The organism is Ochrobactrum sp. AN78 (assembly GCF_029909885.1).
GTDB lineage: Bacteria > Pseudomonadota > Alphaproteobacteria > Rhizobiales > Rhizobiaceae > Brucella > Brucella quorumnocens.
Genome location: NZ_JASAMU010000011.1, coordinates 1 through 111,982 on the forward strand (window position 1 = coordinate 1; position 111,982 = coordinate 111,982).

The window sequence follows — 111,982 nt, forward strand, 5'->3', positions numbered from 1 at the left end:
CAAGCTTAGTTCTGGAAGCTTGAAGGCGATGCATCACCGAAGCGATGAGCGGAGCCGTCCTGAAAAGCGGACTGACCGATGGAAGCGGTTGCCGTGTTATCAACCTGCTGGGTTGCAACGGGTGTACGGTCATTTGCATAAAGATCGGCAGGTTCGCCAACACGTGGATTTTCAGCGAAAGCGGCACCGGCGCTAAGAGCAACGGCTACGGCAGCAAGAGCAAACTTTTTCATTTTCTATCTCCTAGAATTTGGGAAGCGACGGTGTGTTCGTCGTTTCGATGATTGAGAGATAGGCCTTTCAAAGGGCTGCGCCTAGATCGCAAATGGTTCACGCATTGTATTCATATCAGTAGACAATAAGCCTTGAAATTGGCTCAATCGACCAATGAGGCGCAATTTATTCAAGTATATGTGAACAGTATGAGGCCGAAAAGTGGCTATCTGACGTCAGAACGACGATGCAGTTGTTTGGGTGGAAACCACAAACCAGTCAGGCTCTTGCGCCCGAATTTTGGAAGCCGCATCATCCGCGCTTTGCTGGTCGTTGAAGATGGCAAAGCACGTCGCACCCGAGCCCGACATCTGTGCAAAAAGTGCGCCTCGCATACGCAACAGATCAAGCTTATTCTCGATTTGTGGAGCAAGTGTCAGCGCGGCGGGCAGAAGATCGTTGCGGGTTGAGCCGAGATAGGCACAGATGGTTTCTATGCCGCTTTCTGAAGGCGACGGGAGGGAAGAGTTGTCGCGCTTTGTCAACGCTCCGAAGACATAGGGTGTTGCAACAGCAGTGCCGTCATTAACAAGCAGCAAGGGAAGAGGCGGCATTTGCGCGACCGTAGTCAGGTGTTCACCAATGCCGCGCGCAACAAGTGGAGTGCCAATAGCCGCGCCATGCAAACACATAGGAAGGTCAGCACCGAGCTTGAGGCTAAGTTCAGTCAGTGTGTCTAAGTCGAGGCCGAGTTGCCAGATTTCATTGAGCGCAAGAAGTGTTGCTGCTGCGTCGCTTGAGCCACCACCAATGCCTGAAGCCACTGGCAGGTTCTTTTCAAGATGAATGGCAACGGGCGTGAGATCGCGACCCGCATATTGCTTCAATGCATCGCGTGCCCTGATGACCAGATTGCCGCTATCAAGCGGTATGCCATGCGCAAAGCGCCCATCGATGCTGAAACTGTCATGATGCGCTTCTTCAATGCTTATGCGGTCGCCATAATCGGCGAACACCACCAGCATGTCGAGCAGATGATAACCGTCATCCCTGCGCCCTGTTACATGCAGCGCGAGATTAATCTTGGCCGGTGCCACACGATGAACAGGATGACGAACCAGAGTGGCGGCCTCAACAAAATGATGCATTCAGAAAAGCAGTAATTTAAGCCGTTAGAACAGCCCTTGTGCGCCCATTACGGCGCACGACGCCTTAATCTTTTTTGACGTAATATTCGCCGGTCTTAGGATCCTGAACGAGCGTGCCGTGAGCGCGGTTCTGCGCTTCTTTTTCTGCCCGGCGCACGCGCTGGGTAACGCGTACCGCTTCGCGTTTGAACGAACGATAGCCGTACCAGGCGGCAGCGATGATCAACAGCAGAAAGATAAGCTGGGGCATGGCCTCTAGTCCTCAGGCTTGCACAAGATCCCGAAAATGCCATTTCGGGATCACGCAGGGAAAAGTCTTGGCGAATAGCATAACACTGATCCGCCCTTTTATGCATCATATCATGGTGAAACGATGGAATTCAAAGCCCATATCGTGCCCAGAGTGCTTTTTCTTCGGCAACCGACACTAAGCCCTCACCAAGATTGGCTGCAATACTGGCTGGATCTAGACCCAGACCTAGGCTCATTTCGACGCTTGGTGCCTTGCGTCCAAGCAATCCGCGCTTTGGCTCTATGAGTTTGAGCTTCACCTTGTCCCCGTAAGTCTTGCGCAAAAAACTGCGCATATCGCCAATCCCGTCGATAAGACCGATTTCCTTGGCCTTTATGCCGGTCCAGAACATACCCGTGAATAGATCGGGGTCATTTGCAAGCTTGCTTCCGCGACGTTCCTTCACCATGTCGATAAAGGTCTCGTGGATTTCAAGCTGAAGCTTTTTCAAGCGATCAATATCTGTCTTTTTCTCTGGCTGGAAAGGGTCGAGCACGGCTTTGTTCTGGCCGGCGGTATAGACACGACGCTCAACACCGATCTTTTTGAGCAATTCCGGGAAGCCGAAAGATGCCGAAACGACACCAATAGAACCAACGATAGAAGAGGGGTCGGCAATAATTTCGTCACCTGCAAGCGCAATCATATAACCGCCTGATGCGGCAGCATCCTCAACGAAAATGAAGACACGTTTCTGATGCTCATCGGCCAAATCGCGGATGCGGCGATAAATAAGACGCGACTGAACCGGTGAGCCTCCGGGCGAATTGACAGAAATGGCAACAGCCGGTGTCTCCTTGTCGGTGAACGCCTTTTCCAGAACGCCTGCTGCAGTGGCAAGCGAGAGTGCTGGCCGGAAAGAAGAGCCGCCAGTCATGATGGCGCCATGCAGGCGCACAACAGGAATCTCAATTTCTTTTTTGCGAAAACGACGCGGAATGAAACGGGTCAATATTCCGGACAAATCAAACTCCAGTTGAAAAAGCTTCTTCACTCAAATGTAGAAATCAATCTCGGAAATACAAAGAGAAATGCCCGGAAAATTGTTCCGGGCATTCATTGCGTATCACTTTTTCGGCTTTGCCAGCATTCTCAGCATTACGTAGCCGCATATTGCCGACAAGGCGGAGCCGGTGAGAACCCCGATTTTCGTTTCGGCTTGCAACAGTTCCGACGGGAACGACAAGAGGCCGATGAAGATGCTCATTGTGAAGCCAATACCGCACAGAACCGCAACGCCATAAAGCTGAGCCCAGCTTGCGCCCATTGGTTTTTGTGCCAGCCCTGATTTGATCGCAAGCCAAGCTGCGCCAAACACGCCTATCTGCTTACCGATAAACAGACCAAGCATGATGCCGAGCGGCAGCGTATCAAAGATGATGGAAGGGCTCATCCCCGCAAAGGAAATACCTGCATTGGCAAAGCCGAACACGGGAACGATGAAGAACGCAACTGGCTTCGCCAATGCATGTTCGAGGATATGGAGCGGCGAGCTCATATCGTCTGGCTTGGCCTTGGCAGGCTTGAGCGGGATCATCAGCGCCGCCACGACCCCTGCGACAGTCGCATGGACACCGGAATTGAGCACAAAGAACCACAACACGGCCGCACCGATAAGATAAGGCAGCAATTTGGCTACGCCGAGGCGGTTCATGGCAAACATCACCGCAGCCGTTGCGAAAGCTGCGCCAAGATAGGGCATGGAAATTTCGGCAGTGTAGAAAATTGCGATGATGACAACAGCCGCCAGATCATCAAGGATCGCAAGCGTTGCCAGAAATACCTTGAGGCTCGAAGGCACGCGTGAACCCAGCAGCGATAAAACGCCGAGTGCAAAAGCAATGTCGGTGGCAGATGGTACAGCCCAGCCGCGTACTTTTTCCGGGTCGCCATAGTTGAATGCGACAAAAATCAGAGCGGGGAGAACAACACCACCCGCAGCGGCAATCCCTGGCAACATGCGATTGGGCCAGCTTGCAAGCTGACCATCGAGAAACTCACGCTTGATCTCAAGCCCGACCAGCAGGAAGAAGACGGCCATCAGCGCATCATTGATCCAATGCGCAATGCTGAGTGGCCCAATGTAGAAATGCAAAGCGTCGAAATAGGCCTTTGAGAAAGGCGAATTCGCGACGATGAGTGCAAGTGCTGCGGAAAGCATAAGCGCTATGCCACCGGCTGATTCACTATCGAGAAAGCGACGCATGATGGAAACGGGGCGAACGGGCTTCGGATTGGACGTCATTATTTTCTTTTCAGGTTATTTCCGGAGCTTCTACTTCGTAGAGCATGAGATTTCGATCCGTTATGCCCAGTCTTGGCCATTCGGAACGCCAGTCTGCTATGTGGCCAGAAGTGAAATGTTTGTCCAGTGAAACCCGATCCAACCAGAGTTCTTTTACATGGATGAGGCCGGGATCAAGAATGTCCTGAGCATAGGCGTATTCAATACAGCCACTTTCCGCGCGACTTGCTTGGATCATGCGCTGCATCACAGGACGTGCTTCATCTAAGTTTTCGGCCAATACCCGCACTGTTCCAACGATCAGCAGCATATCTTTAATTTTCCATTTTATATTGTTTACAGATTCTGCCCGGCGAGGTTCGGTATGTACGAAAACCAATCGCTTCGTAATAGGCGAGCCCCATGTCATTGTTGTCGCCGATACTCGCGTCGATATCGATAATCCCTGCAACTGTTGCAGCTTGGCGTGTTGCGGCAAACAAAGCCGATCCGACACCTTTGCGCGCTGCACGCGGGCTGACATGAGTGCCGATAATGCCCCAGCCGACAGCGACGCCATATGGATTGCCTTCGGTCGCATGTTTCAGCGACTGGAACCCCAATACTTCACCATCGGCAACCGCCACATGACATTCTATGCGGTTCGGGTCGGAAATATAGAGTTCGATGACATGATCACGGTCATATTGCCGCTGCCGTCCGGTCGCGTCGATGATTTCTTTAAGCACCTTGCTCATGTCATCGGCATCATCAATTCTGACTGGTCTGATTTCCATAGAAGCCTCGTCTTTAAAGAATTTCCCGCAAAAGTGCGAAGCGGTTTTGCGTCGGACAATGCGTAAAACAGTTAGTTACGGCAGTTCCAGCGATTCAATCTCAACTGGAACCGCTGTAAGCGTTTTTTAAAGCAGCGAAGTCTGCCCGTTATTGATAGCGGTTGCGCGCTCTGTGAAATCATTGCCTGCATCGCCATGAAGAATGAGTGCCGGCATCAGCGAGAGGCCAGCGCGGCTACCGCGAATGCCCATAATCACAATGCGAATAGCCGCACTGTCGGGACGCGGCAATACCGGGATGATTTTAACCCCGCCAAATCGACCAGTGAGCGCTTCCAGTATTGGTGCGAGTGAACCCGGGCGCGCAATAATAGATACACACCCCCCCGGGCGGAGGATTGCTGATGCCGTGCGCAACCATTGGTCAAACATGCCTTCTGGCATGACATGCGCTTCGGCCTTTACGGGATCGGGCGTGGAACGGTCACTTGCCTCGTTGAAAGGCGGGTTCATGATGACAAAGTCGAAACTATCATCGATAAGGCCAGCGGCAGCGCGTGCCTTTCCAGTCAGTGAGACGTCGGCTTCGAGAATATCGACGCGATCCAACAGGGCTGCATTGAGCGGATGACGGACACTTTTGTGCGCAAAGTTCAGCATGAAGCCGGAGCGCTCTATAAGTGTGACGCGTGCGTTTTTACAGCGAGCGGCGACAGCCAGCCCCGCAGCACCGGCGCCACTGCCAAGATCAGCGAGTTGGCCTGAAAAACTTTGCGGGACGCTGCTTGCTAGAATCATTGCGTCTACGCCGGAACGATGCCCTTTGATTGCGGGTTGCACGAGATGAAATGCACCACGATGGAACACATCGAGCGTTTCACCTACCGTGTCAGGCTGATGCTCGGAAATGTTATTTGCCATGGTCTTTTAATTCGTGTTCCAAGCCAGCGTCGATGAGATAACGCCGGGCTTCGTCCAGCCTGTCTTCTTCGACCAGAAACCGCCTCGGTATAATGCCAAGCGAACCTTCGAGGATGCTCATATTCGTGTCGGCAATGAAATAGATGATGCCCGCCTCTTTCATCAGCGCTTCGGCGACGGACAGCAATACGGAATCATTTGTGCGCATAAGTTCGATCATTTCGACAATGTGTAATCAATAGACCGCATTGACAACTGCTTCCTTCAATGGTGAACAGGCTCTGAATGAAAAGCTTGGGCGTGCAGGGGGCTTTTAAGCGTCTTGAGCATTCTGATCCGCACACATAGTGTGGTCAGCAGCTAGGAGTAACGACATTGGGTGTGGTTTTGAATCTCGACGGGAAAAAGAAACAGGAAGGATCGGTCCAGCCTCTGGTCGATCTCACGAAGGCCGATATGGGCCGCGTGAACGAAATGATCCTGTCCCGTGCAGGTTCCGATGTCGAGATGATTCCGGAAGTGGCTAACCATCTCATTTCATCTGGCGGCAAGCGCCTGCGCCCAATGATGACGCTCGCAGCAGCCCGCATGTTTGGCTATGAGGGTGACGGGCATGTCCGTCTCGCAACCTCGGTCGAATTCATGCATACCGCTACTCTTCTGCATGACGATGTGGTCGATGAAAGCGATCTGCGTCGCGGCAAGAGTACGGCACGCATGATCTGGGGCAATCAGGCCAGTGTTCTGGTTGGAGATTTCCTGCTCGGTCAGGCTTTCAAGATGATGGTCGATGTCGGCTCACTCGATGCACTCGATGTTCTTGCAACTTCCGCCTCGGTTATCGCTGAAGGCGAAGTGATGCAGCTTGCTGCAGCCAAGAACATGGAAACCACCGAAGACGAATATCTGGCTGTGATCAAAGCCAAGACTGCCGCTCTTTTCTCAGCTGCGGCTGAAGTTGGTCCAATCATTGCTCAGGCCCAGCGTTCGGATCGTGCAGCCCTTCGCGATTACGGTCTTAATCTCGGCCTCGCCTTTCAGCTCGTTGATGATGCGCTGGATTATGGTGGCTCGGCTGCCGATCTTGGCAAGAACACTGGCGACGATTTCCGTGAAGGTAAGATCACCTTGCCGGTTATCCTAAGCTATCGTCGGGGTAGCGATGAAGAGCGTGCATTCTGGAAGAACGCAATCGAAGAAGGTGCCAGCGACGACGCGTCACTTGAAAAGGCCATTGGTCTGATGACCAAGCACGGTGCGATTGCCGATACAGTGCAGCGTGCACGGCATTTTGGTGAAATTGCCCGTGACGCCTTGGCGCCTTTGAAGTCCACACCTGAGAAAGATGCGCTGATCGAAGTGATCGATTTCTGCATCAGCCGAGTGAATTGATTCTTGATCGAGCGGTCTCTCTCTCCCTCATCTTGATGAGCCGCTAAAGGCGGCGTCTTGCAAGGCGAGAGAGAACACGCTGGAGCCTCGCCCTTTAACAAGGCGCTATGCGCCTGCTGAGATGAGGGCGTAGAGTGAACTCGGTCGCAATCTGAAATTTCGAACAGGCTTCGACTTGACGAAATGATGAGCAAAATCAACAAGAAAAGCATCCGTCACGGATGCTTTTTCGAGTATATTGCCCGAAAGTGGGAAGCGGTTTCGGGAGAACGACATGCAAGGTAAGAATGAAAAGAAAAGCATCCATCACGGATGCTTTTCTTGCGCAAGGACCCCAAAAAGGCCATGCTTGAAGTGCCTCTGAATAGGGGATCTTATACGGAATTGGAAAGAGGACTGGGCTTTATGCGGCAGGGATTGAAACGTCGTCCGCTTTACGGATTGCTTCTCTTGGCTCTAGCGGGAGTAGCGCTGCCAGCAAATGCGGCAATGGCTAAAACCAATCCCGATCCTGTGTCGCAAGTGCGTGCCGGTTCGTTTGCAGGCGCTTATCTTGCTGCTCGCACGGCAGAAGCCGATAACAATATTGGTGCTGCCGTCGACTTCTATCGTCAGGCTATGGCATTTGATCCCGGCAACGATATTATCAAGCAAAACCTGCTTCTTGCTCTTTTGACGGAAGGCCGTTTCAAAGATGCACTACCGCTTGCGGAAGAGCTGAAGAATCAGCCTGAGATTGAACGCTTTTCGCGCGTTGCTCTGGCAATCGACGCTATTTCTAGAAAGCAATATCGCAAGACTGGCCCACTCCTGATGCTGTCGATCCAGTCCGATATGGATCAGCTCGCGACAAGCCTTATGGGTGCATGGGTGAAGGTCGGTCAGGGCAATCCGAAGCGTGCGCTCACCGATGTTGTGAAGATCAACGGCCCTGAGTGGTATGGCCTGTTCCGCATTTATAATGCAGCACTTATCGCCGACATTGCGGGTCAGAAGCAGGATGCGCGTAACTATTACCAGCAGGCGATCGATGATCGTCCGGGCGGTAGTGCCGCACCTGATACCTATGAACGCATTGTGATGGCTTATGCCTCCTTCAAGTTGCGTCAGGGTGACAAGGACGGCGCAATCAAGATTCTGAAAGATGCTGAAGAGCTTCTGAATGGACGCATGACCATCACCGAGATGCGCGAAAAGATTGAGGCTGGACAGAAATATCCTCGCCTGATCGAGACGCCGCAGCAGGGTGTCGGCGAAGTGCTTTATACGCTTGGTACGGCGATCAATCGTGGTGGCGCGGAAGCTTTTGCCAAGCTTTATCTGCAAATGTCACTGCCATTGCGCCCAGATAACGATGCCACGCTTTATCAGCTTGGCGATATTTCGGCGAAGCTGCGCCAGCCGGAAAGGGCTGTCGAGTATTATGCGCGCGTTCCTGAAAAATCGCCCTATAGGCGCGATGCAGAAATGCAGCGAGCGCTTAATCTTGCCGAAAACGAGAAGACAAGCGAGGCGATTGAGCAGTTGAAAACCTTGCTCAACCGCGACAAGACCGATATTCGCACCTATCTGGCACTGGGCGGCGTTTATGCGCAGGACAAGAACTTTGCCGATGCTGCAAAAATCTATGATGCGGCCGTTGAGCAGATCAAGTCGCCTGAACGCAAGGACTGGCCGGTCTTCTATCAGCGTGGCATCGCGCATGAGCGTTTGAAAGAATGGGATCAGGCAGAGCCGAATTTCAAGAAAGCGCTGGAGCTTTATCCTGACCAGCCGCAAGTGCTGAACTATCTTGGCTATTCTTGGGTTGATCGCGGTGAGAACCTCGATGAGGCGTTGCTCATGATTAAGAAGGCCGTCGAGTTGCGCCCGCAGGATGGCTATATCGTCGATTCACTTGGCTGGGCTTATTATCAGCTTGGTCGTTACCCGGAAGCAGTCGTTGAGCTTGAAAAGGCCGTCAAGCTGCGCCCGGAAGATCCGACCATCAACGATCATCTTGGTGACGCGTACTGGCGTGCGGATCGTCAGCTTGAGGCGACGTTCCAGTGGAACCACGCGATTGCCGGTAAACCGGAGCCGGAAGAACTCGCCAAGATCGAAGAAAAACTGAAGTCTGGCCTTGCTGATCCAACCAATCCTTCGCGGGCGGATGCAGCAAAGCCCGCTGACGCTAAGCCTTCAGAAGCAAAGCCTGTTGATCCAAAACCGGCTGAAGAGGCACCGAAAGCCGAACCGGCAAAGCCTGAAACGGAAAAACCTGCTGCAAACTAACGCAGATAGGGTTCAAACCATCCCCAAATCATTCATTGCGCGTTGATTTTACCGCGCGCAATGGCTCGCATGCTTGACCCTGCGTGACGGACAAATTAGACCGGGCCATCATTTCAATAACAAGGCCTGACCCTGTGTCCAGTACGTTGCCAGCACATATGCATCCCACCCGTTCCTTTCAGGGCTTGATCCTGACGCTCCATAACTATTGGGCGGAACACGGTTGCGCTATTTTGCAGCCATACGACATGGAAGTGGGGGCGGGTACGTTCCACCCGGCGACAACGCTGCGTTCGCTCGGGCCAAAGCCGTGGAAAGCTGCCTATGTGCAGCCATCGCGCCGTCCAAAGGACGGCCGCTATGGCGAAAATCCAAACCGCTTGCAGCATTATTACCAGTATCAGGTGATCATCAAGCCATCGCCGCCGAACCTTCAGGATCTCTATCTGGGTTCGCTGCGTGCGATCGGTCTTGATCCAACGCTGCATGACGTGCGCTTCGTGGAAGACGATTGGGAAAGCCCGACGCTCGGCGCATGGGGCCTTGGCTGGGAATGCTGGTGTGACGGCATGGAAGTGTCGCAGTTCACCTATTTCCAGCAGGTTTGCGGCATTGAGTGCTCGCCGGTTGCTGGCGAGCTGACCTATGGTCTTGAGCGCCTCGCCATGTATGTGCAGGGCGTGGACAATGTCTATGACCTCAACTTCAACGGCCTCGAAGGCGAAGAAAAACTCACCTATGGCGATGTTTTCTTGCAGGCCGAGCAGGAATATTCCCGCTACAATTTCGAAATGGCCAACACCGAAATCCTGCATCAGCATTTCATCGATGCAGAGCGCGAATGCGCTGCGATCTTGAAGGCAGGCAGCACGGGCGAAAACTCGCTGCATAAGTGCGTATTCCCGGCCTATGACCAGTGCATCAAGGCATCCCACGTCTTCAACCTGATGGATGCGCGCGGCGTGATCTCGGTTACCGAGCGCCAGAGCTATATCCTGCGCGTGCGTAATCTCGCGCGTCAGTGCGGCGAAGCGTTCTTGTTGACGGATGCCGGTGGTTTTATTCTCAAGCGTGAGGGCGAGTAATTATTATGCCTGATTTGTTGCTCGAACTCTTTTCCGAAGAAATCCCGGCCCGTATGCAGCGTAAAGCTGCCGGTGATTTCAAGAAGATGATCACCGATGGTCTGGTGGAAGCTGGCCTTACCTATGAAGCCACGACCGCCTATTGGACCCCGCGTCGCCTGACGCTCGATGTTCGCGGTCTGACCGTGCGCTCGAAAGACGTGCATGAAGACGTAAAAGGTCCATCTGTCACAGCTCCAGAACAAGCCATTCAGGGCTTTCTGCGCAAGGCTGGCCTCAGCGATGTGTCTCAGGCCCATGTGCATTCCGACCCAAAGAAGGGCGATTTCTACGTTGCCCATCTGACCAAGCCGGGCCGCGCTGCGGAAGAAATCATTGCGGAACTCGTACCGCAGGTAATCCGCAACTTCCCATGGCCAAAGTCCATGCGTTGGGGTGCGGCCTCGTCAAAGCCGGGTGCGCTTCGCTGGGTGCGTCCGCTGCAATCGATCCTCTGCACGTTCGGCCCTGAAACCGAAGAAACGGTTGTGGTCGAGTTTGACATTGATGGTCTGAAGTCCGGCAACCTGACCTATGGTCATCGTTTCTTAAGCGATGGTCAGGCGATCAAGGTGCGCCGTTTTGACGACTATGTCGAAAAGCTTGAGAAGGCTTTCGTGGTACTCGACGCTGAGCGCCGCAAGGAAATCATCCTGCAGGACGCCCGCAATCTGACTTTTGCATCGGGCCTCGATCTGGTCGAAGACGAAGGCTTGCTTGAAGAAGTATCCGGTCTGGTTGAATGGCCGGTCGTGCTGATGGGCGAGTTCGAGGAAGAATTCCTCGCAATCCCGCCGGAAGTCATCCGCCTCACCATCCGCGCCAACCAGAAATGCTTCGTCACCCGCAAGCAGGGCGAAACTGAAGCGCTGTCGAACAAGTTCATTCTGATCTCGAACATCGCAGCACGCGATGGCGGCACGGAAATCGCTTACGGCAATGGCAAGGTCGTGCGCGCACGCCTGTCCGATGCGCTTTATTTCTGGCACACCGATCAGCACGATCTGCCTGATCTCGACAAGCTTTTGGCGTCGGGCGAAAAATTCGGCCTTGATCTGAAAAAGCCGCTCGATCAGCGCATGGCGCGTCTGGATGCGCTTAACGTGACCTTCCATGCCAAGCTAGGCACGCAAGGCGCACGCGTTGAACGCATCCGCGAACTGGCAAGCCAGATTGCACCACTCGTCGGTGCCGATCCAAAGCTTGCAGCCCGTGCTGCCGTTCTGGCAAAGGCCGATTTGACCACGGAAGTTGTTGGCGAATTCCCCGAACTTCAGGGCGCCATGGGCCGCAAATATGCGCTTCTTCAGGGTGAAGACGTATCCGTCGCTATGGCTCTTGAAGAACACTACAAGCCACAAGGCCCATCGGATTTTGTACCGAGGAACCCGGTTGCCGTTGCTGTCGCTTTGGCTGATAAGCTCGACACACTGGTCGGTTTCTGGGCGATTGACGAAAAGCCAACCGGCTCGAAAGACCCGTTTGCTCTGCGCCGTGCAGCGCTTGGTGTGATCCGTCTGGTGCTCTCGCAAGATTGGAAGTTCCCGCTCCTGCCGCTTCTGCACACGGCCTACGCCTCGCTCAAAGAAGGACAGGTTCAGCGTAAACTGCGTGAGTTTGAAGCAAAGCTGGCTTCGGAAAAGTCCGGCGATGTTGATGGCGAACAGGATGTCGACAACGCATTGCGCAATCTCGAAGCGCAAGCGCGTGCGGAAATTGAGGCCAATGCTGAGCCGGTTCTGGCTGATCTTCTCTCGTTCCTGCATGAACGTTTCAAGGTTCACTTGAAGGAAGATGGCGCACGCCACGACGCGATTGATGCCGTTCTGACCGCTCATGCCGACAATCTTCTGCTGGTTGCACGTCGTCTGGAAGCCTTGATCGTCTTCATCAATGAAGAAGACGGCAAGAACCTGCTGGCTGGCACCAAGCGCGCCGCCAATATCCTGGCAGCGGAAGAGAAAAAAGGCACCAAGGTCGCTCCAAGCGTCGATGCTGGCCTGTTGAAGTTAGACGAGGAAAAGGCGCTTCATGCGGCTGTGAACCTCGCAGCTCAGGAAGCCGAAGAAGCCATTGCCCGCGAAGACTTCGGTGGTGCGATGCTGGCACTTGCCAAGCTGCGCGGTCCAGTGGACACGTTCTTTGAAAAAGTGCTGGTCAATGACGAGGACGAAAACGTCCGCGCCAACCGCCTTGCACTGCTTGAACAAATCCGCACTGCCACCAGCAAGGTGGCTGATTTCTCGAAAATCGCCGGATAAATAACAAAAGGGCGCTTTGAAGCGCCCTTTCTTTTTGTAACTCATTCCGATCTTGCATGAAGTGCTCTTTGGACTCTCTTGCTCAAAAGCGACGGTTTGTGTAGCTACGACATGCGCGAAAACGCGCAGCAACAATGAATAAGGGCTGAAGCCTTTGGCCAAGATCGTGACATTTGATGACAATGCTGTTTCGCGTGCAGTCGAAGTGCTCGCGCGCGGCGGGCTTGTCGCAATCCCGACGGAAACGGTCTATGGCCTTGCCGCCGATGCAGCACACGGCGAAGGTGTGGCGGGCATTTTTGCCGTCAAAGGACGCCCGCAGTTCAATCCGCTCATTGCTCATGTCGACAGCATTGCCATGGCCGAGCGCTATGTGACTTTCGACCCGATCTCGCGCAAAGTCGCCGAAGCCTTCTGGCCGGGGCCGCTCACCATTGTTCTGCCGCTCAAAGCAAAGCAGGATACGCAGCGCCCCATCCATCCGCTGGTGACGGCAGGGCTTGATACCCTCGCCATCCGTATGCCCACCGGCCAAGTGCGCGATGTTATCAAGCAACTCGATAGCCCGGTTGCTGCACCAAGTGCCAATACATCTGGCCGTATCAGCCCGACCTCGGCAAAAGCCGTGGCAGATGATCTGGGCGGCAAGATCGATATGATCCTTGATGCCGGTCCTTGTGGCATTGGTGTTGAATCCACCATCATCAAGGTTGAAGGTGCGCGCGTGCGTCTGCTGCGCCCCGGCGGTCTGGCTGCTGGGGAAATCGAAGCGCTGATTGGCGTGAAGCTTGAACGCGCTGAGCATAAGGCCGCTATTCAAGCGCCGGGTATGATGGAATCCCATTATGCACCCAATGCTGCCGTTCGGCTGAATGTTGAGAGTGTTGGCGAGGGCGAGGCGCTTTTGGCTTTCGGGCCAAAGCGCGTGGCCGATGCTGATAAAGCGCTAGCCGTCCTGAACCTCAGCCCATTGGGCGATTTGCGCGAAGCGGCCAGCAATCTGTTTGATTTCATGCGCAGGCTTGATGCAAGCGCCGCTCGCACAATTGCCGTTGAACCCATTCCTTTTGATGGTCTCGGTGAGGCCATCAATGATCGTCTTAAACGCGCGGCTGCCCCGCGCTAATTCCCCCAAGACTTAAGAGAAGCACATGCTCGACACCGCCCTGATCCAACGTTTTGCAGCCATTGTTGGCGAAAAGAATGCGCTAACCGCGCCGGAAGATATTGCGCCATTCATGATCGAACAGCGTGATCTCTATCAGGGCCGTTCGCCGCTGGTGCTGCGTCCAGCCTCAACCGAAGAAGTTTCCGCGATTCTGAAACTCGCCAATGAAACCAAAACCCCGGTCGTCCCGCAGGGCGGCAATACCGGTCTCGTTGGCGGTCAGACACCGGATGAAAGCAACACCACGGTTGTTCTGTCGCTTGGCCGCATGAACAAGGTGCGCTCGGTTGATCCGGTCGGCAATCTGGTGACGGTGGAAGCCGGTGTAATCCTGAAAAACCTTCAGGACGAAGCGCAGAAAGTGGGCCGTCTGTTCCCGCTGTCGCTCGGTGCGGAAGGCTCGTGCCAGATTGGCGGCAATCTTGGTTCTAACGCTGGCGGTACCGCTGTTCTGGCTTACGGCAATATGCGCGAACTGTGCCTCGGCCTTGAAGTGGTTTTGCCAAGCGGCGAAATCCTCAACGATTTGCGCTATGTGAAGAAAGACAACACCGGCTATGATCTGAAAGACCTGTTTGTCGGGTCTGAAGGCACGCTTGGCGTTATCACCGCAGCCGTTTTGAAGATTTACCCGCAGCCAAAGGGCAAGGGCGTCGCCTATGCGGGCTTACGCAGCCCGGAAGACGTGCTGCGCCTGTTCCAGCTTGCGACCGAACACGCAGGTCCATCGCTCACCGGTTTTGAACTGATGCCGCGTGTGGGCGTTGAGTTTACGGTTGCCCATGTGGACGGCGTTCGCGATCCGCTCGAAAGCCCACATGACTGGTATGTGCTGGTTGATATTTCATCGACCCGTTCGGAAGACGATGCCCGCACCACGCTTGAAACCATTCTGACAGAAGCGTTTGAGAACGACATCATTCAGGATGCGGCCATTGCTGAAAGCGTTGCGCAGGCACAGATGTTCTGGAAAATGCGTGAGGAAATGTCCTGGGCGCAGAAGCCGGAAGGCGGTTCGATCAAGCACGATATTTCGGTGCCTGTCGCAAAAATCCCGGCTTTCATCCATGAAGCCAACGCAGCAACACTGGAAATGATCCCCGGCTCGCGTATCGTTTGCTTCGGTCATATAGGCGATGGTAATCTGCATTATAACGTGTCGCAGCCGGTGGGTGCCGACAAGCAGGCTTTCCTTGATCGCTGGCACGATCTCAATCACCGCATTCACACAATTGTTGCGTCTTATACCGGATCGATCTCCGCCGAGCATGGCATTGGCCAGTTGAAGCGCGAAGAGCTCGCCTTCTTCAAGGAGGCAGTGGCGCTCGAATTGATGCGTCGTATTAAGAAATCATTCGACCCGCTGGGCATCATGAACCCGGGTAAAGTGCTGTAATTTCAGCAAATATGACAAAACCGAGGCGGGCAGGAAACTGTCCGCCTTTTCATTTATGTAAACGTAAATTAGCAAGAATTACTGACTTCTTACACCTGGTTGTAAAGCGGTAACCAAATGAAAAAGCAGGGAAAAGTTAACCTAACGCGTTAAGCGCATCGGTAATAAACGCGGTCTATTCTCCAAATCAACAAGAGCGAACATCGCTCAAAAGAGAAGCCGGAATAACTGGCTCTCAAAAAACAGGCAGAGATAGACAGAGGCGTCGAAAATGATGAGCAGCGGACTTAAGAAGCCAGAATGGGCAGGTCAGGAACTTCGGCTCGATCCGTTTCACCTTCCGCAGGTAGTGACTTATGCGGCAGAAGATTGCGATGCAGACGTAACCTTCACCATCAGCGAACGTGGTGCTGTCATCCGGCAGGTTTTGCCTTCGAGCGGCCTGCCAATGTCGATCGCGCTGCCAATCAATGCGTTTGTTGGTGTGGCTGCCCGCGCTGTGGAAGATGAGTTCGGTGAAATCACCGTAACGCTTGAACTGATGCATGAAGATCCGCAGCTTTCAGTGCCACTGCTCGTTGCTCATGACCTGACCGATGTTGCTGCTGACTGGCGCGCATGGGCAGCAACTTTCAATCTGCCGATGATGCTGGTCGAAGAAGATGGTATTGCTCGTCCGCTTTATGAAAGCACTGGACCTGTGCGCACCTCTGAGCCGCAGGCTCGTCGTCAGGGGCAGGAACCACGTCGCCGTCGCCCGCGCTTTCTTGCTCGTCGCAAGACCGGTTCGCTGGGTGTTCGCATGGTGATTGAAGGCCGTGAGATTATCGCCAGAAACTGAAATGAAACCCAGAATTCATCACATTCGCGTGTGAACACGTTCTCGTCAGATTTCTACACTATCTAAGGAATAACGCCCCGCTCGGTGGTCGTCTGGAAAGACGAAGGACCTTTCCAGATATCAAAAACCGCCGATGCCGGAGCAACCAACTTGGCTGACCTCCAGCAAGCCACCCGGATGGCAACCCCATCCGGGTAATTTTTTGTTCGGATTATTTCTTACGACTGAGAAACGCCATTACGGCTTCGCGCGCCTCGTTCGAGGTGAGCCGCTCGGCAAAGTGCCTGGCTTCCCGTGCTATGCGATCAGCGACGGGTTCAGCAGGCATTCGCATCAGTCTACGTGCAATCTGCATGGCCTGTGAAGGTTTGGCGGCTATTTCTTCAGCAGCCTTTAACACTTCCGTTTCCAGCTCTCCGCTTTCGACAACCTTAAAGACAATGCCGGCTTCAAGGGCTGCCTGTGCATCAAAGCCATGTCCCAGCGCCAATAGTGCGAATGCCTTCTGGTGGCCCATCAATGGCGGTGCAAGTAGGCTGGACGCTGCTTCCGGCACAAGCCCAAGGTCGACGAAGGGCGTCCGGAACAAGGCGTGATTGGTGGCAAATGTTAGGTCGCAATGCAGATGAATAGTCGTGCCGATCCCGATGGCTAAGCCATCAACGCCTGAGACAATCGGCTTCTTCGCACCCGAAAGGGCTGCGAGAAAATCCATGATATCATTGCCCATATTGCCTCCAGAGGCGGCAGCCATGAAATCCTGCATGTCGTTGCCGGATGAAAAAGCGCCCGGAACGCCGAGAAACACGTGCACGCGCACGGCGCCGTCTGCATCGCCATCAACAAGCGCCTTGGCCATCGCGGCATACATCGCACGCGTGATGGCGTTCTTCTTGTCAGCCCGGTTAAGCCGGATGATCTGCACGGAACCTTGACGCTCAATCAGAATATGCTCGCTCATGCTCACGCCTCCAGTGCAGATTTGGCGGCGGCGAGACTCGATGCGCCGGTGATGACTGTGTCTTTCAAGGAACTAACTTCCGCCAACATGTTTTCAGCAAAGAACCGACAAAGGGCTGCCCGGCCTTCATCATCGCTGGTCAGAGCTGCACGTGCGAGATACGCACCGCCAACGGTTAGCGACAACAGACGCTGATACGGTGTGGCTCCAGCGAGCGCTTCCTCTGTCCGGCCTTCGCGTGCTGCCTTTTGCAGCCAGTCGGTGGCTACGCGGGCTTCGTCAATGGCAACGGACAGGCGCGCGCCTGTTTCACCAAGTTCAGGACGGTTTGAGGCCTTGGCCTTGTCAGCCTCATCCTGCAATTCGGCAAAGAAGCCCGTGATATGTTCGCCATTGCCAATTGGCAATTTGCGTAGCACGAGGTCGATAGCTTGAATGCCGTTTGTGCCTTCATAGATTGGAGTAATGCGGGCATCGCGCAGTAGCTGTGCCGCACCCGTTTCTTCAATGAAGCCCATACCTCCATGGATTTGCATACCAAGCGAGGCCACATCAACACCGACATCGGTTGCAAAGCTTTTGGCTAAAGGCGTGAGAAGGCCAGCACGGTCCGACCAGAATTGCACGTCTGCCCCCTCGGTCGCATGACTCATGTCGATTGCGTGAGCGCAGGAATAAGTGATGGAGCGGGCAACTTGCGTCAACGCCTTCATGGTGAGCAGCATGCGCTGCACATCGGGGTGCTTGATGATCGGGCTCATGCCCTGCTTGGGATCAGCACCAACAGCACGGCCTTGTTTGCGTTCCTTGGCGTAATTCAATGCTTGCTGATAGGCAGCTTCCGCTACGCCAACGCCCTGAATACCAACCAGGAGACGCGCATTGTTCATCATGGTAAACATGCAGGCGAGACCGCGGTTTTCTTCGCCAATCAGATAGCCAACCGCTCCGGTTTCTTCCCCCTTCGCAAAGCCGTCACCATAGATCATGGTGCAGGTAGGTGAGGCGTGAATCCCCATTTTGTGTTCAAGGCCTGAGCAGAAAAGATCGTTACGGCGGCCAAGCGAACCATCTTCATTGACGAGGAACTTCGGCACAAGAAACAGCGAAATGCCCTTTGTGCCAGCAGGGGCATCGGGCAGGCGTGCCAGCACCAGATGCACGATATTGTCGGTCAGGTCATGCTCACCGTAAGTGATGAAAATCTTTTGGCCAAAGATGCGATAGCTGCCATCATCGCTCCGCTCTGCGCGCGCACGCAAAGCACCGAGATCAGAGCCAGCTTGCGGCTCGGTCAGGTTCATTGTGCCCATCCACTCGCCGGTGATGAGCTTTTCGAGATAGATGTCTTTGAGCTCTTTTGATGCGTGCTTCTCCAGCGCTTCAACCGCACCCATGGTGAGTGTGGGAGCGATGGCAAAAGCCAGTGTGCCGGAGTTCCACATTTCGCTGACCGCCACCGACATCATTGTCGGCAGGCCCTGACCGCCATATTCCGGCGTGCCAGTTAGCGAGTTCCAACCTCCTGCAATCCAGTCGGCATAAAGCTCTTTCCAGCCTGGAGCAGTGGTGACAACGCCATCTTTCAACGTGGCGCCATGTTTGTCGCCAGGGATACGAAGCGGCTCGACGCGCTCGGCGGCAAACTTGCCAGCCTCTTCCAGAATAGCTTCCGCCAAATCGGCAGAAAATTCAGGAAAACGACTATCCTCAATAGCTTTTTCGAGGCCTGCGACCTTCATAAGCGTATGGGAAATTTCAGAAACCGGCGCGCGATACATCTTTCCTCCTAAAAACCTTTTCCTCAAAAGGCTCCGAATTGCCCGTAAATCTCTGGCAATCCGTTCAGCCTGATGGCTGGTCATGAGTAAGAGCTATCGGCTTATTACGTAAACGTCAATATTCACACGATGAAGTTATTGATAGTTTCAAGAGTGGCTGTGATGTTATTCAGCTTGGTCGCGGTTGAGGCGCGCCGCACGTAGCCGCGCTGTCTTTGCATCTACGGCATCGCGTTCGCCCTGTAGAATGGCTTTAGCGGCCTTGTCGGTCGTCGCGTTCTTCGCTTCCATTCTCGAAGGATTGGACTTGAAGAGCGTATCTTTGGTCAGTTGTTCTTTTTCGTTGTCTGACATGGACGGTTCTCCAATAGTTGCTGTACCACAGCTTCGCTATATTTGACTGCGCCACTTTCCGTTGCACAACGCCTTACATCATATCGGATCGAAGGTGATGCTAAGCGGCAAATTTGCGCTGTTAGAGCGACCTTTGCGCGCCCGCTAGGGCGCAAGGCGCCTAACAAATACAGCAGTAAAAAATAAAAAAGGCCGGGCAATACCCGACCTTCATATTGTCTCAACGATCAGTGCCAGTACATCCGTGGTCAAAGGTCGGAGACAAATCTCTTGGCTCTATTATCTGGGCGAAGCTGTTTAGAACCTCGCCCAAAAAATATTAGAGAGCCTGCAGGTTTTCAGCTGCATTCTTGCCCGAACGACGGTCTGCGACCACGTCGAAGCTAACCTTCTGGCCTTCGTTCAGCGAATGCATGCCCGAACGCTCAACAGCAGAGATGTGTACGAACACGTCTACGCCGCCGTCATCAGGCTGAATGAAGCCGAAGCCCTTGGTTGAATTAAAGAATTTTACTGTTCCGTTTGCCATGTTGAATTCCTTTCAAATCGCACGGTTAATATATAATGGATCGAAATCCATCGCCGAATTTCACGAGTTTGAAAGAAATACCGGGTGGCGAAATCGCGCCGCAACATTCGAAAACAAAATCGATGCCCAATATATATGCGGCATTCGTGGCATTTACAAGACACTTTTCCAAAAATCATAAAAATACTATTATCAATATAAAATAGTGCGAACTGAATATTACGAAAGAACGTTGCAACTATATAATTTTCGAGCCTAACGGATCACGATCCGTAAACCGCAACCAGAACAATGGCATATGGGAATTCCGCCGTTTAACGAAATTTTCTTGGTCTTCATTTAGAATATAAGCATGTTCAAAGGGACCGTTATATGACGCTCGTACCGTATTTTCTGACTGTTAATCTGACGGTTTCGTGCGTTTTTATCCTGACATTCGCTTTCGTTGCCATTCAGGAACGGAATTACTCTGCCCCGCGCTGGTTCACGCTTGCGTCGATATCTGCAGCGCTTGTCGCAATCTCCGGTTACTGGATTCCGCTTGCTGCCAATCCACGGGTGCTCGTACCCGTTTCATTTGCGCTTCTGATGGCTACCTTTCTCGCGATAATTATTGGCTTGCAAAGCATCTACAGGCAGAAGATTGATTGGAAGCTCATTGGTGGGTTCTTCGTCGCTGCCATTGTGTGTAATGTTTTGATCTACGATCTGCCGCGGACATCTTTCCTGCATCGTTTTCTCTATCAGCTACCACTTTGCCTCGTTCAGCTTCTGATGATCCGGGTGATCTATCGCTCTGGAATGCTGCGGCTGGTTGATAAACTGATGATAGCGCTCGCGATCTTCAGTTGCCTCCATTATCTGTCGAAAGCCTTGCTCATTGCCTCGCCAGGCTCTGACATGCGCCCCGAGGATGAAGTTAATACGCTCCATGTGCTTGTCTCGCTGTCGATAGGCGTGTTCGTGCAGGTCGCGCGGGGACTGCTTCTGCTGCTAAGCACGGTTTCGCATATGGTGGGGGAGGCGAGCGAGCAGTCAGAAGTCGATGAGTTATCGCAGATTTATAATCGCCGCGGCTTTGATCGCCATGTTTCGCGGGTGCTGGTGCGCAAGGGCGCGCGTATTCGCTATTCAGTGATCATGAGCGATCTGGATTTCTTTAAACGCGTCAATGATACCTATGGGCACGATGGTGGCGACCGGGTTATCGCAGCCTTTGGCAAATTGCTCAAATCACAATTGCCCCGATCAGCCGTGGCAGCACGCATGGGTGGAGAAGAGTTTGTGGTCTTCATTCCGGATAGTGATATGACAGTTGCTGAAGCCCTGGCGCAAAGCCTGCGCCAGGCATTATGTGAACTGCGCTTCGAAGGAAAATCCCCTGATTGGGGTCCAACTGCGAGCTTTGGTGTGGCAGAGCAGGTCGAGGACGAAGGTCTTTATGAAACAATGCGTCGCGCCGATGCCGCGCTCTACCAAGCCAAAAAGGCAGGCCGAAACCGCGTTCATATAGCCTGAACTACTTGCCCGAGCGTTCGCGCTCGACGGCTCTCCAGCCGATGTCTGAGCGGTAGAACCCATCCGGCCAGTCGATCTTCTTCACGGCATCATAGGCATTGGCCTGTGCTTTCGCGACAGTTTCGGCAATCGCTGTAACGTTGAGTACGCGCCCGCCATTCGCAATGAGTTCGCCGTCTTTTTCTGCAGTGCCTGCATGGAAAACCTTTAGGCCCTCAATGCCCTCGAGCTTGTCAAGGCCGCGAATGGTGCTGCCCTTTTTCACGTTGGTCGGATAGCCTTCTGCAGCCATGACGATTGTAAGCGCGGGCTGGTCTTTCCATTCAAGCGACACTTGATCAAGCTTGCCGTCAACGGCAGCATTGATGAGGTCGAGCAGGTCACTTTCAAGGCGCATCATCAGTACCTGACATTCAGGATCACCGAAGCGGGTGTTGTACTCAATGAGCTTGGGGCCATCTTTGCCAATCATCAGCCCCAAGAAGAGTACGCCGGAGAATGGCGCTCCGATTTCTGCCATGCCGCGCATGGTCGGCTCGATGAGCTCGCGCATGGTACGCTCAACGATTTCGGGCGTCATTACAGGGGCAGGAGCATAGGCTCCCATGCCGCCGGTGTTTACGCCCGTATCGCCGTCGCCGACGCGCTTGTGATCTTGTGCTGAGCCGAGTGACAGTGCCGTCTTGCCATCGCAAATGCAGAAGAAGCTTGCTTCCTCGCCGTCGAGGAACTCTTCAACGACGACTTCGGCACCGGCTGAACCAAACGCGCCTTCAAAGCAGGCGTCGACAGCGTCGAGCGCTTCATCGAGCGTCATGGCAACGACTACGCCCTTGCCGGCAGCCAAGCCGTCCGCTTTGACAACGATAGGTGCGCCCATTTCTCGGATATAGGCTTTGGCTTTTGGCGCATTGTTGAAGCGACCATAGGCACCGGTCGGGATATCAAAGCGCGCGCAGAGGTCTTTGGTAAAGCCCTTGGAGCCTTCAAGCTGAGCTGCAAGCTTCGATGGTCCGAAGACGCGAATGCCCGCCGTAGTCAAATCGTCGGCAAGGCCCGCTACGAGCGGCGCTTCAGGTCCCACGACGACAAGATCAATAGCTTTTTCCTTGGCAAAGGCGATGACTGCTGCGTGGTCGGTTACATCAAGTGCTGCAAGTTCTGCATATTCGGCAATGCCAGGATTGCCAGGCGCGCAATAGAGCTTTTCGAGCTTCGCAGAAGCGGCAAGTTTCCATGCCAGTGCGTGCTCGCGGCCACCAGAACCGATCAACAGAACTTTCATGCCTTGCTCCCTGCGCGTGAGATAAGTAAATAGCCACTTAGAGCGCCGTGCGTCCTCTTGGGCGCACAAAGGACACTCTAAACTAATGAATCTACGCATCGTGCTTTCCAAAAATCCATTCCGATTTTTGGGCCGATGCTGTAGTTACTTCGGGTCTCTATTGCCCATCGCGCGTGCGAGCAAGGGCAGTGCCGCAATTTTTCGATAAAAAGCGGACTGGTGGTCTGTTTTCGACATTTGTATCCCTCGGTTACAAGCATTGGGCAAATATCGGAATCAAAGGACCAGTAGCGAGTTTATATATCTAGTGGATTTTTCGAATTTGACGTTTGAAACTGTGTTCCAATCAGCCGGAATTCAAGCGCTAAATTCAAATCCCTAGACCGTCGCAGTTTCAGGAAAGCAGGCAGTCATGCAGCATTTAGAGGCAAAGTCGGATGTCCAGTCGCGGGAAAACCGCGGACGGGTAAAGGACGCGCCATCAGGCCATTGGGTTTATCGTATTTTGCCACCCTGGCTCTGGCCTTATGCACAGCTTGCGCGTTGGGACCGGCCAATCGGCTGGCAGCTTCTGTTGTGGCCATGTTGGTGGTCGGCAGCACTTGTTGCAGGGGCCGGCGCACAACCGGGCGATGGCGCATGGGCAGTTATGCCGTCGCCGTGGCATCTGGTACTGTTCTTTATTGGAGCTGTGGCTATGCGCGGTGCTGGCTGCACCTATAATGACCTTGCCGATCAGGACATCGACGATAAGGTCGACCGCACCCGGTCGCGGCCACTGCCGTCAGGGCAAGTGACGCGCAAACAGGCCAAGCTGTTTCTGGTCTTGCAGGCTCTGGTTGGTCTGGTCGTTGTGTTGCAGTTCAACTGGTTCTCTATCGGGCTTGGAGTTGGCTCGCTGCTGATCGTCGCGGCCTATCCCTTCATGAAGCGTTTTACCAATTGGCCACAACTGGTACTTGGGCTTGCCTTCTCATGGGGTGCGCTGATGGGCTGGGCGGCAGTCGAAGGTTCGCTCGCGCTTCCACCTGTGCTGCTTTATATCGGCGCGATTCTGTGGGTGATCGGCTATGACACCATTTATGCACATCAGGACAAGGAAGATGATGCGTTGGTCGGTGTTGGCTCGACTGCGCGCCTTTTCGGAAAGCATACCAAGACGGCGCTCATGGTGCTTTATGGTGGTGCGATCGGGTTTTTCGCGGCAGCTTTTGCAGTGGCTCAGGTACCAATGCCCGCGCTGGCAGGTCTGCTTGCCGCAGGTGCACATCTTTATCGCCAGATCATCGTGCTCGATATCGATAATCCGGACCAGTGCCTGAGATTGTTCAAATCGAACAACATCGTCGGGCTTATTATTTTCTTAGGTCTTGTACTTGGAAGCCTCTGGGTCGCGGTCAAGCCGCTGGTCTAGAAGGTCAAAAAGGCCACCGAAACGGTGGCCTTTTTGTTGTTCGACTATGGATAGAGCCTGTCCTTGTTCCAGTCGCCTTCCGGCGTGGGTCGCGTGAACAACACGCGATCATGCAGACGGAATGGACGGTCATGCCAGAACTCAATGGAAGTTGGGCGAATGCGGAAACCAGACCAATGAGCAGGGCGAGGGATTTCGCCAATTGCATATCGGGCCGTATATTCAGCAACAGCCTTTTCCAGTGCAAAGCGGCTTTCAAGCGGACGCGACTGCTTGGATGCCCAGGCACCGATGCGGCTACCACGCGGGCGTGAGGCATAATAAATATCGGCTTCTGCGTCGCTAACCTTTTCTACAGGGCCGCGCACTCGCACCTGACGGCGCAGCGACTTCCAATGAAAGCACATTGCAGCTTTTTCGGCAGACAGGATTTCCTGTCCCTTTGCGCTCTCATAATTGGTGTAAAAGACGAAGCCGTGCTCATCGAAATCCTTGAGCAACACCATGCGCACATTGGGCAGCCCATCTGGATCGACAGTGGCCAGAGCCAGTGCATTCGGATCGTTCGGCTCGCTCTTGGTTGCATCATTGAGCCATTCAGCGAAGAGGTTGAACGGTTCTGAGCTTTGGGTAAAATCGTCGGTGGCGCTGGTCATTTGTTTGTTTCGCAGTTCGATTGGAAAGCATGTTCGCTTGTTTGCGGTTAGGAACCTCGTCCAATTCGTAAGCTTTGTCCATGCCCGCTTGTTGCGGCAGATTACACAAGCATGTTTTGCGCGCGGAGCCAGTTTTCAAACCAAATCGGCCACTCTGCCGTCGGAGTGCCAGGGCGACCCATGCCAAAACCGTGGCCACCTGATGCGATTGCGTGAAATTCCACCGCTACGCCTGCTTGCTCACAAGCCTGCTGCATGATGCGACTGTTGGCCGGATTTGAAATGGGGTCGTCATCGGCCTGTGTGAGAAAGATCGGAGGGCAATCTTTGCCCACATGGCTCTCGACCGACCATTGCTTCACTGCTTCATCTGTGGGGTGTTTCCCCACGAGTGAGCGTCGTGTTGAGGTGTGGTCATAGGGCGCTGCGAGCGTGATGACGGGATAAATGAGTGCCGCAACATCTGGCCGTGCGGATTGTACATCGATGCTGTCGATGGGCTGGTAAGACGGAAAAGCCGAGCGCGTGGCGGTGAGGCCCATCAGATGGCCACCTGCTGAAAAGCCAAGCGCGCCGATCTTGTTTGGATCGATACTCCAGTTTGAAGCTTGCGCACGTACAACACGAAAAGCACGTTGCGCATCTTGTAGTGGTGCAAGCGGTCCATTGGTCCAGCCCTCAATCGGCAAGCGATAGGTCAGCAGAAAAGCATAGATGCCTCTTTCTGCAAGCCAGCGCGCGGCAGGATCGGACTCTTTGCCTTCCTCGATGCGCTTATATCCGCCGCCCCCTGCAATGATCATCGCTGCACCGTTTGGACGTTTGGGCGCCAAAACCTCAAGACTTGGCGCGGCAATGTTAGTGATTGCGCCTTTTGCACTGATTTCCTGAGAACCACTGGGGCCGCCACCACCGGGCGGGAAGGCTGGCCAGAGCGGAATCCGGGTGTTTTGTGCCCTTGCGGACAAAACAGGCATGTTTAGCGCGGTGGCCAAAACTGCACCACCAATCAGTAACCCACGGCGGGAAATCACATATTCCTCCCCGGTTCAATATTCGTGCAATCTGAAAATCCAAACATGGCAGATTTAAAGCGTATCCCGAAAAGTGTGAAACGGGTTTAGGCTTCGATGCCCGTTAAACACCATTAGATCAAATCGCATTTCAGTTGTTTGCATGCCGGGAAACAGCTTGAACGAAGGAAGCTGTGCCCGCCAGTTTTATACCGTTGTCCTTTGGTATTGATTTGTTTACCTTGCCCGCGAACCGCTTGTTAACTCCATATCCCCCATATTCGCTACATCTTTAGGGTGTATTTAAGGGAAGACCGTTGGCTGCTTTATCCGCTCGCCGCGAAAAATATGACGACTCTGCAGTTTTAAGCGTGGCGCTTCTACGCCATGCAGCTCTTGCTATGGTTGTGATGTCATTGGCTGGTTGCGCCATGGGCGGGTTCAGTATCGAAAAAGCGGTGCCTGATTCTTCGACGATCACCGGTTCAGTAAAGCCAGCCCAAAAGGTTGAAACAGATACCGGCAAGCTTTCGGATCAGTCTACGATTAAGAGTGTCGTCTCTGCGCTTGATTTCACCCAATGGGGTAAAAAGCCGGTGCCTTGGGCCAATCCCGATACCGGCAGTCAGGGAACGATCACTACGATTGCCGAGACAAAATCCGATGATGGCCTATGTCGGAAGTTTGAAACTTCGCGCGAAGCATTTGACGGCGTTTCCATTTATCGTGGTGAGACGTGCATGCAGCGCGGCGGCCAGTGGACGCTGACTTCTTTTGCACCAATTTAAGCTTTCTGGGAAACAGTCCTCTATAACTCTGGAAGTTTCTGAGCTTAGTGCGCATATTATGGCAAACTGAGTCTAAAGACTGAGATTACAGTCATTTTTCCTGAATGAGGACTTTTATGCGCGATCCCTATAGCGTGTTGGGCGTCGCCAAAACGGCGAAGCCCGAAGAAATAAAATCGGCTTTTCGCAAGCTGGCCAAAAAACACCATCCGGATCAGAACCAGGATGACCCAAAGGCGCAGGAGCGTTTTTCGGAGATTAATCAGGCTTACGAGATTGTTGGCGACAAAGACAAGCGTGGCCAATTTGATCGAGGCGAAATTGATGCCGAAGGCAAGCCAGCCTTTCAGGGGTTCGGTGGGCAGGGCGGTTTTGGTGGTGCCGGTGGCGATCCGTTCGCCGGTTTCCGCCAGCGTGGCGGGAGCGGCAATTTTGAATTTCGTGGTGCCGGTGGTGGTCAGCAAGGCGGCTTTGGCGGTGCGGAAGACATATTGAACGATCTGTTCGGCGGTGCTTTTGGCGGCGGTGCTCGCGGTGGTGCACGTCAGCAGCGCGGACCCGTCAAGGGCAGTGATCTTGCTGCGTCTATCAACATCACGCTTGAACAGGCAGCTGGTGCCGACAAGGTTGAAGCCGTATTTCCGAACGGTAAACATCTGAAGATCAAGCTGCCGCAGTTTGTTGAGGATGGTCAGACCATCCGGCTTAAAGGGCAAGGCGAACACATTGTGGGCGGCACGCCGGGCGATGCTTTGGTGACGATCCACTTCAAGCCGAGCACGCGCTTCAAACTTGAAGGCCGCGATGTGCACGTTGATCTTCCTGTCGGGCTTGCCGATGCGGTTCTTGGAGGCAAAGCGGAAGTGGATACGCTCAATGGCCGCATAGCCGTCAAGGTTCCTGCATGGTCCAGTTCCGACAAGGTACTGCGGCTGAAAGGCAAAGGTTTGCCGCTCAAGGCCGGTGGCCATGGCGATCTTTATGTTCACGTCCGTATTATGCTGCCGGAAGGCGGTGACACGGAGCTGGAAGAGTTTTTGCGCAAGCGCAAGACTGACTAAACGGCACCGGGGCTGGAAGCGGTTACTGCATTCAGCCCCGGAAACCATCTATGCTGGCACATTTCCCACCCGCAGCCGATGCACGAGCACAACTGTGCTGTGCGATAAAATCACAATACCCGGCTTTTTACGCGCAATTGCTTGAAGCCTGTGCAAGCCTGTGCGATAGGGCATCTAGTTGATTATATTTCAATGAGGACCCTTAATGACCGCAAAGTCTGGTTTGTTGCAGGGCAAGCGCGGATTGATTCTGGGCGTAGCCAACAACCGTTCCATCGCCTGGGGTATTGCCAAGGCCGCTCGTGAAGCTGGAGCGGAACTTGCATTCACCTATCAGGGTGATGCGTTGAAGAAACGCGTCGAGCCACTGGCTGAAGAATTGGACGCTTTCGTCGCTGGACATTGCGATGTCTCTGACGGTGCAAGCATTGATGCTGTTTTTGAAGCACTTGAAAAGAAGTGGGGCAAGCTCGACTTCGTCGTGCACGCGATTGGTTTCTCCGATAAGGATGAACTGACTGGCCGTTACGTCGACACAAGCGAAGCCAATTTCCAGAACACGATGCTGATTTCAGTCTATTCGCTTACGGCAATTTCGCGCCGTGCAGAAAAGCTGATGGCTGAGGGCGGTTCTATTCTGACGTTGACCTATTACGGTGCTGAAAAAGTTATGCCGAACTACAACGTCATGGGCGTTGCAAAGGCAGCACTTGAAGCAAGCGTAAAGTATCTCGCAGTCGATCTTGGACCACAGAACATTCGCGTCAACGCGATTTCTGCTGGCCCGATCAAGACGCTGGCTGCATCCGGCATTGGTGACTTCCGTTATATTCTCAAGTGGAATGAATATAACGCGCCGCTGCGCCGTACCGTGACCATCGATGAAGTAGGCGACGTTGGTCTCTACTTCCTCTCCGACCTGTCTCGCTCGGTTACCGGCGAAGTACATCATGCCGACAGTGGTTATCACGTCATTGGCATGAAGGCGGTCGATGCGCCGGATATCTCGGTCGTCAAGGACTGAGCCAGATAATACCAAATCCCGAAAAGTTGACCGACTTTTCGGGATTTTTCTTATGTCTTTCCCGTGCGGGAAGGCTATCGAGAAAGAGCACATGCGCAACACTGCGCATCAAACGATGAAATCAAGCGGCAGATAGAGGTAGGGTTTTGGCTCGGGAGATCATCTACTTTTCGCGTCACGGTGAAACCGACTGGAATGTTTCGCAGCGCATACAGGGGCAGCTCGATATTGATATCAACGCCCATGGCCGTACGCAGGCTGATCGAAACGGCGATGTGCTGAAATCGCTTATCGGCAATGGGGCAGGCTACGATTTCGTGGCAAGCCCGCTGCGCCGTACGCGCGAAACTATGGAGCGTATTCGTTTGCGCATGGGGCTCGACCCATACGACTTCCGCACCGATCCACAACTGATGGAAGTGAATTTCGGCGACTGGCAAGGCTTCATGATGGAAGACATTGCCAAGGAAAGCGTCGATCTCGTTGAAGCCCGTGCCCGCGATAAATGGAATTTCATCCCACCGGGAGATACTGCCGAAAGCTACATGCGGCTTTCACAGCGGATTGGTCGCTGGGTTGAGGCCGTGGAATGGCCAACCGTTTGCGTGACGCACGGCGGCTGCATCCGCACCTTGTTTTATCTCTATGGCGATATGGATGGTCACGCCGCCGCAAATCTCTCCATTCCGCAGGATAAGATTCTGAAGTTTGAAAACGGCAAGCTTGAGTGGGTTTAAAACGCCGGGTAACTTTTCAGGTCTGTGAAGAGGCGTTGTAATACCCGCACTGAAAGCTCACCTTGCGAGAATAGTATGCTCTTCAAACGCTTTGCAGTTATTGCTGATATTCACGGCAACAGCGATGCGCTGGCAGCTGTACTCGCTGATATCGATGCGTTGCGTATCGAAACCATTATCAATCTAGGTGACCATCTGAGCGGGCCGCTCGCAGCCCGTGAGACGGCGGATATGCTGATGGCGCGCGCGATGATCTCCATTCGTGGCAATCATGACCGCTGGTTGGTCGAAAAGTCTATCGCCGAGATGGGGCCATCGGATCGCGTTGCTTTTGAGCAACTTGAAGAGCCGCATCTTGCTTGGCTGCGCAATTTGCCCGCAACCCTAACACTCGCGGACGGGCGAATTTTTATCTGTCATGGTACGCCGACGAGCGACATGACTTATTGGCTAGAAACGGTCAAACGAACCGGCGATGTCGTTCTGCGTGGTCGTGATGAAATCGAAGCGGAGGCAGAAGATGTTGCCGCTTCGCTTTTTCTCTGCGGTCATACGCATACGCCGCGCGTGGTGCGTTTGAGTGACGGTCGCCAGATCGTCAATCCAGGAAGTGTGGGGTGCCCCGGCTATGATGATGATCAACCGGTGCCGCATATTGTCGAGACAGGAACACCGAATGCCTCCTATGCCATTATCGAAGATGGTGCTCTGGGATGGCAGGTCACGTTCCGTAGTATTCCTTATGATACCACACGTATGATCACGCTTGCCGAGCAAGCGAATAGGGAGGAATGGGCACAGGTCATCCGCAGCGGATGGCTTCGGAAGGCATAGGGTCGTAGTTCATAAAATGCCTTTATTGCCATTTGGCAAAAGTATGCTATCTTTCCGCCATAAGGAAGGTGGGCGATGGAACTTCAACCAATCAGCATAACGCCCGCAGCCGGCCTGACAAGCGTGATCACTGACGAGGAAGCGGGCGCACTTGCACGCACCACGGTCAACTTGCTTAAGGCTTGGAAGCTGTCGGACACGGAGGCCTGCACGCTCTTGGGCGATATGTCAGCGCGCACATGGGCGCGTTGGAAAGAAGGTACTATCGGTCGCATCGATCGCGATTTGCGGATGCGGATGGCGCATCTTATGGGCATTCACAAAGGCCTGCGTTATCTGTTTCGTGATGCCGCGCGCGGCTACGCCTGGATCAGAAAGCCCAATGCCGCTTTTGGCGGGCTTTCGGCGCTTGATCTCATGCTGCGTGGTGAAATTTCCGATCTTGCTGCCCTTCGCGACTGGCTAAATGCGGAGCGCGGCGCATGGTAAGTGAGCTGGCTGTAAAGCGCCAAGTTCACTGGCCGCAGACTTATCGCATCATCCGCTCCATCCATCCCCCCATTGATCTGTTTGAAGATATTGCTGATCCCCGCGATTGGGAGGCTCTGGCTTCAGTTGAAGAAAAGACCAATCCGCGTATTCGTTTCGAGATCGGCGATCTTGGAAAAGTGCCTGCCGACCGGCGAGTAGCGGGCCACGGCGCATCTTACGTGATGGCGCCGTTCGTGCATTGCTCCACGCAGCGACCCGGTCGCTTTAGCGACGGAAGCTACGGTATTTATTATGCTGCGGACCGTGAAAATGTGGCGGTTGCTGAAACCATCCACCATCATGAAAAATTCATGCGCGCAACAAATGAAGAGCCCGGATGGACTTCAGACTTTCGGGCGCTGATTGGGAGTGTCGATCGGGAACTCGATGATGTGAGCAAGGTGCCGGACGTGCTTGATCCGGTCGATTATACGGCTTCGCATGTCGAGGGGCGAGAACTGCGCGCTCAGGGAAGTCAGGGACTTCTCTGGCCGAGCGTGCGGATGCGCGGTGGCTTTTGCATCGGGATTTTCTGGCCGAATGTTATAACGATTCCCGTCCAGGGGAGGCATTACAGCTATCACTGGAACGGAACCCGCGTCGATTTTGTTCGCCAATACGACACGGGTATTGTGCTTGAGGTGAAATGATATTTACGGCGCTTCCTGAATGTCGGTAATGAAGCGGGTATCATCAGCTTCATCATAGAGAATGATGACCTTCATACCTTTGGAAATCGCGGAATAGTCAAACTCACCGGGCAATTTATAGGTTTTGCCATCATCCAGCGTGATAGTTTCTTTGTCTTGATTGATACCAGTGATCTTGCCCTCGACATCATCCGCCATGGCGACGGTCGAGAAAAGCGAGGCAATGATGAAGATCAGTCCCACCACATACTGCATGGCTGTCATCCTCCTTTTGTGTGCCAGTCTGTCCTTTGACTGATTCGACACGAATTGCATTTTGCGCAATCACTTTCCCTCTGGTTGTATAGTCTGACTGTACGGATAGAAAATGGGCAGCGCAATGTGATTATTGACCCCATTTTAGTGGGCGGAATGTGTCAAAAAGAATGCGGTATGTGGATGATCCGAAGGAAATTTTGCGATCTCGATGAACCTATTCCGAGCTATAATTTGACCATGGCTGAAAAGGCCAATAAAACCAGCGCGTATCCTGCCTGAAAAGGCGCATTCCTTAATCGGGCTTAGCAATGTCTCATAACAGTTTTGGTCATCTCTTCCGCGTAACAACCTGGGGCGAAAGCCATGGTCTGGCGCTTGGTTGTGTGGTGGATGGCTGCCCTCCCGGCATCACCTTCACGGAAGCCGAAATCCAAGCCTATCTCGACAAGCGTAAGCCCGGCCAGTCGAAATATACAACCCAGCGCCGCGAACCGGATCAGGTACGCGTGTTGTCAGGCGTTCTGCTTGGCGATGATGGCGTGACCATGACTACCACCGGCACGCCGATTTCGATGATGATCGAAAACACTGATCAGCGTTCCAAGGATTATGGCGATATCGCGCGGCAGTATCGTCCGGGCCATGCCGACTACGCCTATGACGTCAAATATGGCATTCGCGACTTTCGCGGTGGCGGACGTTCCTCTGCGCGTGAAACGGCAGCACGTGTTGCTGCTGGGGCGATTGCTCGAAAAGTTGTTCCAGGTCTTGAGGTGCGCGGCGCGCTGGTCTCGATGGGCATTCACGACATCGACCGCACGCGCTGGAACTGGGATGAAGTCGATAACAATCCGTTCTTCACGCCTGATGCCGGTTCGGTTGAGGTTTTCGCCGATTATCTGGACGGCATTCGCAAGAATGGCTCTTCCATTGGCGCGATTATTGAAATCGTGGCTGAAGGCGTGCCAGCCGGCATCGGCGCGCCGATCTATGGCAAGCTCGATCAGGATATCGCAAGCCTGCTAATGTCGATCAATGCCGTCAAGGGCGTTGAAATCGGTAATGGTTTTGAGGCCGCACGCCTGACCGGTGAAGAAAACGCTGACGAAATGCGTATCGGCAATGACGGACAGCCGATGTTCCTGTCCAATCATGCGGGCGGCGTTCTGGGCGGTATCGCGACGGGCGCGCCAGTTGTTGCGCGTTTTGCGGTCAAGCCGACTTCATCGATCCTCACGCCGCGCAAGTCCATCGATAAGGACGGCAGGGAAGTTGATGTAATGACCAAGGGCCGTCATGATCCTTGCGTGGGTATCCGTGCGGTGCCAATTGGCGAAGCTATGGTCGCCTGCGCAATTGCTGATCATTATTTGCGCCACCGTGGTCAGACAGGCCGCGTGTGACGGGTAAGACCAATACCCCAGGGTGCAACTCATTGGGTATTGATTAAGCCTGTATGGCGACTGAACATTTTCGAGGCATGATGCGTCAGCATCTTAGCGCCTTGGTATAAAGAGAATAGTTTCAGGAACTGAGGGCCGGTTTTCGACTGAAGCTGTGGTACAACCATTGAGGCTGAAATGAGCTATAATCAGAAACAGGTCGTTGATGCGCTGCGGGCTTTCGAGCGTGGCGAAATCGTTGTGGTCATGGATGATGACGGTCGTGAGAACGAGGGCGATCTGATCGTTGCAGCAGTGCATTGCACGCCGGAAAAGATGGCCTTCATCGTGCGCTATACGTCTGGCATCGTGTGCACGCCTATGCCACGTGAAGAAGCCAAGCGCCTCAATCTTGCGCCAATGGTCGCTGAAAACGAATCCGCTCATACAACTGCATTCACTGTCACGGTTGATTATCGCCATGGCACGACGACCGGCATTTCGGCTGATGACCGCACGCTCACGGTGCGTAATCTGGCAAATCCCAATGCTGGTGCTGCTGATTTTGTACGCCCAGGCCATATTTTCCCGCTCATTGCGCGTGAAGGTGGAGTGCTGATGCGCTCCGGCCATACCGAAGCGGCTGTCGATCTCTGCAAGCTCGCAAATCTGCCACCCATCGGCGTCATTTGCGAACTGATTAATGATGATGGAACTGTCATGCGTGGGCCTGATGTGACGGCTTTTGCTGAACAGCACAAGCTGCATCGCGTGACGGTTGCTGACCTAATCGCCTATCGTCAGCGTAAGGAAACACTCGTCAAGCGGATTGGTGACGCTAAAATAGACACCTGTGCTGGTGAGGCCCATGCTTATACTTACGAACTCCCATGGGAGCCTATGCAGCATGTGGCGGTGGTCTTTGGTGACATTCGTGATGGCGAAAATGTGCCTGTCCGCCTGCATCGCGAAGATGTGCTGAGCGATGTGTTTGGAAAAGGTGGCAACAATCTCGACGAGATCATGAAACGTATGGGCAAGGAAGGCCGCGGCGTTCTGGTTTATCTGCGTGAAGGCTCGGTTGGTGTGCGTCGTGATCATCGTGATGCGCGTGCACGCGAAGCTCTGCTCGGTGAACATGAAGCCCATGCCGAGGCCGTAGCCCGCGAGGAAGAGTGGCGTCAGATCGGTTTGGGAGCCCAGATTTTGAAGGATCTCGGTATCACTTCGATCGCGCTGTTGGCATCGCGTGAGCGTCACTATGTCGGGCTCGAAGGTTTCGGTATCAACATCGCGCGCACTGAAATCATCTGAATGTCGCGATGCTGTAGCATCAATAGCATAGAGCGATCTTGTGTAGCGCCCAGAAGGGCGCACGGCACTCTAAAGTGAGTACATGACCACACGGCTTTACTGGCATCCAATCTATCTTGAACATAACGTGCCGCCCGGTCATCCCGAGCGGCCCGATCGCATTCGTGCATTGATGAGCGAGCTGGAAGGGCCGGATTTTTATCGTCTTGATCGTGTGGAAGCGCAAATGGCCTCGGAAGATGCCATTTTGCTCGCGCATCCCGGGAGTTATGTCGAAACGGTCCGGAATGAGATACCGGACTCGATTGACGACGAAGAAGCACCGCAGCCAATCAATAAACTCGGTGTGGATACCTATGTGAGCCCGAAAAGCTGGGAAGCTGCCCTTCTGGCGATTGGTGCCGCGAACGCTGCTGTCGATGATGTTTTTTCCGGGCAGGCGGACAATGTGTTTGTCGCGTCGCGTCCTCCCGGTCATCATGCCGAACTTTCAACAGCAATGGGCTTTTGCCTTTTCAACAATGTTGCTATCGCTGCCCGTCATGCGCAGCGCAATCACGGTGCCGAGCGCGTCGCAATCATCGATTGGGACGTGCATCACGGCAATGGTACACAGGATATTTTCAAAGACGATCCAAGCGTTCTCTACTGCTCGACGCATCAGTTTCCTCTTTTTCCAGGCACGGGCAGGAAAGATGAGGTTGGGGTAGGCAACATCGTCAATGCACCACTTTCGCCCAATACCGGCAGTCGCGAATTTCGTGAGGCATTTAATAGTCGTGTATTGCCAGCTTTGGACAACTTCCGGCCTGATTTGGTCCTTATTTCAGCTGGCTTCGACGCGCATTTCCGCGATCCGCTGGCCGAGATCAATCTCGATGAGGCGGATTTCGATTGGGCGACGGGCAAGCTCATGGAACGTGCAGAACGGTTCTGCAATCACCGACTGGTGAGCGTGCTTGAAGGTGGATATGATCTTGAGGGCTTGTCGCAGTCCGCGTCTTCTCATATTACGCGGCTGTTGAAAGGATAAACAATGGTAACCGAACCGTCCAACACCGACATTGCAGTTATGAGCTTCGAGGACGCCTTGAAGCAGCTTGAGAAGATCGTCGATGATCTGGAGCGGGGCGACGTGCCGCTGGAAGAATCTATCCGCATCTATGAGCGCGGCGAAGCGCTGAAGAAGCATTGCGACACGCTACTGAAATCAGCTGAAGACAAGGTCGAGAAAATCCGCATCGGTCGCGATGGTCAGCCTGCTGGCACTGAACCGCTGGACGCTGAATAATTAAAACATTGCCTTGAGTTGAGCGGCGTAGGGCGCAAGCACGCCGCTCAGAAGATTGGGGCCAAGTCCCCACACAAGCGTCCACCCGGCAGCACCCACCACATTGGCGCATAAAAAATGCAGCGGATTCATTTTCACGGACCCTGCAACAATGCCGTTCAATTGCCTTAGAAGTACGACGAAGCGCGCCGTTGCGACCACGTAGATACCTTTGCTCTCAAACATCTTCTCGAACTTGTCGAACCGTTCGGGCGTAAGCTTCACATAATTTCCGTAGCGAAGGATGAGTGCTCTTCCACCAAAGCGTCCAATGGCATAGCCGGTGCAGTCGCCTAAGACTGCGCCAACAAATACGGCCAGAATAACCATTTCGATATTCAGCGTGCCATGAAGAGCCAGAAGAGAACTAGCGATAAGAGCGCTTTCGCCGGGAAGCGGTGCGCCGAAAGATTCAAAATAGACAATAATAAAAAGTGCCAGCGCGCCGTAGGCGGTGATGTAGGGCTCGATGAAGCTCATCATTAAAAGGTGGCACTTTCAGAAGACAAGATATGAAAAGGCTCCGGCGCGAACCGGAGCCAGCATATATAAATGGTTTTTTCAGCCGATGGAACGCTTGCCGGTGATCTTGTGGTAAGCCCACAAAACTATAATTGAACCGATAATGGCGATAATCAGACTGATTGGATCGAAGGCGCCAGTGACGCCGCGACCGAAAAGAGATGAAGAAAGAACGCCGCCAACGATTGCCCCGACAATGCCTAGCGCAATGTCGAAGAACAGTCCCTGGCCGCTTTTATTGACAATCTTGCTGCCGATGAAGCCGGCGATCAGACCTAGAATAATCCAGCTTATAACAGACATCTAATATCTCCTATTGCGCAAATAAGTTTTTGCATCAGGCAGTTAGAAAATTTTCACAATAGTTTCGATTTGGCAAGGTATAATGCTTGTCAAAAGCAGAAACTTATTTCACCTTAACTTATCGCATGTGAGAAAATCACAGCGTCCAACAGGGAGTATCGCGTGATGGGAAGCTATGACGACAATTCCAAGAATTCGCCGATCCCCGGCGGCAGCCTTGCCAAGCCGGTTCTGATTGCACTCGGTGCGCTTCTGGTCGGCAAGATGCTGAAAGGGCACAGCGAGGAGCCTGAACAACCTGCGTCCATCCCAGACCAGTCCGCACCTCAGCAGGCAGATAGCGGCGGTGGTCTACTCGGCGGTATTCTAGGTGGCCTTGGTGGCTTGCTTGGTGGAACGCTTGCAAGTGGCGGGGCATCCTCTGCGCCTGCGGCACCCGGTCCGCTCGGTGGTGGTCTTGGTGGCTTGCTCGACCAGCTGAAACAGGCAGGTCTTGGGGAAAAAGTGGATTCCTGGGTAGGGCAGGGTAACAATCACCAGATTGAGCCGGGCCAGCTAGGCGATGCACTTGGTCAGAAGACACTGAGCGAAATCGCGGCCCACGCCGGCATTGACCAGCAGGAACTGCTCAATCAGCTCTCGCAGGTTCTTCCGGGACTAGTGGACAAGCTGACGACCAACGGTCAGGTGCCTGATACGAACGAATTGTCGCGACTATTGCACAATCGTTAAAGCATTTCCCGCAAAAGCGGGAACCGGCATTGCGTATGGAAATGCGCCAAAGCAAATAATTAGAGCGGTTTCAATGATTCAATCTTAACTGGAACCGCTCTAAGGGCTATCATATTCGACATGACGGCAGCACCGGCGCTCTCCGCTGGTGCATTTTTATTTGGTAGTGGCTTCATGAGTTTCTTTCCATGCCCTGATCCGGTTCTTGGCGACAAGACCACCGTGGATGCCATCGAAACGCTGGTTATCCCGCGGACGAGCGATATTGGCGGGCTGGAGGTGCGGCGTGCGCTTCCCACGGTTCGCCGTCGTCTTGTCGGGCCGTTCATCTTTTTTGACCGAATGGGACCGGCGGTTCTGCGGGATGGCGACGCACTTGACGTTCGTCCACATCCACATATCGGCCTTTCGACCGTGACTTATCTTTTTGATGGCCATATCCGGCATCGTGATAGCCTTGGCACTGAAATGGTGATCCAGCCCGGTGATGTGAACCTGATGACGGCGGGGAGGGGGATTGTCCATTCTGAACGCTCGCCTGAAGAAGAGCGTAGTGGTCCGCTATCGATTTCGGGTGTGCAGACATGGCTTGCTCTGCCGGAGCAGTTTGAAGAAATCAACCCGGTGTTCTTCCACACCAACGCGCCGGATTTGCCGCTGATGGAGGATCGTGAGTTCAAAGGGCGTCTAATCATTGGTTCGATGCATGGCGTTAACTCGCCGGTGATCCAACACGCTGAAACGCTCTATGCGGATATTGAAGTGCTGCCGGGTGGGCGGTTCCATATTCCACCCACCACAGAAGAACGCGCAATTTATACACTGCGTGGCAATGTTGGCATTGGTGGCGAGGTGTTTCCGCCTGACCGTCTGCTGGCATTTCGACCGGGCGATGATATTGTCGTGCAAGCCGGGCCGGAAGGCGCACATTTCATGCTTTTTGGCGGTGCGGCCCTCGGCTCCAAGCGTTATATCTGGTGGAATTTCGTGTCGTCTTCCAAAGAACGCATTGAACAGGCAAAAGAAGAATGGCGCACGGGCCGCTTCGATATAGTGCCCGGTGACGAAGACGAATTCGTACCTTTGCCTGAATGATTTTGCATCCCGTTGCATAGGACACGATGTCCCGCCCTGCTTGATCTGAGGCTCGATACTGTTATACCGACCACGCTTGGAGCGCCGATCAGATTAAACCAGATCAAAACGCGCTTTAAACACCTAACCGGATAGATAGGGTAAGTAATGTCCCGACCCATAACCCCGTTGCTCGACAAGGCACCCACGCCGGATGCTTTGCGTGCATTGCCGGAAGCGGACCTGCCGCAGCTTGCGCAGGAATTGCGCGCCGAGATGATCGATGCCGTTTCCACAACAGGCGGGCATCTGGGCGCAGGTTTGGGTGTGGTTGAACTTACTGTAGCGTTGCATCATGTCTTCGACACGCCGCATGATCGTATCATCTGGGACGTCGGTCATCAGACCTATCCGCATAAGATTCTGACGGGCCGCCGGGACCGTATTCGCACATTGCGTCAGGAAGGCGGGCTTTCCGGCTTCACCAAACGCGCCGAGAGTGAATACGATCCGTTTGGCGCGGCACACTCTTCCACGTCTATTTCTGCGGGCCTTGGCATGGCCGTTGCCGCCGATCTTTCTGGCGAAAAGCGCAATGTGATTGCGGTAATCGGCGACGGTTCCATGTCGGCTGGTATGGCTTACGAAGCGATGAACAATGCCGGTGCGCTCGATGCGCGCCTTATCGTCATCCTCAACGACAACGATATGTCGATTGCGCCGCCAACCGGTGCGATGAGCGCTTATCTGGCGCGCCTTGTTTCTGGAAAGACCTATCGCAGCGTGCGTGAAGCCGCCAAGCAGATTGCTAAGAAACTACCGAAATTTTTGCAGGACAAAGCCCGTAAATCGGAAGAATTCACGCGTGCCTTCTTTACCGGCGGTACGATGTTTGAAGAACTGGGCTTTTATTATGTCGGTCCCATCGATGGACATAACCTTGACCACCTGCTGCCGATCCTGAAAAATGTTCGTGATGCGCAGGAAGGTCCTGTGCTCATCCATGTGGTGACGCAGAAGGGCAAAGGCTACGCGCCTGCAGAGGCTGCTGCCGATAAATATCACGGCGTCAACAAGTTCGACGTCATCACCGGCAAGCAGTCGAAGCCGCCTGCAAATGCGCCAAGCTATACCAAGATTTTCGGCACCAGCCTGATCGAAGAAGCGCGTCACGACGACAAGATCGTCGCGGTCACGGCTGCGATGCCAACCGGCACGGGGCTGGACCTCTTCGGCGAAGTGTTTCCAAAGCGCACTTTCGATGTGGGCATTGCTGAACAGCATGCTGTAACGTTTGCCGCTGGCCTGGCCTCAGAAGGTTATAAGCCGTTCTGCGCGATCTATTCGACCTTCCTTCAGCGCGGCTATGATCAGGTCGTGCACGATGTGTCGATCCAGAACCTGCCTGTGCGCTTCCCGATTGACCGCGCTGGGCTGGTCGGTGCCGATGGCCCAACCCATGCCGGTTCCTTCGATACTGGCTTCCTCGCAGCCCTTCCGGGCTTCGTGGTGATGGCTGCATCTGACGAGGCGGAATTGCGTCATATGGTGCGCACGGCTGCTGATTACGACGAAGGCCCAATCTCTTTCCGTTATCCGCGTGGCGATGGCGTCGGCGTCGAACTGCCGGAGCGCGGCTCTCCTCTCGAAATCGGCAAAGGCCGCATTGTGCGTGAAGGCTCGAAGGTTGCACTTCTTTCCTTTGGCACGCGTTTGCAGGAGTGCCTGAGCGCCGCTGATGAATTGGGCGCTGCTGGTCTTTCGACCACTGTTGCTGATGCGCGTTTTGCCAAGCCGATGGATCATGATCTGATCCGCCGTCTTGCGCGCGAACATGAAGTGCTGGTGACTGTTGAGGAAGGGGCTGCTGGTGGGTTCGCGGCGCATGTCCTGCAATTCCTTGCAACCGATGGTCTGCTGGATCGCGGCCTCAAAGTTCGTGTCCTGACGCTGCCTGATGTTTATCAGGATCATGCCAAGCCGGAAGTCATGTATGCCAATGCTGGTCTCGACCGGGCAGGCATTGTGAATACGGTTTTTGCAGCACTCGGTCGCGAAGAGCTGACCGCGTCGTTCCGTGCCTGATATCTCGTCTGATAAAAGCTTGCGGCTTGACCAGTTGCTGGTCGAGCTTGGGTTGTTTGCGACGCGCTCACGTGCGCGCGACGCGATCCAGCGAGGTACAGTCTCGGTGGACGGCAAGCCCGTCACCAAGCCGGGCCAGAACGTCGCCCGTACGGCGAAAATCGCTGTCGATGATCCGGCCAGCGGCTATGTTTCTCGCGGCGCACTAAAACTCATAGCAGCGCTTGATTACTTCGATCTTGATGTGAAGGGCCTGACTGCACTCGATATCGGCGCGTCGACCGGTGGTTTTACGCAAGTGCTGCTGGAGCGCGGCGCTGATCACGTGCTTACCATTGATGTTGGCCATGACCAACTGCATGAGCGCTTGCGCGATGACGCCCGCGTCACCAACAAGGAAGGCGTCAATGCGCGTGCGCTGGACTTCAGCCACCTTGATGGACGTGATATCGGTTGTGTCGTATCGGACGTAAGCTTCATTTCGCTGAAACTCGCTTTGCCCCCGGCATTGGCCTTTGCGCAAAAAGGTGCTATCTGCGCGCTTCTCGTGAAGCCGCAATTTGAAGCTGGCCGCGAGGCTATCGGTAAGGGCGGCATTTTGCGTGACCCGGCAGATGGCGAACGCATAGCAGAAGAACTGAGATCATGGCTTGAGACGCAACCCGGTTGGCGAGCGCTCGGTCTCTGCCCATCGCCCATCGAGGGCGGTGACGGCAATCGTGAATATCTATTGGCAGGAAAGAAGGACTAATGACGACGCAAATTACAATCCGCTCGATAGGTGCGGGCGGCGATGGCGTCGCCAATCTTCCCGATGGCCAACTCTTTGTGCCTTTCACACTGCCGGGCGAAGTGGCCAATGTTGCGCGTGACAAGAACCGCGCGACGGTTATGGCCCTGCTCGAAACCTCAGACGAGCGACAGGACCCCGCTTGCCAGCATTTTGAGGATTGCGGCGGCTGCGCCCTGCAACATTGGCAGGATGAGCCTTATCGCGCTTGGAAGCGTGAGCTGGTCGTCTCGGCGCTTAGAGGCAAAGGGCTCGATGTTGAAGTGGACCCACTGGTCGCCTGTCAGCCGCGCTCACGTCGCCGTGCGACCTTTGCCGCCCGCAAAACGGAAAAAGGCGTGCTGCTCGGCTTCAATCGCCACCAGAGCCATGAGATTATCGATATTGTTGAATGTGCTGTCACGGTGCCGGAAATCATTGCCCGGCTTGATGATCTGCGCGAAGTGGGCGCACTGATTGCTCCCGGCTCAAAGCCGTTCAAGCTCGCTGCTACTGTAACCGAATCCGGACTTGATCTTGCAGCAAGTGGATGTGGCAAGCTGAGCGATGAGCAGCGCCGTGCACTCACCGCACTTATGATGAAAAAGGACTTCGCGCGACTTTCGCACGAGGGCGAAATCATCGTAGAGCCAAAAAAGCCGGTCATTCATTTTGGCAAGGTTCCGGTTCCTGTTCCGCCTGGCTGCTTCCTGCAGGCAACGGTTGAGGCGGAAGAAGTGATGGTGTCGCTGGTCCTTTCGCATCTAGGCAAAGCAAAGCGTGTTGCAGATCTTTTCTGTGGTGTCGGAACATTTGCATTGCGCATTGCTGAAAAGAGTGCGGTCCACGCGATTGAAAACGATGCACCGGCTCTTGCCGCCCTTGATCGCGGCGTGCGCCACGTGCAGGGACTGAAGCCTGTTTCGATCGAACGGCGTGATCTGTTCCGCCGTCCGCTGATGCCAAAGGAATTGCTGCCTTACAATGCCGTGGTCTTTGATCCGCCACGCGCAGGCGCAGAAGAACAAGCACAGGAACTGGCGAAATCGAAGGTTGAGAAGGTTGTCGCGATATCGTGCAATCCTGTAACGCTCGCCCGCGACCTCGCCATTCTGGTGAAGGGCGGCTATCGCATCACCCGCGTCACGCCGATTGACCAGTTTCTCTGGTCATCTCATGTCGAAGCGGTTGTAACGTTGGTAAAGAAGTAATCTTCAATGAAAATGCCGGGCTTTTCAGCCCGGCTTTTTTATAAAATCAGCCTGCTAATTCGTCAAAATTGGCGAGAATAGCCTTCCAGCCCTTGATGTGGCCATCGCGTGAATCAGGGTTGCGGAACTTGACCTGTTTCAGCGTGATTTCTGTTGTATTCGGGTCAACTTCCGTCAAATCGACCGTTACCACACTATCATCCAGCGAATGGGGAGAACCCCAGGTAAACGATAGCCGCGAATGAGGATCAATCTCCAGATATGTACCTGAATGCATCACGTCGCGGTCGACCGTGTGCATCAGAATAGAAAAACGCCCGCCTTTCACCGCATCCGTCTGCACATCCGACGGTTTGGTGCTGTCGGTTGGTACGCGCATGAATTGGGCAAGGGTAGATGGCGAGAGCCATGCATTGAAGACCTTCTCCCGGGGGGCGGCGATCCTGCGATTGACTGTCAGTTCAAGCTCACTCATTTTCTTATTCCTTCGAAACGAGTACATCCTCAAGCGCCTTAAGGCGCATTTCCCAGACAGACTTCAGCTCCGCAAACCAGGCTTCCACTTCTCGCACCGGTTCAAGTTCGGCAGCGATGAAATGCTCGCGGCCCAAAGTCTTGCGGGTGACCAATCCTGCCTCTTCCAACACCTTGATGTGCTTGGAGACTGAGTTGAGCGACATGTCGAAATGAGCGGCGAGTGCAGTCACTCTTGAGGCGCCTTCCTGAACCAGAAGCGTCAAGATATGCCGACGTGTAACGTCTCCGACGGCCTTGAGAATATGTGACAGAGCATCATCGTTCATTATTCACCCGTAAGGTTGAATATATATTATTCAGACTATTAGTCAACCGCATGGTTGAATATTGTGAATCTTTGCCATAGCTGCGCACCGGAAGCAATCCGAGCTTGCTGATATGGCGAATATCCGCGGTCAATTTTATCACTGAGCAGAAAGGGCGAGATCCACCGCTGCTTCCGCATGTAACCGTGTCGTGTCGAACACAGGCGCGGGGCTGTCCTCTTGGCCTATGAGCAGCATGATTTCCGTGCAGCCAAGGATAATGGCTTCAGCGCCGCGTTCTGCGAGGCTGTTGATAATCGCGCGATACTTTTCGCGCGAAACGTCGCGCACTTCGCCGACTACCAGCTCATGATAAATGATGTCATGCACAGTCTTACGGTCAGCGTCATCAGGCACAAGGACTTCAAGGCCGTGTTTTGAAACGAGGCGTCCTTTATAAAAATCCTGTTCCATTGTGAAGGCAGTGCCTAAAAGTCCAACCTTCGTGAGGCCAGCTGCTTTGATCTTTTCAGCAGTCGGATCGGCAATATGAATGAGCGGGATCGATGCGGCGCTTTCAACGTCAGCAGCCATTTTATGCATGGTATTGGTGCAGATCAGGATGAAATCCGCGCCGCCTTTTTCAAGGTTCTGCGCGGCCTCGATCATCAGCTTCGTCAGCTCCTCCCATTTGCCTTCATGCTGTAGCTGCTCGATCTCGCCGAAATCCATCGACCACATCAGGCTTTTAGCTGAATGTGCACCGCCAAGCCGGGCGCGCATTTCCTGATTGATGATGCGATAATATTCCTGCGAGCTCTCCCAGCTCATCCCTCCTATTAGACCGATTGTCTTCATCAATACCTCCCGGATACAGTTAAGGGCGGATTGCTCCGCCCTTGTCAATTAATCACGAATTGTGGGCTAAAGCCGCACTTACATCTTTTCGATAATCTTCGGGTCGCCTTCATGCGCTTTGCCATTGGCAGCGAGGATTGCGGGAACGATGTCTTCCGCCTGATCGATAACCAGTGGCTTCACCTGATGCGCAGTATGCAGGAAGCCTTCATTTGTCATATGCTCAAGAAGTGTGAGCATCGGCTGCCAAAAATTGTTGATGTTCGCAAAGACCATTGGCTTGCGATGCTTGCCGAGCTGCGCCCAGGTCATCATTTCCACGATTTCTTCAACCGTACCGATGCCGCCGGGAAGGGTGACGAAAGCGTCAGACTTCTGGAACATCAGATGCTTGCGCTCGTGCATATCGCCGACGATGATGAGTTCGGTCAGCTCCTGTGCCTTTTCGAGGCTTGCTTCCTTGTCGAGTAGGAAGGTCGGAATGATGCCGGTGACTTCGCCGCCAGCTTCCATTACGCCTTGCGCAACCGCGCCCATGATGCCGCGCGTGCCGCCGCCATAAACAAGGCGAATGCCATGTTCTGCGAGCGAACGGCCAAGCGTCAAGCCCGCCTCACGATAGATGGGGTTCAGGCCCGTTGAAGAGCCGCAATAAACACAAATGGATCGAATCTCAGACATGATTTCTTGTGCTCTTTTGCCGTTTCAGCGTCAAGCTTTGGTGTGAGTGTATTGGTCGGTTTAGCTGGACATTTTCGAGCATAACTATATCTCTGAAGAGGTTGAATTTTGACAGGGAGCTGAACTGTTCATGCGCAAATGGATTTTATTGCTTGGTCTTTCGCTGGCGGCTTCCAGCGCGTCGGCAGGTGAAATCAACATCACGTTGCCCGACGATATCGAGGTGACGACCAACTCCGTCCTCTACACTTGCGGCGATAAGAATGTCTCGGCCACTTACTATAATGCTGGTGATGTTTCTTTGGCCGAACTGGAAATGGAAGACCACACGGTGGTGGCTGCGAATGTCATTTCAGGCTCTGGTGCTAAATATGCCGGCGGCATTTACATCTGGTGGACCAAGGGCGAAACCGCGGATTTGTATAACCTGATGGACGATCCAGAGCAGGAAAAGCCAATCAGCTGTGTTGAACAGTAATTTTTCTGCAATAAACACCTCATAACTTGCGCAATTCTGCTCGGATTTCTTGTAGGTCAAAGCAAAAGGCGGTAAACCCAGTGATTAAATTGTCTCATGTGGGTTCCGGGCCGAAATGCAAAACTACAGATATGGGGTTATCGGTGTTCTTCTCGTCCTCGTTCTAGGCGGGGGCGCATATTATTGGAATTCTGTTAAAGAGCAGGGCGCAACGTCTGATTCAAACGTGGTGGCGGCGACTCCTGAAGCGAGCAGCGCAGCAAAGCCAGCTGAAGCGCCTGCGGCTGTTCAAGAGCAGCAAAACCCTGTCGAAGTGAAGTCGGAGCAGACCACTGAACAGGCTGCCCCCGAAACGCCTCAAGAAGCTCCGAAAGAGGCAAACGTCCCGGCATTCGACATTCTGCGCGTCGAACCAGATGGCTCTGTCGTAATTGCAGGTCGGGCTGCAGCCAATGTCGCCGTCGAGGTCATCTCTGGTTCAAAGGTATTAGGAACGACCAAAGCGGGTGAGAATGGCGATTTTGCCATTGTTCTTGATGAACCGCTTGAGCCGGGCGATCACCAGTTGGTACTGCGGGCAGGTGGTGCAGGTGGTAATGTTGCCACTTCGGCGCAAACAGCTATCGTTTCGGTGCCGGATAGCAGTACTGGTCAGGTTCTGGCCCTCGTTGAAGAGCCAGGTCAGGCAAGCCGCCTGATCACCAAGCCAGAAGCGCCAGCACAGCAGACAACATCTTCACCAGAAGCTGGCACAACGACGACTGAACAAGTGCCGCAGGTGAAAGCCGATCCGGATGCGCCGATTGCTATCGAGGCCGTAGAAATTGAAGGCGACAAGGTTTTCGTTGCTGGCAATGCCAAGGGTTCCAAAGAAGGTGCCACCGTTGTTGTGAACGCTAACGATATCATGCTTGGCTCAAGCGCGATTTCGCCTGAAGGTCGCTTTCTGGTGCAAAGCCAGAAGTCGCTTGCGGTTGGGGATTATATCATCCGAGCTGATCTGGTTGATAGCAGCGGACGGGTGATCGCAACGGTGCGCGTACCTTTCCGTCGCGAAGCTGGCGAGAATGTTTCTGCGATCGCATCCGAAACGAGTGGCCAAAATGGTGGTACAGAGGATCCTGCTACCAGTGCGCCATTACAGAAGGTGGAAGGCTCGGTAATTATCCGCAAAGGTGATAATCTCTGGACTATTTCGAAGCGCACTTACGGTAAAGGTACACGCTACACCACGATCTACCTTGCCAATCGCGACCAGATACGTAATCCGGATTTGATTCTGCCTGGGCAAGTCTTTGTCATGCCACAGCAGCCGCTGGGCGATGACGAAGTGCAGCGCCGCCTGCAGGATTCCTCGAACTGATATAAATTCGTTATCTTCATTTTATGAACGCAGCGTCCATTAGTATGGGCGCTGCGTTATATTGATTTTTTGAGTATAATCGTATATCGTCGATTTACGATGAAGATTTCTATTGAAACGATGTCCGATATTTTTCCGGGCGTGGATGATGATCTTGCGGCGCGCATATATGCTGCGCTCGGGCATCCCGTTCGTATTCACATACTTAGGCAACTGATCCTTGAGGATGCCTGCTGTTGTAAGGACATTGTCGGGCGTCTCGACCTTGCCCAGTCCACCGTATCGCAACATCTCAAAGTTCTCGTACAAGCGGGCCTCATCGACTACCGGCCCGATCGCCAGACCTCGCGCTACAGCGTCAACTGGCAGCAGCTGACCATCATTCGTTCGCATCTCGCAGCCTTTCGTAATGGCTGCTGCGAAAAAACTGTCTGATTTGAAAGAAACACCATGAGCTCCCCCAAAACTGTTTCTGCCGATTCCGGCGAGACATTCAAAACATTGCGAAATCTCTGGCCCTATATGTGGCCAACCGAACGGCCGGACCTGCGTATGCGGGTGGTCTGGGCAACGTTCTATCTGGTGATTTCGAAGATTGTGCTGATCCTCGTACCCTATTTCTTCAAGTGGGTAACGAATGCGCTGAACGGTCAGCTTGATGCACCAAATTACATTCCGCTTATACTAACCGGCGCGGTTATGCTCGTGCTGGCCTATAATGCGGCCAAGATCATTCAGGCAGGTTTGAACCAGCTTCGTGATGCGCTGTTTGCCAGCGTCGGCCAATATGCCGTGCGTCAGCTTGCCTATAAAACCTTCGTGCATATGCATCAGCTTTCGTTGCGCTTCCATTTGGAGCGGCGCACGGGCGGCCTCTCGCGTGTGATTGAACGTGGCACCAAGGGCATTGAAACGATTGTCCGTTTCACCATTCTCAACACGTTGCCGACCATTCTGGAATTTGCGCTGACCGCGGTGATTTTCGCCTTTGCCTACGGATTTTCTTATCTTTTGGTCGTGGCTGCGACCGTCTGCGCTTATACTTGGTTTACAATCAAGGCGAGTGACTGGCGCATCAACATTCGCCGCGAGATGAACGATTCTGACACTGATGCCAACACCAAGGCTATCGACTCGCTGCTCAACTTTGAGACCGTCAAATATTTCGGCAATGAGACGATGGAAGCCAAACGCTTCGATGCGTCCATGGCACGTTATGAAGATGCGGCAACCAAGACCTGGACGTCGCTTGGCTGGCTGAACTTCGGTCAGGCCGTAATTTTCGGCGTTGGTATGGCGATTGTCATGGTGATGTCGGCGCGCGAAGTGCAGGCAGGCACACAGTCGCTGGGTGACTTCGTCTTCATCAATGCGATGCTGATGCAGCTGTCCATCCCTCTCAATTTTATCGGCTTTATCTATCGTGAAATCCGTCAGGGGTTGACCGATATTGAGCAGATGTTCGATCTTCTCGACGTGCAGCAGGAAGTGCAGGATAAGCCTGATGCGCGACCTCTGAATGTGGACAAGGCCGCGATCCGTTTTAACGATGTGCATTTTGCCTATGACTCCAACCGCCCAATCCTCAAAGGCATCAGCTTTGAAGTGCCAGCGGGTAAGACGGTGGCGATTGTCGGCCCATCGGGTGCAGGCAAGTCTACAATCTCGCGACTGCTGTTCCGCTTTTACGATGTGCAGTCCGGTTCCGTTACAATCGACGGGCAGGATGTGCGTGATGTGACGCAGGAAAGCTTGCGTAAAGTAATCGGCATGGTGCCGCAGGACACGGTGCTGTTCAACGACACGATTGCATATAACATTCGCTACGGACGCACGGATGCGACAGACGAGGAAGTGGAAAAAGCTGCCGAAATGGCGCAGATTTCTGGCTTCATCAAGCATCTTCCGGATGGCTATCAGGCTATGGTTGGCGAGCGCGGTCTGAAGCTTTCAGGCGGCGAAAAGCAGCGCGTGGCGATTGCCCGCACAATCCTTAAAGCTCCGCCGATCCTCATTCTCGATGAAGCCACGTCGGCACTCGATACTGCGACAGAACAGGAAATCCAGTCGGCGCTCGATATCGTCAGCCGTGGCCGCACAACGCTTGTCATCGCTCACCGCCTTTCCACGGTAATCGGTGCAGACGAAATCATCGTACTTAAAGATGGCCTGATTGCCGAGCGTGGCACGCATCGGGCATTGCTCAAGCAAGATGGCCTCTATGCTTCGATGTGGAACCGTCAGCGTGAAGCCGACGAGGCAGAGGAACGCCTGCGTCAGGTTCGCGAAAGTGACGATATGGGCGTGGTCATACGCGGCGCTCCTGCGGCTGAATAACCAGACGACTGTCAGGGTGTCTTCACGAACCCTGACAGTCGTGAATAAATTGCGAAATACGTTTCGATTTCCAGCAGGATGAGTTAAAACCGGGCCAAGCTGTCGCATCGTGCCGTTGATCAGGGGAGATTTTCGGCAAAGCGGTGCGCACATAATTCACTAGAGCGCATGGCGTGCCACTGCAGCATGCCGCGTTCCAGAAGGAAAACCGATGAGCCTGTCTGATACAATTCGCAACACTTTCGTGCCGATCCATCGTGAAGGTTATCCGTTTATTGCGGGCTTTTTCGTGGTTTCACTCATTCTGGGCTGGCTGTGGAACCCGCTGTTCTGGATCGGTCTCGTTCTCACTATCTGGTGCATCTATTTCTACCGTGATCCGGAGCGCGTTACGCCGATTGCTGACGATCTCGTCATCAGTCCCGCTGACGGCAAGGTGTCCTTTGTAGGTCCGGCTATCCCGCCTGCAGAACTTGATCTCGGCGCAGAACCGCTTATGCGCGTTTCAGTTTTCATGAATGTGTTTTCGGTGCACATCAATCGCGCCCCGGTCCGTGGCCGCATCGAGAAGATTTTTCACCGTCCGGGCAAGTTTCTGAACGCTGAACTCGACAAAGCCAGCACCGAGAATGAACGTAATTCCGTTTTGATCGATAGTGCCAATGGCAAGGTCGGCGTTGTGCAGATCGCAGGTCTGGTCGCACGCCGTATCGTCTGCTGGTCGCGTGAAAGCGACAATCTGTCGGTGGGTGAGCGTTTCGGCCTGATCCGCTTTGGCTCACGTGTAGATGTTTATCTGCCTGCAGGTGCATCGGTCCGCGTCGCTGTTGGTCAGACGGCTGTGGCTGGCGAAACAGTTCTTGCTGAATTCGGAAGCGAGCGCGTTGAACCTGTGGTGCGGATCGCCTGAGCCGATGGAAACACCGTTCCCACCCTTCGAGCCTAATGGCCGCGTGGATTCATCCCGCGGCCCAAGACTTTCGCAGATCCCTCTGCGTATAGTAATTCCGAATGTCATTACGGTGCTTGCCATTTGCGCAGGCCTGACCGGCATTCGTCTGGCCTTTGAGCACCGCTTCGAGCTTGCTGTGACAATGGTGCTGATTGCCGCCTTTCTTGACGGCATTGATGGCCGCGTTGCCCGCATGATGAAGGGCTCGTCCAAGTTCGGCGAACAGATGGACTCACTGGCTGACATCGTCAATTTCGGCGTTGCACCGGCATTGGTCCTCTATGTCTATGTGCTTGATCAGGCCCGGTCTTTCGGTTGGATCGCAGCACTTCTCTATGCGATTGCCTGTTGCCTGCGTCTAGCGCGCTTCAATGTGATGCTGGAGGACCCTAATCGTCCCCCTTGGCAGAGCAATTACTTTATTGGTGTTCCGGCACCCGCCGGTGCCATGTTGGTGCTCCTGCCGGTTTATCTGGGCTTTCTTGGTCTTACACCGAGCAAGGGTCTGGCGTTCGGCGTTGCAATTTATACGGTGGCGATTGCATTCCTGCTGGTCAGCCGTCTTCCGGTTTACAATGGCAAGTCTGCGGGCAGTCTGGTGCGCCGCGATATCGTCATGCCGCTTATTCTGGCGGTCGTCATTTATGTGGCCTTCCTGATGAGCTTCACATGGCACACGCTGACGCTGACTGCTCTGGGCTATGTGGCTTTCCTGCCACTTAGTCTGGTCGCATGGAATCGTCGTGAAGCAGCTGATCGCAAGGCTGCTCTTGAAAGTCAGCCGTCAGAGGAAGTCTGACGGCAGGTATTTGCCGATGAAATTCACGCGCTCCTGAACTGATGATTTCGGCAGGAGCGCGATTTCATATCCAAGCTCCCTATAGGTTTGCTCCATGGCATCGAACGTGCGCAAGGCTTCTTCGAAGTCCTGTTTGCGCTCGGCGTCCTGTCCGAAAATTTCCGACCACGGCGGAGCCAGAAACACTGTTCTGTTATATTGAATCACTTTAGCAGCTTCATACATATGCGGTGGTACAGGCAATTCGCCAAGCCTCAAATAGCCGATCACATCCGGCACGCCACGGTCAAAAAAGACCGGACCTGCAAAGGCTTGCGCGGCTTTGTGAGAGCGCATTTCCCATGATAGCATCAGCTCTGCAAAGAGTGCGCGGTCAGCCCATGGCAGCGCCGTACCACCGATTGCGACCTGATCCTGAATAATGGCACGGCCTGCTTCCAACGTGCGGGAAAAGCCTTGTTGTCCGAGTGCATCAATCAGCGTGCTTTTACCCGATCCGGGTCCACCGCTGATAACAATGAGATGTTGATAGTCGTGAGACATTGTTCATCCAATCAAATTGGGAAAAGCGCGCGCAAATGCACGCAGCGAAACACGTTGGTCAGGCGAGGGGAAAGTCCGCTTTAAAAATAGGCCCAAAGATGCGGCGAGAGCGGAATAAAGCATTTCCAGCAAAAGTGCGAAGCGGTTTTGCGTAGGGTAATGCGTAAAAATAAATAGTTACAGCGGTTTATTTTTAACTGGAGCCGCTGTGACGCATATAAATTAAATCCGGCCCTGGTTTTATGCAAGGCCGGAAAAGTAAAAATCAGGACGGCATATGATAGTCGAGGAAGCGGTCCTGACGGACGTCAAACAGCTTACCTGTTACATCAAGCGCCGGATCGGCGAGTTTGACGATTTTCTCAGCCACAGACTGCGGTGTTGGCAGAGTGTCTGGGTTTTCCCCCGGCATTGCCTGTGCACGCATGGCCGTGCGGGTTGCGCCCGGATTGACCGAGTTGACATTGAGTTTCATCTGCTTGGTTTCTTCAGCCCAGCTCCGCGCCATAACTTCGACAGCAGCCTTGGAAGCCGCATAAGGGCCCCAGAATGCGCGGCAGGAATGGGCGACACCCGATGAAAGCAGGATTGCACGTCCTGCATCGGACGCTCGCAGCAGCGGGTCAGTGGTGCGGATCAGACGCCATACGCTGGTAACATTGACGTTCATGACCTTGTCGAAAGTCTTGGCTTCAACATGGCCGATGGGGGAAATCGTACCAAGAATGCCAGCATTCGCAACCATGATATCGAGTTTGCCCCAGCGCTCATGAATAGAGCCGCCGAGACGGTCAATTGCTTCCATGTCGGTAATGTCGAGCGGCACGAGCGTAGAGCTGCCGCCAAGCTTGCGAATATCATCGTCGAGTTCTTCCAGTCCCCCAACGGTACGCGCAACAGCGATCACATGCGCACCGCGTTTTGCCAGTTCAAGTGAAAGAAAATAGCCGATGCCGCGCGATGCGCCCGTTACCAAAGCCAGACGGCCTGTAAGGTCGATGCTCATTCCAGTCCCCAATTTCAGTCATGAGATTTACAATAAAAGCGAGGCGGCCTTTGGGGCCGCCTGCGTGAAGATGAATGATCAGCCGTTGCTGGCGAGCAGGGACAACGTATGAACGTTGCTTTCGCCTTCCTGATCCAGGAGGCGGGTTGGGTATTCACCCGTGAAATAGTGATCGGTGAAGGCGGGTGCCTTCGGATCCCGCGCTTCACCGCCAACAGCCTTGTAAAGACCATCAATCGAAAGGAAAGCCAGTGAATCCGCACCGATATAACGGCACATGGACTCAAGGCTGTCATGCTGGTTTGCGAGCAGCTTTTCACGGTCCGGCGTATCAATGCCGTAAAAATCCGGATGAAAGATCATCGGGCTTGCAACGCGGATATGCACTTCCTTCGCACCTGCATCGCGGATCATCTGCACAATCTTGACCGAGGTGGTGCCGCGCACGATGGAATCATCCACCAGAACGACGCGCTTGCCTTCGATCATCGCACGATTGGCCGAATGCTTGAGCTTCACACCAAGGGCACGAATTTGCTGCGTTGGCTCGATAAAGGTACGGCCAACATAGTGATTGCGAATGATGCCATATTCGAACGGAATGCCACTGGCCTGTGCAAAGCCGAGTGCCGCTGGCGTTCCGCCATCGGGCACTGGCACGACCACATCGGCCTCGACGCTGGCTTCGGCAGCCAGGTTAATGCCCATGTTTTTGCGAGCGACATAGACACTGCGTCCGCCGACAACCGAGTCCGGACGTGCGAAATAGACATATTCAAACAAGCAAAGCCGTTCAGGCTGTGGATTGTCTGCCTTGATGCATTCAGTGGTGATGGAGCCATCTTTCTGAATTTCACAGATGATGACTTCGCCGTTTTCGACGTCGCGAATATATTTCGCGCCGATGATATCGAGCGCACAGGTTTCAGAACAGAAGATTGGCTTGCCGTCGAGTTCGCCCATAACGAGAGGGCGAATCCCAACTGCATCACGAGCAGCAATCAGCTTGGTGCGGGTCAGCGCCAGCATGGCATAGCCGCCTTCGACCTGACGGATAGCATCGACGAAGCGTGCGCTTGATGAGACCTGACGCGAGCGCGCAATCATGTGCAACACAACTTCGGTGTCGGACGTCGCCTGAAAGATTGCGCCGGAGGCGATGAGCTGCTTACGCAGCGTAATGCCGTTGGTAAAGTTGCCGTTATGCGCAATCGCGATGCCGCCAACTTCCAGCTCTGCGAACAATGGCTGCACATTGCGCAGGATTGTTTCACCAGTCGTGGAATAGCGTACATGACCGATGGCGCGATCGCCGGGCAAGCGGTTCAGCGTCGAGGCATCGGTGAAGTGGTCGCCCACCAGCCCCATATGCCGTTCAGAATGAAAGCGACGGTTGTGGTAGGACACAATACCCGCTGCTTCCTGTCCGCGATGCTGAAGGGCATGCAGGCCCAGAGCGGTCAGCGCTGCGGCGTCCTCATGGCCAAGAATGCCAAATACACCGCACTCTTCATGCAACGTATCATCGTCTAGCATAAAGGAGTTTTCGTCATGCGATTGTTGGAACATTGTCCGCAAGGCCTTTCGATTGCGGTTACTAAAAGCAACATTTACAGGAAAAGGCCGCGTTTTAAAAGCGATCCCTTGCATGCTGTGCGTTTCAGCCGCTGATATAGTGTAAGACTTTGACTAAAAACAGATGAAACCGACAGCTTTATGCTGCCGGTTTCAAAAAGGTGTATTCGAGATCAGTTTGCAGCCGGTGTATCGTCCGGTACAGGCGTCTCGGTCTGATCACCTGGCTGGCCACCAGCTGGTGCCGGAGTTTCCTGCCCAGGCTTGAACTTTTTGATTGCCGATTCTGGATCGGCTGGCAGGAGATCGATCAACTGCTGGCCGAAGGAATCAAGCATTGGCTTGGATTTCGCATTGTTCACCCAAGCAGGCTGGTTGGTTGGAACCAACCAGTTGAAGAACAGCATAGCGACAACAACCAAAAGAACACCGCGTGCTGCACCGAACAAAAAGCCGAGCGTGCGGTCAAGCGCACCGATGCGGCTGTCGATGATGAAGTCGGCGATCTTCATGGTGATCAGCGAAACAACGATCAGAACCACGAGGAAAACTGCACCTGCGGCTGCGATCTTTGCGATGGTCTCGTTGTTGATATAGGGCTGAAGGAATGGCAGCACGGGCATATAGAACAAATATGCCGCTGCAGCCGCTGCAGCCCAGGAAACCAGCGAAAGCACTTCGCGAGAAAAACCGCGGACCATCGCAAGAACGGCCGAAACCAGCGTTATTCCGAGTAGAATTCCATCAAGTAACGTAATCGGCATTCTGGCCTGTCCTTAATTTATACGCACCGGCATTGCTGCGTGCGGGGCAGTCAAATTTGCGTTAATCTAACAGGGGAAAGTTGACGAAATCTTCCCACGTTAATCTTATTCTTTCTTCTTCGGCCCTGATGCCGCAATGCGAGCAACGAGATCGGGTAGGGCAGTTGTTTCCATAAGCCCAAAGTTGCGCTCTTTCCAAAGCTCGCTACTTCCACCGGGCACAACTGCTTGCCGGAAGCCGAGTTTTTCAGCTTCCTTTAGCCTCTGTACTGCATGTGACACCGCACGAACAGCGCCAGAAAGGCTGATTTCGCCGAAATAAACACTATCTGCCGGGAGGGCAATACCGGCAATGGACGAAACAAGTGCTGCAGCCACAGCAATATCGGCTGCAGGTTCGCTGATGCGGTAGCCGCCAGCGACGTTGAGATAGACATCGTGTTGGCCAAAACGCACGCCGCAATGTGATTCGAGCACGGCCAAAATCATGGCGAGGCGGCTTCCATCCCACCCGACAACAGCGCGGCGCGGCGTGCCAAGCGATGAGGGGGAAACAAGTGCCTGTATCTCAACAAGAACAGGGCGAGTGCCTTCCATTCCAGCAAAGACAGCTGCACCCGGAGATTTCGCGTTACGCTCGCCGAGGAACAACTCGGACGGGTTCGAGACTTCTCGCAAACCGCCATCAGACATTTCAAACACGCCGATTTCATCGGTTGGGCCGAAGCGGTTTTTGACGGTGCGCAAGATCCGATACTGGTGCCCGCCTTCGCCTTCAAAATAGAGAACGCCATCGACCATGTGTTCGACAACGCGCGGACCGGCTATTTGCCCTTCCTTGGTCACGTGACCAACGAGAACCACTGCAGCGCCCGTTTGCTTGGCATAGCGGATCATTGCCTGAGCGGACGACCGAACCTGAGTAACGGTTCCGGGGGCTGAGTCGGCCATGTCGGTCCACAATGTCTGGATGGAATCGATAATGACCAGATCAGGCCGTTTGCCGTCGGAAACGGTGGCAAGAATGTCTTCGACGTTGGTTTCCGCTGCAAGTTCGACTGCGCTGGACGCCACGCCAAGTCTTTGTGCACGCAGACGTATCTGCGCGACGGCTTCTTCACCCGACACATAGACGATGCGATGGCCGTGGTTTGCAAGAGCTGCAGCTGCTTGAGTCAGCAGTGTTGATTTGCCGATACCCGGATCGCCACCAATCAAGACTGCGGAACCGCGCACGAACCCGCCGCCCGTTACACGGTCAAGTTCGCTGATACCGGAGATGATGCGTGGCGCGTCTTCGATGTCGCCTGAAAGCGAGGTGAGAGCAACAGCTCGGCCCTTGCGTTTGGAAAGCATGGAGCCGGGACCGGAGCCGATGCCGCTATTGGTGCCTTCTTCGACAAGCGTGTTCCATTCGCCGCAGGAGTCGCACTTACCCGCCCAGCGCGTGTGAACCGCGCCGCAATTCTGGCAGATGAACTGAACACGTGCCTTGGCCATCAGGCACGCTCCGTCTTAATCGTGATTTTATTCATACTGCTCCGGGATATAAGACCCCTCGGCCAGATCTGCAAATCGCGTGAATTCAGCCTGGAAGGCGAGCTTAACGGTGCCGGTCGGTCCGTGACGCTGCTTGGCCACAATAACGTCGGCCGTGCCGCGCACCTTTTCGAAGTGCTGCTTCCATTCTTCGTATTTAGGATCGAATTCGTCACGCGGTTCGAGATTCTTGACGTAATATTCTTCGCGGAACACGAACAGCACCACGTCGGCGTCCTGCTCGATAGAACCTGATTCACGAAGATCGGAGAGCTGCGGGCGCTTGTCTTCGCGGCTTTCTACCTGACGAGAGAGCTGTGACAGCGCAATGATCGGAACATTGAGCTCTTTGCCGAGCGCCTTCAAGCCGGTGGTGATTTCTGTGATTTCCTGCACGCGGTTTTGTGCTGAAGCCTTGGACGAACCGGTCATCAGCTGGACGTAATCGATAACCAGAACATCAAGGCCGCGCTGGCGCTTCAAGCGGCGCGCACGCGCTGCAAGCTGTGCAATCGAGATACCACCCGTTTGGTCGATATAAAGCGGTATCTTCTGCATGACCTGCGAACAGGCAACAAGCTTCTCAAAATCGGTCTCGGTAATGTCGCCGCGACGGATTTTTGACGATGAAACTTCCGTCTGCTCGGAAATGATACGTGTTGCGAGCTGTTCTGCCGACATTTCGAGCGAGAAGAAGCCAACAACGCCACCATTCTTGGCTTTCATCGTGCCATCAGCCTGCTGTTCGGCTTCATAAGCATTGGCGATGTTGAAAGCGATGTTGGTGGCAAGCGAAGTCTTACCCATACCCGGACGACCGGCGAGGATGATCAAGTCGGAAGGCTGCAAGCCGCCCATCTTGCCATCAAGCGTATGAATGCCGGTAGAGACACCGGAGAGATGACCATCGCGCATGAAAGCAGCATTCGCCATGTCGACCGCGGTAGTGACCGCATCTTTGAACGGCTGAAAGCCACCGTCATACCGCCCGGTTTCTGCAAGCTCGAACAGGCGCCGTTCCGCGTCCTCGATTTGCTCCTGTGGGGCGTTGTCGACTGGCGCATCATAGGCGACGTTGACCATGTCTTCGCCAATGCCAATGAGCGCGCGGCGTGTCGCAAGATCATAGATCGCGCGGCCATAATCCTCGGCGTTGATGATGGTCACAGCTTCGGTCGCCAGGCGTGCCACATACTGGAATACGGTCAGATCACCGATCTTGCCCTCATTGGGCAGGAAGGTCTTCATCGTAACCGGATTGGCCATCTTGCCGACACGGATAAGGTCGGTGGAAATTTCGTAGATACGACGATGCAAAGGCTCGAAGAAATGGGTTGGCTTCAGAAAGTCCGAAACCCGGTAAAAAGCGTCATTGTTGATCAGAATAGCACCGAGGAGTGCCTGTTCCGCTTCAATATTGTGGGGTGCTTCACGATAAAGCGCATCTTTTTGCTCGCGCGCATCATCAAGTTTGCGTACCGCCGCTTCCGCCATGATTCTCTGGTCCTGTCTCTGATCTTCCCAGCTAGACCTGAAGTGAAGCTAAACGCAACGCAGCCTCAAGGTGATTCCTGCCGGGAGAGATAAGCTATACCATGATTCACAGGCATCCACAGTTTGGGGTTTAAACTTTTGCACCGGGACTTGACGAACGTTGTGATGCAGAATGGCTGCTGATACGAAACCCGATATCGTGTTCAGAGGGAGTCTTTCATGCGTTCTCGTTTCTTATCGATATGGTTGGCAGCTATCGCCGCTTTATCGTTCCTGTCTTTTCCGGCGGCAGCATCCGAGCCCATCAAGGTCAAGGTTTTCATCGCTGCCATGTTTGAAATTGGCGAGAACAGTGGTGATCGCGCCGGTGAGTTTCAAAACTGGTATGAACGTTATTGGAAAGACGCGAAGCCTATTGAGGTAAAGGGCGCTTTGAAGCCGGTCTATTGCAATGACGAGGGTGTTTGCGGTGCGGTTCTTGGCATGGGCAAGGTCAACTCATCCGCCAGCATGCAGGCCATTCTGCTTGATCCGGCTTTTAACTTCTCGAAGAGCTATTATGTTCTGTCGGGCGTTGCAGGTACACCGCCTTCGCGCGGAACCATCGGCGATGTGAGCTGGGCGACCTGGCTTGTCGATTATGACCTCGGACATCGTTGGGCACCCGAAGAAGGGAAGCCGGGCGAGCCGGTATTCATGCCACGCAAGGGCTATGAGGACTATCGCGTCTTCAAGCTCAACCCCGATCTTGTTGCTGCCGCCATGCGTCTTGGCAAAGACGTGAAGCTTGAGGATTCGACAGAGGCGCAAGCCTACCGGATGCGTTATCCGGACAAAGCTGCACAATCAGCACCGTCTTTGAAGGAAGGCACCCATATGACGGGTGATACTTTCTTTCACGGCCCGGGATTGTCAAAAGAAGCACAGTATATTTCAAAGCTCTATGGCGCGGATGACTATCTGATCACCGAAATGGAAGCAGCTTCGATCACACTCGTTATCAAGCGCCAGTTCGGCACGGATCGTATTCTCAGCTTGCGTGGAGCCGTGAACTTCGATCAGGGCAATCCAAGCGAAACGACGTTGCAGCATCTTGATCCAGCACCGGGCGAAACCGCTGGCGGTTTTGCGGAAACGGTCAAGAATATCTACCTCGTCGGCGCTCCGGTCGTCGATGAAATCACGACCCATTGGGATAAATGGGAAGCTGGTGTTCCTAACGCTGAATAAGCATGAAGGGCTGTGTGAATGTTCACACAGCCCTTTTTTGTATGTCAGCATTATTGAGCTTTGGCCCGTTTTTTGGGTGCTTGCGTTTCGCTGTTGGCCCCTTTCGGCGCGCTGTCTAGCCGTTTTAATCGCTTTTCTTCCGCCTCGATGTAATTTCGCGTTAGTGGCACAGCTTCCTGCTTGTGGGCAATCTGGATGTGAAAGACCATCATGTTTTGCCAGCGGAAGGCGCTTTCGGAGGCTGCCAGATAAAACTCCCACATGCGGCAGAAGCGTTCGTCATAAAGTGCTTTTGCCTCCTCGCGATGCTCCATGAAAGCAAGCCGCCATTCTTTCAGTGTTTCTGCATAATGAAGCCGCAGGATTTCAATGTCGGTAACGTAAAGCCCGGCTTTCTCAATGTGTGGCAATACTTCTGAAAGAGCCGGAATGTAGCCGCCTGGGAAGATATACTTGCGGATGAATGGGTTGGTCGCGCCGGGCCCATCGGCGCGGCCAATCGCATGAAGCAGGAAAACGCCGTCTTTTTTCAACAAGCGTGCCGCATGTTGAAAATACTCGGCGAAGTGTCCAACGCCGACATGCTCAAACATACCGACTGAAACAAGTCGGTCGAACTGATCATCGATATTGCGATAATCGGTGAGCTGAAAATTTGCACGGTCTGCGAGGTCTTCTTCGATGGCCCGTTTATTGGCGATGGCGTGTTGTTCTTCCGAGAGCGTGACACCCGTCACATTGGCTTTGAGGAAACGGGCAAGATAAAGACCCATGCCACCCCAGCCGCAGCCGATGTCGAGCACCTTATGCTCGTCCTTGACGAGAAGCTTTGCTGCAATGTGCCGCTTCTTGGCCAACTGTGCTTCGGCAAGTGTCGCATTGGGTGGATCGAAATATGCGCAGGAGTACTGCTTGTCGGGGTCCAGAAACAGATCGTAAAGCGCACCTGAAAGATCATAATGGCTTTTGATATTGCTCGATGATCGAGCAATCGTGTTCATCTGCTGGAAGCGGCGAAACAATACGCGGAATTTGCCTGCTGCCTTCATCCAAGGTTCGGTGGCAGCCGTTGGGCCGGTGTTCTCAAAGACGATTTTGAGCAGTGTATAGATATCGCCTTCAACAAAATCGATTTCGCCATCCATGAAGCATTCAGCGAGCTTCAGTTCAGGGTCGAGCGCTACGGCGCGCTCGGCATGACGTGTATTAAAACGGATATGAACCGGGTTACCGGTCTTGTCTCCATACTGATTAGCAGCCTCACCAGAATCAGTAACTGTCAGGTCGCCGATTTTGATCATATGCGAAAGAACAGTACGCAGCATTCCATACATTGGCCCCATCTCCTTGTTGAGATTGGAGCAAGTGCAAACATCCATGCGATTGCATGGCAGGCGGCTTGTTGCCTGAATTCAAGCCGCTCTGTCATCAGATTTTCAGGCTATTCCCTTCGGTCAGTCGATTCCTGGCTGGCTTCTGGCTATTCGCCTGAGCAAACGCGGACGTTTCCGTCAGCACCTCTCCAATCCAATACTAATGAAGAGAATAGGCAAAATTTCCGATCTGAAAAGAGAAAATGCCCGACGGAGGCCGCCGGGCATGATCATATAAAGTTTACCACCATTGGAAACATGGCTGAAGAGCATTGCTTCCTTGGAGGAAAGAGCAGGGCAGATTAGGCCTGATCTTCGCCTTCTTCGTCTTCGTCGAAGACTTCTTCAGCAAGAGGTGCTTCTTCGATGCCGTAGATGGCTTCGATTGAGGTCAGGTCTTCACCCTTTGCCTGACGTTCGGCTTCTTCAGTCGAACGAGCGATGTTTACGGAAACCGTAACTTCGACTTCAGGATGCAGCGAGATGACGATGTCATGCACGCCGATTGCCTTGATTGGCTGCTTCAGTTCAACCTGGTTGCGGTGCAGGTTGAAGCCATTTGCAGTGATGATGTCAGCGATGTCGCGGGTCGAAACCGAACCGTACAGCTGACCGGTTTCACCAGCCGAACGAACAACGATGAACGATTCGCCGTTGAGCTTGGTTGCAACTGCTTCAGCTTCGCTCTTGCGCTCAAGGTTCTGAGCTTCGAGCTGCGCGCGCTGGCCTTCGAACTTCTTGCGGTTGGCTTCGTTGGCACGAAGAGCCTTGCCCTGTGGCAGCAGGAAGTTACGGGCAAAGCCGTCCTTGACCTTAACAGTGTCGCCCATCTGACCGAGGCGGCTGATACGTTCCAGAAGAATAACGTCCATTTGAGTTTCCTTTCGAGTGTCTCAATGAGTTTATTGGTTATCAGTATTCGGGATTTTCGAGATTGGCGCGCCGCGCGATGTATCGAAAAGACCGAAAACCATGAAGACGAAAAGCAGAAATGCGAACAGGATGATCGCCACATAGACGAACCACAGCACGACTGGTCGCCATGCTTTTCCGCGTGAGCGGTGATGGAAAGTCGCAAGGCCTGCGATCATAAAGCCGAAGCTCAGTGCCCCAACAACTACCGTGGCAATGAGGCCGGCGGCGCCGGGCAAAAACGCAACTGCGAGAGCCACGGCAAAAACAAGCAGTGCCTGACGTGGCATACGCATTGTTGCAGGCCAATCATCACGTGGACGGCGCAGACGACCCGAAAGGGCAGTCAAACGCAGGGCCAAATAGAGATTGCCGACCAGAATAGCAAGGCATGTCGCTGGCTGGATTGCTGGCAGTGCCACCATCAGAAGCGCGCTGACGCTTTGGCGCATTTCATCGGTCGCAGTGAATTGTGGGTCGGCTTCGGCAAGGCGGTCGATCAGCGTGTTTGCGAGTTCTCGTGCCATATCCGGCCCGAAACCCAGAATGAAACCGATGACGATAAAACTTGCAGCAACCATCAAAGCCAGACGGAAGACGATATCCGAAAGCGGATACCAGACCATGACGTCTTTTGGACCGCCGAGTTCGGAGGCAGGACGGGCTAGGCCTGAAAGATATGCACCGATTGCAGCAGGCGCGTAACTGGTGAGCGCCATAAGCAATGCGGCCATTGGAGCCGCAAAAATGCCGACAGCAATGGTGGCGGCAGCAGCAGCAACAAGCCCTGCGCTCGAACCCCAGCCAAGAGCGGCAACAAAAATAGGCAGCGGTGTCAGGAAATAGAGAACCACCGCCATTCCCGATTGGGCAATGACGCCGGACGACATCAATGCCGAGGCAAGCCCCGCCAATATGCCGACACCAATGATGGTTCCGTTGAATTTCATAAACTCGCTGTCCTGCTCCGGATTGCCGGTTTTGCAGTTAGAGGTGCGGACAAAGTCGCGTTCACCCCAACTTGGGATTTTAGTAAACCGGTCACGCCCATCGCATCCGGGGAATATTGTGAGACGGCATAAACTGCCGCCTCACAAAAAGTCTTAGTTCACTCAGATCTTACTTCACAACGTATGGAAGCAGGCCGAGGAAACGAGCGCGCTTGATCGCCTTGGCGAGTTCGCGCTGCTTCTTCTGGCTGACAGCTGTAATACGGGAAGGAACGATCTTGCCGCGTTCCGAAATGTAACGCTGCAGGAGCTTAATGTCCTTGTAGTCGATCTTCGGTGCGTTTGCGCCGGAGAACGGGCACGTCTTGCGACGGCGATGGAAAGGACGACGGGTCGGGATCTGATTGATATCAACCATGATTATGCTCCTTCACCAGCTTCGTTGTCACGTGGACGGCGTGGGCCACGATCACCGCGGTCGCCGCGATCACCACGGTCGAAACCGCCTTCGCGTGGACGGCGTGGGCCGCGGTCGTCACCATCGCGTTCACGACGGTCGTCGCGGCGCGAAAGCATAGCCGACTGGCCTTCTTCGTGTTCTTCAACGCGAACAGTGAGGAAGCGCAGAACGTCTTCGTTGATGCGCATCTGGCGTTCCATTTCAGCAACGGCAGCTGCCGGAGCGTCAATGTTTACGAGCGTGTAATACGCCTTGCGATTCTTTTTGATACGGTAGGTGAGGGGACGAAGACCCCAGTTTTCTACCTTACCGACCTTGCCGCCATTAGCTTCGAGGACACCCTTGTACTGTTCGACGAGAGCGTCGACCTGCTGCTGGGAAATGTCCTGGCGGGCAAGAAGCACATGTTCATAAAGAGCCATTGGCTTTGCCTTTCTTCTGTTACATCATGCTGACACTAACGGCTAAGCCTCTGCGACTTCTCTTATACCGGAAAACCGGAGAAGAAAGGACGCTGGGTAAAGACAATCGAGAGCGGAGACACGGGAGGCAGAAGCACTTTAGACTTCCACGGACAGTCCAACAAATAGTTGAAGAACCGACCGCTCCTCCGTTCAGCCCCCAGCTAATGCCAGCAACGAACGGGCGGCTAATACGTGTTTTTCCCCGGGTTTGCAAGCCGCATAACCTCGAAAAACCGACAATTACTTGACTTTTCAACCTATGCTGGGGCACATCGCGCAAAATTGTCAGATCAAGTGAGGCATTCATGGCAGTAGCATTCACCTTTCCAGGACAGGGTAGCCAGGCAGTAGGCATGGGCAAGGCTCTGGCCGAACAGTTCGCTGAGGCGCGCGCTGTTTTCGAGGAAGTGGACGCGGCACTGGGCGAGAAACTCTCTGCCACGATGTTCGAAGGTCCTGAAGATGTACTCACACTGACCGCTAATGCGCAGCCCGCACTTATGGCGGTCTCCATCGCCACATTGCGCGTCATGGAAGCGCGCGGGTTTTCGCTGAAAGACAAGGTTGCCTATGTAGCGGGTCATTCGCTCGGCGAATATTCCGCACTTTGTGCAGCAGGAACATTCTCACTGGCGGATACGGCCCGTCTCCTGCGCATTCGCGGCAATGCAATGCAGAAGGCAGTTCCAGTCGGCGAAGGCGCAATGGCTGCGATAATCGGTCTTGAGCATAGCGATGTTGAAGCTATTTGCGCGGAAGCGAGGGCTTCTGGCTCGGTACAAATCGCCAACGACAATGGCGGCGGTCAGCTGGTTATCTCAGGTTCCAAGGCTGCAGTGGAATTGGCGGCATCGCTTGCTTCTGAAAAGGGTGCCAAGCGCGCAATCATGCTACCGGTATCGGCACCTTTCCATTCGACGCTTATGGGCCCCGCTGCTGACGCAATGCGGGAGGCGCTGGCCTCCGTTGAAAAGCACAATCCTATTGTGCCGCTGATTGCTAACGTGCGTGCGGCACCTGTGACGGATGCCAATGAAATTTCTGATCTGCTCGTTGAACAGGTCACGGGTCAGGTTCGCTGGCGCGAAACCATCGAATGGTTTGCTGCTAATGGCGTGACGACGCTTTATGAAGTAGGCTCCGGAAAAGTTCTGACTGGTCTTGCACGCCGCATCTCCAAGGATGTGACTGGCGCAACCGTTGGCTCGGCCGAAGAAATCGATGCGGCGGTTGCTGCACTTAATGCTTAAGAGGATCTGAGATGTTTGATCTGACTGGCCGCAAGGCTCTCGTCACAGGTGCAACCGGCGGTCTTGGCGAGGCGATTGCCCGCGCGCTTCATGCGCAGGGCGCTATCGTCGGTCTGCACGGCACACGCGAAGAAAAACTAAAAGAACTGGCTGCTGAACTCGGCGACCGTACTTTCATCTTCCCTGCCAACCTGTCTGATCGCGAAGCCGTAAAGGCTCTCGGCCAGAAGGCAGAGGAGGAAATGGGTGGCGTCGACATTCTCGTCAACAATGCGGGTATCACCCGCGACGGTCTTTTTGTGCGCATGAGCGATGAGGACTGGGATGCGGTTCTCAATGTCAATCTGACATCCGTGTTCAACCTGACGCGTGAACTGACCCACCCGATGATGCGCCGCCGCAAGGGCCGTATCATCAACATCACGTCGATTGTTGGCGTGACAGGCAATCCGGGCCAGGCCAATTATTGCGCTTCCAAAGCAGGTCTCATCGGTTTCTCGAAGTCTCTTGCACAGGAAATCGCAAGCCGTAATGTCACGGTCAACTGTGTAGCGCCTGGCTTCATCGAATCGGCAATGACGGACAAGCTGAACGAAAAGCAGAAGGAAGCGATCATGGGTAGCATCCCCATGAAGCGCATGGGCGTAGGTGGCGATATTGCTGCTGCCGTGCTTTATCTGGCAAGCGACGAAGCCGCATACGTCACAGGTCAGACTTTGCACATCAATGGCGGTATGGCTATGATTTAAAAGCCTTTTAAAGGCTCTTGAATCGGCATTTTACGGTATATAAAGTCTTAAAGTCGGGCTCTGAAAAGCAAAATGCGCTTTGCCTTGCTCAAGAAGCATGGTAATGCGCCCGACGAGAGTTTCGGCATTTCGGTTGCGAGATGCCGTTTTCCTGTTCCGCAAGGAATATCCACAGGGTGATTGTCAGGGTGAGTAAACTCAAAACTTGGCAGACATCTTATAACTTGATTACAATCATGCATGCCGCTAACCAAGGCAGAGCAAGTTAACAACAGGTCGAGGTTCCGACATGAGCGATACCGCAGAGCGCGTCAAGAAAATCGTTGTTGAGCATCTGGGTGTAGATGCAGACAAGGTCACCGAAGGCGCAAGCTTCATTGATGATCTTGGTGCAGACAGCCTCGACACCGTCGAGCTCGTCATGGCTTTCGAAGAAGAATTTGGCGTTGAAATTCCTGACGACGCTGCAGAAACGATCCTCACGGTCGGCGACGCTGTGAAGTTCATCGATAAGGCTTCTGCCTAATCTGAGCTTTCGGGGCTGGGATTCTTTCGAATCCCGGCCCTGCTTGTCTTCTGGTCAGCGTCTGCAAGCAGCCTGTCCGGAAAACATCAAATACCAATAGCCGGTTGTGGCTGCTGCAAATTGCAGCCCGGTACCGTGCCGGTAATCAAGATTGAGCATCGTCCGTATGAGGCATTTTTCGCCTGCGGGATGTCTCCAACGAAGTTTATCAAATTTAAGGGGTGGATATGAGGCGTGTCGTCATCACCGGTCTTGGTCTGGTGTCGCCGCTTGCTAGCGGTGTCGAAGAGACCTGGAAGCGTCTTATTGCCGGTGACAGCGGTGCTCGCCGCGTCACGGAATTTGAAGTCGATGATCTGCCTTGCCAGATCGCTTGCCGCATCCCCCTTGGTGATGGCACCAATGGCACCTTCAATCCCGACCTCCATATGGAGCCAAAGGAACAGCGTAAGGTAGATCCGTTCATTGTTTATGCTGTCGGCGCTGCCGATCAGGCATTGGATGATGCCAATTGGCATCCTGAAAGCGATGAAGACCAGATCCGCACTGGCGTTCTGATCGGTTCGGGCATCGGCGGCATCGAAGGTATCGTTGATGCTGGCCTTACGCTGCGTGACAAAGGCCCACGCCGCATTTCGCCATTCTTCATTCCAGGCCGTCTGATCAATCTGGCGTCCGGCCATGTTTCAATCAAGCACAAGCTGCGCGGCCCCAACCATTCGGTCGTAACCGCTTGCGCGACTGGCACGCACGCCATTGGCGACGCTGCGCGTCTGATCGCATTCGGCGATGCTGATGTTATGGTTGCTGGTGGTACGGAATCGCCGGTTAGCCGCATTTCGCTGGCGGGCTTTGCTGCCTGCAAGGCGCTCTCCACCAAGCGTAACGACGATCCGACTGCAGCCTCCCGTCCATATGACAGCGACCGAGATGGTTTTGTCATGGGCGAAGGCGCTGGCGTTGTGGTTCTCGAAGAGCTGGAACATGCTTTGGCGCGTGGCGCCAAGATTTACGCTGAAGTCATCGGCTACGGTCTTTCGGGTGATGCTTACCACATCACAGCACCGACTGAGAGCGGTGAGGGCGCGGAACGCTGCATGATTGCTGCAATCAAGCGCGCAGAAATTACGCCTGACCAGATCGATTACATTAACGCGCATGGCACATCGACCATGGCCGATACGATCGAGCTCGGTGCCGTTGAGCGTGTTGTTGGCGATGCAGCCTCGAAGGTATCCATGTCTTCGACCAAGTCGTCGATTGGTCACCTGCTTGGTGCCGCCGGTGCTGCGGAAGCGATCTTCTCGACGCTCGCGATCCGTGACAACATCGCGCCTGCAACGCTTAATCTCGACAATCCAGCGATTGAAACAAAGATCGATCTCGTGCCGCACAAAGCGCGCGAACGTAAGATTGACATTGCGCTGTCGAATTCTTTCGGATTCGGCGGCACCAATGCTTCGCTGGTTCTGCGTCGCTATTCTTGAGCGAGCGAGCTTTAAAAAACTAAACTATTCAAAAACGCGGGGATTTCTCCGCGTTTTTGCCAAAATATAACCTGATGCAATGTTTAAACTTGTTAATTGCGTTTAGTGTGATCAGACAGAATTTGTTTGATTTGTATGCCCTTTCGCACGGGTTTCAGGACGAGGTGATGGTGTGAGTTCAGAAGAAAAGCCCGGAACCAATCCTGCTGAGCAGCAGCCGCAAGCTGCAGTGACGCCCGAGCAAGCCGCGGCAAGCAAGCCCTTCGTGCCAAAATCTGCCTCTGAAGCTCTGCGTCCAGAACCGGGTACGCCGCCGCCGCGCAAGCGTTCGCGCCATGCGCGCAGCCAGATCGTCGTCTTCATGAACTTCATGTTATCGCTGATCGTGCTGGTGCTATTGGGAGCTTCGGCTCTGTTTTACTTCGGCAAGCTCCAGTTTGATTCCAAAGGCCCTTTGACCGCTGAAACGACGTTCCTCGTTAAACGCGGTGCTGGTGTTTCTGAAGTCTCCAACAGCCTTGAAGGCCGCGAAATCGTCAGCGATGCACGTATTTTCCGTTACGGTATGCGCGCTTACGGGCATGAGAACGATCTGAAAGCTGGCGAATATGCGATCCCGGCTGGTGCGACAATGCGCGATGTGATGGAGCTTCTCATCAGCGGCAAGTCGATCATGTATCCGCTGACAATTCCTGAAGGTCTTACCGTCAAGCAGGTATTCGATCGTATTTCTACAGATCCGATTCTGGCTGGCGACATGCCAAAAGATATGCCGCCTGAAGGTGGGCTGTTTACAGATACGCTCAACTTCACGCGCGGCACAACGCGTGAGGAAATCATCAACCGTATGATTGCCTCGCAGCAGAAGCTGATTGATGACACGTGGGCAAAACGCCGCGCTGATCTGCCGGTCAAAGACAAGAACGAGTTTGTGACGCTGGCTTCCATCGTCGAGAAGGAAACGGGTATCGCGTCGGAACGTCCGCATGTGGCGTCCGTCTTCGTGAATCGCCTCAACAAGGGCATGCGTATTCAATCCGACCCGACTATCATTTATGGTCTGTTCGGTGGCGCGGGCAAGCCCTCCGACCGTCCGATCTTCAAGTCGGACATCGAAAAGCCGACGCCTTACAACACCTATGTCATCAACGGTTTGCCGCCGACACCGATTGCCAATCCGGGCCGTGCAGCGCTTGAGGCCGTGGCCAACCCGCTCGACACCGAAGACCTCTACTTCGTAGCGGATGGTACAGGCGGTCACGTTTTCGCTAAGACCTTGGCTGAACACAATGCCAATGTGCGCAAGTGGCGCGCGGTTGAGCAGGAAAAAAATCAATTACAGCAGCAAAACACCGCCCAGTAATTGGGCGGTTTATCACTTTGTGAATGCCGAAAAAAGGAATGTAAGCATGGCGCTCCAGAGCATGACAGGGTTTGCGCGCCACGCGATGCAGTATGGCGCAGCCGATAATGAAGCGCGCATTGTGTGGGAAGTGCGCTCTGTGAACGGCAAAGGGCTGGATTTGCGCCTGCGCCTGCCGCAAGGGCTGGAAGGTGCTGAACACGCTGTCCGTTCGCTTCTGGCACGCTACTTTTCGCGCGGCAATTTTCAAGCGAGCCTTAATGTGGAGCGCGCGGAAGCTCAGGGTGGCTTTGTCATCAATCAGGCAATGCTTGATGAAGTACTGAAGCTCGGTGCAGAATTGCAAGCGAGACATGGACTTGCTCCGGCAAGTGTTGACGGCGTTCTCTCGCTGCGCGGCATTATCGATCAGGCACAGGTGTCGGAAGACGACAATGCGCGCGCTGGCCTTGAGGCTGCAGTCATTGCGGCTTTTGAAGCTGCACTCAAGTCAATTACCGAGGCGCGTACCCATGAGGGGCAGTCGCTTTTGACCATTCTTTCAGGTCATGTTGATACAATCGAGCACCTCACATCGGCGGCACGTAACGACCCGTCGCGTAGCGTAGATGCTATCCGAACCCGATTGGCAGGGCAGGTATCGTTATTAATGGATACTGGGCGCGATCTCGATGAAACGCGCCTTTATCAGGAAGCTGCATTTCTCGCGACCAAAGCGGACATTCAGGAAGAGCTGGATCGGCTTGAAACGCATGTCGCATCAGCGCGCAAGTTGCTTGCAGATGGCGGTCCCATCGGGCGCAAGCTTGATTTTCTTTCACAGGAATTTAATCGCGAAGCGAATACATTGTGTTCAAAATCGAACGCAGCATCGATTACGGCAATCGGTCTTGAGCTGAAAGCGGTCGTTGATCAGTTTCGCGAACAGGTACAGAATCTGGAGTAACGGAAAATGGCCATCTCTTCGGTTGAACATGGCATTGCACGCAGAGGCCTCATGGTGGTGATTTCTTCGCCCTCAGGTGCGGGGAAATCCACGATTGCGCGGCAGCTGCTCAACGATCCGGACATGAAGCTTTCGCTGTCAATTTCCGTTACGACGCGCGAACGCCGTCAAAGCGAAATCAATGGTGTGCATTATCACTTCATCACCAAGCGGGAATTCGAGCGACTGCGCGACAATGACCAGCTGATTGAATGGGCGGAAGTACACGGCAACTTCTATGGTACGCTGCGCCAGACGGCTGAGGAAGCACTGGCCGATGGTCAGGATATGCTGTTCGACATCGACTGGCAGGGCGCTGAACAGTTGCAGGCCAAAATGCCTGCTGACGTGGTATCGATTTTCATTCTGCCGCCCACCATGCGCGAATTGCAGAACCGCCTGAACCGCCGTGCGGAAGATACGGCGGACGTGATTGAAACACGGTTGCAGAATGCTCGTTTTGAAATCCAAAAATGGGTAAAATACGATTACATCGTCATCAATGAAGACCTTGAGCGGTCCTATTCGGGCATAAAGGGGATCATTGTTGCCGAGCGCCTGCGCCGCGACCGTCGTCCAGGACTGTTTGATTTTGTCACAGGACTTCTGGAAGAAGATCCGGCGGCTTAAAGCATTTGAACTAAAGTGCGAAGCGGTTTTGCGTGAGGTAAATGCGTAAAAAACAGATAGAGCAATTCCAGCCGTTCAGTTTTAACTGGAGCCGCTCTACATAGCCGCTATCAAAGCGGGGAGGACGAGCATTTGAGGCCAGTCGTTATCGTGACAGGCGGCAGCAGAGGTATTGGCGCCGCTACCGCACGTCTCTTTGCCCGCGAAGGTTATGACGTCTGCATCAGTTATCTAAGCGATGCAGACGCAGCACTTGGCACAGTCGAAGCCTGCGAGGGTTTTGGTGCAAAAGCAATTGCTGTTCAGAGTGATGTGGCGAACCGCCAAGACGTCGAAGCCTTGTTTCTTGCCTGCGACAAGGCGCTCGGCGTCGTTTCTTGCCTCGTTAACAATGCGGGCGTCATCGGACAGAACACCCGAATCCAGGGGCTTCAGGACGATGCGCTCGAGCAAACCTTCAGAACCAATGTCTTTGGGTTGTTGTATTGCACACAGGAAGCGACACGCCGCATGTCCTCGGCCAATGGTGGTGCAGGTGGCACGATTATCAATATCTCGTCTGTGGCAGCGGTTTTGGGAAGCCCGGGCGAGTACGTGCATTATGCTGCATCCAAAGGTGCGGTAGAAACCATCTCGATAGGGGCGGGAAAAGAGCTGGCACCTGAAGGTATCCGTGTGAATGCCATTCGGGTAGGTACAACCAATACCTCTATTCATATGTTGAGCGGAAACCCGGATCGACCAGCAAAGATTGCCGCAATGACACCCATGGGTCGAATTGCCGAGCCGGAAGATATCGCGCAAACGGCTCTGTGGCTGGCTTCTGATAAATCAGGCTTCGTTACCGGAACTGTCATTACGGTTGCGGGTGGCTTAAGCGTTTAATTTGGCTGATAATATCGTTGATGTTGTCGCTGGGGTTTCCGGTCGCGACTGGAATAGTTTTGGAGCATCTCGAATAGAACTGCCCCATAAGTTTCTGGAAAGTTGTAGAAGCCGTGTCTTTCATAAGTCCTCCCACCAAGCACTGGTCTGTTGTCGAACTTCTGCATGAAACGGTCAAAAACCCGAATATCCATGTGCGAGGAACACACAGCTATTACAGCAATGCTTGGACTGGCTCATTTGAGGAGAGCGTCGTTCGTTACTTGTACGGTGACGAATACAGCCTGAAGGCTTGGGAATCCCAATGGCCGGTCGATCAGCTTTATATTGGCGACTACGTTTGTATTGGTGCAGAAGCAGTCATTCTGATGGGTGGAAATCACACACATCGCACGGATTGGTTCAGTCTATATCCATTCCCTGAAGTCATTCTGGATGCATATCAAGGCAAGGGTGACACCAATATTGGCGATGGCGCATGGATCGGAATGCGCGCGATGATCATGCCGGGGATCACTATTGGAGAAGGTGCCATCATCGCGTCCGGCGCAATCGTCACCAAAGATGTTGCACCTTATGCCATAGTGGCGGGCAATCCAGCAGTTCCTATTCGGTCTCGTTTTGCGGCATCGATTGTTGATACCCTTCTGAGCCTCGGAATATATGCTTGGGATCAACAAAAATTTGAAACATTGAGAGCGTTTCTCTGTGCCGATGACATTGATGCGCTTGTTGCGGCTTCAGCCCAATATGATGCAACTGGAGAATAGAGTTTCCTCTTCATTCCAGTCTGATTTTCAACCGGTCCGTATCGGCCACTAACTGCCGAAAAGCTTCCAGAAATGGTTTGCCACCGAGTGTCTTTAGCTTGCTCAAAGCTTCGACATTCTTGAACACCAGTTCGCACTCGCCGGGCCAGCCGGGGCCACCCCATTGCACACCATCCCAGAATGAATCGAGTGTGTAACCGAAGGATTCCGGGTCGAGAACAAGCACCGTATCGAGATAGCGTTGCCAGAGTTCTTTAGGAGAACTTACGCCAACGCAGTCTATTTCATAGACCGGCAGCATCAATCGATCAGAATGAGGATCGCGTCTACGACGGCGAGTGTGAAGAGCAGGGCGATCATGCTTGCTGCTGCAATTACCATCATGCGCTTTTGCCGGGAGCGCTTTTCAGGCTGCTTTCCGCTCCAGTCATATGGCGTTTCAGGCATTATCTCCTCCGGCTCAGAGCATTTCTGGATCAAGTTGAATCATCGTAATGTGCTCTAATTTATCGCTTCGACCAGTCTCCATGGATCCTGATCTTTGTAAACGTGCACACCACTGCGCCCGTCTGCAAGATAAACTGTGCCCTGAGCACCATAAAATTTGCCGTCGGGGTATTTCATGACGATGAGCACTTCATATCCGCGTGCATCTTTATAGACACCGCCTGTTCGGATTTTCAGTGATATGGCCAGTTCCTTTAAGTCTATAGCTGCTGAATGGCGATGCGGTTGCCTTCGCTATCGAGAATTTCGGCAACAAAACCACCATCTGGAAGAGCAGTCTTTGGGAACAGCAAATCACTGCCAATCGCGGTTGCACGGGCAATGACCGCATCAATGTCGGTCACGCTGAAATAGATGATCGCCCCGTTGACGGTCGGCACATAGACTTCGCCTTCGGCCAGCGCGCAGCTTGCGCCTTCCTTGTCTTCCTCAAAAGGGAAATAGGCCATGCGGTTACCGTGGATTTCGGCAATCTTGCCAAAACCAACACGAAATACATCGGAATAAAACGCGATAGCACGGTCTATATCTGTGACCGGAATTTCGACATGGGCGATTATATTCATGCACGTTCTCCCGGTTGCAGCAGTTCCTTCTCACTATTGGTCTGATTCCGACATTTGCATCCCTCGGATACAGGCATCGGACAAATGTCGGAATCAGACCACTAGCAAGTTTATGAATCTAGTGGATTTTTCGAATTTGACGTTTGAAGCAGCGTATGTGTCAGTTGGGATTCAAACGTCAAATTCAATCCACTAGCCTTTTTGATGGAACCGAGAATTCGGTTGCGGATCAGGCCGCTGATGGGGCGTATCAGATACCAATATGGCAGAAAACGAAGATGGCTGGCACGGTCGGGGCAAAATACCCGCGTTTCGGTGACAAGACGCGCTTTCTCACCTCGTTCGGTTACGGTGAAGGTAAGCGCCGGCTTTGCAACGCCCGGTGTGCGGAAAGCCAGATAGGCCTCTGCGCTTTCGATTTTGAAGAGGCCGAAATTAGCCTTCCAGAATTGTCCTATAAGCCCATAGACCAGTGCCTGGCCCGGTTCATGTTCAAGCAAGGTAAACTCATGCAGGCCGAAAGGTTGTGCGACTGAGCTTTCACGTCCGCGCAAGCGTGCGATTGCTCGCATGGGTAATTCGCGCAGGCCAATCATGCTGCGGAAAAACAAGTCCGTCTCAGGTCGATAAGCTATGGCTGCCTGCAAGACTACCTCGGGCGAGGCGTTCACATCGCAGCCATGGATTTCGTTGAAGCGATAATTCGGTAGATACTTATCGATCAGCTGCATGGCGGAATTTTAAACCGCAGTGCCGCCGACCGTAACCTGATCCATACGCAGATGCGGCTGACCCACGCCTACTGGCACCCATTGTCCACCCTTGCCGCAATTACCGCTGCCGGTATCGAGCTTCATGTCGTTGCCGATCATCGAAATGCGTTGCATGGCGTCCGGGCCGTTGCCGATTAGCATGGCCCCCTTGATCGGTGCCCCGACCTTGCCGTCCTCGATCATATAGGCTTCCGTGCAGCCAAATACGAACTTCCCAGACGTTATATCCACCTGCCCACCGCCAAAGGAAACGGCATAAATGCCCTTCTTCATGGAGGCGATGATCTCGTCCGGCGTCTTGTCTCCTGAAAGCATATAGGTGTTGGTCATGCGTGGCATTGGCGCATGTGCATAAGATTCGCGGCGACCATTGCCGGTTGCTTCCATGCCCATCAGACGTGCATTCTGCCGGTCCTGCATGTAATTGACGAGCTTGCCGTCTTCGATGAGCACAGTGCGATTGGTGGGAGTGCCTTCATCATCGATGGTCAGCGAACCGCGGCGCTCTGAAATCGTACCATCATCAACAACGGTGACCCCCTTCGACGCTACCTGTTGTCCGAGCAGCCCCGCAAAGGCCGAAGTCTTCTTGCGGTTGAAATCACCCTCAAGGCCGTGGCCGACAGCTTCATGCAACATCACACCCGGCCAGCCGTTGCCGAGAACGATGTCGTAAGTGCCAGCAGGGGCAGGGACGGCTTCAAGATTGACGAGCGCCTGACGCAGCGCTTCATCGGCCACATGCTGCCAGCTTTCGGTGGTGATGAAGTCGCCAAAGCCCTTGCGTCCGCCAAGCGTATGCGAGCCCGATTCCTGACGATCGCCATTGCCTGCAACGACGGAAACGCTGAGCCGAACCATTGGACGTATATCGCGAACGAAATGCCCGTCAGCGCGAAGAATCTCAACATGCTGCCATGAGCCTGCAATTGAAACGGAAACCTGCCTCACCTTCGGGTCTTTCGCGCGCAGATAAGCATCGATCTTCTGCAGAAGCTGGACCTTAGCGTCGAAGGTCGGCGAGCCGATAGGGTTCTCGTCGGTATAAAGATGGCGGTTGGTGCCGGACGGAGCTGCCGCATAGGTACCGCTATGACCGGTCAGTGTTGCGGAAACCGCATCAGACGCACGCTTGAGGGCTGCAAGCGACAAATCACCTGCATGCGCATAGCCGATGGCTTCGCCTGCAACGGCGCGCAGGCCGAAACCCTGATCCTGATTGAAAGAGCCGGTCTTCAGCCGTCCATTATCGAAGACAAGCGCCTCCGCTTCGCGATACTCCATGAAGAGTTCGCCATCATCGCTGCCTTTCAGGCTCTGCGAAACAAGGCGTTCAATATCGTCACGGTTGGCGTCGAAGCTATCGATCAGGCTCTTCATAAAAATAATCCTGCGGCATGTGTTTGCCACAGGATGTAAGCGCTAAATCGGTTGAGAACAACCTTGAGATTAAGAAGTGTCGCGATTCTGGGGATTGCGAGGCGAAAATCGTTGGCCGCGAGAACCGGACGCAATGTACTTAAAGCATTTCCAGCAAAAGTGGGAACCGGTTTTGCGCTCGGAAATGCGCAAAAACAAATAGTTACAGCGGTTCCAACGATTCAATATTAACTGGAACCGCAGTAAAGGTACACGAGCACCGGAAGCACAACGGAATGCGGTTTGCAGCCCGTCGGCGTCGGAATCTTATCAAGGCAAGGCGTCGAAGCCCTCACCAAAACCTTTGAGATCTACAGGAATGCCAACGCCTTCTTCCGGTGTCTGGAAGACGATGAAGGTCGCAGACTTGCCGTTGCGGAAGGTATTGAGCAACTCGTCTTCAAGGATAACTTCTGCATAGCAGCCGTCTTCAAAGCAACGCACGAAATAGGCGCGGCCGATATCCTTGCCGTCGACATTGAGGCCGAGACCATTTGGCAGCAAGACGCCGAGTGGTGCAAGAACACGCAAAATCCGGGCCTTGTTGTCAGCGGTCTTGAGGACAACGACCGAAAGCCCAAGTTCAGGACGCTTGGCAGCAACCACATTCTGAATGAGCGCACATTGCTCGGTCTTGGCACCTGCAGGCGTGTCGCAAAGGATCGCCCACGCGCCATGCTGCGACTTGAGTGTGCCGCTTTGCTGCGGTGTCGCAGATTGCGATTGCGACGGGGCCTGTGTTGGTGCTGGAAGCTGCGTCGGAGTTTCCTGCGCGACAGACGGCATTGCTGCAGCTGCGAGTACCACAGCGGTACCCGTTGCGAGGATGGCAAGACGCTGGAAAATCGAGCGGCGGGCGGATGTACGGAAAATCATGAAATCTCCAGATCGAATCACCGGGACGTTACCCTCCGAAACAGGCGGTGAAAAGCTATTGTCGCTTCCGAGCCATAATCGCAAAGGTGATACCGGCATTGCATCCCAGATGCGTCCCCGGCAGTTGCATCCATTATCACGCGGCACGTTAGAGGAAACCTCTTGCTAAATCATGGCTTCATTATGTGTTTCTGTGGTTTTTCCCAAGTTTTCCCAAGTTTAGCTAGGGCTTGTGATGCTTTGTTGAATGAGCGGGATGCGTGGCTCTGACGCAGGGTTGCGCGCAAAAATGCCGCACAGGAACATATTCGCCTTCCTTGCGGTGTGCGTTAAGGTGTGATTTGAACGCTGACGGGGGATACGGCCGTCTAAACGTCCGGCGTCCAGCCTGAAAGGGCGAAAAGGGAGAGAGTTCTGGTGGATAAAATTGTTGCCACAACGAGGGGTGCCGTCGTTGGTGCTTTCGCATTGCTGTGGACGAGCGGTGCCGCTTTTGCGGATCAGCCGCGTCCATGGGAGATAAGATTTCAGGAAGCTGCGACGGGTATTGCCGAGCAGATTCATTGGTTTGAGCGTTATACGCTCTGGTTTATCATTCCGATCACATTGCTGGTTCTGGCTTTGCTTATTTGGTGCGTGATTAAGTTCCGCGCGAGCGCAAATCCAAACCCATCCAAGACCAGCCACAATACGGCGGTCGAAGTGGTCTGGACCGTGGGTCCGGTGATCATTCTGCTTTTCTTGGCAGTGCCGTCATTTCAGCTTTTGACAGCGCAGTATTCACCAGAGGATCCGACACTGACGGTTAAGGCGACCGGCTATCAGTGGTACTGGGGTTATGAATATCAGACCGAAACGCCGGTCAGCTTTGATTCGCTCATTCTCAAGGATGCCGACCGTGCTGCTGCCGGCAAGGAAGATCACGCTCGTTATCCGCGCCTTTTGGCTGTCGATAATGAAGTCGTCGTGCCAATTGGCGAGACGGTGCGTCTTCTGGTAACAGCTGCCGACGTGATCCATTCCTGGACTATTCCGGCTTTCGGCGTGAAGATGGACGCTGTACCGGGCCGTATCAATGAGGCTTGGTTCAAAGCTGACAAGGAAGGCCTGTATTACGGCCAGTGCTCCGAGCTTTGTGGCAAGGACCATGCCTTTATGCCGATCGCCGTTCGTGTCGTCTCGAAAGAGCGTTATGACACTTGGTTGACGGCTGCGGCCTCGGATGTCCCGGGCGCGAACAAGGCGCTTCAAGCCGATCTTGAAGGCGATGCAAACGATAAAGTGGCTGCGGCGGGTCTTTAAAGACTTCGATACGCAAGACTGTTGAAAAACGGGAGCGAATTCCATGGCTGGCACAGCAGCTCACGAGCATGGAGCCCATGACGACCACAAGCCAAAAGGCTGGGTGCGCTGGGTTTACTCGACTAATCATAAAGATATCGGTACTCTGTACCTGATCTTCGCAATCATTGCCGGCATTATTGGCGGCGCGCTGTCTATCGCGATGCGCGCTGAGCTTCAGGAGCCGGGCATCCAGATTTTCCATGGTCTGGCGCAAATGGTTTATGGCGTTGAGGGCGATGCTGCTCTCGATGCTGGCAAGCATATGTTCAACGTGTTCACCTCGGCGCACGCTCTGGTCATGATCTTCTTCATGGTCATGCCAGCGCTGATCGGTGGTTTCGCCAACTGGATGATCCCGCTGATGATCGGTGCGCCTGATATGGCGTTTCCGCGTATGAACAATATTTCGTTCTGGCTTCTTCCGCCTGCACTCACGCTTCTCCTGATCTCGCTGTTCATGCCAGGTCCGGCAGGCGGTTGGGGGCCGGGTGGTGGCTGGACGCTTTATCCGCCACTTTCGACATCCGGCCAGCCCGGACCTGCAGTGGATTTCGCTATTCTAGCGCTGCATATTTCAGGTGCGTCGTCGATTCTCGGTGCGATCAACTTCATCACAACGATCCTCAACATGCGTGCTCCGGGCATGACGCTGCATAAGATGCCGCTCTTCGCATGGGCTGTGCTTGTAACGGCGTTTCTGCTTCTGCTGTCTCTTCCGGTTCTGGCTGGTGGCATCACCATGCTGCTTACCGATCGTAACTTCGGAACGACGTTCTTCTCGCCAGATGGTGGCGGTGATCCGATCCTTTATCAGCACCTGTTCTGGTTCTTTGGTCACCCTGAAGTGTATATTCTGATCCTGCCGGGCTTCGGTATTGTCAGCCACATCATTTCAACCTTCTCGCGCAAGCCGGTATTTGGTTATCTCGGCATGGCATATGCCATGGTTGCGATCGGCGTTGTCGGCTTCGTCGTCTGGGCGCACCACATGTACACGGTCGGTCTGTCGCTCGATACGCAGCGCTACTTCGTCTTCGCGACGATGGTTATTGCGGTTCCGACGGGTATCAAGATCTTCTCCTGGATCGCGACGATGTGGGGTGGGTCTCTGACCTTCCGTGCACCGATGCTGTGGGCGATTGGCTTCATCTTCCTGTTCACTGTTGGTGGTGTTACCGGCGTTCAGCTCGCCAATGCCGGTCTCGACCGCGCACTGCATGACACCTATTACGTTGTGGCACACTTCCATTACGTGCTGTCGCTGGGCGCAGTGTTCGCGATCTTCGCAGGCTGGTATTACTGGTTCCCGAAGATGAGCGGTTATATGTACGACGAATTCACCGCGAAGCTGCACTTCTGGGTCACTTTCGTTGGCGTTAATCTCGTCTTCTTCCCGCAGCACTTCCTCGGTCTTGCCGGTATGCCACGTCGTTACATCGACTATCCGGATGCTTATGCGGGCTGGAATATGGTGTCGTCTTACGGTTCCTACATTTCGGGCTTTGCCGTGCTGATCTTCCTCTACAATGTCTTCGAGGCATTCGCGAAGAAGCGTGAAGCGGGTGCAAACCCATGGGGTGAAGGTGCAACGACGCTGGAATGGCAGCTTTCTTCGCCTCCGCCGTTCCATCAGTGGGAACAACTGCCGCGTATAAAGTAATTGTGCAAAGGGCGAGCGCCGGAAAGGGGTTCGCCCTTGAACAAAACTGTGATATGTGCGGGCGGCATTTAGATCCGTCCGTAGCCGGTTGACGTTCAAGAACGACGCTTCCGATCGGAGTGAATGCATCTCCGGGAGGTAAAGTCGTTTTGGATTGCTGGTGTGCACTCAGGGCAGAGTGCAGCATCGGCCCGGTGAATTCGAGGTTGTTGAAGTTAATGTCTCTGGTGGAAAAAAACACGGTTTCCGACGATGCATTCGCTCTTTCAGAGGCGACTGCACGGGATTATCTCGTCCTGCTGAAGCCGCGTGTCATGTCGCTGGTGGTGTTCACCGGACTTGTCGGTCTGGTGCTTGCGCCCGGCCATATGAATCCGGTTCTGGCTGCGATCAGCATCCTCTGCATCGCGGTTGGTGCTGGCGCATCTGGCGCACTCAATATGTGGTACGATGCCGATATCGATGCGGTGATGAAGCGCACGCGCAATCGTCCGATCCCTGCTGGCGTGATCGCGCCCAATCAGGTTCTGGCTTTTGGCCTAACGCTGTCGGTCTTTTCGGTTATCACGCTCGGACTGATGGTCAACTGGCTCTCCGCTGCTCTGCTTGCCTTCACCATTTTCTTCTATGCTGTCATCTATACTATGTGGCTCAAGCGCTCGACACCGCAGAACATTGTTATTGGTGGTGCGGCTGGTGCTTTTCCTCCGATGATCGGCTGGGCTGCTGCAACGGGCGAGATCACATGGGACAGTGTCGTTCTGTTTATGATTATCTTCCTGTGGACGCCGCCGCACTTCTGGGCACTATCGTTGTTTTCGAGCAATGATTACGAAGCCGCACGCATTCCTATGATGCCGAATGTGAAGGGCGAACTTTCGACCCGCCGACAGGCGATGTTCTACGCCGTGATCATGGCGCCGGTTGGCGTACTGCCTTACTTATTGGGCTTTGCTGGCATCACTTATGGTGTGATTTCCACGCTGCTCGGTGTGGCATTCGTCTACTATGCATGGCGCATGTGGGTTGCGGAAAGCCATACGCAAATGCTGCTTGCAGCGCGCAAACTGTTCCGCTTCTCGCTGATTTATTTGTCGGCGGTATTTGCGGTTCTGCTCGTGGAAGCACTGGCAATCAGGCTGCTGACAGCCTTTGGAGTGATTTAATGGATAATTCCGTACAGAAGCCGCATAGCGAGGAGCTAGAGCTGGTTACACCAACGGCGCAGCAGCGAAAAGCCCAGCGTAACCGTTCCTGGGGGCTTGCTATCGCTTTGGCTCTGTTCGTTGTTCTCGTTTACGTGGGCACAATGGCCAAGCTCGGAGCAAACGCTCTGGTACGTCCGTTCTAATTTTTAAGTGAACTGATAAAGGGTTCGATCTGGGAGGGTAGAATGGCAGATCAGCAGAAGGTTGACGAAAAGCAGAAACGCCTCAATCGCTCCAATCGTACGGTTGCGATCGCGTGCCTGTCTTTCTTTGTCTGCATGATTGGCGCAGCTTACGCCTCTGTGCCGCTCTATCGGATTTTTTGTCAGGTGACTGGTTATGGCGGCACGACACAACGCGTCGAGCAATATTCCGATACCATTCTTGATAAGACGATGAAGGTGCGTTTCGACGCCAATACGGCCAATGGCCTGCCTTGGGATTTCAAGCCTGTTGAGCGCGAAGTAACCGTGCGCATCGGCGAAACCACCATGATCAAGTACGAAGCACGCAACCTCTTTGATGAGCCAACTTATGGCCGTGCGAGTTTCAATGTTGCTCCAGGTCGTGCAGGCGCTTATTTTAACAAGGTCGAATGTTTCTGCTTCACCGATACGACTTTGCAACCGGGCGAAGACATGGAAATGCCCGTTGTTTTTTTCGTTGATCCAGAGATCGTCAACGATCCCGATCTGAAGGACGTGAAGACGATCACGCTGTCCTACACGTTCTTCCCGATCGATAAGCCAAAGCCTGTTGCAAACGCAAAGGTTGCGCCAACGGGCAATAACGGAAGCTGAACATAGAGAATAACGCGGCACACAATGCCGCAAAGACAAAAGAGCTAAGCCGCTCTATTGTTGTAATGAAAAGGGAATTACCTGATGTTCTCAATGAACTCAGGTATGAAGGCACAGAGAGGAGCCTTGGGGAGAGACATGGCCGACGTTCACGAGAAGAATCACGATTATCACATTATAGCGCCGAGCCCCTGGCCGTTCTTGAGTTCGGTAGGTGCATTTGTGCTTGCCATCGGCGGTATCGCGTGGATGCGTTATATCAACTCCGGCGAACTCAAGTTCTTCGGTTTGAACATTGTTACGCCATGGATTTTCTTCATCGGCCTCGCAATCGTTCTTTACTGCATGTACGCTTGGTGGGCAGACACTATCAAGGAAGGTCACGAAGGACATCACACGCGCGTCGTCTCGCTGCATCTGCGCTATGGCATGATCATGTTCATTGCGTCGGAAGTCATGTTCTTCGCGGCATGGTTCTGGGCATTCTTCGATGCGAGCCTTTTCCCGAACGAAGTGCATCAGGTTGCGCGCGCTGAATTCACGGGTGGTCAGTGGCCTCCGAAGGGCATCGAGGTGCTCGATCCGCTGCATCTGCCGCTCTACAACACAGTGATCCTGCTGCTCTCGGGCACGACACTGACCTGGGCGCATCATGCATTGCTGCACAAAGATCGCAAAGGCATGATCACAGGCCTCGCGCTGACAGTTGTGTTGGGTGTGCTGTTTTCATTCGTGCAAGCGTATGAATATATTCACGCACCGTTCGAGTTCAAAGACTCGATCTATGGTGCGACCTTCTTCATGGCAACAGGCTTTCACGGCTTTCACGTCATCATCGGAACGATCTTCCTTTTGGTTATCCTCTTCCGTGCGATGGGTGGTGATTTCACACCTGAACGCCATTTCGGTTTTGAAGCGGCTGCATGGTATTGGCACTTCGTGGACGTTGTCTGGCTGTTCCTGTTCTTCACGATCTATGTGTGGGGCGGTTGGGGCGCACCGATGCACGGCGGCTGATTTATCAGCTGGTAAGATTGCAGAGCGGCCCTGGAAACACGGCCGCTTTTTCTTTTCTGGTGCGTTTTGGAGGGTGTGATGTCGGATCATAATCTTTATCCGCCGGTCGATCCGGTCAAAAGCGGGATCAGGGGACATTGTCCTCGCTGCGGTGAGGGGAAGCTGTTTGACGGCTTTCTCACAGTCGCCCCCAAATGTCGGGCCTGTGGGCTTGATTACTCCTTTGCGGATTCAGGCGATGGTCCGGCCGCTTTCGTTATTCTCCTCATCGGTTTTATCGTGGTTGGCGCGGCCTTGTGGATGGAAGTCAATTACGGACCGCCGCTCTGGGTCCATTTCATCTTGTGGGTGCCGCTGGCCATTATCCTAAGCTTGGTTGCCATGCGCTGCATCAAGGGTATTCTGATTAATATGCAATATCGCAACAAGGCGTCTCAGGGGCGTCTGGACGATGGTAAATGACCCAAACACAAAAGCCGCAACGGTTTCCATGGGGGATACTTATTGCATCCCTTATCGCGTTTGTGATCCTGCTGGCGTTGGGAACATGGCAGGTTGAGCGGCTGCAATGGAAAGAAGCGCTGCTTGCTACCACGCAAGAGCGGGTCCATGAAGCCCCGCTTCCTTTGGCCGAGATGGAAAAAATCTATGGCCAAGAGGGAACGGTTGAATACCGGCCTGTGACAGTTTCGGGCACCTTCATGCATCAGGGCGAGCGGCATTTTCTTTCGACCTATGATGGCAAGCCGGGCTTCAATGTCTACACGCCGCTAATGCTCGAAGATGGTCGGTTTGTGCTCGTTAATCGTGGGTTTGTGCCTTACGAGAAAAAGGATGCCGAAACTCGCCTCGACGGACAATTGGATGGCCCAGTGACGGTGACAGGACTGGCCCGCGATCCGTTAAACGCCAAGCCCGGCTATTTCGTTCCAGACAACGATGTCGCCAAGAATATCTTCTATTGGAAGGATTGGTCGGCGATGGCAGAAAGCGCTGATATCCCTTCGCTTGACGATGCGGTGCCGTTCTTTATCGATGCGGATAACAAGCCAAACTTTGGTGGCTTGCCGATTGGCGGGGTCACGATCATCGATTTTCCCAACAACCATCTGCAATATGCAGTTACGTGGTATGGGCTTGCTTTGGCGCTGTTAGGGGTTGCCGGAACGTGGTTCTGGCGGTATCGGAAGGTGGATAAGGGTTGACAAAGGCCTCGTTGCAGCCCAACTCCCGCCCTATATATCTATTCGCGCCTCACGCCGAACCCAGCGAGCACGATTCATGACTGATACACGCCCCCCTCTGGAAATCCGCCTTTGCGGCCCGCGCGGCTTTTGCGCAGGCGTTGACAGGGCAATCCAGATCGTCGTGCTGGCACTTAAGAAATATGGCGCCCCAGTCTATGTGCGCCACGAGATCGTGCACAACCGCTATGTGGTTGAAGGCTTGCAGTCACGGGGCGCAATTTTTGTTGAAGAGCTCGATGAAATTCCTGCGGAACATCGCGATCAGCCGGTCGTCTTTTCTGCCCATGGCGTGCCAAAATCGGTGCCGGCTGATGCTGAAGCAAAGAACCTTTTTTATCTCGATGCGACTTGTCCATTGGTTTCCAAGGTTCACAAGCAGGCAATGCGCCATCAGCGCCTTGGTCGCCACGTTATCCTGATTGGCCATTCCGGTCATCCCGAAGTGATTGGCACGATGGGGCAATTACCGGATGGAACGGTTACTCTCATCGAGACAGTTGAAGACGCGCGCAAGATAGAGTTTGCCGATCCAGACAACCTCGGTTTCGTCACGCAGACCACGCTTTCGGTTGATGACACTGCAGGTATTATCCAAGAATTGCAGCAGCGCTTTCCAAATCTGACCGCACCAGCTGCGGAATCCATTTGCTACGCCACGACGAACCGCCAGGATGCCGTGCGTGCAGCCGCTCCCGGTTGCGATCTCTTCCTCATCGTGGGTGCTCCGAACTCCTCTAACTCCAAGCGCCTTGTCGAAGTGGCCGAAAAGGCTGGCGCGGGCATGTCGATGCTCGTGCAGCGCGCAAGCGACATCGAATGGGACAAAGTCGGCGATATTTCGGTGGTTGGTCTTTCCGCTGGCGCGTCTGCGCCCGAAATCATAGTCGATGAAATTATGGATGCCTTCAAGGCCCGTTTCACTGTCAAAATAGAACTGGCAGAAACGACAATTGAAACCGAGAATTTCCTCGTCAATCGTGAAATCCGCGATGTTGAGCTGACGGTGCAGGATATGGCATTCGTCAACGGTGAAAACCGGGTTGTCGGTATTCCTAAGTTGGAGCGTATCCCGAAAAGTGTGTAACGGTTTTCGAATAAGATGCGCGATAGAAACAAGCGCATCCCGAAAGGTGTGCGGCGGTTTTTGGGTAATATGAGTGTAGTGAATATGGGGAAATAAACGGCATGGCCGTCTATACAGATATCAATGAAATCGAGCTCGGTTCTTTTCTTGAACAATATGACATCGGTGCCCTGACTTCGTATAAGGGCATTGCAGAAGGGGTAGAGAATACCAATTACCTTCTGCACACGACGATAGGCTCTTTCATTCTTACCCTTTATGAGAAGCGCGTTAATCGCGATGAGCTGCCATTTTTCCTGAATTTGATGCAGCATCTGTCAAAGCGCGGTCTGGAATGCCCGCAGCCTGTAGTGCGCCGCGATGGTGTGACGATCGGTGAACTTGCAGGCCGTCCAGCAGCAATCGTGACGTTTCTTGAAGGCATGTGGATGCGCAAACCCACTGTCGCACATTGTGAAGAAGTTGGTCGTGGGCTGGCTGAAATGCATCTGGCTGGTGAAGATTTCACTATGCGCCGCCGTAATGGTCTGACATTGCCTGACTGGCGTCTGTTGTGGGATCTTTCGAAAGAACGTGCGGACAGTGTCGAGCAGGGACTGGTTGCTGAGGCAGAGGGCGATCTCGATGATCTGGAAAAGAATTGGCCGGTGGGATTGCCGGAAGGCGTCATTCATGCCGATCTCTTCCCGGACAATGTGTTTTTCCTCGGGGACAGGCTGTCGGGTTTCATCGACTTCTATTTCGCCTGCACGGATATTCTCGCCTATGACGTGGCAGTCTGCCTCAACGCTTGGTGCTTTGAGAAGGATTTCTCCTTCAATCTCACCAAGGGCGCTGCATTCCTGCGCGGTTACAATTCAGTGCGCCCGCTGTCTGCTGCTGAGATTGATGCTCTACCAGTTCTGGCTCGCGGCGCGGCGGTCCGCTTCATGCTGACCCGTCTCTATGATTGGTTGACCGTCCCAGATGGTAGCTTCGTGATGAAAAAAGACCCGATGGAATATGTGCGTCGTATGCGCTTCCACCGTCAGGTTACATCGGCAACCGAATACGGACTTGAATTGGCAGGAGCTGCCGCGTGAAGCATATCGAGGCTTTCACAGACGGTGCCTGCTCGGGCAATCCCGGCCCTGGTGGATGGGGTGCTATCGTGCGCTGGAATGGCCATGTGAAAGAGCTGAAGGGTGGCGAGGCAGACACTACCAACAATCGCATGGAACTAATGGCAGCAATTTCAGCGCTATCAGCGTTGAAAGAGCCATGTGAAGTCGATCTTTACACAGACAGTGTCTATGTGCGTGACGGTATTTCCGGCTGGATTGAGGGTTGGAAGCGCAATGGCTGGAAAACCGCAGCCAAGAAGCCGGTGAAGAACGCGGAGCTGTGGCAGGCGCTGGATGAGGCGCGCAAGCCGCATAAGGTGACGTGGCACTGGGTCAAAGGTCATGCGGGTCATCCTGAGAATGAACGCGCTGACGAGCTAGCTCGTGAAGGCATGGAGCCGTTCAAATATAACGGATACAAGTCGCTTCAGGTGAAGTAGTGACTACAGGGTTTAGGGCCATTGAAAATCCGCGCTTGAACACAGCGCGGCTTTTTACTTTGATGCTGATTATTTGTTCTGCTGCAGCTCTGTTGGATCTTTGAGGCGACCGGTCAGAGAGAAGGCCAGCAATGATGATACCAGCATTACAGCTCCAACGATGAACATCGGCATCTCATAAAGGCCGGTCCAATCCTTGACGAGACCCGTAATATAGGGCGCCGCAAAGCCCGCAATGTTACCGATTGTGTTAATGAGCGCGATACCTGCGGCAGCTGCTGTGCCGCTTAGGAAGCGAGATGGAATAGCCCAGAAGTTCGGCAGAGCCGAGAAGATCGCACAGGCAGTCACGGTGATCATCAGGATCGTGGTTGCAGGCGTTGGCATGAAGAGAGCGGCCGGGATTGCAATCGCACCCACAAGTGCTGGGATGCCAATATGCCATGGGCGTACGCCGCGTTTGGCTGCATCGCGGCTCCAGAAATAAAGAGCGAATGCTGCGGGCAGATATGGAATTGCGGTGATCAGGCCCTTATCGAATACGTCAAACTTCGCATTGAATTGCTGCTCAAAGCCACCAATGATGGTCGGCAGGAAGAACGCCAGCGCATAAAGGCCGTAAATCAGGCCGAAATAGACGATGGACAGGAGCCATACGCGCTTGTCTGCGAGAGCAAGACCCGTCTTATGGCTGCCATGCACCTTTTCCTTAATCTTCTCTTCCTGAGCAAGCGCGCCATTAAGCCAGTCGCGTTCATCCTTGTTCAGCCACTTGGCGTCGTTTGGCGTATCAGGCAGGTAGAACCAGGTGATGATACCCACGATGATAGCCGGAGCCGCAACACCGAAGAACATAATGCGCCAGCCTTCAAGGCCGAAAGCACCGTGCATGCCGATCAGCTGTGCGGCAAGCGGTGCGCCGATCACAGTCGTCAACGGCTGCGCGAGATAGAACAGCGCGAGGATCTTGTTACGATGACGCGAAGGCACCCAGGTCGACAGGAACAGGATTGCGCCGGGAAAGAAGCCTGCTTCAGCAACACCAAGCAGGAAGCGTAGGACGTAAAGCTCGGTTGCGCTTGAAACCCATGTGAACAGGATCGCGACAATGCCCCATGTGACCATGATACGGGCAAGCCATTTGCGTGCGCCAAACTTGTGCAACGCAAGATTGCTCGGGACTTCGAGAATGATATAGCCGACAAAGAAGATGCCGGCGGCAAAACCGAACTGGGCTGCTGTGAGCGCAAGATCGGTGGTCATCCCGTTCGGACCAGCAAAGGAAATTGCGGTACGATCCAGGAAGTTGATGAAGAACATCAGCGCGATGAACGGAACCAGCCGGATCGAAATTTTCGATATCGCCGACTTTTCAACTGCCGTCATTTCGTGAGATTTTTGCTGCATTGCAGTTCCTCCCTGCTTGCGTATTAAGAGAAGCTAAAGAGACTGCGTGAATACATATCGAACGATATAATGGATTCCAGCGTTGCTTTAGCCCCTAAATAGGGTGGATAGCTAAAGAATGCGACATGCCGCCGCAATCGATTTATTGTCTGTCATTTGTGATATAACCTCACAGGTATGCTCAGATGCGAACAGGAGTTACTATGCGCCCATTGCCGTCTTTGAATGCGCTGAAAGCGTTTGAGGCTGTCGCGCGCCATCATTCAATGACAAAGGCCGCAGAGGAGCTATGTGTGACGCACGGTGCGGTTAGTCGTCAGATAAGATCACTGGAGGACTCACTCGGTGTACTGCTGCTTACACGCAACGCGCGACAGAGCGATCCCACGCCGGAGGGCGCGCGGCTGGCAGAAGGTCTGGCCAGTGCCTTTTCTATAATTGAGGCAAGTATCGAGCGCGTGAAGCCGGGACCGCTGACGCTGTCTTGCTCGTCTTCAATCATGATGGAGTGGATCATTCCGCGCATCGGACGCTTCCATGAGCGCTATCCCAACATCGAACTGCAATTCAACATGAACTATGATCGCATCGATTTTATGCGGGATAAAATCGGCATCGCCATTAGATCAAGCGTTATTGAGCCGCCGGCGGATGCGGTAATCCGCGACATGGGGCGTGAGGAGATCGGTTTGGTCTGCGCACCATCCTACTTGGCGCAATGTCCGCTCATAACACCTGCCGATTTGGCTCAAGCAACGGTACTTGCCACGCAAACGCGTCTGGAGGCATTTGCAGACTGGCAGAAGGCTGCGAATGCTGATTTCCCGGCACCTGAGCCAAAATCCACGTTCCATCATTTCTATCTGTTGATACAGGCGGTACTGTGTGGGCTGGGTGTAGCCGTCGTGCCGCATATGCTGGTTGCTGAGCACATCGCATCGGGACGCCTTGTAGCGCCATTTGGGTTTCGCCCGGGACCGCGTCGAATGCTGCTTTGGATTGCACCTCACAGGGCAGGGCAACCGGACACGCTGGCACTCGAAAAGTGGCTGACGCGCGAAATGCGCGCCCTGCCGGAAAAGCAAGGCGCGTAAAGACGTTCTTCAAAGCGCGTTAGAGTTGTTCAATCAAGGTTGCAGCACTTGAAGTAGCGGCCTGACCAGCCTGTTCTTCGATGTTGAGGGTCTTGACGACGCCGTCTTCAACGATTGCCGAATAACGCTTCGAGCGAATGCCAAGTCCGCCTGCAGTTGCGTCCAGTTCTAGACCAAGAGCTTTGGTGAAAAGGGCTGAACCATCTGCGAGATATAGGATCTTGCCTTCGCCGCCGGTGCTCTGCGCCCATGCTCCCATAACGAAAGCGTCATTCACTGCAACGACTGCGATCTGATCGACGCCTTTCGCAAGAATGGTGTCGCGATTGTCAAGATAACCCGGCAGGTGATTGAGGCTGCAGGTCGGCGTGAAAGCACCGGGAACCGCGAACAGAACGACCTTTTTGCCAGCAAACACTTCGTCAGTAGTCACTTCCTTGACGCCGTCTGCGGTCTTTACCTTGAAGGTTGCTGCGGGCAGCTTTTCACCAACTTTGATCGTCATCGTTTTTCTCCTGGAGGTGAGCTCGTGCCGTCATTGCCCACCTGTATGAATGTCTGAACTCGATTGCCAGTGCATGAAACATGGCGACGACACTTAAGCCGATAATGGTTCGCTCGACAATTTCAAATTGCTGATTACCAAGGTTAAATCGCTCTAATCGAGCCGTATCTGTCCTGAAACAGCCTTGCCGTTTTGCACCAGCGTATAATCGATCAAAGCGCCTTTGCTGGCTTTGCTATAGATCGTCGCGGTGAAACGCGGCTTGTTTGAATTTTTATCGGCTACTGCCTCCGAAAGGCTGACCTGATCACTTCCCACAAAAAGCGTTGCGGATGCTCGGTCATCCGGCAGGGCAATGTCGAACAGGGCCTTATCCGCATGCCGCTTTGCACCGCTCACCCCGAAAGCAGCCGTGGCAGGCGCGGGAAGGCGGTCAAAGGCTGTTTCGACGATTGTGCGCGCAGCAATGGTTTGTGGTGACTGTGCTGTATCTTTCGCAGTCAGCGGAAAATCGAATTGGGCTTGCACCGGAATACATATTTTTTGGCAGACACCGAGAAATACATGTCCTTTGAGCCGCTCTTCATCCGGTTTGACGGTAAATGTCAGTGGCAGCGTGACAGGGTGCGTATAACCGATACCGCCTTCGTCACCGGCACCAAAATTAACGGGCGCGGGGAAATCGATCCGTGCGGAGCTGTTGCCCTCAAGGTTGAGTTGCGGCGGCACACCTGCGTCACCCGGGTTGCGCCAATAGGTTTTCCATCCAGGGTTCAGATCAATCTGCAATGCTCCGCGCAGTTCATCGTTTTGTTTGGTCCCTTCGAGAACGACACGGACTTTGCCGCCCGGCGTCTCCGCCCAGTCGGACGTTGCTGCCAGCACGGGGAAGGCTGCGGTCAAAACAATAGTCATGGTCAGAAAAACGCGTAATTTCATGCGTCGAGATTGATGGAAAATCATGTTTCTATCAAGGCTGAGTTTGTGCTTGCTGATTGTTGTTCAGAGTTTCAGGATCAGGTTGATTATCACACTCAGGCCAATGATTACGCCCATTGCAACATGTAAAAAGAGTGCAATGTTGGATGTGGTGCGCAACTGGCTGTAGTCGGCAAATTGTATTGCGATTTCAGGCGGTGGTACGCGGGTTCGCAAAAGATAGCGGGCGAAGCTGTAATTGCCGCGGGTGATCGTAAAAATATAATAGAGATCTGACACATCACCAATCGCCTTTGTCATTGACGGGCTTTGTCTGATAAAATCAATCAATGGAGAGAGTTTGATCTGCGCATAAATCGAATAGAGACAAAAAATAATCACCCAGAATACAACTAAATACATGAGCACTGTGGCAATTCTCTCAATCTATAATTGTGTTTTTAGAGGTCAGTTTGCTTCACTATGCAATCCGAAATCAAGTGTATTTGACGTTTAGAGAAAGATCGCACGAATTTCATTGTCATTTGCCGCAGTCTTGCTACCTTCATAGACATGACCATTCTCAGGAAGCCAAACCAGGAGCAGGGTTTCTTGAACGGGCAATTCCTGCTCGCAATGCCCGGAATGAATGACGAGCGCTTCGCCCGCGCTGTGGTCTATATCTGTGCCCATTCAGAAGAAGGCGCGATGGGTTTCATCATTAATCAGGTCCAGCCGGTTGGTTTCCCCGACCTTCTTCGTCAGATTGGTGTCATCGACGATGAAGATCTGATCATGCTACCGCCGCGGGCGCAGCATATGGTTGTCCGCGATGGCGGGCCTGTCGACCGGACTCGCGGTTTCGTGTTGCATAGCGACGATTACATGGTCGATTCCACGATGCCGGTTACAGAAGACGTTTGTCTCACGGCAACGGTCGATATTCTGCGCGCAATCTATAGCGGCAGCGGGCCAATACAAGCCCTGATGACGCTGGGTTATTCCGGCTGGGCCCCCGGACAGCTTGATCTGGAATTTGCAGAAAATGGCTGGCTTACCTGCCCGGCGCCGACGGATATGCTGTTTGACAGTGACATTGCCGGAAAATACGACCGACTGATGAACCGAATGGGTATCGACATGGCACGGCTCGTTTCCGAAGCTGGTCATGCCTGAATAATTATCGTGTAAAAGTAGGACTTAAAGCGGCTTCAGTTAAGACTGAATAGTTGGAGCCGCTCTAACTATTTGTTTGTACGCATTATCCTACGCAAAAGCGCTTCGCACTTTATGCTGGAAATGCTTTAAGCCGCAGCTGCGTCCAGCTGTTCCCGGATCATGCGCGTCGCATCTTCTCGGCTCGATGGCTCACCAAACATGAAGCTCTGCACATATTCGCAGCCCATCTGACGCAATTGAAGAGCGTCACTTTCACTGTCGACGCCTTCAGTCACAACGGCAAGACCGAGATCATGCGCCATGCTGACGATGGAGCGCAGGAGGGTGGTCTTTTGCGGTTGGTCGCCTTTGACGAACGAGCGGTCAATCTTGATGATATCGAACGGAAAGCGCGTCAGATAGGCCAGCGAAGAATAGCCGGTTCCAAAATCATCAAGCGACAGACCCACACCCATGGTTTTCAGACGTGCAAGAACATGTGCCGACTGTTCCGGATTTTCCATCAGCACGGATTCCGTCAGTTCAAGCTTGAGACTGCCGGGCGTGAGATGAATGCGCGAGAGAACTGAGCGCACATCATTGATCAAATCCTGCCGGATCAGCTGGGTGCTCGACAGATTAACCGATACAAAGAGATCGAGTTTTGGGAACTGTTCCTGCCATGCAAACAGGTCTTCTGCCGCACGCTGAATGGCGAACAGTCCAAGTTGCACGATGAGGCCAGAGCTTTCGGCAATCGGAATAAACTCGGACGGAGAAATTCCACCCCGGCGCGGATGTTCCCAGCGCATCAGTGCTTCAAAGCCCGCAATGGTGCCATCATCAAGCCGGACAATCGGTTGATAGACCAGACTGATTTCATCGCGCTCAAGGGCACGGCGCAAATCGGATTCCAGCTGCAATTTGTCACTGCCGATGGCACGGAACGCAGGGCGGAACGGCTCAATGCGGTCACCGCCAAAGCGTTTGGCCTGATGCATGGCCAGTTCCGCGTCTTTGACAAAATCTTCCGCAGAAGCTGCGGTTTTCGTCCAGGTAATCAGGCCGACCGATGCCGTTAACACGATTTCTCGCTTGGCATAGGCAATCGGCGAACGGACCGCCTGACGTAGCGCTTCTGCAAAAGATGCGATGCGCCCCGGATCGCTTTCAGATGCGAGCAACAGGCCGAATTGATCGGATGACAAACGCGAAAGCGTATCCTGTGGCTTCATTAGGCGCGACAGGCGGCGTGAGATGGTCAGCAGGATCGTATCCCCGGCTGACATGCCGAGACTGTCGTTGACCTGCTTGAAACGGTCGATGTCGATGATGAAAACGGTCGGGTGCAGTCTGCTTTCGCCGCGCGCCATGTTCATCACGTTACTGAGACGATCCAGAAACAGCTCACGATTTGGCAGGCCGGTTAGATTGTCGTGCACAGCATCGTGCAGGAGGCGTTCTTCAGCTTTTTTCTGCTCAGTTACATTCACCAATGTGCCGACACAGCGAACGATTTCGCCATCCGAACCGATAACGGGACGGGCGCGCAGTGCATACCAGTGATAATGGCCATCATTGGCGCGCAGACGGAAAATTTGTCCGATGCGTCCGCGCCGGTTTTCGAGAATGGCATCAAGCGTGGAACGGAAGCGATCACGATCATCGGCATGCATGGCGGGCAGCCAGTTGCGCACCGGTCCTTGCAGCGAACTTGCGGTACTGCCAAGGTAATTCGCAATATCAGGCGTTGTCACAACACGATCACGCGGCACGTCCCAGTCCCAGACAATGTCTCCGGCACCAATGACAGCCAGTGCCTGCCGTTCCATATCTGAAAGCAGGCCCTGTTGAAGTGCACCGCCAGAAAAAGCGTGCTGCATGACAGTAAAGCCGATGAGAAGCACAATGAGGACCAGACCACCGCCGAGAGCAGGCTGAACAATATCGTTGTCGAGCTGGCCAGAGACAGCCATCCATGCGCCGAGCAACCATATAAGCGTGAGCAACCAGGCGGGAATGAGCATCACCGCTCGGTCATAGCCTTTGACCGCCAGATAACCGATTATGAAGATGCCGGAGGCAACAGTCAGCGCCAGCGACATGCGCGCAATGCCAGATGCAACTGGCGGATCAAATACGGCGACGCCTGCAAGCGCGATCAGCCCCAGCACCCATGTCACCGCCCCATAGCTGAAATGATCATGCCATCGATTGAGATTGAGGTAGGTGAACAGAAATATCACCAGAGAGGCGGCAAGTGCCACTTCGGTACCCGCTCGCCAGACCTGCTCGTTGCCGGGCGTGATCTCCATCAGCTTGTTCCAGAAGCCGAAGTCGACACAGATGTAAGCCAGCACTGCCCATGCGAGCGCAGCAGTCGCCGGGAACAGCGAGGTTCCCTTAACAACGAAGAGAATCGTTAAAAACAGCGCTAGAAGGCCGGAAATGCCTAGCAGAATACCACGATAAAGCGTGTAGGAGTTGACCGCATCCTTGTACGCTTCAGGTTCCCATAGATAGAGCTGGGGAAGATTATGCGATGAGAGCTCGGCAACAAACGTTATGACTGTCCCCGGATTGATCGTAATGCGAAAAACATCAGCATCGGCACTGGGCTGCCGGTCGAGCGCAAAGCCCTCGCTTGGTGTGATGGATAAAATACGCTGCGACCCGAGATCAGGCCAGATCACGCCTGAACCGACGAGGCGGAAATGTGGAGCCACGATCAGGCGGTCAATCTGCTCGGCTGTTGGATTGGCGATGGAAAAAGCGGCCCAGTCACCAGATGTGTTAGAATTAGGATCGGCCTGCACCTCAATACGACGCACAATACCATCCGCACCGGGGGCCGTGGAAACCTGTACACTCTCACCCTGATTGCGCAGCAGTTCAACAGCGCGCGAAAGATCGAGGGCGGTGTCCTCTTTCGAGATTTTTATCGGTTCAACGGCAAAGGCGTGAACTGTAGAAAAGATCGCAATGGCAACAAACGCGGGCACAATCAGCGCGAGAAGACGCGTCAAGGCTGAAAAAAACCTGTCTGTAAGACCGTTCACGAGCGTTCAACCTTGCCATTGGTCATGCGTATGTCGCTTTCTAAAAGGGCGAATAACAGGTGATCCTGCCAGAAGCCGTTTATTTTGAGATAGGAGCGCAACAGTCCTTCTCTCTGAAATCCGGCTTTTTCGAGAAGCCGTATCGAACGTACATTATGGGGAATACAGGCAGCTTCAATCCGGTGCAACCTCAGTTCCCCGAATGCAAAGGGGATAACCATTGATAAGGCTTCGGTCATATAGCCCTGGCCGGCAACCGATACGCCGCTCCAATAGCCAATCATGCCGCTCTGGCCCACACCACGCTTGATGTTGCCAAGCGTAATGCCTCCCAAAAGCCTGTTGTCACCATTGCGGAAAATGAAGAACGGATAACCCGTACCATCGGACATTTCTTCCTGCACACGCCGCAATCGATGACGGAAAGCGCTTTTGGTCAGGTCGTCATCGGCCCAGGTCGGTTCCCATGGGGTGAGAAAGGCGCGGCTTTGCTCGCGCACATTGGCCCAACTTGCAAAGTCGGTCATCAATGGCTCGCGCAAGTAAATGCGCTTCCCACGGAGGATTGTCGGATTGCTGCGCCGGAATGGCAGGCCGATCATGCGGGTTCTCGTGTTGATAAACGGAAGTCAGGAAACATGGGATGAGCGAGTATGTTGTTTAAAATTTAAAAACCCAACAGTCTCGCCCAATTTATCCGGGGCAACCCAAAATCCTTGCTTCCTTGATATTCTAAACGGCAATCTTCCTTGTATGCGCGCTGGTCGAGAGAGCATCGGTGAGCCCTTCAAAGCTCATCAGACGACCAACAGGACCAACACCAGCAATCGTCGGCTTGCTGTCAAGAAACAGACGTCCGGCAAGGTCGCTCAGTCGTTCTGGAGTGATCAGTGAGAGCCGATCCATCAGTTCACTGTTTGCGACCGGACGACCATAGAGCAGGAACTGACGTGCAATCTGCCCTGCACGACTTGCAGCGCTTTCCTGCGACATGAGCAGGCTTGCGCTGTACTGCGCACGGGCACGATTGACTTCCTCAAGGCTGATGGAATCCGCCGCCTTGTGCAATTCATCGATAATGACCGGAAGTAGCTCAACGAGCTCATCGCGGCCCGTCGCGGCATGAATACCGAACAGACCCGTATCGGAAAAGCCCCAATGAAAAGCATAGACCGAATAACAAAGGCCGCGCTTTTCACGCACTTCCTGAAACAACCGCGAGGACATGCCGCCGCCGAGGATCATCGAGAGAAGCTGCGAGGCATAAAAGTCGCGAACGTGATAGGCACGGCCTTCAAAGCCGATCAGCACCTGCGCGTCCATCAGTTCGCGATTTTCGCGGAAATCACCGCCAACATAGGTGGCGAGATCAAGCGTTGGCGCAGTGTTGTGGGCGCGGAAACCGCCAAGACGCTTTTCAACTTCTTTCACGAATTGATCGTGATCGATGCCGCCCGCTGCCGTTACCACCATGCGGTCGGCACTGTATTGTTCATCGATATACTGGCGCAGGTCGTCCGAAGTGAAAGACATAACCGTGTCAGGTTCACCAAGGATGGCGCGTCCGATTGGCTGATGGCGATAGGCGGTTTCGGTAAAGCGGTCAAAGACGATATCATCAGGCGTATCGTGCGCAGCACCGATCTCCTGCATGATGACCTGCTTTTCGCGCTCAAGCTCCGCTTCATCGAACTTCGAAGCGGTCAGAATATCTGAGAGGATATCGATCGCCAGAGGCATGTCGTTGCGTAGGACACGCGCATAATAAGACGTGGTTTCAACACTCGTCGCAGCATTGATCTCGCCGCCAACATTTTCGATGTCCGAGGCGATCTGCCAGGCCGTCCGCTTCTCAGTGCCCTTGAAAGCCATGTGCTCAAGCAGATGGGCAATACCATGCCGATCCGGAGCTTCGTTTCGTGCGCCTGCCTTGACCCAGATACCCAACGCGACGCTTTCCACATGCGGCATGTTATCTGTAGCAATGGTCAAGCCATTGGAAAGACGCGTTACTTCAACACCCATAAGCAAAATGCTCCCATAGTCCCATTCGGGTTCCCGTTCTTATTCTCTGTTAGAGCACTCGTATTTTATGCCCGAGAATGACGGCGAACGTATTCTTCCACGATTTTCAGCTCGTTGTGAAGAACTGTGAAACTTTCTTTTCGTTGCATCAAGTCCGAAAGCCATGCCGGAAGTTCCGGGTTAATACCGCACGCAGCCTTTACGGCATCGGGGAATTTTGCCGGGTGGGCTGTCGCCAGAACCACCATTGGTGCACTCCCGGACACTTTTTCGCGAGCGACCTTAACAGCAATGGCCGAGTGCGGATCAAGCAGATAACCATCTGTTTCCAGCACGGATTTTATAGTTTGCGCAGTTTCCGCAACCGTAGAACGGCCTGCTGAAAACTGACCTCGAATGGCAGAAAGCGGCTTTTCGGAGATAGTAAAACCACCCGATTGCCTCAGGCTCTGCATCAGGCCGCGTATCGCAGCCGCATCACGGCCATGAGCTTCAAACAGCAAACGCTCGAAATTGGACGAAATCTGGATGTCCATCGAAGGTGATGTGGTTTGTTCGACACCGCGCATTTCGTAGGCACCGCTATCCAGCGTACGCGAGAGAATATCGTTGTCGTTTGTAGCGATAATGAGCTGATCGATTGGAAGGCCCATTTTCTTGGCAACGAAACCTGCAAAAATATCGCCGAAATTGCCGGTCGGCACTGCGAAGGACACGGCACGGTCGGGCGCACCAAGGCTCAGTGCTGCTGTGAAATAGTAGACCACCTGCGGCATAATGCGTGCCCAGTTGATCGAGTTTACACCAGACAGCGAAATCGCGTCACGGAATTCGAGATCGTTGAACATGCCTTTGACCAGATTCTGGCAGTCATCGAAATTACCTTCGATAGAAAGAGCATGAACATTGGAAAAACCGGAGCTAGTCATCTGGCGCTGCTGCACCGGCGATACACGACCATTCGGAAACAGGATGAAAATATCGGTATTGTCACGGCCGCCAAAAGCCTCGATAGCTGCGCCGCCTGTGTCGCCGGAGGTGGCGCCGACAATTGTGGCGCGCTCACCGCGTTGGGCTAGTACATAATCCATCATGCGAGCGAGAAGCTGCATGGCGACATCTTTGAACGCAAGTGTCGGCCCATGGAACAGTTCAAGAATGAACTCGTTTGAGCCCGTCTGAACCAGTGGGCAGACCGCGTCGTGACGGAATGAACCGTAGGCTTCACGCACCATGCGCTCGAAATCTGCCTGGGGAATCTCACCGTTGATGAAAGGTGTCAGCACAGCCAGCGCGATATCCACATAGGATTTTCCGCGCAAATCGCGAATTTGTTCTGGAGTGAACTGTGGGTATTCTTGTGGAAGATAGAGGCCGCCATCGCGGGCAAGTCCGGCGAGCAAAGCGTCGCTGAACCCCAGAACAGGTGCTTCGCCGCGCGTGCTGATATATTTCATCTCAAAGGCCTTCATTTCGGGTCGATGCGGATTTTAGCCGCACAATGCAATAGAGCGTCCCTAAAAAAGCCGCAAGAATTAAAGCATCCTTGTAGGGATGGGGGTTGCTCTTGGCGACAAAAAACAGGAAAACACCCTCACGCTACGCATCGTTTAGAGCGCCTTGTGTCCGAATGGACGCAAAAGAATGCTCTAACGTGTTAAAAACTACGCACCGCGCTTTCCAAAAATCGATATCGATTTTTAGGCCGATGCTGTAGTGGTATAGAACAGGTCGATCAGTGCAGGGAAGCCCGGTTTATGCAGAAACCAATACAGAATCGTTCATCGTTGTTTCCAGTCTTTGCAACGGTTTTGCTCGCAGCGCTCGCAGGCTGCACGACAAGTGGCACGCAGAAGTCTGCGGATGGCTCACTCACCGATGCCGGCCAGACACGCATCAAGGAATCAGAGTTGCGCGCTTTCTGCCCAACTGTTTCACTGCGTGATGGCACTGCCTATTTCAACACCTATGAAAAGGGTGGCGACAAGGATGCGAGCCGCGTCATTTATCAGGCGGCTTTGACCGATACTACTCGTGCTTGCCAATACACTGATGGAACAATCAATCTTGATGTTGCTGCGGCAGGTAAGGTTGTGCCCGGCCCGAAATACAAGAGCGGCAACATCACCATGCCAGTGCGCGTTGCAGTACTTCAGGGCGACAAGGTGATTTATTCCAAGCTGCACAAGCAGACTGTGAATGTGACCAGTGGCGGCGGTGCGACGCAATTTGTGTTCAACGACAAGGGAATTTCAATTCCGTCGGATAGCGCTCGTAGTGTCCAGATTTATGTGGGCTTTGATGAAGGTCCGTACAACACGAAGTAACTAGTGAGCCTTAAGAGCATTTTCTACGATTCATCTTTAACAGGAAATGCTCTAGCCGAGATCATGTGAGGTGCACGCTGATATTGCGCGCACCTCTTTTTTAACTTGCGATTTGTTTACGTTTGTCATTTATAGATCTGATGAATTTTACAGCTTTATATTGTATATTATTTAGATAAGGCTACTAAAAGATAAGTTCGATCTTTTTATAAAGAATACTGGAAATAATAGTTATTTCCTTTATTTGATTTTATGCGTCATAGTGGCGTGAGAAAGATGTTTTAGACTGGATTCCCTATTGTCGATATTAGAACGGCAGGTTTTCTGATGGTGCTTCAGCGCAGGTCTTTTTTATCGCCTGTTTATGTCCTGATCACCGTTATGCTGCTGCTCGGTGCGATTGCTGGAAAATGGGCTGGCAATTGGTTTCAGCTTCACGACGAAGAACGGAACATGGATGCCTATATGTCTGTGCTCATGTCACAGGCCAATCGCATCATAACGTCCGCACAGAAAACGTTGGAGCAGGCCAACCGTTCTCCTTATGCAATTTGCTCTGACGAGGATAAACGTTATTTACGTGAGCTGCTGTTTGCTGGCTATCACATCAAAGATATCGGCCGTCTCGTTAATGAACGACTTCAATGTTCCACTCTTCTGAATGACGTTGACACTAACGAGGTGCGTTCCACTGAAGAGGTGAAGTTACAGGACGGCACTTATGTCTATGGCGATCATGATTTGATTACGCCTGGCAGCCACGGCCCCGTCATTGGACGTGACGAAGCCAATGTCGTTTTAAGCTCGGTTGCTTTTGATGCTTTGCACGTTTCCCAGTATAATTTCGTTGTTTTTCTGACAAGCGCGGACAGAACGCAGTTTGCGCGTCTATACAGTTTTCCCGAGGCGTTTCCCGGCAATATCCAAAACAGTTTTGTTCCGACAGGCAGCGGTCGGTTGTTTGGCATTTCGGACGATATTCTGCGTGAAAAAGCTTGTGACCCTGTTACGGGAATCTGTATTTCGGTCGTGACATCGCAGAGTTGGTATGCTGAGGCGGACCGACTCTTGCCTTTTGTTTTTACTGCTCTTGGAATGTTTGTTGGCGGCGGTCTTGGCGCAGCCTGGATCTATTATCGAAATCGCGACCGATCCTTGATTTCACTATTGAAAAAGGCGCTGGCGGCGAAGAGCCTCACACTGGTTTATCAGCCTGTCGTCAACATAGGGGACGGCAAGGTTACGGGTTTTGAGGCGCTGATCCGCTGGGAGATAACAAAGGGTGATTTCGTGCCGCCTGATCTGTTTATTGCGCGTGCGGAAGCAGCGGGTATAGCAGATCGTATCACCTTGTATGTTGTCGATCAGGTGATTTTGGAGATGGGCGAGCTTTTGCGTCAGCAACGTTCTTTGCGCATCAATGTGAACATGACGGCAGGTGACCTGCAGAACCCGGCATTTATGGCTGCACTTGACCAGCGCCTCGGCGCATTTGATATCAAGCCCCAACAAATCGGACTGGAGTTGACGGAGCGTACAGCTGTCGATTTTTCCAAGGCCACCGAAGGTATCAAACAACTGCGTGAGCGGGGGCATCGGATTTATATCGATGACTTCGGCACAGGCTATTCCAATCTTGCCTATTTGGGCGAGCTGCAGGTCGATGCCATCAAGATAGACAAGGCTTTCACGCGTACAGTCGGTGATGAACGCGGTACAGTTTCAATCGTGCCACAGATTATTTCGATGGCGCATGAGCACGGTCTGGATATTGTCGTCGAAGGCATCGAGACAGAAGCTCAGGCTAACTATTTTCGCGGTATTTGCGATACTCTGTTCGGGCAGGGCTGGTTCTTCGGAAGGCCTGTTGACGCAACAGCGGCACAAGCGCTTGTGGGGAATGCTACCCCATCCAAAAGACGCGGGCGTAGCAAGGCTCCGGCGGCGAAATAGATATTTAACTATAGAACAAATCTATAAGATTCTAATTAAATTAGACTGCTTCTGTGAAGTGAAAAGCAAGAGGTTTGCATTACAACAATTTCAGCAGGGATGATTGTGTCTGATGAAGGGCTGGTCGTCTCCGATTGAAACTGCAACGAACCAAGAGGATAGGGCGGATTATAGAAACCGCTCTGGTCTATGCCCATGAAACCAAAATATGAACGCGTTCTTGAGCCGACAGACACCTGGGCGATCTTCGACGTCACGACGGACGAGCCCGCATCAATCGGCGACAGACTGATGATTGGTCTGAGTGAAAGCGAATCCGAAGAACTGCTCGCCACGCTGAATGCATCCGTGAAGAGCAAGAATAAACGCAGTGCTGCTTAACACTGCATTGCCAGTCCAGCAGGACGAATGCTGAACCAGCGCTTTTGATTTAGAGCGCATCCCGAAAAGTGTGAAACGGTTTTCGGACAAAGATGCGCGTTAAAACAGATAATTAGAGCGCGTTTCGATCTGATCCAATCAGATCGAAACGCGCTCTAATAGTTCTCCCGAAAGCATGTGTTTCGGGAGACGTCGCAAGCCTCAGGCGTCAGTCCAGATTGATAAGGCCTCGATCACGCCCGGCAGATCCTTATGGCGATGGATCACTGTTTCAGCACCTGCATCCGTCAGCTTGTCGGCATGGCCTGGATAGGTATGTGCGCCACCAGTAAAGCCGATGACACGCATTCCGGCTGCGCGTGCGCCATGAATGCCATGGGCTGAATCTTCAATCACGATGACATCCGCTGGATCGACACCAAATTGCTTGGCGGCGTAGAGGAAAACGTCTGGCGCAGGCTTCGGCTTTTTTGTGCCGACTTCGCGCGATGAGAAGATATTTGGCGCAAAAAGATCATAGAGACCCACGCGCTTCAACATGAGTTCAAGGCGCGCATTGGTCGAGTTGGAACAGATGCACTTTGGTAGCCCAAGTGCAGAAACGACCTCGACGATATCTTCAATCGCCTGCACTTCATTTTTAAGGCGTTCATCGAGCAGCTTTTCCGACTTGTCGAGTAGCGACGCGGATATCGGAATGCCTGCTTCACGTTCGACGGTCAGAAGAATGTCCTGCCAGGTAAGGCCAGCGAAGCGCTCGCCTACTTCTTCTGCTTCAATCGGATATCCAGCTTCTGTCAGAAGAACGGCATCGACTTGCGCCGCGATGACTTCCGAATCCACCAATACACCATCGCAGTCAAAAATAATCAGGGAAGGAGCCGCCATGTTACAAGCCTTTTAGAGCGCATACCGAACATGTGAAACGATTTTCGGGTAGGATGCGCATTACATTAGAATGTTAGAACGCTGATTTTGTCCGCTCGGATCAAACCACGCACTAATGAGGGACGAGGGGGATATTATCCGCCGAAACACCGCCGATGAGCTACACTTTTATGACTTGCGCGTCAAATTAAGGCCGTTCAACTTGCCGTATTTGTCGGAACGATATGCTGGGCTGACCGTTTCCTTCCTCCAGTGAAGGAGAAGTTTATGCGAAAGTCCGTTGTGCTGTTCATTCTCGCAATCGTCGTTGTTCTGGCGTTCATTCTTGCGACCCCGTATTATTACAGTGTGACGCCGGAGAACCGCGGAACTGCGCCGGTGGCTGACAAATCTTACTAAAGAATTTGCATCTTCCGACATGTTGGAAACGGGTCTAAAAAGCCGCCCAAATATAAGGCTTACACTTCCCCTGAAACCTCACGTCTGCGGCGATCCAGTTCTTCGCTATAGCGGCGCAGCGTGTGCGCTTCACTTAAAAGCCCAAGCACCATACGCTCCTGCGCATTGTTGATGACTGCAAGCGCTTCGGCCTCTGCTCGGTCGAAACGCGCAACAGCTTCCTTGGCATTCATCTGCGGCAGCAGGAACTGGTCCTGATAACGCAGCAAGTCGCTTATGCTGCGCGTACCGTCAGACGTATCGAAACTTTCCGAATAGGCTTCCGGGACAGGGATCATACCAACATAGTGCCCCTCACTATCCACTGCGATAACGCGCTGGGTTGAGCCGAGAGGGAAGTCGTGACGGAACGTCTCGATGTCCGTGTCGATGGGCACAGTGCGCACGTCGTGGCGCATCATGCGGTTGACGGTGAGATTGCGAACCCAGCCAATATCGTGCGCAGAGCGAATGGCTTCGCCACGCAGATGGAAGCGCCAGGTAGCAAACGAGTAGCCGAAAGTCTTTCTGACCATAAGCGATGATGAGACGACCGCTCCGAGAACCAGCATTGCAATCGGGAAATCGCCAGTCAGTTCGAGCGCGAGAAAGGCCATAGTGAGTGGGCCGCCAACAATGGCCACAGCCATCGAACTCATGCCGATGACGGCATAGACTTCAGGCTCTAGCGAAAGTGGCAATACCATGCCGGTCACAGCTGCAAAAAGCTTGCCCGTCAGAGCGCCCAGAAACAGCGACGCAAAGAACAGTCCACCGCGAAAGCCTGAACCGATGGAGATGGCTGAGGCAAGAGATTTGCAGAAAATCAGGAGCAACAGCACTGGAATGGTTAGGTTGGCATTCAGATCAAGGTGCAAGGCCCCGTGGCCGGAAGCCAGAACCTGCGGTGAAACGAAAGCAATCATGCCGACAATTGCACCGCCGATAGCCGGAGCCATTACGGTTGGTATGATACTTTTTCGTGCAATACGTTCGACCGTGGTAACACCACGCATGATGAGAATGGCAATGCCTGCTGCCAGAAAACCAAGCACCAGCGCTGGCACATAATCGCGCGCCGCGATGCCATCCAGTGGTCCGATTTGGATAACGAACGGAGCCCCACCGATCGCCTGTGTAACCAGCATGCCGACAATGGCTGCGACCACGACCGGTGCCAGTGTTGCGATGGAATAAACGCCGATGATCAGCTCGAAAGCATAAAATGCACCCGTAAGTGGTGCATTGAACGCGCTGGCAATGGCTGCGGCTGCACCACATCCAACCAAAGTGCGTAAGTCGGCACGACGCAGTTTCAGTGCGCGACCAATGCGTGATGCAAAGCCACTGGCAAGCTGTGTATAAGCTGCCTCAAGTCCAACTGAAGCGCCAAAACCGTTGGAGATAAGGTTCTGCCCCACAAGAATGAAGCTGTCTGTCAGCGACAGATGTCCGCCGTGAAGCGCATTGGCCTCGATGGGGTCGACGATGGGTTTTTTGCGCCAGCGCGCCAGCACCCAAATGACAATACCCATAAGAATACCGCCCGCCAGTGGTGCAATATAGGCGCTTGGATTGAGTTGCGACGCAGAACTAAGCCTCTCACCTTCTGCAAGCCCGAAGAGAGCCTGATGCATCCATTGCGAAATGCCACCAATGGCCGCGACTGCAAGAGCCGAAATGATCCCGATGACTGCGCCAGCAATGGCGAGGCCGATTTCACTGCCGCGCACCAAGGCGCGCATGCGGAAGGGTACGAAAAGAACCCGCAAATACCGGTTGTGACGCAGTTCATTGATATTCATGTCTGACACATAAAGGGGCACGCAAATCAGTTGAGGTCGTTAGCGCGATCATAGGGGTAAACGAATAACCAAGCCTTATTGATTGCGCCATTTGAGAGCTTCGAACTGCAATTTGTTGACGGCTTTAATATGGCTGGAAGAAAACTGTCAAAGCCACTTGGTTATGCAAAGTGCCGGAAATACGGGCTTTTACGAGCAAATTAAGAAAAGGTTTACAATTTCAATCACTTGGCGTTAACCGCATATTTACCCTACTCAGTAACCATAAGGACAAGTTTTTAGCGTTCACAGGTAATCGAGTATCCCATGTCCCTAGTACGTCTTGCACATGAGTTGCCTATTGAGGCCCCGCGTACCGCTTGGCTCGACTCTATCATCAAGGGTGATTGCGTTTCCGCATTGGAACGCCTTCCGGATCACTCGGTGGACGTCATTTTTGCCGATCCTCCTTACAATCTCCAGCTGGGTGGCGATCTCCACCGCCCTGATCAGACGATGGTTAGCGCTGTTGACGATCATTGGGATCAGTTTGAAAGCTTTCAGGCCTATGATGCCTTCACCCGCGCATGGCTTCTGGCCTGCCGTCGCGTGCTGAAGCCAAATGGCACTATCTGGGTTATTGGTTCTTACCACAATATTTTCCGCGTTGGCACACAGCTTCAGGACATTGGCTTCTGGCTTCTGAACGACATCGTATGGCGCAAAACCAATCCGATGCCAAACTTCCGTGGTCGCCGTTTCCAGAACGCGCATGAAACACTGATCTGGGCTTCACGTGATGCAAAGGGCAAAGGCTACACCTTCAATTACGATGCCATGAAAGCGGCCAATGACGATGTGCAGATGCGCTCCGATTGGCTGTTCCCTATCTGCACCGGCTCGGAACGTTTGAAAGATGAAAACGGCGACAAGGTTCATCCAACCCAAAAGCCGGAAGCGTTGCTTGCGCGCATCATGATGGCTTCAAGCAAGCCAGGCGATGTCATTCTTGATCCGTTCTTTGGATCAGGTACGACCGGTGCTGTTGCAAAGCGTCTTGGCCGTCATTTCGTCGGCATTGAACGTGAGCAGGCCTATATCGATGCGGCGACTGCCCGCATTGATGCAGTTGAACCACTTGGTAAGGCTGAACTTACTGTCATGACAGGCAAGCGCGCCGAACCACGGGTGGCTTTCACCTCGATCATGGAAGCAGGCCTTTTGCGTCCGGGCACAGTTCTTTCTGATGTGCGCCGCCGCCATGCTGCTATCGTCCGTGCTGACGGTACTCTGGCTGCCAACGGCGAAGCTGGTTCCATTCATCGCATGGGTGCCAAGGTGCAGGGCTTTGATGCCTGCAATGGCTGGACGTTCTGGCACTTTGAAGAAAACGGTGCTTTGAAGCCGATTGATGAATTGCGCACGATTATTCGTGATCAGATGGCAGCGGCTGGCGCTTAAATTCAAATATAAATAGCTTACTACTATCGGACGACCTCCAACAAAGTCTGATGAAAAGACCCCCGAAGTGGATTGCTTCGGGGGTCTTTTTCGTGATCGAGATGTTCTAGAGCGTAATTCCTTAAACTTGGATCAGTTTAAGGTAAAATTATGCTCTCATTTTAAAGTGTTAGCGCGACCTTTGTGCGCCCAAGTGGGCGCACGGCGCTCTAATCAGAACGAGAGGCCGAGACCTTTGAGATCGCTTGCAAGTTTTGGTGCGCCGGTGAAATGCACGGCTTGCCAACCAGCGGCCTTCGCACCTTCGACATTGGCTGGACTGTCGTCGATGAAAAGCGTTGCTGCTGGGTCGAGATCAAAGCTCGCGACGTGATGATCGTAAATTTCGCGGTCCGGTTTCAACATGTGAATATCGCCGGAAACGGTTACGCCCCGGCTTTCGGTGAGAAACGGAAAACGGCCTTGCGCTTCGCGCAGCGTGTCAGAAGCAAAATTTGTCAGCATGGTCACGTCGTTACCCTCAGCAATAAGTCCGCGTAGAATCGCAACGCTGTCATCATAGGAATGCGGTACCATCAGGTTCCAGTTTTGGCGAAACGTGCGGATATGATCGCTGCGGTCAGGATGGGCTTCGATCAGCAGGGCTTCCGCATCTTCCCAACTGCGACCGCGATCTTGTTCGATATTCCAGGCACCCGTGCAGATGTTTTCCAGAAACCAACGACGTTCGGTGGCATCAGGGATCGCGTCAAGATAAGCGAGCTCCGGATCATAATGCAGCAGCACTCTGCCAATATCGAAAACGACGTGTTTAACTGGACTGGTCAACGGCTTTTCCTCCCCCGTTTGAAAGCATCTGGAATGGCGGCCGTGATGGCCTTTTTCATGACAGTTGGCAGAGCTTCGTCCTCTAATTCTGAAGGAGAAGACCACCAACCATCGTTGGTTGTGTGTTTGGCAATATCGTTGGCGGCGTAGACAGAAAGACGCAACTCGAAATGTGTAAACACATGTGTGATGCTGCCAGATGACATCCAATCCGCTACAAAGGGTGCGGCATCTATGCTGGAATCGCCATCTATGCGCGCGGTCCAGCTGCTTCCCGGCACTTCCGTCATTCCGGCAAGTAGACCTTCGCGTTGCCGTTTACGTAATAGAACTGAACCGTCATCTGCGACTGCGATAAAGGCGGCACCCGTCCGTACTGGCTTCTGGGCTTTCGGCGCTTTGACGGGAAACTCTTCCGGGTCACGGTTAGCAAGCGCTTCACAGTTGTCATTCACCGGGCAAATTGCACAGGCAGGGCGCCGTGGTGTGCAGATGGTTGCGCCCAGATCCATCATGGCTTGCGCAAAATCACCCGGCCTGTCCACTGGTGTCATTGCGCCCATTCGAGCGCGAATCTCAGTCTTGGCAGCGGGTAGGGGTGTGTCGATGGCGAATAATCGTGAGATTACGCGTTCAACATTGCCATCGACCACTGCTGCGGGCTCACCGAACGCGATAGCTGCGATGGCCGCGGAAGTATAATCACCGATACCCGGAAGCTCTTTTAGATCAGCCGCAGTAGAGGGAAATTTTCCACCATAATTTGCCGCAATAAGGTCTGCGCATTTCTTGAGATTGCGCGCACGTGAATAATAACCAAGGCCTGCCCATGCGCGCAGAATATCGTCTTCGCTCGCCGCAGACATAGCCGCAACATTCGGCCAACGCTCAACAAATTTTGTGAAATAGGATTTGACCGCTTCAACTGTCGTCTGTTGCAGCATTATCTCTGAAAGCCACACCCGGTATGGGTCCGACTTAATGCCGCGCGATTGCTCAACTGGTGTTACACGCCAAGGTAGGATGCGATGGTGTCGGTCATACCAGTCAAGAATTTGTCCAGTTCTAGTACTATCGGGTGTGTGGAGCATTTGATCGGTATGATTTAAACGTTGGGAAACTCTCGCTACTCTGATTAAAGACCTTTGTTTAGAATTGATAGAAATTAATGCGTAGCATCGCTTTCTTGTGCTTTTATGGCATGCGATAGATCTCACGGCAGTGAGGCGGGAAGCAGATGTGAAATAAGGAGAGTCCGTGGCTAGTTCTGTCCCGGTATATGTCATAAATCTCGCACGCTCTCAGGACAGATGGGATGCTTTGCGAGCGAGTGCCAATAAGTTTTCAGTTGATGTTCATCGCGTTGAGGCAGTCGAAGGTAAGTTGCTGACCGATGACGAGTTGGTGGGTTTTGACGACGCTGGCTTTCGTCGCAGACATGGAAAAATTGCGATGCCTGCCGAGATTGGCTGTTATTTCAGTCACATCAGGGCACTTGCAGCAATCATCGCTGCGGATGAGCCTTTCGCAGTAATTGTAGAAGACGATGTCGAATTTACACCTGAGTTCACGCCATTTATTACCAAGGCCTGCAGATTGAAAGGGTGGGATGTCATTAAACTCGTCAACCACCGTACGGCTGCTTTCCGAGGCTTTCGTTCTATAGATAAGTGCTTTTCCATCGGGCGTTGCCTACACGGGCCATCCGGAAGCTCTGCCGCGTATATTGTTACATTGGACGGTGCGAGACGCCTTCTATCCGCGATCAAACCGATGAGCCTTCCATACGATGTCGCGTTAGAGCGCGGTTGGGCGGGTGATTATGAAATTTTCACTACCGACAAACCTGTAGTAGCTCTTTCCAATGTGGCAATCTCCACCATTGCACAAGGTAGGAAAGGGTACGCCAAAACGCGTCTGCCGACATACAAAAGACTAAGCACACTTTTCTTTCGAGCGACTGACTATGTCAGGCGAATCGCATACGCTCTTGGGCGAAACGGTGTGGAAGAGGTGTAAGTGGGTTTTCTAAAAAAATCATTTCTTGTTCGCCGTCGAGTGGACCATTGGGCATTAGGGATCGCTTCAGCTTCGATGCCTATTCGACTGGGGTTGGGTCCGCTCATCCTTTTCATATTCGCATGTATTGGTATTTATCTCAGCGCGGCACGTCATGCGACTACGCGTCTTTTTGCTAAGAAATTTTACATTTTCATTCTGCTTTACGCAGTTTGGTCACTCGGCCTTATTCTTTTCCGTGGTGAACCGTTCAACGATAACCGCCAAATTGGTTATACGCTGCTGATCGCAGTGTTTGCCTTTGCGGGTCCAGGTATGTTGTTGGTTCGCAATCCACTGCGCGCCTATGTATTGGGAGCGCGCGCCGGTGTTGTGATGGCAGTGCTCGCTGTGCTTTATCTTGTATTGACACAAGGTGGTCGCATTGGTGTCGGTGGAAATGAGGCAGTTTTCGCATTTGTTGCGGGCGTTTCGGCAATATCTGCGGGAATCCCTATTCTTAAAGCGCCACGTTATCTTCCAAATGGCCCCCACTGGCTCGTGCTGGGACTCGCTGCGGTGCTGGCGTCGGAAACACGCGCGGTGATTGTTGTCTTACCGATATTTGCGGCTGTGGAGATTATATTTTTCCTCCGTCGTCTGAGCGTTAAGCACCAAGGAGCCGTCTATGCCGCGCTCGCTGCGGCACTCGCGGCGCTCGTTATTGTAGGACCTGTTGGCGATATTCTTTCTAAGCGGTTTTCTGGGATGGCCGAATATTATGACAGCGGCGATAGTTCTAAGTGGGAAGATAAGATTTCGGCAGATATCCGCGAGGTCATGTGGAAGAGCGCTGCTAAAGTCATCGAACACAATCCCATAGCGGGCGTTGGCTCTTATTCAAAAATGGATGCGGTTAAGGCGCAAGCAGGTGAGCAGGCGTCGATGCTCGAAGGCTTCCGTCACGTCCACAATACGATCCTTGATGAACTATTGAACGATGGCATCATCGGGTTGTTTTTCATGATGGCTGCCTTTCTTTCGATCTTTGTACATCTTTGGCGGAATGCTGATAGCTGGGGTATGCGGCGCGCCTTGGTTTACTTCGCTGTGGTGTGCGGAAGCTACGGCATGTTGCATAATCCGCTCTTGCATGAAGTGACCATTTCTTCGGTCATGTTCTTCATTGCAGCACTCAACGCAGCTTCATCGCGGCGTATCATGGCTTTGCGTCGAGCAGGCCTCTCAAACTATATTCGCGGGAACTAGGGTTTATGAAAGCTATCGTCACAGGTGCCGCTGGCTTCATCGGCTTTCACACGGCTGTGCGTCTTCTTGATGAGGGCTGGGAAGTTCTCGGGGTCGATAATCTCAACGATTATTACCAGGTGGATCTCAAGGAAGCACGTCTTGCAAAGCTGCATTCGTGTCATGGTTTCCGGTTCGCACAGGCCGATATCTCGGACGCGAACGCTTTTGCTGTGGCCATTGGAACGGACCGCGATGCGGATGTGATTGTGCATCTTGCGGCACAGGCAGGCGTTCGTTATTCGATCGAAAATCCAGCGGCCTATGTATCAGCCAATGTCATGGGGCAGGTAACGGTTTTCGAGACCGCGCTTAAGCTCGCAAAGCGACCGCCAGTGGTTTATGCCAGCTCGTCATCGGTTTATGGTGCAAATGAGAAAATCCCGTTTTCCGAAAGTGATCCAGTGGATCATCCCGTTTCGGTTTATGCGGCGACCAAGCGTTCAGGCGAACTTCTAGCCGCCTCCTATAAACATGTTCACGGCTTTTATTCTACAGGTCTTCGATTTTTCACCGTCTATGGGCCATTTGGTCGCCCGGATATGGCACCATGGCTGTTTACATCAGCCATTTTGAAGGGCGAGCCGATCCGCGTTTTCAATAATGGCGAAATGCAGCGCGACTTCACTTTCGTCAACGATATCGTGAGCGGTGTATTGGGTGCGATAAAGCGCATTCTTGAACACCCGGAAGAAACCGCGCCAGTCTATAACCTTGGCAATAATCGCCCTGTGATGCTCAACGATTTCATCGCAGCCATTGAAAAAGCATGCGGTAAAGAGGCGATCCGCAAGCTGGAGCCCATGCCCGCAGCGGATGTTCCGCGCACCTATGCGGATATAACACTTGCAGCGCGCGATCTCGGTTTCAGCCCTCAAACCACGCTCGATGAAGGTATCCCTTTGTTTGTTGAGTGGTTTCGGGGCTATAATGGGACGCGATGAGCGAACCAAAACCAAAACGGGGCTTTCGCCCGCTGGCAGATATGACGTCGCGTCTGATGGACCCGATGTTGCAGAAGCGCGCGGGTATTAATCTTTCGCTGCTGCAATCTTGGGAGGATATCGTCGGACCGGCAATCGGCGCATCATCGCGGCCGTTGCGAATAAATTGGCCTCGACGATTACGCGAAGACGATCCTTTCAGTCCCGCCACCTTGATTATCGCCTGTGAAGGTTTTGCGGCCCTGCAAATACAACATGAGACGGGCGAAATTATCAGCCGTGTGAACGGGTTTCTCGGTTTCTCCGCTATAGGTCGCATTAAGATTGAGCAGAAGCCGCCCGCGCTCGACTTCAGGCGTAAACCAAAGCGATTAGCCCCTCTGGCACCCTCGGAAGAACGGCGCATCGATAAGGCAACCGACGGTATTGAGGACGATGCGCTCCGCGCCGCCCTTGCTCGGCTCGGCAAAAATATTCTTGCCGAGAAACGATCAACGAAGAAATGAGCACTCTGCCTTAAATTTGATTCAAGATTGTTGCTGAACTTCATTTGATCACAACAGGGCTGGTGATTAGTGATCCACCACCCTAAATTGTGCCTAAAGCATGTCGCGAAAAAGTGGGAATCGGTTTTCCGTTAACGATATGCGAAAAACTAAGAATAAAGCGTGTTGTTTGAATATGATAGAATGCGAAACGCTTTAAGTGTCAACATTGAAACAGGACTGGATGATTCGTATGCCTGCACCGCTTAACCGCAGACATGTTATTTCCCTAGCGGGTGCCGCCGCCGCCGGGCTCGCTTTTGCTGGCAATGCGAGTGCACAGTCACGCAGCGCCGAGGCGACTGTTGACGCCGCGAAGGTTGCTGAAGCCGGCAAGCTCAAGGACATGGTTTATGGCAAGGCCGATGCGCCTGTTACGATTGTCGAATATGCATCGCTAACCTGTTCGCATTGTGCTGATTTTGCGGTCAACACATTCCCGACCATCAAAGAAAAGTACATCGATACGGGTAAAGCGCGTTTGATTTTCCGCGAATTCCCGTTCGATCCACGTGCGACTGCAGCCTTCATGCTGGCTCGTTGCGCGCCTGAAGACCGTTATTTCCCGATGGTTGAAGTCTTCTTCAAACAACAACAGCAATGGGCTGGCGCCGCTGATGGCGAAGCTGCACTGCTTCAAATTGCGAAACTTGCAGGTTTTACACAGGAGTCGTTCAAGGCTTGCTTGACGAACCAGCAAGTTCTCGATGATGTGAGAGCAACCATGGAACGTGGATCGACTGAATTTGGTGTGAACGCTACGCCAACATTCTTCATCAACGGTCAGAAATACGCTGGAGCCCTTTCGGTTGACGAGATGTCGGCAATCATTGACAAGCTGCTCTAAGTCGCCTTTCGGCAAGAAAAGCGGGCGCTTCATTGCGTCCGCTTTTTGTGTTTCTGAGGGGAGGGCACGCTGATGCGCTTCTCCAAGCTGCGACTTGTCGGTTTCAAGTCCTTTGTCGAACCTATGGAGTTCGTCATTGAAGGCGGATTGACAGGCGTCGTCGGGCCAAATGGTTGCGGCAAGTCCAATCTCGTCGAAGCGCTGCGCTGGGTGATGGGTGAAAACTCATACAAGAATATGCGCGCTTCCGGCATGGATGATGTAATCTTTTCTGGTTCAGCTACGCGTCCCGCGCGCAATACGGCAGAAGTGACGCTCTTCCTCGACAATTCTGATCGCACCGCACCGGCTGCTTATAATGATCAGGACGAGTTGCAGGTTTCGCGCCGCATTGAGCGTGAGGCCGGTTCCGTCTATCGGATCAATGGCAAGGAAGCGCGCGCCAAAGATGTGCAACTTCTCTTCGCCGATCAGTCGACCGGCGCTCGTTCGCCGTCTATGGTTGGACAGGGGCGCATTGGTGAACTCATTCAGGCCAAGCCACAGGCGCGCCGCGCGCTTTTGGAAGAAGCTGCGGGTATTTCCGGCCTCCATACGCGTCGACATGAGGCCGAACTGCGTCTACGCGCTGCCGAAGGCAATCTTGAGCGCCTCGAAGATGTCGTGGGTGAGCTGGGTAGCCAGATCGAAAGCCTGAA

Annotated in this window: 117 protein-coding genes (1 of these 117 cut by a window edge); 65 read left to right on the forward strand and 52 right to left on the reverse strand. The window is 53.5% G+C overall.

The genetic code is table 11. The features are described from left to right. Nucleotides 1-5: 5 nt before the first annotated feature. The 9 genes from QBD00_RS17970 to QBD00_RS18010 form a co-directional block, all read right to left on the reverse strand. Entirely contained in the window at nt 6-233 is a 228-nt protein-coding gene (locus tag QBD00_RS17970; protein ID WP_318580161.1) for a hypothetical protein, read from the reverse strand. 216 nt (nt 234-449) lie between these two features. Then, complete coding sequence (locus QBD00_RS17975; protein ID WP_318580162.1) at nt 450-1,361, reverse strand: 4-(cytidine 5'-diphospho)-2-C-methyl-D-erythritol kinase; 912 nt, start codon at nt 1,359-1,361, stop codon at nt 450-452. Between the two features lie 64 nt (nt 1,362-1,425). After that, nucleotides 1,426-1,611, reverse strand: coding sequence for a membrane protein (locus QBD00_RS17980; protein ID WP_024896122.1), 186 nt, complete (start codon nt 1,609-1,611; stop codon nt 1,426-1,428). Between the two features lie 130 nt (nt 1,612-1,741). Continuing rightward, nucleotides 1,742-2,617 carry a S49 family peptidase gene (locus QBD00_RS17985; protein WP_191793062.1) on the reverse strand — a complete coding sequence of 292 codons (876 nt, stop codon included), beginning with the start codon at nt 2,615-2,617 and terminating at the stop codon, nt 1,742-1,744. Between the two features lie 102 nt (nt 2,618-2,719). Then, a complete protein-coding gene (gene nhaA, locus QBD00_RS17990) occupies nt 2,720-3,898 on the reverse strand; it encodes a Na+/H+ antiporter NhaA (RefSeq protein ID WP_318580163.1) in 1,179 nt (392 codons plus the stop codon). A gap of 10 nt (nt 3,899-3,908) precedes the next feature. Then, nucleotides 3,909-4,208, reverse strand: coding sequence for a putative quinol monooxygenase (locus QBD00_RS17995; RefSeq protein WP_318580164.1), 300 nt, complete (start codon nt 4,206-4,208; stop codon nt 3,909-3,911). A 4-nt stretch (nt 4,209-4,212) separates the two neighbouring features. Next, the gene (locus tag QBD00_RS18000) at nt 4,213-4,674 is read right to left on the reverse strand and encodes a GNAT family N-acetyltransferase (protein ID WP_095446123.1); all 462 of its coding nucleotides are present in this window, start codon (nt 4,672-4,674) and stop codon (nt 4,213-4,215) included. Nucleotides 4,675-4,800: 126 nt separating this feature from the next. Beyond that, complete coding sequence (locus QBD00_RS18005) at nt 4,801-5,595, reverse strand: tRNA1(Val) (adenine(37)-N6)-methyltransferase (protein ID WP_264232157.1); 795 nt, start codon at nt 5,593-5,595, stop codon at nt 4,801-4,803. Next, nucleotides 5,585-5,815: a DUF2007 domain-containing protein gene (locus QBD00_RS18010; RefSeq protein WP_151091330.1), complete on the reverse strand. Its 231-nt coding sequence runs from the start codon at nt 5,813-5,815 to the stop codon at nt 5,585-5,587. Before QBD00_RS18010 ends, QBD00_RS18005 begins: the two co-directional genes overlap by 11 nt. A 155-nt stretch (nt 5,816-5,970) precedes the next feature. Here QBD00_RS18010 and QBD00_RS18015 point away from each other — a divergent pair, with 155 nt between their 5' ends. The 7 genes from QBD00_RS18015 (at nt 5,971) to QBD00_RS18045 (ending at nt 16,051) form a co-directional block, all read left to right on the forward strand. Further along, nucleotides 5,971-6,987 carry a polyprenyl synthetase family protein gene (locus tag QBD00_RS18015; RefSeq protein WP_095446125.1) on the forward strand — a complete coding sequence of 339 codons (1,017 nt, stop codon included), beginning with the start codon at nt 5,971-5,973 and terminating at the stop codon, nt 6,985-6,987. 405 nt (nt 6,988-7,392) lie between these two features. Continuing rightward, on the forward strand, nt 7,393-9,261 hold the full coding sequence (locus QBD00_RS18020; RefSeq protein WP_095447846.1) for a tetratricopeptide repeat protein: 1,869 nt from the start codon (nt 7,393-7,395) through the stop codon (nt 9,259-9,261). A 158-nt stretch (nt 9,262-9,419) separates the two neighbouring features. Continuing rightward, complete coding sequence (locus tag QBD00_RS18025; protein ID WP_318580229.1) at nt 9,420-10,346, forward strand: glycine--tRNA ligase subunit alpha; 927 nt, start codon at nt 9,420-9,422, stop codon at nt 10,344-10,346. Between the two features lie 5 nt (nt 10,347-10,351). Next, nucleotides 10,352-12,646, forward strand: coding sequence for a glycine--tRNA ligase subunit beta (gene glyS / locus QBD00_RS18030; protein ID WP_318580165.1), 2,295 nt, complete (start codon nt 10,352-10,354; stop codon nt 12,644-12,646). Between the two features lie 154 nt (nt 12,647-12,800). Further along, complete coding sequence (locus QBD00_RS18035) at nt 12,801-13,772, forward strand: L-threonylcarbamoyladenylate synthase (protein ID WP_318580166.1); 972 nt, start codon at nt 12,801-12,803, stop codon at nt 13,770-13,772. Nucleotides 13,773-13,797: 25 nt separating this feature from the next. Beyond that, nucleotides 13,798-15,210: an FAD-binding oxidoreductase gene (locus tag QBD00_RS18040; RefSeq protein ID WP_318580167.1), complete on the forward strand. Its 1,413-nt coding sequence runs from the start codon at nt 13,798-13,800 to the stop codon at nt 15,208-15,210. Nucleotides 15,211-15,481: 271 nt separating this feature from the next. Next, on the forward strand, nt 15,482-16,051 hold the full coding sequence (locus QBD00_RS18045) for a DUF6101 family protein (protein ID WP_095446131.1): 570 nt from the start codon (nt 15,482-15,484) through the stop codon (nt 16,049-16,051). 211 nt (nt 16,052-16,262) lie between these two features. On the opposite strand, the gene QBD00_RS18050 is transcribed toward QBD00_RS18045, so the two are convergent. The 4 genes from QBD00_RS18050 to QBD00_RS18065 form a co-directional block, all read right to left on the reverse strand. After that, on the reverse strand, nt 16,263-17,012 hold the full coding sequence (locus QBD00_RS18050; protein ID WP_318580168.1) for a crotonase/enoyl-CoA hydratase family protein: 750 nt from the start codon (nt 17,010-17,012) through the stop codon (nt 16,263-16,265). A 2-nt stretch (nt 17,013-17,014) separates the two neighbouring features. Then, the gene (locus QBD00_RS18055; RefSeq protein WP_318580169.1) at nt 17,015-18,793 is read right to left on the reverse strand and encodes an acyl-CoA dehydrogenase; all 1,779 of its coding nucleotides are present in this window, start codon (nt 18,791-18,793) and stop codon (nt 17,015-17,017) included. Between the two features lie 165 nt (nt 18,794-18,958). Further along, nucleotides 18,959-19,147, reverse strand: coding sequence for a hypothetical protein (locus QBD00_RS18060; RefSeq protein ID WP_095446134.1), 189 nt, complete (start codon nt 19,145-19,147; stop codon nt 18,959-18,961). Nucleotides 19,148-19,466: 319 nt separating this feature from the next. Then, nucleotides 19,467-19,676 (reverse strand): cold-shock protein, encoded by a 210-nt coding sequence (locus QBD00_RS18065; RefSeq protein WP_024896137.1) that lies wholly within the window; start codon nt 19,674-19,676, stop codon nt 19,467-19,469. Between the two features lie 372 nt (nt 19,677-20,048). Here QBD00_RS18065 and QBD00_RS18070 point away from each other — a divergent pair, with 372 nt between their 5' ends. After that, entirely contained in the window at nt 20,049-21,194 is a 1,146-nt protein-coding gene (locus QBD00_RS18070) for a GGDEF domain-containing protein (RefSeq protein WP_095446135.1), read from the forward strand. A gap of 1 nt (nt 21,195) precedes the next feature. On the opposite strand, the gene purD is transcribed toward QBD00_RS18070, so the two are convergent. Continuing rightward, complete coding sequence (gene purD, locus QBD00_RS18075; RefSeq protein ID WP_318580170.1) at nt 21,196-22,479, reverse strand: phosphoribosylamine--glycine ligase; 1,284 nt, start codon at nt 22,477-22,479, stop codon at nt 21,196-21,198. Between the two features lie 412 nt (nt 22,480-22,891). On the opposite strand from purD, the gene ubiA reads away from it, so the two are divergent. Further along, complete coding sequence (ubiA, locus tag QBD00_RS18080) at nt 22,892-23,893, forward strand: 4-hydroxybenzoate octaprenyltransferase (protein WP_095446137.1); 1,002 nt, start codon at nt 22,892-22,894, stop codon at nt 23,891-23,893. A 44-nt stretch (nt 23,894-23,937) separates the two neighbouring features. On the opposite strand, the gene pdxH is transcribed toward ubiA, so the two are convergent. Together pdxH and QBD00_RS18090 are read right to left on the reverse strand one after the other, a co-directional pair. Then, nucleotides 23,938-24,564 carry a pyridoxamine 5'-phosphate oxidase gene (gene pdxH / locus QBD00_RS18085; RefSeq protein ID WP_264232166.1) on the reverse strand — a complete coding sequence of 209 codons (627 nt, stop codon included), beginning with the start codon at nt 24,562-24,564 and terminating at the stop codon, nt 23,938-23,940. A gap of 86 nt (nt 24,565-24,650) precedes the next feature. After that, the gene (locus QBD00_RS18090; RefSeq protein ID WP_318580171.1) at nt 24,651-25,583 is read right to left on the reverse strand and encodes an alpha/beta hydrolase; all 933 of its coding nucleotides are present in this window, start codon (nt 25,581-25,583) and stop codon (nt 24,651-24,653) included. A 296-nt stretch (nt 25,584-25,879) separates the two neighbouring features. Between QBD00_RS18090 and QBD00_RS18095 the strand changes: the two genes are divergently transcribed. The 7 genes from QBD00_RS18095 to QBD00_RS18125 all read left to right on the forward strand — a co-directional run bounded on the left by QBD00_RS18095 (nt 25,880) and on the right by QBD00_RS18125 (nt 31,187). Further along, on the forward strand, nt 25,880-26,350 hold the full coding sequence (locus QBD00_RS18095) for an RT0821/Lpp0805 family surface protein (protein ID WP_244923275.1): 471 nt from the start codon (nt 25,880-25,882) through the stop codon (nt 26,348-26,350). 116 nt (nt 26,351-26,466) lie between these two features. Beyond that, on the forward strand, nt 26,467-27,411 hold the full coding sequence (locus tag QBD00_RS18100; RefSeq protein WP_318580172.1) for a DnaJ C-terminal domain-containing protein: 945 nt from the start codon (nt 26,467-26,469) through the stop codon (nt 27,409-27,411). A 205-nt stretch (nt 27,412-27,616) separates the two neighbouring features. Then, nucleotides 27,617-28,435 (forward strand): enoyl-ACP reductase FabI, encoded by an 819-nt coding sequence (gene fabI, locus QBD00_RS18105; RefSeq protein ID WP_095446141.1) that lies wholly within the window; start codon nt 27,617-27,619, stop codon nt 28,433-28,435. 146 nt (nt 28,436-28,581) lie between these two features. Continuing rightward, entirely contained in the window at nt 28,582-29,172 is a 591-nt protein-coding gene (locus tag QBD00_RS18110) for a histidine phosphatase family protein (RefSeq protein WP_095446142.1), read from the forward strand. Between the two features lie 75 nt (nt 29,173-29,247). Beyond that, nucleotides 29,248-30,006: a metallophosphoesterase family protein gene (locus QBD00_RS18115; protein ID WP_318580173.1), complete on the forward strand. Its 759-nt coding sequence runs from the start codon at nt 29,248-29,250 to the stop codon at nt 30,004-30,006. 75 nt (nt 30,007-30,081) lie between these two features. Beyond that, nucleotides 30,082-30,495 carry an MbcA/ParS/Xre antitoxin family protein gene (locus QBD00_RS18120; RefSeq protein ID WP_318580174.1) on the forward strand — a complete coding sequence of 138 codons (414 nt, stop codon included), beginning with the start codon at nt 30,082-30,084 and terminating at the stop codon, nt 30,493-30,495. Continuing rightward, nucleotides 30,489-31,187, forward strand: coding sequence for an RES family NAD+ phosphorylase (locus tag QBD00_RS18125; protein ID WP_318580175.1), 699 nt, complete (start codon nt 30,489-30,491; stop codon nt 31,185-31,187). The genes QBD00_RS18120 and QBD00_RS18125 overlap by 7 nt, the downstream gene beginning before the upstream one ends. A 3-nt stretch (nt 31,188-31,190) precedes the next feature. Here the strand turns inward: QBD00_RS18125 and QBD00_RS18130 are convergent, their stop codons facing one another. Beyond that, nucleotides 31,191-31,442 (reverse strand): DUF1344 domain-containing protein, encoded by a 252-nt coding sequence (locus QBD00_RS18130; RefSeq protein WP_095446146.1) that lies wholly within the window; start codon nt 31,440-31,442, stop codon nt 31,191-31,193. Nucleotides 31,443-31,753: 311 nt separating this feature from the next. On the opposite strand from QBD00_RS18130, the gene aroC reads away from it, so the two are divergent. The 4 genes from aroC (at nt 31,754) to QBD00_RS18150 (ending at nt 35,432) form a co-directional block, all read left to right on the forward strand. Beyond that, nucleotides 31,754-32,848, forward strand: coding sequence for a chorismate synthase (gene aroC / locus QBD00_RS18135; RefSeq protein ID WP_318580176.1), 1,095 nt, complete (start codon nt 31,754-31,756; stop codon nt 32,846-32,848). A gap of 177 nt (nt 32,849-33,025) precedes the next feature. Beyond that, the gene (gene ribB, locus QBD00_RS18140) at nt 33,026-34,141 is read left to right on the forward strand and encodes a 3,4-dihydroxy-2-butanone-4-phosphate synthase (RefSeq protein WP_264232144.1); all 1,116 of its coding nucleotides are present in this window, start codon (nt 33,026-33,028) and stop codon (nt 34,139-34,141) included. Between the two features lie 82 nt (nt 34,142-34,223). Next, nucleotides 34,224-35,174 carry a histone deacetylase family protein gene (locus QBD00_RS18145; RefSeq protein ID WP_318580177.1) on the forward strand — a complete coding sequence of 317 codons (951 nt, stop codon included), beginning with the start codon at nt 34,224-34,226 and terminating at the stop codon, nt 35,172-35,174. Between the two features lie 3 nt (nt 35,175-35,177). Continuing rightward, the gene (locus QBD00_RS18150) at nt 35,178-35,432 is read left to right on the forward strand and encodes an exodeoxyribonuclease VII small subunit (RefSeq protein ID WP_007873761.1); all 255 of its coding nucleotides are present in this window, start codon (nt 35,178-35,180) and stop codon (nt 35,430-35,432) included. Here QBD00_RS18150 and QBD00_RS18155 read toward each other — a convergent pair whose 3' ends face one another. Next, nucleotides 35,433-35,951, reverse strand: a complete 519-nt coding sequence (locus QBD00_RS18155; RefSeq protein WP_318580230.1) for a DedA family protein — start codon at nt 35,949-35,951, stop codon at nt 35,433-35,435. An 81-nt stretch (nt 35,952-36,032) separates the two neighbouring features. Beyond that, the gene (locus QBD00_RS18160; RefSeq protein ID WP_024896155.1) at nt 36,033-36,296 is read right to left on the reverse strand and encodes a GlsB/YeaQ/YmgE family stress response membrane protein; all 264 of its coding nucleotides are present in this window, start codon (nt 36,294-36,296) and stop codon (nt 36,033-36,035) included. Nucleotides 36,297-36,461: 165 nt separating this feature from the next. Here QBD00_RS18160 and QBD00_RS18165 point away from each other — a divergent pair, with 165 nt between their 5' ends. From QBD00_RS18165 to QBD00_RS18185, 5 genes are all read left to right on the forward strand, one after another. Continuing rightward, complete coding sequence (locus QBD00_RS18165) at nt 36,462-37,028, forward strand: YidB family protein (RefSeq protein WP_095446150.1); 567 nt, start codon at nt 36,462-36,464, stop codon at nt 37,026-37,028. A gap of 174 nt (nt 37,029-37,202) precedes the next feature. After that, a complete protein-coding gene (locus QBD00_RS18170; RefSeq protein WP_318580231.1) occupies nt 37,203-38,123 on the forward strand; it encodes a pirin family protein in 921 nt (306 codons plus the stop codon). A 147-nt stretch (nt 38,124-38,270) separates the two neighbouring features. Then, on the forward strand, nt 38,271-40,187 hold the full coding sequence (gene dxs, locus QBD00_RS18175) for a 1-deoxy-D-xylulose-5-phosphate synthase (protein ID WP_318580178.1): 1,917 nt from the start codon (nt 38,271-38,273) through the stop codon (nt 40,185-40,187). Further along, nucleotides 40,180-40,938: a TlyA family RNA methyltransferase gene (locus QBD00_RS18180; protein ID WP_318580179.1), complete on the forward strand. Its 759-nt coding sequence runs from the start codon at nt 40,180-40,182 to the stop codon at nt 40,936-40,938. The genes dxs and QBD00_RS18180 overlap by 8 nt, the downstream gene beginning before the upstream one ends. Next, nucleotides 40,938-42,167: a class I SAM-dependent RNA methyltransferase gene (locus QBD00_RS18185; RefSeq protein WP_318580180.1), complete on the forward strand. Its 1,230-nt coding sequence runs from the start codon at nt 40,938-40,940 to the stop codon at nt 42,165-42,167. The genes QBD00_RS18180 and QBD00_RS18185 overlap by 1 nt, the downstream gene beginning before the upstream one ends. A 46-nt stretch (nt 42,168-42,213) precedes the next feature. On the opposite strand, the gene QBD00_RS18190 is transcribed toward QBD00_RS18185, so the two are convergent. From QBD00_RS18190 to QBD00_RS18205, 4 genes are all read right to left on the reverse strand, one after another. Beyond that, nucleotides 42,214-42,642, reverse strand: coding sequence for an SRPBCC domain-containing protein (locus QBD00_RS18190; protein ID WP_318580181.1), 429 nt, complete (start codon nt 42,640-42,642; stop codon nt 42,214-42,216). A gap of 4 nt (nt 42,643-42,646) precedes the next feature. Then, the gene (locus tag QBD00_RS18195; protein WP_095446155.1) at nt 42,647-42,970 is read right to left on the reverse strand and encodes an ArsR/SmtB family transcription factor; all 324 of its coding nucleotides are present in this window, start codon (nt 42,968-42,970) and stop codon (nt 42,647-42,649) included. Between the two features lie 138 nt (nt 42,971-43,108). Next, complete coding sequence (locus QBD00_RS18200; protein ID WP_318580182.1) at nt 43,109-43,807, reverse strand: aspartate/glutamate racemase family protein; 699 nt, start codon at nt 43,805-43,807, stop codon at nt 43,109-43,111. A 78-nt stretch (nt 43,808-43,885) separates the two neighbouring features. Beyond that, nucleotides 43,886-44,488, reverse strand: coding sequence for a TIGR00730 family Rossman fold protein (locus QBD00_RS18205; protein ID WP_095446157.1), 603 nt, complete (start codon nt 44,486-44,488; stop codon nt 43,886-43,888). Between the two features lie 130 nt (nt 44,489-44,618). On the opposite strand from QBD00_RS18205, the gene QBD00_RS18210 reads away from it, so the two are divergent. From QBD00_RS18210 to pssA, 6 genes are all read left to right on the forward strand, one after another. Next, on the forward strand, nt 44,619-44,966 hold the full coding sequence (locus tag QBD00_RS18210; protein WP_191793056.1) for an MliC family protein: 348 nt from the start codon (nt 44,619-44,621) through the stop codon (nt 44,964-44,966). 115 nt (nt 44,967-45,081) lie between these two features. After that, entirely contained in the window at nt 45,082-46,329 is a 1,248-nt protein-coding gene (locus QBD00_RS18215; protein ID WP_318580183.1) for an Ig-like domain-containing protein, read from the forward strand. 99 nt (nt 46,330-46,428) lie between these two features. Beyond that, nucleotides 46,429-46,764: an ArsR/SmtB family transcription factor gene (locus tag QBD00_RS18220; RefSeq protein WP_095446160.1), complete on the forward strand. Its 336-nt coding sequence runs from the start codon at nt 46,429-46,431 to the stop codon at nt 46,762-46,764. Nucleotides 46,765-46,779: 15 nt separating this feature from the next. Next, on the forward strand, nt 46,780-48,666 hold the full coding sequence (locus QBD00_RS18225; RefSeq protein WP_095446161.1) for an ABCB family ABC transporter ATP-binding protein/permease: 1,887 nt from the start codon (nt 46,780-46,782) through the stop codon (nt 48,664-48,666). Between the two features lie 211 nt (nt 48,667-48,877). Then, entirely contained in the window at nt 48,878-49,576 is a 699-nt protein-coding gene (locus QBD00_RS18230) for a phosphatidylserine decarboxylase (protein WP_024896168.1), read from the forward strand. 4 nt (nt 49,577-49,580) lie between these two features. Continuing rightward, on the forward strand, nt 49,581-50,417 hold the full coding sequence (gene pssA / locus QBD00_RS18235) for a CDP-diacylglycerol--serine O-phosphatidyltransferase (RefSeq protein WP_095446163.1): 837 nt from the start codon (nt 49,581-49,583) through the stop codon (nt 50,415-50,417). Here pssA and QBD00_RS18240 read toward each other — a convergent pair. From QBD00_RS18240 to QBD00_RS18265, 6 genes are all read right to left on the reverse strand, one after another. After that, the gene (locus QBD00_RS18240) at nt 50,403-50,960 is read right to left on the reverse strand and encodes an AAA family ATPase (RefSeq protein WP_318580184.1); all 558 of its coding nucleotides are present in this window, start codon (nt 50,958-50,960) and stop codon (nt 50,403-50,405) included. The two genes, pssA and QBD00_RS18240, sit on opposite strands and share 15 nt — an antisense overlap. 265 nt (nt 50,961-51,225) lie before the next feature. Continuing rightward, nucleotides 51,226-51,966, reverse strand: coding sequence for an SDR family NAD(P)-dependent oxidoreductase (locus tag QBD00_RS18245; RefSeq protein ID WP_318580185.1), 741 nt, complete (start codon nt 51,964-51,966; stop codon nt 51,226-51,228). A gap of 78 nt (nt 51,967-52,044) precedes the next feature. Continuing rightward, nucleotides 52,045-53,535, reverse strand: a complete 1,491-nt coding sequence (gene purF / locus QBD00_RS18250) for an amidophosphoribosyltransferase (protein WP_264232134.1) — start codon at nt 53,533-53,535, stop codon at nt 52,045-52,047. A 179-nt stretch (nt 53,536-53,714) separates the two neighbouring features. Continuing rightward, nucleotides 53,715-54,305: a CvpA family protein gene (locus QBD00_RS18255; protein WP_151091353.1), complete on the reverse strand. Its 591-nt coding sequence runs from the start codon at nt 54,303-54,305 to the stop codon at nt 53,715-53,717. A 105-nt stretch (nt 54,306-54,410) separates the two neighbouring features. Then, entirely contained in the window at nt 54,411-55,805 is a 1,395-nt protein-coding gene (radA, locus tag QBD00_RS18260) for a DNA repair protein RadA (protein WP_151091354.1), read from the reverse strand. Between the two features lie 27 nt (nt 55,806-55,832). Then, a complete protein-coding gene (locus tag QBD00_RS18265; protein ID WP_095446168.1) occupies nt 55,833-57,338 on the reverse strand; it encodes a replicative DNA helicase in 1,506 nt (501 codons plus the stop codon). Between the two features lie 219 nt (nt 57,339-57,557). Here QBD00_RS18265 and QBD00_RS18270 point away from each other — a divergent pair, with 219 nt between their 5' ends. Then, nucleotides 57,558-58,568, forward strand: coding sequence for a purine-nucleoside phosphorylase (locus tag QBD00_RS18270; RefSeq protein ID WP_095446169.1), 1,011 nt, complete (start codon nt 57,558-57,560; stop codon nt 58,566-58,568). 50 nt (nt 58,569-58,618) lie between these two features. Here QBD00_RS18270 and QBD00_RS18275 read toward each other — a convergent pair whose 3' ends face one another. The 5 genes from QBD00_RS18275 to rpsF form a co-directional block, all read right to left on the reverse strand. Next, nucleotides 58,619-59,902, reverse strand: a complete 1,284-nt coding sequence (locus tag QBD00_RS18275) for a cyclopropane-fatty-acyl-phospholipid synthase family protein (protein WP_318580186.1) — start codon at nt 59,900-59,902, stop codon at nt 58,619-58,621. Between the two features lie 341 nt (nt 59,903-60,243). Continuing rightward, entirely contained in the window at nt 60,244-60,813 is a 570-nt protein-coding gene (gene rplI, locus QBD00_RS18280; RefSeq protein ID WP_095446171.1) for a 50S ribosomal protein L9, read from the reverse strand. Between the two features lie 30 nt (nt 60,814-60,843). Next, entirely contained in the window at nt 60,844-61,803 is a 960-nt protein-coding gene (locus QBD00_RS18285) for a DUF2232 domain-containing protein (RefSeq protein WP_095446172.1), read from the reverse strand. Between the two features lie 169 nt (nt 61,804-61,972). Next, nucleotides 61,973-62,221 carry a 30S ribosomal protein S18 gene (gene rpsR, locus QBD00_RS18290; protein ID WP_006466219.1) on the reverse strand — a complete coding sequence of 83 codons (249 nt, stop codon included), beginning with the start codon at nt 62,219-62,221 and terminating at the stop codon, nt 61,973-61,975. Between the two features lie 2 nt (nt 62,222-62,223). Continuing rightward, on the reverse strand, nt 62,224-62,685 hold the full coding sequence (gene rpsF, locus QBD00_RS18295) for a 30S ribosomal protein S6 (RefSeq protein WP_024896181.1): 462 nt from the start codon (nt 62,683-62,685) through the stop codon (nt 62,224-62,226). A gap of 347 nt (nt 62,686-63,032) precedes the next feature. Here rpsF and fabD point away from each other — a divergent pair, with 347 nt between their 5' ends. The 9 genes from fabD (at nt 63,033) to QBD00_RS18340 (ending at nt 71,372) form a co-directional block, all read left to right on the forward strand. After that, nucleotides 63,033-63,977, forward strand: a complete 945-nt coding sequence (fabD, locus tag QBD00_RS18300; protein ID WP_318580187.1) for an ACP S-malonyltransferase — start codon at nt 63,033-63,035, stop codon at nt 63,975-63,977. 11 nt (nt 63,978-63,988) lie between these two features. Continuing rightward, nucleotides 63,989-64,726 carry a 3-oxoacyl-[acyl-carrier-protein] reductase gene (fabG, locus tag QBD00_RS18305; protein WP_095446174.1) on the forward strand — a complete coding sequence of 246 codons (738 nt, stop codon included), beginning with the start codon at nt 63,989-63,991 and terminating at the stop codon, nt 64,724-64,726. 289 nt (nt 64,727-65,015) lie between these two features. Beyond that, nucleotides 65,016-65,252, forward strand: coding sequence for an acyl carrier protein (locus QBD00_RS18310; RefSeq protein WP_002963616.1), 237 nt, complete (start codon nt 65,016-65,018; stop codon nt 65,250-65,252). A 227-nt stretch (nt 65,253-65,479) separates the two neighbouring features. Further along, complete coding sequence (fabF, locus tag QBD00_RS18315; RefSeq protein WP_095446176.1) at nt 65,480-66,739, forward strand: beta-ketoacyl-ACP synthase II; 1,260 nt, start codon at nt 65,480-65,482, stop codon at nt 66,737-66,739. Between the two features lie 172 nt (nt 66,740-66,911). After that, on the forward strand, nt 66,912-68,102 hold the full coding sequence (mltG, locus tag QBD00_RS18320) for an endolytic transglycosylase MltG (RefSeq protein WP_095446177.1): 1,191 nt from the start codon (nt 66,912-66,914) through the stop codon (nt 68,100-68,102). A gap of 46 nt (nt 68,103-68,148) precedes the next feature. After that, nucleotides 68,149-69,048 carry a YicC/YloC family endoribonuclease gene (locus QBD00_RS18325; RefSeq protein WP_318580188.1) on the forward strand — a complete coding sequence of 300 codons (900 nt, stop codon included), beginning with the start codon at nt 68,149-68,151 and terminating at the stop codon, nt 69,046-69,048. A 6-nt stretch (nt 69,049-69,054) separates the two neighbouring features. Beyond that, on the forward strand, nt 69,055-69,717 hold the full coding sequence (gene gmk, locus QBD00_RS18330; RefSeq protein WP_095446179.1) for a guanylate kinase: 663 nt from the start codon (nt 69,055-69,057) through the stop codon (nt 69,715-69,717). A 132-nt stretch (nt 69,718-69,849) separates the two neighbouring features. Next, the gene (locus tag QBD00_RS18335; RefSeq protein WP_151091358.1) at nt 69,850-70,602 is read left to right on the forward strand and encodes an SDR family oxidoreductase; all 753 of its coding nucleotides are present in this window, start codon (nt 69,850-69,852) and stop codon (nt 70,600-70,602) included. Between the two features lie 113 nt (nt 70,603-70,715). Then, nucleotides 70,716-71,372: a CatB-related O-acetyltransferase gene (locus QBD00_RS18340; RefSeq protein ID WP_235901696.1), complete on the forward strand. Its 657-nt coding sequence runs from the start codon at nt 70,716-70,718 to the stop codon at nt 71,370-71,372. 10 nt (nt 71,373-71,382) lie between these two features. On the opposite strand, the gene QBD00_RS18345 is transcribed toward QBD00_RS18340, so the two are convergent. The 6 genes from QBD00_RS18345 to QBD00_RS18370 form a co-directional block, all read right to left on the reverse strand. Then, entirely contained in the window at nt 71,383-71,673 is a 291-nt protein-coding gene (locus QBD00_RS18345) for a hypothetical protein (RefSeq protein ID WP_095446181.1), read from the reverse strand. Next, the gene (locus QBD00_RS18350; protein ID WP_157743454.1) at nt 71,673-71,819 is read right to left on the reverse strand and encodes a hypothetical protein; all 147 of its coding nucleotides are present in this window, start codon (nt 71,817-71,819) and stop codon (nt 71,673-71,675) included. The genes QBD00_RS18345 and QBD00_RS18350 overlap by 1 nt, the downstream gene beginning before the upstream one ends. A 260-nt stretch (nt 71,820-72,079) precedes the next feature. Continuing rightward, on the reverse strand, nt 72,080-72,445 hold the full coding sequence (locus QBD00_RS18355) for a VOC family protein (RefSeq protein WP_318580189.1): 366 nt from the start codon (nt 72,443-72,445) through the stop codon (nt 72,080-72,082). Between the two features lie 110 nt (nt 72,446-72,555). Beyond that, a complete protein-coding gene (locus QBD00_RS18360) occupies nt 72,556-73,176 on the reverse strand; it encodes a hypothetical protein (protein ID WP_318580190.1) in 621 nt (206 codons plus the stop codon). Nucleotides 73,177-73,185: 9 nt separating this feature from the next. Continuing rightward, nucleotides 73,186-74,598 carry a metalloprotease TldD gene (gene tldD, locus QBD00_RS18365; RefSeq protein WP_095446183.1) on the reverse strand — a complete coding sequence of 471 codons (1,413 nt, stop codon included), beginning with the start codon at nt 74,596-74,598 and terminating at the stop codon, nt 73,186-73,188. A 309-nt stretch (nt 74,599-74,907) separates the two neighbouring features. Beyond that, nucleotides 74,908-75,513, reverse strand: coding sequence for an invasion associated locus B family protein (locus QBD00_RS18370; RefSeq protein WP_095446185.1), 606 nt, complete (start codon nt 75,511-75,513; stop codon nt 74,908-74,910). 417 nt (nt 75,514-75,930) lie between these two features. On the opposite strand from QBD00_RS18370, the gene coxB reads away from it, so the two are divergent. The 11 genes from coxB to rnhA all read left to right on the forward strand — a co-directional run bounded on the left by coxB (nt 75,931) and on the right by rnhA (nt 85,416). Further along, nucleotides 75,931-76,815 (forward strand): cytochrome c oxidase subunit II, encoded by an 885-nt coding sequence (gene coxB, locus QBD00_RS18375; RefSeq protein WP_095446186.1) that lies wholly within the window; start codon nt 75,931-75,933, stop codon nt 76,813-76,815. Between the two features lie 43 nt (nt 76,816-76,858). Then, complete coding sequence (gene ctaD / locus QBD00_RS18380) at nt 76,859-78,517, forward strand: cytochrome c oxidase subunit I (RefSeq protein ID WP_095446187.1); 1,659 nt, start codon at nt 76,859-76,861, stop codon at nt 78,515-78,517. Nucleotides 78,518-78,735: 218 nt separating this feature from the next. Then, a complete protein-coding gene (cyoE, locus tag QBD00_RS18385; protein ID WP_151091361.1) occupies nt 78,736-79,683 on the forward strand; it encodes a heme o synthase in 948 nt (315 codons plus the stop codon). Beyond that, entirely contained in the window at nt 79,683-79,868 is a 186-nt protein-coding gene (locus QBD00_RS18390) for a hypothetical protein (RefSeq protein WP_095446189.1), read from the forward strand. The genes cyoE and QBD00_RS18390 overlap by 1 nt, the downstream gene beginning before the upstream one ends. A 42-nt stretch (nt 79,869-79,910) precedes the next feature. Next, nucleotides 79,911-80,525 (forward strand): cytochrome c oxidase assembly protein, encoded by a 615-nt coding sequence (locus QBD00_RS18395; protein ID WP_095446190.1) that lies wholly within the window; start codon nt 79,911-79,913, stop codon nt 80,523-80,525. A gap of 138 nt (nt 80,526-80,663) precedes the next feature. Beyond that, nucleotides 80,664-81,542 carry a cytochrome c oxidase subunit 3 gene (locus tag QBD00_RS18400; RefSeq protein ID WP_024896200.1) on the forward strand — a complete coding sequence of 293 codons (879 nt, stop codon included), beginning with the start codon at nt 80,664-80,666 and terminating at the stop codon, nt 81,540-81,542. A gap of 78 nt (nt 81,543-81,620) precedes the next feature. Next, nucleotides 81,621-82,004: a DUF983 domain-containing protein gene (locus QBD00_RS18405; RefSeq protein ID WP_151091362.1), complete on the forward strand. Its 384-nt coding sequence runs from the start codon at nt 81,621-81,623 to the stop codon at nt 82,002-82,004. Next, a complete protein-coding gene (locus QBD00_RS18410; protein WP_318580191.1) occupies nt 82,001-82,747 on the forward strand; it encodes an SURF1 family protein in 747 nt (248 codons plus the stop codon). Before QBD00_RS18405 ends, QBD00_RS18410 begins: the two co-directional genes overlap by 4 nt. Before the next feature lie 76 nt (nt 82,748-82,823). Beyond that, on the forward strand, nt 82,824-83,873 hold the full coding sequence (gene ispH, locus QBD00_RS18415) for a 4-hydroxy-3-methylbut-2-enyl diphosphate reductase (protein ID WP_095446193.1): 1,050 nt from the start codon (nt 82,824-82,826) through the stop codon (nt 83,871-83,873). Between the two features lie 101 nt (nt 83,874-83,974). Next, nucleotides 83,975-84,955, forward strand: a complete 981-nt coding sequence (locus QBD00_RS18420) for a homoserine kinase (protein WP_318580192.1) — start codon at nt 83,975-83,977, stop codon at nt 84,953-84,955. After that, the gene (gene rnhA, locus QBD00_RS18425; RefSeq protein WP_024896205.1) at nt 84,952-85,416 is read left to right on the forward strand and encodes a ribonuclease HI; all 465 of its coding nucleotides are present in this window, start codon (nt 84,952-84,954) and stop codon (nt 85,414-85,416) included. Before QBD00_RS18420 ends, rnhA begins: the two co-directional genes overlap by 4 nt. Before the next feature lie 69 nt (nt 85,417-85,485). Here the strand turns inward: rnhA and QBD00_RS18430 are convergent, their stop codons facing one another. Next, nucleotides 85,486-86,823: an MFS transporter gene (locus QBD00_RS18430; RefSeq protein ID WP_318580193.1), complete on the reverse strand. Its 1,338-nt coding sequence runs from the start codon at nt 86,821-86,823 to the stop codon at nt 85,486-85,488. Between the two features lie 203 nt (nt 86,824-87,026). Here QBD00_RS18430 and QBD00_RS18435 point away from each other — a divergent pair, with 203 nt between their 5' ends. Continuing rightward, complete coding sequence (locus QBD00_RS18435; protein ID WP_191793055.1) at nt 87,027-87,917, forward strand: LysR substrate-binding domain-containing protein; 891 nt, start codon at nt 87,027-87,029, stop codon at nt 87,915-87,917. Nucleotides 87,918-87,936: 19 nt separating this feature from the next. On the opposite strand, the gene QBD00_RS18440 is transcribed toward QBD00_RS18435, so the two are convergent. From QBD00_RS18440 to QBD00_RS18450, 3 genes are all read right to left on the reverse strand, one after another. Next, nucleotides 87,937-88,422, reverse strand: coding sequence for a peroxiredoxin (locus QBD00_RS18440; protein ID WP_095446198.1), 486 nt, complete (start codon nt 88,420-88,422; stop codon nt 87,937-87,939). Nucleotides 88,423-88,575: 153 nt separating this feature from the next. Beyond that, nucleotides 88,576-89,361, reverse strand: coding sequence for a protein-disulfide reductase DsbD domain-containing protein (locus tag QBD00_RS18445; RefSeq protein ID WP_318580194.1), 786 nt, complete (start codon nt 89,359-89,361; stop codon nt 88,576-88,578). A 63-nt stretch (nt 89,362-89,424) separates the two neighbouring features. Next, complete coding sequence (locus QBD00_RS18450) at nt 89,425-89,661, reverse strand: hypothetical protein (RefSeq protein ID WP_318580195.1); 237 nt, start codon at nt 89,659-89,661, stop codon at nt 89,425-89,427. Between the two features lie 252 nt (nt 89,662-89,913). On the opposite strand from QBD00_RS18450, the gene QBD00_RS18455 reads away from it, so the two are divergent. Beyond that, nucleotides 89,914-90,516: a YqgE/AlgH family protein gene (locus tag QBD00_RS18455; RefSeq protein ID WP_095446200.1), complete on the forward strand. Its 603-nt coding sequence runs from the start codon at nt 89,914-89,916 to the stop codon at nt 90,514-90,516. Nucleotides 90,517-90,644: 128 nt separating this feature from the next. Here the strand turns inward: QBD00_RS18455 and QBD00_RS18460 are convergent, their stop codons facing one another. The 4 genes from QBD00_RS18460 to thrC all read right to left on the reverse strand — a co-directional run bounded on the left by QBD00_RS18460 (nt 90,645) and on the right by thrC (nt 97,039). After that, nucleotides 90,645-93,557, reverse strand: coding sequence for an EAL domain-containing protein (locus tag QBD00_RS18460; protein WP_412535045.1), 2,913 nt, complete (start codon nt 93,555-93,557; stop codon nt 90,645-90,647). Then, nucleotides 93,554-94,159, reverse strand: coding sequence for a GNAT family N-acetyltransferase (locus tag QBD00_RS18465; RefSeq protein WP_264232117.1), 606 nt, complete (start codon nt 94,157-94,159; stop codon nt 93,554-93,556). The genes QBD00_RS18460 and QBD00_RS18465 overlap by 4 nt, the downstream gene beginning before the upstream one ends. 130 nt (nt 94,160-94,289) lie before the next feature. Beyond that, nucleotides 94,290-95,582, reverse strand: coding sequence for a M16 family metallopeptidase (locus QBD00_RS18470; protein WP_095446203.1), 1,293 nt, complete (start codon nt 95,580-95,582; stop codon nt 94,290-94,292). A gap of 65 nt (nt 95,583-95,647) precedes the next feature. After that, nucleotides 95,648-97,039: a threonine synthase gene (gene thrC, locus QBD00_RS18475; RefSeq protein WP_318580197.1), complete on the reverse strand. Its 1,392-nt coding sequence runs from the start codon at nt 97,037-97,039 to the stop codon at nt 95,648-95,650. Nucleotides 97,040-97,339: 300 nt separating this feature from the next. On the opposite strand from thrC, the gene QBD00_RS18480 reads away from it, so the two are divergent. The 3 genes from QBD00_RS18480 (at nt 97,340) to QBD00_RS18490 (ending at nt 100,243) form a co-directional block, all read left to right on the forward strand. After that, nucleotides 97,340-97,909, forward strand: a complete 570-nt coding sequence (locus QBD00_RS18480) for a hypothetical protein (protein ID WP_095446204.1) — start codon at nt 97,340-97,342, stop codon at nt 97,907-97,909. A 327-nt stretch (nt 97,910-98,236) separates the two neighbouring features. After that, the gene (locus tag QBD00_RS18485; protein ID WP_318580198.1) at nt 98,237-99,862 is read left to right on the forward strand and encodes an EAL domain-containing protein; all 1,626 of its coding nucleotides are present in this window, start codon (nt 98,237-98,239) and stop codon (nt 99,860-99,862) included. 195 nt (nt 99,863-100,057) lie between these two features. Continuing rightward, nucleotides 100,058-100,243, forward strand: coding sequence for a hypothetical protein (locus QBD00_RS18490; RefSeq protein WP_151091371.1), 186 nt, complete (start codon nt 100,058-100,060; stop codon nt 100,241-100,243). A 201-nt stretch (nt 100,244-100,444) separates the two neighbouring features. On the opposite strand, the gene QBD00_RS18495 is transcribed toward QBD00_RS18490, so the two are convergent. After that, nucleotides 100,445-101,131, reverse strand: a complete 687-nt coding sequence (locus QBD00_RS18495; protein WP_095446207.1) for an HAD family hydrolase — start codon at nt 101,129-101,131, stop codon at nt 100,445-100,447. Nucleotides 101,132-101,398: 267 nt separating this feature from the next. Here QBD00_RS18495 and QBD00_RS18500 point away from each other — a divergent pair, with 267 nt between their 5' ends. After that, the gene (locus QBD00_RS18500) at nt 101,399-101,530 is read left to right on the forward strand and encodes a hypothetical protein (protein ID WP_264232113.1); all 132 of its coding nucleotides are present in this window, start codon (nt 101,399-101,401) and stop codon (nt 101,528-101,530) included. A 59-nt stretch (nt 101,531-101,589) separates the two neighbouring features. Here the strand turns inward: QBD00_RS18500 and QBD00_RS18505 are convergent, their stop codons facing one another. After that, a complete protein-coding gene (locus QBD00_RS18505) occupies nt 101,590-103,374 on the reverse strand; it encodes a chloride channel protein (RefSeq protein WP_095446208.1) in 1,785 nt (594 codons plus the stop codon). Nucleotides 103,375-103,680: 306 nt separating this feature from the next. Here QBD00_RS18505 and QBD00_RS18510 point away from each other — a divergent pair, with 306 nt between their 5' ends. Next, a complete protein-coding gene (locus tag QBD00_RS18510; protein WP_318580199.1) occupies nt 103,681-104,814 on the forward strand; it encodes a site-specific DNA-methyltransferase in 1,134 nt (377 codons plus the stop codon). Between the two features lie 213 nt (nt 104,815-105,027). Here QBD00_RS18510 and QBD00_RS18515 read toward each other — a convergent pair whose 3' ends face one another. Then, nucleotides 105,028-105,642: an HAD family phosphatase gene (locus QBD00_RS18515; RefSeq protein WP_318580200.1), complete on the reverse strand. Its 615-nt coding sequence runs from the start codon at nt 105,640-105,642 to the stop codon at nt 105,028-105,030. Then, nucleotides 105,639-106,733: an A/G-specific adenine glycosylase gene (gene mutY, locus QBD00_RS18520; RefSeq protein ID WP_318580201.1), complete on the reverse strand. Its 1,095-nt coding sequence runs from the start codon at nt 106,731-106,733 to the stop codon at nt 105,639-105,641. Before mutY ends, QBD00_RS18515 begins: the two co-directional genes overlap by 4 nt. A gap of 166 nt (nt 106,734-106,899) precedes the next feature. On the opposite strand from mutY, the gene QBD00_RS18525 reads away from it, so the two are divergent. The 6 genes from QBD00_RS18525 to QBD00_RS18550 all read left to right on the forward strand — a co-directional run. Then, a complete protein-coding gene (locus QBD00_RS18525; RefSeq protein ID WP_191793051.1) occupies nt 106,900-107,661 on the forward strand; it encodes a glycosyltransferase family 25 protein in 762 nt (253 codons plus the stop codon). A 75-nt stretch (nt 107,662-107,736) separates the two neighbouring features. Then, complete coding sequence (locus tag QBD00_RS18530; protein WP_318580202.1) at nt 107,737-108,909, forward strand: O-antigen ligase family protein; 1,173 nt, start codon at nt 107,737-107,739, stop codon at nt 108,907-108,909. Nucleotides 108,910-108,914: 5 nt separating this feature from the next. After that, nucleotides 108,915-109,892 carry an NAD-dependent epimerase/dehydratase family protein gene (locus tag QBD00_RS18535; protein ID WP_318580203.1) on the forward strand — a complete coding sequence of 326 codons (978 nt, stop codon included), beginning with the start codon at nt 108,915-108,917 and terminating at the stop codon, nt 109,890-109,892. Beyond that, complete coding sequence (locus QBD00_RS18540) at nt 109,889-110,398, forward strand: DUF721 domain-containing protein (protein ID WP_264232106.1); 510 nt, start codon at nt 109,889-109,891, stop codon at nt 110,396-110,398. Before QBD00_RS18535 ends, QBD00_RS18540 begins: the two co-directional genes overlap by 4 nt. 232 nt (nt 110,399-110,630) lie before the next feature. Then, a complete protein-coding gene (locus QBD00_RS18545) occupies nt 110,631-111,284 on the forward strand; it encodes a DsbA family protein (protein WP_095447854.1) in 654 nt (217 codons plus the stop codon). A 72-nt stretch (nt 111,285-111,356) separates the two neighbouring features. Continuing rightward, nucleotides 111,357-111,982, forward strand: partial view of a chromosome segregation SMC family protein gene (locus tag QBD00_RS18550; RefSeq protein ID WP_318580204.1) — the start only. It continues 2,833 nt past the right edge of the window; 626 of the gene's 3,459 nt are visible here — the first part of the coding sequence; its start codon is at nt 111,357-111,359; its stop codon lies beyond the right edge, outside the window.

What these genes read in the sequence shown, in the direction of transcription:
- QBD00_RS17970 (WP_318580161.1), bottom strand. Translation starts at nt 233, where the DNA reads ATGAAAAAGTTTGCTCTTGCTGCCGTAGCCGTTGCTCTTAGCGCCGGT.
- QBD00_RS17975 (WP_318580162.1), bottom strand. Translation starts at nt 1,361, where the DNA reads ATGCATCATTTTGTTGAGGCCGCCACTCTGGTTCGTCATCCTGTTCAT.
- QBD00_RS17980 (WP_024896122.1), bottom strand. Translation starts at nt 1,611, where the DNA reads ATGCCCCAGCTTATCTTTCTGCTGTTGATCATCGCTGCCGCCTGGTAC.
- nhaA (WP_318580163.1), bottom strand. Translation starts at nt 3,898, where the DNA reads ATGACGTCCAATCCGAAGCCCGTTCGCCCCGTTTCCATCATGCGTCGC.
- QBD00_RS17995 (WP_318580164.1), bottom strand. Translation starts at nt 4,208, where the DNA reads ATGCTGCTGATCGTTGGAACAGTGCGGGTATTGGCCGAAAACTTAGAT.
- QBD00_RS18000 (WP_095446123.1), bottom strand. Translation starts at nt 4,674, where the DNA reads ATGGAAATCAGACCAGTCAGAATTGATGATGCCGATGACATGAGCAAG.
- QBD00_RS18005 (WP_264232157.1), bottom strand. Translation starts at nt 5,595, where the DNA reads ATGGCAAATAACATTTCCGAGCATCAGCCTGACACGGTAGGTGAAACG.
- QBD00_RS18010 (WP_151091330.1), bottom strand. Translation starts at nt 5,815, where the DNA reads ATGATCGAACTTATGCGCACAAATGATTCCGTATTGCTGTCCGTCGCC.
- QBD00_RS18020 (WP_095447846.1), top strand. Translation starts at nt 7,393, where the DNA reads ATGCGGCAGGGATTGAAACGTCGTCCGCTTTACGGATTGCTTCTCTTG.
- QBD00_RS18025 (WP_318580229.1), top strand. Translation starts at nt 9,420, where the DNA reads ATGCATCCCACCCGTTCCTTTCAGGGCTTGATCCTGACGCTCCATAAC.
- glyS (WP_318580165.1), top strand. Translation starts at nt 10,352, where the DNA reads ATGCCTGATTTGTTGCTCGAACTCTTTTCCGAAGAAATCCCGGCCCGT.
- QBD00_RS18040 (WP_318580167.1), top strand. Translation starts at nt 13,798, where the DNA reads ATGCTCGACACCGCCCTGATCCAACGTTTTGCAGCCATTGTTGGCGAA.
- QBD00_RS18045 (WP_095446131.1), top strand. Translation starts at nt 15,482, where the DNA reads ATGATGAGCAGCGGACTTAAGAAGCCAGAATGGGCAGGTCAGGAACTT.
- QBD00_RS18050 (WP_318580168.1), bottom strand. Translation starts at nt 17,012, where the DNA reads ATGAGCGAGCATATTCTGATTGAGCGTCAAGGTTCCGTGCAGATCATC.
- QBD00_RS18055 (WP_318580169.1), bottom strand. Translation starts at nt 18,793, where the DNA reads ATGTATCGCGCGCCGGTTTCTGAAATTTCCCATACGCTTATGAAGGTC.
- QBD00_RS18060 (WP_095446134.1), bottom strand. Translation starts at nt 19,147, where the DNA reads ATGTCAGACAACGAAAAAGAACAACTGACCAAAGATACGCTCTTCAAG.
- QBD00_RS18065 (WP_024896137.1), bottom strand. Translation starts at nt 19,676, where the DNA reads ATGGCAAACGGAACAGTAAAATTCTTTAATTCAACCAAGGGCTTCGGC.
- QBD00_RS18070 (WP_095446135.1), top strand. Translation starts at nt 20,049, where the DNA reads ATGACGCTCGTACCGTATTTTCTGACTGTTAATCTGACGGTTTCGTGC.
- purD (WP_318580170.1), bottom strand. Translation starts at nt 22,479, where the DNA reads ATGAAAGTTCTGTTGATCGGTTCTGGTGGCCGCGAGCACGCACTGGCA.
- ubiA (WP_095446137.1), top strand. Translation starts at nt 22,892, where the DNA reads ATGCAGCATTTAGAGGCAAAGTCGGATGTCCAGTCGCGGGAAAACCGC.
- QBD00_RS18100 (WP_318580172.1), top strand. Translation starts at nt 26,467, where the DNA reads ATGCGCGATCCCTATAGCGTGTTGGGCGTCGCCAAAACGGCGAAGCCC.
- fabI (WP_095446141.1), top strand. Translation starts at nt 27,617, where the DNA reads ATGACCGCAAAGTCTGGTTTGTTGCAGGGCAAGCGCGGATTGATTCTG.
- QBD00_RS18115 (WP_318580173.1), top strand. Translation starts at nt 29,248, where the DNA reads ATGCTCTTCAAACGCTTTGCAGTTATTGCTGATATTCACGGCAACAGC.
- QBD00_RS18120 (WP_318580174.1), top strand. Translation starts at nt 30,082, where the DNA reads ATGGAACTTCAACCAATCAGCATAACGCCCGCAGCCGGCCTGACAAGC.
- QBD00_RS18125 (WP_318580175.1), top strand. Translation starts at nt 30,489, where the DNA reads ATGGTAAGTGAGCTGGCTGTAAAGCGCCAAGTTCACTGGCCGCAGACT.
- QBD00_RS18130 (WP_095446146.1), bottom strand. Translation starts at nt 31,442, where the DNA reads ATGCAGTATGTGGTGGGACTGATCTTCATCATTGCCTCGCTTTTCTCG.
- aroC (WP_318580176.1), top strand. Translation starts at nt 31,754, where the DNA reads ATGTCTCATAACAGTTTTGGTCATCTCTTCCGCGTAACAACCTGGGGC.
- ribB (WP_264232144.1), top strand. Translation starts at nt 33,026, where the DNA reads ATGAGCTATAATCAGAAACAGGTCGTTGATGCGCTGCGGGCTTTCGAG.
- QBD00_RS18145 (WP_318580177.1), top strand. Translation starts at nt 34,224, where the DNA reads ATGACCACACGGCTTTACTGGCATCCAATCTATCTTGAACATAACGTG.
- QBD00_RS18150 (WP_007873761.1), top strand. Translation starts at nt 35,178, where the DNA reads ATGGTAACCGAACCGTCCAACACCGACATTGCAGTTATGAGCTTCGAG.
- QBD00_RS18155 (WP_318580230.1), bottom strand. Translation starts at nt 35,951, where the DNA reads ATGAGCTTCATCGAGCCCTACATCACCGCCTACGGCGCGCTGGCACTT.
- QBD00_RS18160 (WP_024896155.1), bottom strand. Translation starts at nt 36,296, where the DNA reads ATGTCTGTTATAAGCTGGATTATTCTAGGTCTGATCGCCGGCTTCATC.
- QBD00_RS18165 (WP_095446150.1), top strand. Translation starts at nt 36,462, where the DNA reads ATGGGAAGCTATGACGACAATTCCAAGAATTCGCCGATCCCCGGCGGC.
- QBD00_RS18170 (WP_318580231.1), top strand. Translation starts at nt 37,203, where the DNA reads ATGAGTTTCTTTCCATGCCCTGATCCGGTTCTTGGCGACAAGACCACC.
- dxs (WP_318580178.1), top strand. Translation starts at nt 38,271, where the DNA reads ATGTCCCGACCCATAACCCCGTTGCTCGACAAGGCACCCACGCCGGAT.
- QBD00_RS18185 (WP_318580180.1), top strand. Translation starts at nt 40,938, where the DNA reads ATGACGACGCAAATTACAATCCGCTCGATAGGTGCGGGCGGCGATGGC.
- QBD00_RS18190 (WP_318580181.1), bottom strand. Translation starts at nt 42,642, where the DNA reads ATGAGTGAGCTTGAACTGACAGTCAATCGCAGGATCGCCGCCCCCCGG.
- QBD00_RS18195 (WP_095446155.1), bottom strand. Translation starts at nt 42,970, where the DNA reads ATGAACGATGATGCTCTGTCACATATTCTCAAGGCCGTCGGAGACGTT.
- QBD00_RS18200 (WP_318580182.1), bottom strand. Translation starts at nt 43,807, where the DNA reads ATGAAGACAATCGGTCTAATAGGAGGGATGAGCTGGGAGAGCTCGCAG.
- QBD00_RS18205 (WP_095446157.1), bottom strand. Translation starts at nt 44,488, where the DNA reads ATGTCTGAGATTCGATCCATTTGTGTTTATTGCGGCTCTTCAACGGGC.
- QBD00_RS18210 (WP_191793056.1), top strand. Translation starts at nt 44,619, where the DNA reads ATGCGCAAATGGATTTTATTGCTTGGTCTTTCGCTGGCGGCTTCCAGC.
- QBD00_RS18215 (WP_318580183.1), top strand. Translation starts at nt 45,082, where the DNA reads ATGCAAAACTACAGATATGGGGTTATCGGTGTTCTTCTCGTCCTCGTT.
- QBD00_RS18220 (WP_095446160.1), top strand. Translation starts at nt 46,429, where the DNA reads ATGAAGATTTCTATTGAAACGATGTCCGATATTTTTCCGGGCGTGGAT.
- QBD00_RS18225 (WP_095446161.1), top strand. Translation starts at nt 46,780, where the DNA reads ATGAGCTCCCCCAAAACTGTTTCTGCCGATTCCGGCGAGACATTCAAA.
- QBD00_RS18230 (WP_024896168.1), top strand. Translation starts at nt 48,878, where the DNA reads ATGAGCCTGTCTGATACAATTCGCAACACTTTCGTGCCGATCCATCGT.
- pssA (WP_095446163.1), top strand. Translation starts at nt 49,581, where the DNA reads ATGGAAACACCGTTCCCACCCTTCGAGCCTAATGGCCGCGTGGATTCA.
- QBD00_RS18240 (WP_318580184.1), bottom strand. Translation starts at nt 50,960, where the DNA reads ATGTCTCACGACTATCAACATCTCATTGTTATCAGCGGTGGACCCGGA.
- QBD00_RS18245 (WP_318580185.1), bottom strand. Translation starts at nt 51,966, where the DNA reads ATGAGCATCGACCTTACAGGCCGTCTGGCTTTGGTAACGGGCGCATCG.
- purF (WP_264232134.1), bottom strand. Translation starts at nt 53,535, where the DNA reads ATGTTCCAACAATCGCATGACGAAAACTCCTTTATGCTAGACGATGAT.
- QBD00_RS18255 (WP_151091353.1), bottom strand. Translation starts at nt 54,305, where the DNA reads ATGCCGATTACGTTACTTGATGGAATTCTACTCGGAATAACGCTGGTT.
- radA (WP_151091354.1), bottom strand. Translation starts at nt 55,805, where the DNA reads ATGGCCAAGGCACGTGTTCAGTTCATCTGCCAGAATTGCGGCGCGGTT.
- QBD00_RS18265 (WP_095446168.1), bottom strand. Translation starts at nt 57,338, where the DNA reads ATGGCGGAAGCGGCGGTACGCAAACTTGATGATGCGCGCGAGCAAAAA.
- QBD00_RS18270 (WP_095446169.1), top strand. Translation starts at nt 57,558, where the DNA reads ATGCGTTCTCGTTTCTTATCGATATGGTTGGCAGCTATCGCCGCTTTA.
- QBD00_RS18275 (WP_318580186.1), bottom strand. Translation starts at nt 59,902, where the DNA reads ATGTATGGAATGCTGCGTACTGTTCTTTCGCATATGATCAAAATCGGC.
- rplI (WP_095446171.1), bottom strand. Translation starts at nt 60,813, where the DNA reads ATGGACGTTATTCTTCTGGAACGTATCAGCCGCCTCGGTCAGATGGGC.
- QBD00_RS18285 (WP_095446172.1), bottom strand. Translation starts at nt 61,803, where the DNA reads ATGAAATTCAACGGAACCATCATTGGTGTCGGCATATTGGCGGGGCTT.
- rpsR (WP_006466219.1), bottom strand. Translation starts at nt 62,221, where the DNA reads ATGGTTGATATCAATCAGATCCCGACCCGTCGTCCTTTCCATCGCCGT.
- rpsF (WP_024896181.1), bottom strand. Translation starts at nt 62,685, where the DNA reads ATGGCTCTTTATGAACATGTGCTTCTTGCCCGCCAGGACATTTCCCAG.
- fabD (WP_318580187.1), top strand. Translation starts at nt 63,033, where the DNA reads ATGGCAGTAGCATTCACCTTTCCAGGACAGGGTAGCCAGGCAGTAGGC.
- fabG (WP_095446174.1), top strand. Translation starts at nt 63,989, where the DNA reads ATGTTTGATCTGACTGGCCGCAAGGCTCTCGTCACAGGTGCAACCGGC.
- QBD00_RS18310 (WP_002963616.1), top strand. Translation starts at nt 65,016, where the DNA reads ATGAGCGATACCGCAGAGCGCGTCAAGAAAATCGTTGTTGAGCATCTG.
- fabF (WP_095446176.1), top strand. Translation starts at nt 65,480, where the DNA reads ATGAGGCGTGTCGTCATCACCGGTCTTGGTCTGGTGTCGCCGCTTGCT.
- QBD00_RS18325 (WP_318580188.1), top strand. Translation starts at nt 68,149, where the DNA reads ATGGCGCTCCAGAGCATGACAGGGTTTGCGCGCCACGCGATGCAGTAT.
- gmk (WP_095446179.1), top strand. Translation starts at nt 69,055, where the DNA reads ATGGCCATCTCTTCGGTTGAACATGGCATTGCACGCAGAGGCCTCATG.
- QBD00_RS18345 (WP_095446181.1), bottom strand. Translation starts at nt 71,673, where the DNA reads ATGCTGCCGGTCTATGAAATAGACTGCGTTGGCGTAAGTTCTCCTAAA.
- QBD00_RS18350 (WP_157743454.1), bottom strand. Translation starts at nt 71,819, where the DNA reads ATGCCTGAAACGCCATATGACTGGAGCGGAAAGCAGCCTGAAAAGCGC.
- QBD00_RS18355 (WP_318580189.1), bottom strand. Translation starts at nt 72,445, where the DNA reads ATGAATATAATCGCCCATGTCGAAATTCCGGTCACAGATATAGACCGT.
- QBD00_RS18360 (WP_318580190.1), bottom strand. Translation starts at nt 73,176, where the DNA reads ATGCAGCTGATCGATAAGTATCTACCGAATTATCGCTTCAACGAAATC.
- tldD (WP_095446183.1), bottom strand. Translation starts at nt 74,598, where the DNA reads ATGAAGAGCCTGATCGATAGCTTCGACGCCAACCGTGACGATATTGAA.
- QBD00_RS18370 (WP_095446185.1), bottom strand. Translation starts at nt 75,513, where the DNA reads ATGATTTTCCGTACATCCGCCCGCCGCTCGATTTTCCAGCGTCTTGCC.
- ctaD (WP_095446187.1), top strand. Translation starts at nt 76,859, where the DNA reads ATGGCTGGCACAGCAGCTCACGAGCATGGAGCCCATGACGACCACAAG.
- cyoE (WP_151091361.1), top strand. Translation starts at nt 78,736, where the DNA reads ATGTCTCTGGTGGAAAAAAACACGGTTTCCGACGATGCATTCGCTCTT.
- QBD00_RS18390 (WP_095446189.1), top strand. Translation starts at nt 79,683, where the DNA reads ATGGATAATTCCGTACAGAAGCCGCATAGCGAGGAGCTAGAGCTGGTT.
- QBD00_RS18395 (WP_095446190.1), top strand. Translation starts at nt 79,911, where the DNA reads ATGGCAGATCAGCAGAAGGTTGACGAAAAGCAGAAACGCCTCAATCGC.
- QBD00_RS18400 (WP_024896200.1), top strand. Translation starts at nt 80,664, where the DNA reads ATGGCCGACGTTCACGAGAAGAATCACGATTATCACATTATAGCGCCG.
- QBD00_RS18405 (WP_151091362.1), top strand. Translation starts at nt 81,621, where the DNA reads ATGTCGGATCATAATCTTTATCCGCCGGTCGATCCGGTCAAAAGCGGG.
- QBD00_RS18410 (WP_318580191.1), top strand. Translation starts at nt 82,001, where the DNA reads ATGACCCAAACACAAAAGCCGCAACGGTTTCCATGGGGGATACTTATT.
- ispH (WP_095446193.1), top strand. Translation starts at nt 82,824, where the DNA reads ATGACTGATACACGCCCCCCTCTGGAAATCCGCCTTTGCGGCCCGCGC.
- QBD00_RS18420 (WP_318580192.1), top strand. Translation starts at nt 83,975, where the DNA reads ATGGCCGTCTATACAGATATCAATGAAATCGAGCTCGGTTCTTTTCTT.
- QBD00_RS18430 (WP_318580193.1), bottom strand. Translation starts at nt 86,823, where the DNA reads ATGCAGCAAAAATCTCACGAAATGACGGCAGTTGAAAAGTCGGCGATA.
- QBD00_RS18435 (WP_191793055.1), top strand. Translation starts at nt 87,027, where the DNA reads ATGCGCCCATTGCCGTCTTTGAATGCGCTGAAAGCGTTTGAGGCTGTC.
- QBD00_RS18440 (WP_095446198.1), bottom strand. Translation starts at nt 88,422, where the DNA reads ATGACGATCAAAGTTGGTGAAAAGCTGCCCGCAGCAACCTTCAAGGTA.
- QBD00_RS18445 (WP_318580194.1), bottom strand. Translation starts at nt 89,361, where the DNA reads ATGAAATTACGCGTTTTTCTGACCATGACTATTGTTTTGACCGCAGCC.
- QBD00_RS18450 (WP_318580195.1), bottom strand. Translation starts at nt 89,661, where the DNA reads ATGACAAAGGCGATTGGTGATGTGTCAGATCTCTATTATATTTTTACG.
- QBD00_RS18455 (WP_095446200.1), top strand. Translation starts at nt 89,914, where the DNA reads ATGACCATTCTCAGGAAGCCAAACCAGGAGCAGGGTTTCTTGAACGGG.
- QBD00_RS18465 (WP_264232117.1), bottom strand. Translation starts at nt 94,159, where the DNA reads ATGATCGGCCTGCCATTCCGGCGCAGCAATCCGACAATCCTCCGTGGG.
- QBD00_RS18470 (WP_095446203.1), bottom strand. Translation starts at nt 95,582, where the DNA reads ATGGGTGTTGAAGTAACGCGTCTTTCCAATGGCTTGACCATTGCTACA.
- thrC (WP_318580197.1), bottom strand. Translation starts at nt 97,039, where the DNA reads ATGAAATATATCAGCACGCGCGGCGAAGCACCTGTTCTGGGGTTCAGC.
- QBD00_RS18480 (WP_095446204.1), top strand. Translation starts at nt 97,340, where the DNA reads ATGCAGAAACCAATACAGAATCGTTCATCGTTGTTTCCAGTCTTTGCA.
- QBD00_RS18485 (WP_318580198.1), top strand. Translation starts at nt 98,237, where the DNA reads ATGGTGCTTCAGCGCAGGTCTTTTTTATCGCCTGTTTATGTCCTGATC.
- QBD00_RS18490 (WP_151091371.1), top strand. Translation starts at nt 100,058, where the DNA reads ATGAAACCAAAATATGAACGCGTTCTTGAGCCGACAGACACCTGGGCG.
- QBD00_RS18495 (WP_095446207.1), bottom strand. Translation starts at nt 101,131, where the DNA reads ATGGCGGCTCCTTCCCTGATTATTTTTGACTGCGATGGTGTATTGGTG.
- QBD00_RS18500 (WP_264232113.1), top strand. Translation starts at nt 101,399, where the DNA reads ATGCGAAAGTCCGTTGTGCTGTTCATTCTCGCAATCGTCGTTGTTCTG.
- QBD00_RS18505 (WP_095446208.1), bottom strand. Translation starts at nt 103,374, where the DNA reads ATGAATATCAATGAACTGCGTCACAACCGGTATTTGCGGGTTCTTTTC.
- QBD00_RS18510 (WP_318580199.1), top strand. Translation starts at nt 103,681, where the DNA reads ATGTCCCTAGTACGTCTTGCACATGAGTTGCCTATTGAGGCCCCGCGT.
- mutY (WP_318580201.1), bottom strand. Translation starts at nt 106,733, where the DNA reads ATGCTCCACACACCCGATAGTACTAGAACTGGACAAATTCTTGACTGG.
- QBD00_RS18530 (WP_318580202.1), top strand. Translation starts at nt 107,737, where the DNA reads ATGCCTATTCGACTGGGGTTGGGTCCGCTCATCCTTTTCATATTCGCA.
- QBD00_RS18535 (WP_318580203.1), top strand. Translation starts at nt 108,915, where the DNA reads ATGAAAGCTATCGTCACAGGTGCCGCTGGCTTCATCGGCTTTCACACG.
- QBD00_RS18540 (WP_264232106.1), top strand. Translation starts at nt 109,889, where the DNA reads ATGAGCGAACCAAAACCAAAACGGGGCTTTCGCCCGCTGGCAGATATG.
- QBD00_RS18545 (WP_095447854.1), top strand. Translation starts at nt 110,631, where the DNA reads ATGCCTGCACCGCTTAACCGCAGACATGTTATTTCCCTAGCGGGTGCC.